This is a genomic window from Pinibacter soli (genome assembly GCF_029961145.1).
GTDB lineage: Bacteria > Bacteroidota > Bacteroidia > Chitinophagales > Chitinophagaceae > Pinibacter > Pinibacter soli.
This window is the reverse complement of record NZ_JASBRG010000002.1, coordinates 1-115,343: the sequence shown is the minus strand read 5'-3', so window position 1 is coordinate 115,343 and position 115,343 is coordinate 1. Positions and strand designations below refer to the sequence as shown.

The 115,343-nt window shown below is 40.6% G+C and carries 102 protein-coding genes and 1 tRNA gene (1 of these 103 running past the window's edge); 51 read left to right on the top strand and 52 right to left on the bottom strand.

All coding sequences use genetic code 11. The features are described from left to right. From QJ048_RS03940 to pdxH, 5 genes are all read left to right on the top strand, one after another. Positions 1 to 112, top strand: partial view of a single-stranded DNA-binding protein gene (locus QJ048_RS03940; protein ID WP_282333026.1) — the final stretch only. It extends 560 nt beyond the left edge of the window; only the last 112 of its 672 coding nucleotides appear in the window; its start codon lies beyond the left edge, outside the window; it ends in the stop codon at positions 110 to 112. A gap of 132 nt (positions 113 to 244) precedes the next feature. Continuing rightward, positions 245 to 1,564 carry a gliding motility-associated protein GldE gene (gldE, locus tag QJ048_RS03935; RefSeq protein WP_282333025.1) on the top strand — a complete coding sequence of 440 codons (1,320 nt, stop codon included), beginning with the start codon at positions 245 to 247 and terminating at the stop codon, positions 1,562 to 1,564. A gap of 39 nt (positions 1,565 to 1,603) precedes the next feature. Continuing rightward, positions 1,604 to 2,266, top strand: coding sequence for a gliding motility lipoprotein GldD (gene gldD, locus QJ048_RS03930; protein WP_282333024.1), 663 nt, complete (start codon positions 1,604 to 1,606; stop codon positions 2,264 to 2,266). A gap of 178 nt (positions 2,267 to 2,444) precedes the next feature. Next, complete coding sequence (locus tag QJ048_RS03925; RefSeq protein WP_282333023.1) at positions 2,445 to 3,029, top strand: DUF3109 family protein; 585 nt, start codon at positions 2,445 to 2,447, stop codon at positions 3,027 to 3,029. A 6-nt stretch (positions 3,030 to 3,035) separates the two neighbouring features. Further along, positions 3,036 to 3,680 (top strand): pyridoxamine 5'-phosphate oxidase, encoded by a 645-nt coding sequence (gene pdxH, locus QJ048_RS03920; protein ID WP_282333022.1) that lies wholly within the window; start codon positions 3,036 to 3,038, stop codon positions 3,678 to 3,680. A 101-nt stretch (positions 3,681 to 3,781) separates the two neighbouring features. Here pdxH and QJ048_RS03915 read toward each other — a convergent pair whose 3' ends face one another. Continuing rightward, positions 3,782 to 4,198 carry a Fur family transcriptional regulator gene (locus tag QJ048_RS03915; RefSeq protein ID WP_282333021.1) on the bottom strand — a complete coding sequence of 139 codons (417 nt, stop codon included), beginning with the start codon at positions 4,196 to 4,198 and terminating at the stop codon, positions 3,782 to 3,784. Between the two features lie 20 nt (positions 4,199 to 4,218). Next, entirely contained in the window at positions 4,219 to 4,875 is a 657-nt protein-coding gene (locus QJ048_RS03910) for an SCO family protein (RefSeq protein WP_282333020.1), read from the bottom strand. A 119-nt stretch (positions 4,876 to 4,994) separates the two neighbouring features. Here QJ048_RS03910 and QJ048_RS03905 point away from each other — a divergent pair, with 119 nt between their 5' ends. Further along, positions 4,995 to 5,387: a MerC domain-containing protein gene (locus tag QJ048_RS03905; RefSeq protein ID WP_345774532.1), complete on the top strand. Its 393-nt coding sequence runs from the start codon at positions 4,995 to 4,997 to the stop codon at positions 5,385 to 5,387. Between the two features lie 79 nt (positions 5,388 to 5,466). Beyond that, positions 5,467 to 6,063 (top strand): NifU family protein, encoded by a 597-nt coding sequence (locus tag QJ048_RS03900; RefSeq protein ID WP_282333018.1) that lies wholly within the window; start codon positions 5,467 to 5,469, stop codon positions 6,061 to 6,063. 144 nt (positions 6,064 to 6,207) lie between these two features. Here QJ048_RS03900 and QJ048_RS03895 read toward each other — a convergent pair whose 3' ends face one another. Together QJ048_RS03895 and QJ048_RS03890 are read right to left on the bottom strand one after the other, a co-directional pair. After that, positions 6,208 to 6,750, bottom strand: coding sequence for a YkgJ family cysteine cluster protein (locus tag QJ048_RS03895; RefSeq protein ID WP_282333017.1), 543 nt, complete (start codon positions 6,748 to 6,750; stop codon positions 6,208 to 6,210). 218 nt (positions 6,751 to 6,968) lie between these two features. Further along, positions 6,969 to 7,982 (bottom strand): Kelch repeat-containing protein, encoded by a 1,014-nt coding sequence (locus QJ048_RS03890; RefSeq protein WP_282333016.1) that lies wholly within the window; start codon positions 7,980 to 7,982, stop codon positions 6,969 to 6,971. A 260-nt stretch (positions 7,983 to 8,242) separates the two neighbouring features. Between QJ048_RS03890 and QJ048_RS03885 the strand changes: the two genes are divergently transcribed. After that, a complete protein-coding gene (locus QJ048_RS03885; RefSeq protein ID WP_282333015.1) occupies positions 8,243 to 9,601 on the top strand; it encodes a DUF4270 family protein in 1,359 nt (452 codons plus the stop codon). A gap of 29 nt (positions 9,602 to 9,630) precedes the next feature. Further along, positions 9,631 to 10,881: a BamG family beta-barrel-assembly machinery protein gene (bamG, locus tag QJ048_RS03880; protein WP_282333014.1), complete on the top strand. Its 1,251-nt coding sequence runs from the start codon at positions 9,631 to 9,633 to the stop codon at positions 10,879 to 10,881. Positions 10,882 to 11,001: 120 nt separating this feature from the next. Here bamG and QJ048_RS03875 read toward each other — a convergent pair whose 3' ends face one another. The 4 genes from QJ048_RS03875 to QJ048_RS03860 form a co-directional block, all read right to left on the bottom strand. Next, complete coding sequence (locus tag QJ048_RS03875; protein ID WP_282333013.1) at positions 11,002 to 12,009, bottom strand: vWA domain-containing protein; 1,008 nt, start codon at positions 12,007 to 12,009, stop codon at positions 11,002 to 11,004. A 10-nt stretch (positions 12,010 to 12,019) separates the two neighbouring features. Then, positions 12,020 to 12,898, bottom strand: coding sequence for a hypothetical protein (locus QJ048_RS03870; RefSeq protein WP_282333012.1), 879 nt, complete (start codon positions 12,896 to 12,898; stop codon positions 12,020 to 12,022). Positions 12,899 to 13,104: 206 nt separating this feature from the next. Continuing rightward, on the bottom strand, positions 13,105 to 13,974 hold the full coding sequence (locus QJ048_RS03865) for a DUF58 domain-containing protein (protein WP_282333011.1): 870 nt from the start codon (positions 13,972 to 13,974) through the stop codon (positions 13,105 to 13,107). Positions 13,975 to 14,049: 75 nt separating this feature from the next. Continuing rightward, entirely contained in the window at positions 14,050 to 15,051 is a 1,002-nt protein-coding gene (locus QJ048_RS03860) for an AAA family ATPase (RefSeq protein ID WP_282333010.1), read from the bottom strand. 222 nt (positions 15,052 to 15,273) lie between these two features. Between QJ048_RS03860 and QJ048_RS03855 the strand changes: the two genes are divergently transcribed. Both QJ048_RS03855 and QJ048_RS03850 read left to right on the top strand, forming a co-directional pair. Next, complete coding sequence (locus QJ048_RS03855; RefSeq protein WP_282333009.1) at positions 15,274 to 15,723, top strand: hypothetical protein; 450 nt, start codon at positions 15,274 to 15,276, stop codon at positions 15,721 to 15,723. Between the two features lie 159 nt (positions 15,724 to 15,882). Next, entirely contained in the window at positions 15,883 to 16,119 is a 237-nt protein-coding gene (locus QJ048_RS03850) for a DUF3820 family protein (protein ID WP_217790206.1), read from the top strand. A 119-nt stretch (positions 16,120 to 16,238) separates the two neighbouring features. On the opposite strand, the gene QJ048_RS03845 is transcribed toward QJ048_RS03850, so the two are convergent. Next, the gene (locus tag QJ048_RS03845; protein ID WP_282333008.1) at positions 16,239 to 17,927 is read right to left on the bottom strand and encodes an NAD+ synthase; all 1,689 of its coding nucleotides are present in this window, start codon (positions 17,925 to 17,927) and stop codon (positions 16,239 to 16,241) included. Between the two features lie 271 nt (positions 17,928 to 18,198). Between QJ048_RS03845 and gldB the strand changes: the two genes are divergently transcribed. From gldB to QJ048_RS03830, 3 genes are all read left to right on the top strand, one after another. Continuing rightward, on the top strand, positions 18,199 to 19,206 hold the full coding sequence (gene gldB / locus QJ048_RS03840) for a gliding motility lipoprotein GldB (RefSeq protein WP_282333007.1): 1,008 nt from the start codon (positions 18,199 to 18,201) through the stop codon (positions 19,204 to 19,206). 292 nt (positions 19,207 to 19,498) lie between these two features. Next, on the top strand, positions 19,499 to 21,517 hold the full coding sequence (locus tag QJ048_RS03835) for an OPT family oligopeptide transporter (RefSeq protein ID WP_282333006.1): 2,019 nt from the start codon (positions 19,499 to 19,501) through the stop codon (positions 21,515 to 21,517). A 382-nt stretch (positions 21,518 to 21,899) separates the two neighbouring features. Continuing rightward, positions 21,900 to 22,604, top strand: a complete 705-nt coding sequence (locus tag QJ048_RS03830; protein ID WP_282333005.1) for a hypothetical protein — start codon at positions 21,900 to 21,902, stop codon at positions 22,602 to 22,604. A 96-nt stretch (positions 22,605 to 22,700) separates the two neighbouring features. On the opposite strand, the gene obgE is transcribed toward QJ048_RS03830, so the two are convergent. Then, positions 22,701 to 23,705 (bottom strand): GTPase ObgE, encoded by a 1,005-nt coding sequence (gene obgE, locus QJ048_RS03825; RefSeq protein WP_282333004.1) that lies wholly within the window; start codon positions 23,703 to 23,705, stop codon positions 22,701 to 22,703. A gap of 173 nt (positions 23,706 to 23,878) precedes the next feature. Beyond that, positions 23,879 to 24,469 (bottom strand): TetR/AcrR family transcriptional regulator, encoded by a 591-nt coding sequence (locus tag QJ048_RS03820; protein WP_282333003.1) that lies wholly within the window; start codon positions 24,467 to 24,469, stop codon positions 23,879 to 23,881. 183 nt (positions 24,470 to 24,652) lie between these two features. Between QJ048_RS03820 and QJ048_RS03815 the strand changes: the two genes are divergently transcribed. Next, on the top strand, positions 24,653 to 25,576 hold the full coding sequence (locus tag QJ048_RS03815; RefSeq protein WP_282333002.1) for a PfkB family carbohydrate kinase: 924 nt from the start codon (positions 24,653 to 24,655) through the stop codon (positions 25,574 to 25,576). Between the two features lie 173 nt (positions 25,577 to 25,749). On the opposite strand, the gene QJ048_RS03810 is transcribed toward QJ048_RS03815, so the two are convergent. After that, positions 25,750 to 27,453: a lamin tail domain-containing protein gene (locus QJ048_RS03810; protein ID WP_282333001.1), complete on the bottom strand. Its 1,704-nt coding sequence runs from the start codon at positions 27,451 to 27,453 to the stop codon at positions 25,750 to 25,752. A gap of 307 nt (positions 27,454 to 27,760) precedes the next feature. Here QJ048_RS03810 and QJ048_RS03805 point away from each other — a divergent pair, with 307 nt between their 5' ends. After that, on the top strand, positions 27,761 to 28,759 hold the full coding sequence (locus tag QJ048_RS03805; RefSeq protein ID WP_282333000.1) for an aspartate-semialdehyde dehydrogenase: 999 nt from the start codon (positions 27,761 to 27,763) through the stop codon (positions 28,757 to 28,759). An 84-nt stretch (positions 28,760 to 28,843) separates the two neighbouring features. Here QJ048_RS03805 and QJ048_RS03800 read toward each other — a convergent pair whose 3' ends face one another. Together QJ048_RS03800 and QJ048_RS03795 are read right to left on the bottom strand one after the other, a co-directional pair. After that, the gene (locus QJ048_RS03800; RefSeq protein WP_282332999.1) at positions 28,844 to 29,749 is read right to left on the bottom strand and encodes a DUF4349 domain-containing protein; all 906 of its coding nucleotides are present in this window, start codon (positions 29,747 to 29,749) and stop codon (positions 28,844 to 28,846) included. A 1,037-nt stretch (positions 29,750 to 30,786) separates the two neighbouring features. Next, entirely contained in the window at positions 30,787 to 31,968 is a 1,182-nt protein-coding gene (locus QJ048_RS03795; RefSeq protein ID WP_282332998.1) for an aspartate aminotransferase family protein, read from the bottom strand. A 107-nt stretch (positions 31,969 to 32,075) separates the two neighbouring features. Between QJ048_RS03795 and QJ048_RS03790 the strand changes: the two genes are divergently transcribed. After that, on the top strand, positions 32,076 to 32,588 hold the full coding sequence (locus QJ048_RS03790; protein WP_282332997.1) for a gamma carbonic anhydrase family protein: 513 nt from the start codon (positions 32,076 to 32,078) through the stop codon (positions 32,586 to 32,588). Positions 32,589 to 32,987: 399 nt separating this feature from the next. Here QJ048_RS03790 and rsgA read toward each other — a convergent pair whose 3' ends face one another. From rsgA to porV, 7 genes are all read right to left on the bottom strand, one after another. Next, the gene (gene rsgA, locus QJ048_RS03785) at positions 32,988 to 33,911 is read right to left on the bottom strand and encodes a ribosome small subunit-dependent GTPase A (RefSeq protein ID WP_282332996.1); all 924 of its coding nucleotides are present in this window, start codon (positions 33,909 to 33,911) and stop codon (positions 32,988 to 32,990) included. Between the two features lie 61 nt (positions 33,912 to 33,972). Further along, complete coding sequence (locus QJ048_RS03780) at positions 33,973 to 35,301, bottom strand: murein hydrolase activator EnvC family protein (protein WP_282332995.1); 1,329 nt, start codon at positions 35,299 to 35,301, stop codon at positions 33,973 to 33,975. A gap of 105 nt (positions 35,302 to 35,406) precedes the next feature. Continuing rightward, a complete protein-coding gene (locus QJ048_RS03775) occupies positions 35,407 to 36,807 on the bottom strand; it encodes a murein hydrolase activator EnvC family protein (RefSeq protein ID WP_282332994.1) in 1,401 nt (466 codons plus the stop codon). 84 nt (positions 36,808 to 36,891) lie between these two features. After that, complete coding sequence (gene lolB1 / locus QJ048_RS03770; RefSeq protein ID WP_282332993.1) at positions 36,892 to 37,710, bottom strand: lipoprotein insertase outer membrane protein LolB1; 819 nt, start codon at positions 37,708 to 37,710, stop codon at positions 36,892 to 36,894. A 65-nt stretch (positions 37,711 to 37,775) separates the two neighbouring features. After that, positions 37,776 to 38,216 carry a dUTP diphosphatase gene (dut, locus tag QJ048_RS03765; RefSeq protein WP_282332992.1) on the bottom strand — a complete coding sequence of 147 codons (441 nt, stop codon included), beginning with the start codon at positions 38,214 to 38,216 and terminating at the stop codon, positions 37,776 to 37,778. Between the two features lie 89 nt (positions 38,217 to 38,305). Further along, positions 38,306 to 38,788 (bottom strand): 2-C-methyl-D-erythritol 2,4-cyclodiphosphate synthase, encoded by a 483-nt coding sequence (gene ispF, locus QJ048_RS03760; protein WP_282332991.1) that lies wholly within the window; start codon positions 38,786 to 38,788, stop codon positions 38,306 to 38,308. 106 nt (positions 38,789 to 38,894) lie between these two features. Further along, entirely contained in the window at positions 38,895 to 40,046 is a 1,152-nt protein-coding gene (porV, locus tag QJ048_RS03755) for a type IX secretion system outer membrane channel protein PorV (protein WP_282332990.1), read from the bottom strand. A 417-nt stretch (positions 40,047 to 40,463) separates the two neighbouring features. On the opposite strand from porV, the gene QJ048_RS03750 reads away from it, so the two are divergent. From QJ048_RS03750 to QJ048_RS03730, 5 genes are all read left to right on the top strand, one after another. Beyond that, positions 40,464 to 42,032: an SUMF1/EgtB/PvdO family nonheme iron enzyme gene (locus tag QJ048_RS03750; protein ID WP_282332989.1), complete on the top strand. Its 1,569-nt coding sequence runs from the start codon at positions 40,464 to 40,466 to the stop codon at positions 42,030 to 42,032. Between the two features lie 162 nt (positions 42,033 to 42,194). Next, entirely contained in the window at positions 42,195 to 43,460 is a 1,266-nt protein-coding gene (locus QJ048_RS03745; RefSeq protein WP_282332988.1) for a UDP-N-acetylmuramoyl-tripeptide--D-alanyl-D-alanine ligase, read from the top strand. Positions 43,461 to 43,605: 145 nt separating this feature from the next. Next, positions 43,606 to 44,064, top strand: coding sequence for a DUF983 domain-containing protein (locus QJ048_RS03740; RefSeq protein ID WP_282332987.1), 459 nt, complete (start codon positions 43,606 to 43,608; stop codon positions 44,062 to 44,064). Between the two features lie 120 nt (positions 44,065 to 44,184). After that, positions 44,185 to 49,110 (top strand): PKD domain-containing protein, encoded by a 4,926-nt coding sequence (locus QJ048_RS03735; RefSeq protein ID WP_282332986.1) that lies wholly within the window; start codon positions 44,185 to 44,187, stop codon positions 49,108 to 49,110. 196 nt (positions 49,111 to 49,306) lie between these two features. Next, positions 49,307 to 49,981: a DNA alkylation repair protein gene (locus QJ048_RS03730; RefSeq protein ID WP_282332985.1), complete on the top strand. Its 675-nt coding sequence runs from the start codon at positions 49,307 to 49,309 to the stop codon at positions 49,979 to 49,981. Between the two features lie 136 nt (positions 49,982 to 50,117). Here QJ048_RS03730 and metH read toward each other — a convergent pair whose 3' ends face one another. The 5 genes from metH to QJ048_RS03705 all read right to left on the bottom strand — a co-directional run bounded on the left by metH (position 50,118) and on the right by QJ048_RS03705 (position 59,994). Beyond that, positions 50,118 to 52,808, bottom strand: a complete 2,691-nt coding sequence (metH, locus tag QJ048_RS03725) for a methionine synthase (RefSeq protein WP_282332984.1) — start codon at positions 52,806 to 52,808, stop codon at positions 50,118 to 50,120. Positions 52,809 to 52,893: 85 nt separating this feature from the next. Beyond that, complete coding sequence (locus QJ048_RS03720; RefSeq protein ID WP_282332983.1) at positions 52,894 to 53,913, bottom strand: homocysteine S-methyltransferase family protein; 1,020 nt, start codon at positions 53,911 to 53,913, stop codon at positions 52,894 to 52,896. A 447-nt stretch (positions 53,914 to 54,360) separates the two neighbouring features. Beyond that, positions 54,361 to 54,981, bottom strand: a complete 621-nt coding sequence (gene recR, locus QJ048_RS03715) for a recombination mediator RecR (protein ID WP_282332982.1) — start codon at positions 54,979 to 54,981, stop codon at positions 54,361 to 54,363. A gap of 161 nt (positions 54,982 to 55,142) precedes the next feature. After that, positions 55,143 to 56,582, bottom strand: a complete 1,440-nt coding sequence (locus tag QJ048_RS03710) for an Ig-like domain-containing domain (RefSeq protein ID WP_282332981.1) — start codon at positions 56,580 to 56,582, stop codon at positions 55,143 to 55,145. Between the two features lie 265 nt (positions 56,583 to 56,847). After that, the gene (locus QJ048_RS03705) at positions 56,848 to 59,994 is read right to left on the bottom strand and encodes an ATP-dependent helicase (RefSeq protein WP_282332980.1); all 3,147 of its coding nucleotides are present in this window, start codon (positions 59,992 to 59,994) and stop codon (positions 56,848 to 56,850) included. Positions 59,995 to 60,091: 97 nt separating this feature from the next. On the opposite strand from QJ048_RS03705, the gene QJ048_RS03700 reads away from it, so the two are divergent. From QJ048_RS03700 to QJ048_RS03690, 3 genes are all read left to right on the top strand, one after another. Next, positions 60,092 to 60,604 carry an SRPBCC family protein gene (locus QJ048_RS03700; protein ID WP_282332979.1) on the top strand — a complete coding sequence of 171 codons (513 nt, stop codon included), beginning with the start codon at positions 60,092 to 60,094 and terminating at the stop codon, positions 60,602 to 60,604. 214 nt (positions 60,605 to 60,818) lie between these two features. Beyond that, positions 60,819 to 61,610, top strand: a complete 792-nt coding sequence (locus QJ048_RS03695) for a C1 family peptidase (protein WP_282332978.1) — start codon at positions 60,819 to 60,821, stop codon at positions 61,608 to 61,610. 201 nt (positions 61,611 to 61,811) lie between these two features. Beyond that, a complete protein-coding gene (locus QJ048_RS03690; RefSeq protein ID WP_282332977.1) occupies positions 61,812 to 62,111 on the top strand; it encodes a protease inhibitor I42 family protein in 300 nt (99 codons plus the stop codon). An 82-nt stretch (positions 62,112 to 62,193) separates the two neighbouring features. Here the strand turns inward: QJ048_RS03690 and nth are convergent, their stop codons facing one another. The 12 genes from nth to ligA all read right to left on the bottom strand — a co-directional run bounded on the left by nth (position 62,194) and on the right by ligA (position 74,369). After that, entirely contained in the window at positions 62,194 to 62,856 is a 663-nt protein-coding gene (gene nth, locus QJ048_RS03685; RefSeq protein ID WP_282332976.1) for an endonuclease III, read from the bottom strand. Positions 62,857 to 63,060: 204 nt separating this feature from the next. Continuing rightward, the gene (locus tag QJ048_RS03680) at positions 63,061 to 63,291 is read right to left on the bottom strand and encodes a hypothetical protein (protein ID WP_282332975.1); all 231 of its coding nucleotides are present in this window, start codon (positions 63,289 to 63,291) and stop codon (positions 63,061 to 63,063) included. A 145-nt stretch (positions 63,292 to 63,436) separates the two neighbouring features. Then, positions 63,437 to 63,733 carry an FtsB family cell division protein gene (locus QJ048_RS03675; RefSeq protein WP_282332974.1) on the bottom strand — a complete coding sequence of 99 codons (297 nt, stop codon included), beginning with the start codon at positions 63,731 to 63,733 and terminating at the stop codon, positions 63,437 to 63,439. Positions 63,734 to 63,957: 224 nt separating this feature from the next. Further along, positions 63,958 to 65,247, bottom strand: coding sequence for a phosphopyruvate hydratase (eno, locus tag QJ048_RS03670; RefSeq protein WP_282332973.1), 1,290 nt, complete (start codon positions 65,245 to 65,247; stop codon positions 63,958 to 63,960). A gap of 237 nt (positions 65,248 to 65,484) precedes the next feature. Further along, on the bottom strand, positions 65,485 to 66,426 hold the full coding sequence (locus QJ048_RS03665; RefSeq protein ID WP_282332972.1) for a hypothetical protein: 942 nt from the start codon (positions 66,424 to 66,426) through the stop codon (positions 65,485 to 65,487). Positions 66,427 to 66,481: 55 nt separating this feature from the next. Then, positions 66,482 to 67,387 (bottom strand): gliding motility-associated ABC transporter ATP-binding subunit GldA, encoded by a 906-nt coding sequence (gene gldA / locus QJ048_RS03660; protein ID WP_282332971.1) that lies wholly within the window; start codon positions 67,385 to 67,387, stop codon positions 66,482 to 66,484. A gap of 150 nt (positions 67,388 to 67,537) precedes the next feature. Further along, on the bottom strand, positions 67,538 to 68,173 hold the full coding sequence (locus QJ048_RS03655) for a carbonic anhydrase (RefSeq protein ID WP_282332970.1): 636 nt from the start codon (positions 68,171 to 68,173) through the stop codon (positions 67,538 to 67,540). Between the two features lie 285 nt (positions 68,174 to 68,458). Continuing rightward, the gene (locus tag QJ048_RS03650) at positions 68,459 to 70,057 is read right to left on the bottom strand and encodes a SulP family inorganic anion transporter (RefSeq protein ID WP_282332969.1); all 1,599 of its coding nucleotides are present in this window, start codon (positions 70,055 to 70,057) and stop codon (positions 68,459 to 68,461) included. Between the two features lie 250 nt (positions 70,058 to 70,307). Beyond that, positions 70,308 to 70,688 carry a hypothetical protein gene (locus QJ048_RS03645; protein WP_282332968.1) on the bottom strand — a complete coding sequence of 127 codons (381 nt, stop codon included), beginning with the start codon at positions 70,686 to 70,688 and terminating at the stop codon, positions 70,308 to 70,310. A gap of 121 nt (positions 70,689 to 70,809) precedes the next feature. After that, on the bottom strand, positions 70,810 to 71,415 hold the full coding sequence (locus QJ048_RS03640; protein WP_282332967.1) for a DUF2461 domain-containing protein: 606 nt from the start codon (positions 71,413 to 71,415) through the stop codon (positions 70,810 to 70,812). Between the two features lie 241 nt (positions 71,416 to 71,656). Then, complete coding sequence (locus QJ048_RS03635; protein ID WP_217790253.1) at positions 71,657 to 72,217, bottom strand: NUMOD4 domain-containing protein; 561 nt, start codon at positions 72,215 to 72,217, stop codon at positions 71,657 to 71,659. Positions 72,218 to 72,269: 52 nt separating this feature from the next. Continuing rightward, complete coding sequence (gene ligA, locus QJ048_RS03630) at positions 72,270 to 74,369, bottom strand: NAD-dependent DNA ligase LigA (protein WP_282332966.1); 2,100 nt, start codon at positions 74,367 to 74,369, stop codon at positions 72,270 to 72,272. A gap of 212 nt (positions 74,370 to 74,581) precedes the next feature. On the opposite strand from ligA, the gene QJ048_RS03625 reads away from it, so the two are divergent. The 5 genes from QJ048_RS03625 (at position 74,582) to tsf (ending at position 78,515) form a co-directional block, all read left to right on the top strand. After that, on the top strand, positions 74,582 to 75,280 hold the full coding sequence (locus QJ048_RS03625) for a type 1 glutamine amidotransferase (RefSeq protein ID WP_282332965.1): 699 nt from the start codon (positions 74,582 to 74,584) through the stop codon (positions 75,278 to 75,280). Between the two features lie 189 nt (positions 75,281 to 75,469). Then, positions 75,470 to 75,913: a 50S ribosomal protein L13 gene (gene rplM, locus QJ048_RS03620; RefSeq protein ID WP_282332964.1), complete on the top strand. Its 444-nt coding sequence runs from the start codon at positions 75,470 to 75,472 to the stop codon at positions 75,911 to 75,913. A gap of 42 nt (positions 75,914 to 75,955) precedes the next feature. After that, positions 75,956 to 76,345, top strand: coding sequence for a 30S ribosomal protein S9 (gene rpsI / locus QJ048_RS03615; RefSeq protein WP_217790257.1), 390 nt, complete (start codon positions 75,956 to 75,958; stop codon positions 76,343 to 76,345). Positions 76,346 to 76,482: 137 nt separating this feature from the next. Further along, complete coding sequence (gene rpsB / locus QJ048_RS03610) at positions 76,483 to 77,370, top strand: 30S ribosomal protein S2 (RefSeq protein WP_282332963.1); 888 nt, start codon at positions 76,483 to 76,485, stop codon at positions 77,368 to 77,370. A gap of 305 nt (positions 77,371 to 77,675) precedes the next feature. After that, positions 77,676 to 78,515, top strand: coding sequence for a translation elongation factor Ts (gene tsf / locus QJ048_RS03605; protein WP_282332962.1), 840 nt, complete (start codon positions 77,676 to 77,678; stop codon positions 78,513 to 78,515). A 350-nt stretch (positions 78,516 to 78,865) separates the two neighbouring features. Here tsf and QJ048_RS03600 read toward each other — a convergent pair whose 3' ends face one another. Further along, entirely contained in the window at positions 78,866 to 79,690 is an 825-nt protein-coding gene (locus tag QJ048_RS03600) for a ThuA domain-containing protein (RefSeq protein WP_282332961.1), read from the bottom strand. A 197-nt stretch (positions 79,691 to 79,887) separates the two neighbouring features. Here QJ048_RS03600 and pyrH point away from each other — a divergent pair, with 197 nt between their 5' ends. From pyrH to QJ048_RS03585, 3 genes are all read left to right on the top strand, one after another. Then, positions 79,888 to 80,601 (top strand): UMP kinase, encoded by a 714-nt coding sequence (pyrH, locus tag QJ048_RS03595; RefSeq protein WP_282332960.1) that lies wholly within the window; start codon positions 79,888 to 79,890, stop codon positions 80,599 to 80,601. 159 nt (positions 80,602 to 80,760) lie between these two features. Next, positions 80,761 to 81,495 carry a hypothetical protein gene (locus QJ048_RS03590; protein WP_282332959.1) on the top strand — a complete coding sequence of 245 codons (735 nt, stop codon included), beginning with the start codon at positions 80,761 to 80,763 and terminating at the stop codon, positions 81,493 to 81,495. A gap of 115 nt (positions 81,496 to 81,610) precedes the next feature. Continuing rightward, positions 81,611 to 81,787 (top strand): hypothetical protein, encoded by a 177-nt coding sequence (locus QJ048_RS03585; RefSeq protein WP_282332958.1) that lies wholly within the window; start codon positions 81,611 to 81,613, stop codon positions 81,785 to 81,787. Here QJ048_RS03585 and QJ048_RS03580 read toward each other — a convergent pair. Continuing rightward, positions 81,776 to 84,253, bottom strand: a complete 2,478-nt coding sequence (locus QJ048_RS03580; protein WP_282332957.1) for a DUF5686 family protein — start codon at positions 84,251 to 84,253, stop codon at positions 81,776 to 81,778. The genes QJ048_RS03585 and QJ048_RS03580 overlap by 12 nt on opposite strands. Before the next feature lie 305 nt (positions 84,254 to 84,558). On the opposite strand from QJ048_RS03580, the gene QJ048_RS03575 reads away from it, so the two are divergent. From QJ048_RS03575 to bchE, 7 genes are all read left to right on the top strand, one after another. Then, the gene (locus tag QJ048_RS03575) at positions 84,559 to 85,182 is read left to right on the top strand and encodes a hypothetical protein (RefSeq protein ID WP_282332956.1); all 624 of its coding nucleotides are present in this window, start codon (positions 84,559 to 84,561) and stop codon (positions 85,180 to 85,182) included. An 89-nt stretch (positions 85,183 to 85,271) separates the two neighbouring features. Further along, the gene (locus tag QJ048_RS03570) at positions 85,272 to 85,571 is read left to right on the top strand and encodes a winged helix-turn-helix domain-containing protein (protein WP_282332955.1); all 300 of its coding nucleotides are present in this window, start codon (positions 85,272 to 85,274) and stop codon (positions 85,569 to 85,571) included. Positions 85,572 to 85,632: 61 nt separating this feature from the next. Next, complete coding sequence (locus tag QJ048_RS03565) at positions 85,633 to 87,150, top strand: DUF4153 domain-containing protein (protein ID WP_282332954.1); 1,518 nt, start codon at positions 85,633 to 85,635, stop codon at positions 87,148 to 87,150. A 53-nt stretch (positions 87,151 to 87,203) separates the two neighbouring features. After that, positions 87,204 to 88,316 (top strand): DUF6688 domain-containing protein, encoded by a 1,113-nt coding sequence (locus QJ048_RS03560; RefSeq protein ID WP_282332953.1) that lies wholly within the window; start codon positions 87,204 to 87,206, stop codon positions 88,314 to 88,316. 8 nt (positions 88,317 to 88,324) lie between these two features. After that, on the top strand, positions 88,325 to 88,693 hold the full coding sequence (locus QJ048_RS03555) for a diacylglycerol kinase family protein (protein ID WP_282332952.1): 369 nt from the start codon (positions 88,325 to 88,327) through the stop codon (positions 88,691 to 88,693). Next, complete coding sequence (locus tag QJ048_RS03550) at positions 88,690 to 89,379, top strand: DUF1361 domain-containing protein (RefSeq protein ID WP_282332951.1); 690 nt, start codon at positions 88,690 to 88,692, stop codon at positions 89,377 to 89,379. The genes QJ048_RS03555 and QJ048_RS03550 overlap by 4 nt, the downstream gene beginning before the upstream one ends. A gap of 92 nt (positions 89,380 to 89,471) precedes the next feature. Continuing rightward, positions 89,472 to 90,929, top strand: coding sequence for a magnesium-protoporphyrin IX monomethyl ester anaerobic oxidative cyclase (gene bchE, locus QJ048_RS03545; protein ID WP_282332950.1), 1,458 nt, complete (start codon positions 89,472 to 89,474; stop codon positions 90,927 to 90,929). Between the two features lie 93 nt (positions 90,930 to 91,022). Here bchE and pdxA read toward each other — a convergent pair whose 3' ends face one another. Next, positions 91,023 to 92,126, bottom strand: coding sequence for a 4-hydroxythreonine-4-phosphate dehydrogenase PdxA (gene pdxA / locus QJ048_RS03540; protein ID WP_282332949.1), 1,104 nt, complete (start codon positions 92,124 to 92,126; stop codon positions 91,023 to 91,025). Between the two features lie 250 nt (positions 92,127 to 92,376). Between pdxA and rsmA the strand changes: the two genes are divergently transcribed. Further along, positions 92,377 to 93,132 (top strand): 16S rRNA (adenine(1518)-N(6)/adenine(1519)-N(6))-dimethyltransferase RsmA, encoded by a 756-nt coding sequence (rsmA, locus tag QJ048_RS03535; RefSeq protein ID WP_282332948.1) that lies wholly within the window; start codon positions 92,377 to 92,379, stop codon positions 93,130 to 93,132. Positions 93,133 to 93,232: 100 nt separating this feature from the next. Beyond that, the gene (locus QJ048_RS03530) at positions 93,233 to 94,153 is read left to right on the top strand and encodes an NAD(P)-dependent oxidoreductase (protein ID WP_282332947.1); all 921 of its coding nucleotides are present in this window, start codon (positions 93,233 to 93,235) and stop codon (positions 94,151 to 94,153) included. Between the two features lie 139 nt (positions 94,154 to 94,292). On the opposite strand, the gene QJ048_RS03525 is transcribed toward QJ048_RS03530, so the two are convergent. Then, entirely contained in the window at positions 94,293 to 94,664 is a 372-nt protein-coding gene (locus QJ048_RS03525) for a co-chaperone GroES (protein WP_217790273.1), read from the bottom strand. 269 nt (positions 94,665 to 94,933) lie between these two features. Here QJ048_RS03525 and QJ048_RS03520 point away from each other — a divergent pair, with 269 nt between their 5' ends. Beyond that, the gene (locus QJ048_RS03520; RefSeq protein WP_217790274.1) at positions 94,934 to 95,632 is read left to right on the top strand and encodes a response regulator transcription factor; all 699 of its coding nucleotides are present in this window, start codon (positions 94,934 to 94,936) and stop codon (positions 95,630 to 95,632) included. A 102-nt stretch (positions 95,633 to 95,734) separates the two neighbouring features. Here QJ048_RS03520 and QJ048_RS03515 read toward each other — a convergent pair whose 3' ends face one another. Continuing rightward, entirely contained in the window at positions 95,735 to 98,425 is a 2,691-nt protein-coding gene (locus QJ048_RS03515; protein WP_282332946.1) for an MGH1-like glycoside hydrolase domain-containing protein, read from the bottom strand. Between the two features lie 449 nt (positions 98,426 to 98,874). On the opposite strand from QJ048_RS03515, the gene QJ048_RS03510 reads away from it, so the two are divergent. Beyond that, positions 98,875 to 99,597, top strand: a complete 723-nt coding sequence (locus tag QJ048_RS03510) for a 3'-5' exonuclease (protein ID WP_282332945.1) — start codon at positions 98,875 to 98,877, stop codon at positions 99,595 to 99,597. Positions 99,598 to 99,608: 11 nt separating this feature from the next. Continuing rightward, on the top strand, positions 99,609 to 99,998 hold the full coding sequence (locus QJ048_RS03505; RefSeq protein ID WP_282332944.1) for a RidA family protein: 390 nt from the start codon (positions 99,609 to 99,611) through the stop codon (positions 99,996 to 99,998). Positions 99,999 to 100,077: 79 nt separating this feature from the next. Here QJ048_RS03505 and QJ048_RS03500 read toward each other — a convergent pair whose 3' ends face one another. The 4 genes from QJ048_RS03500 to QJ048_RS03485 form a co-directional block, all read right to left on the bottom strand. Next, positions 100,078 to 100,632, bottom strand: coding sequence for an AAA family ATPase (locus QJ048_RS03500; protein WP_282332943.1), 555 nt, complete (start codon positions 100,630 to 100,632; stop codon positions 100,078 to 100,080). Continuing rightward, positions 100,619 to 101,233 (bottom strand): nicotinamide riboside transporter PnuC, encoded by a 615-nt coding sequence (pnuC, locus tag QJ048_RS03495; protein WP_282332942.1) that lies wholly within the window; start codon positions 101,231 to 101,233, stop codon positions 100,619 to 100,621. Before pnuC ends, QJ048_RS03500 begins: the two co-directional genes overlap by 14 nt. Positions 101,234 to 101,454: 221 nt before the next feature. Then, entirely contained in the window at positions 101,455 to 102,537 is a 1,083-nt protein-coding gene (locus QJ048_RS03490; protein WP_282332941.1) for a mannose-1-phosphate guanylyltransferase, read from the bottom strand. Between the two features lie 164 nt (positions 102,538 to 102,701). Then, positions 102,702 to 103,691, bottom strand: coding sequence for a KpsF/GutQ family sugar-phosphate isomerase (locus QJ048_RS03485; protein WP_282332940.1), 990 nt, complete (start codon positions 103,689 to 103,691; stop codon positions 102,702 to 102,704). A gap of 343 nt (positions 103,692 to 104,034) precedes the next feature. On the opposite strand from QJ048_RS03485, the gene recQ reads away from it, so the two are divergent. Further along, positions 104,035 to 106,293 carry a DNA helicase RecQ gene (gene recQ, locus QJ048_RS03480; protein WP_282332939.1) on the top strand — a complete coding sequence of 753 codons (2,259 nt, stop codon included), beginning with the start codon at positions 104,035 to 104,037 and terminating at the stop codon, positions 106,291 to 106,293. Positions 106,294 to 106,423: 130 nt separating this feature from the next. Then, positions 106,424 to 106,496 (top strand) — tRNA-Phe (locus tag QJ048_RS03475). A 110-nt stretch (positions 106,497 to 106,606) separates the two neighbouring features. Here QJ048_RS03475 and QJ048_RS03470 read toward each other — a convergent pair. Both QJ048_RS03470 and QJ048_RS03465 read right to left on the bottom strand, forming a co-directional pair. After that, positions 106,607 to 107,845 (bottom strand): RNA polymerase sigma factor, encoded by a 1,239-nt coding sequence (locus QJ048_RS03470; RefSeq protein WP_282332938.1) that lies wholly within the window; start codon positions 107,843 to 107,845, stop codon positions 106,607 to 106,609. A 70-nt stretch (positions 107,846 to 107,915) separates the two neighbouring features. Then, on the bottom strand, positions 107,916 to 108,260 hold the full coding sequence (locus QJ048_RS03465) for a YciI family protein (RefSeq protein WP_282332937.1): 345 nt from the start codon (positions 108,258 to 108,260) through the stop codon (positions 107,916 to 107,918). Positions 108,261 to 108,452: 192 nt separating this feature from the next. Between QJ048_RS03465 and QJ048_RS03460 the strand changes: the two genes are divergently transcribed. From QJ048_RS03460 to QJ048_RS03445, 4 genes are all read left to right on the top strand, one after another. Beyond that, complete coding sequence (locus tag QJ048_RS03460; RefSeq protein ID WP_282332936.1) at positions 108,453 to 108,938, top strand: hypothetical protein; 486 nt, start codon at positions 108,453 to 108,455, stop codon at positions 108,936 to 108,938. 144 nt (positions 108,939 to 109,082) lie between these two features. After that, entirely contained in the window at positions 109,083 to 110,153 is a 1,071-nt protein-coding gene (locus tag QJ048_RS03455; protein WP_282332935.1) for a winged helix DNA-binding domain-containing protein, read from the top strand. A gap of 569 nt (positions 110,154 to 110,722) precedes the next feature. Then, positions 110,723 to 112,294 carry a replicative DNA helicase gene (dnaB, locus tag QJ048_RS03450; RefSeq protein ID WP_282332934.1) on the top strand — a complete coding sequence of 524 codons (1,572 nt, stop codon included), beginning with the start codon at positions 110,723 to 110,725 and terminating at the stop codon, positions 112,292 to 112,294. Positions 112,295 to 112,405: 111 nt separating this feature from the next. After that, positions 112,406 to 113,104: an RsmE family RNA methyltransferase gene (locus tag QJ048_RS03445; protein WP_282332933.1), complete on the top strand. Its 699-nt coding sequence runs from the start codon at positions 112,406 to 112,408 to the stop codon at positions 113,102 to 113,104. 98 nt (positions 113,105 to 113,202) lie between these two features. Here the strand turns inward: QJ048_RS03445 and QJ048_RS03440 are convergent, their stop codons facing one another. The 3 genes from QJ048_RS03440 to ubiE form a co-directional block, all read right to left on the bottom strand. Then, the gene (locus tag QJ048_RS03440) at positions 113,203 to 113,526 is read right to left on the bottom strand and encodes a hypothetical protein (protein ID WP_282332932.1); all 324 of its coding nucleotides are present in this window, start codon (positions 113,524 to 113,526) and stop codon (positions 113,203 to 113,205) included. 157 nt (positions 113,527 to 113,683) lie between these two features. Further along, positions 113,684 to 114,427: a type IX secretion/gliding motility protein PorT/SprT gene (gene porT / locus QJ048_RS03435; protein ID WP_282332931.1), complete on the bottom strand. Its 744-nt coding sequence runs from the start codon at positions 114,425 to 114,427 to the stop codon at positions 113,684 to 113,686. Next, on the bottom strand, positions 114,391 to 115,146 hold the full coding sequence (gene ubiE / locus QJ048_RS03430) for a bifunctional demethylmenaquinone methyltransferase/2-methoxy-6-polyprenyl-1,4-benzoquinol methylase UbiE (protein WP_282332930.1): 756 nt from the start codon (positions 115,144 to 115,146) through the stop codon (positions 114,391 to 114,393). Before ubiE ends, porT begins: the two co-directional genes overlap by 37 nt. Positions 115,147 to 115,343 lie beyond the last annotated feature (197 nt).

The window sequence follows — 115,343 nt, the reverse complement described above, 5'->3', positions numbered from 1 at the left end:
GGACAAAAGAACGGACGGAACTCCGGGATTGCAGTCTTATCCTACGGAGGGATTGGAAGGCTTAAATCCTGCGGACATTCCACCGGAGCCTACAGGAGATTTACCTTTTTAATTTACACATATTTATTGCAAATTTGTGCCATTGTATGTAAAGGCAGTTGGCAGGTACGCCCGGAAGACCCGGTCGGACGGGCCTCAAAATCTGCCTTTGTATTAAACTAAACATTCACCAAAACCAGATATTTTGGATTTTCATTCGGGTTATAATTCAATAGAAACAATCTTGTCGCCGCTTTTGCTGCAAACAACCGTGAATGTGCAGGGCATTACATTTCTCGTTGCGATCATTATTTTTCTGCTTGTCATTTCTTACTTTCTTGCGGGCTCTTTAGTTGCATTTTTTTCTTTAACAGATAAAGACGTCAATGTGCTGAAAACCAAGCAGGGAGAGGGTTGGAAAAGAATTGTCACGTTGCTTCGTGAACCCAAGGTTCTTCATGCTTCATTACGTATTGCCAATCTTACAGTAAACGTTGCGATCATTATTCTTTCAAACTTTTTGATCAATCAGCTTTTAACTGTAAACAATAGTTGGTGGTTTGTTGACTTTCTTGTAAAGATACTGATCGTCACATTTTTTCTTGTTTTGTTTGGCGAAATTTTACCCAAAGTATATGCGAGTCAAAACAATTTACGCTTTGCAAGGGATGCCTCTTTTTTAGTTGAAATTGTTTATTTGCTATTTAGAAGAACCGGGATGGCAATGGCGGGTTTCGCAGATGGCGTGGAAAATTCAATCGGAAGAAAAAGTCGCTCTTACGATCTGGATGAACTGGAAAACGACAGCAGCTCTACTGAAGAAGAAAAAAATATTTTAAAAGGAATTGCCAAGTTTGGAAACATAACTGTAAAGCAAATTATGCGAACCAGGCTTGATGTAACCGGTGTTGATAATAGCCTCTCTTTTAAAGAACTTATAAAACGCGTTGAAGAGCAGCACTACTCGCGTCTGCCTGTTTATAGAGGAAGCCTTGATGATGTTGTGGGAATGATTCAAACGAAGGATCTTGTTCCGCATTTGGATGAAAGCGATGCCTATGACTGGCACCCATTGATACGTCCGCCTTATTTTGTACATCAGCATAAATTGATCGAAGATCTTTTGACAGAGTTCCAGGCAAAGCATGTTCACTTCGCTGTAGTGGTGGATGAGTTTGGTGGAACCAGTGGCATTGTAACACTTGAGGATATTATGGAAGAAATAATTGGAGATATTAAAGATGAGTTTGATGACGAAGAATCGGGCAATGGTAAAATAGATGACTTTAACTATATGTTCGAAGGAAAAACAATGATCAATGACGTTTGCAAAGCTATGCATCTTCCTGTTCAAACATTTGATTCTGTTCGTGGTGACAGTGATTCACTTGGTGGTTTGATTCTTGAACTCGCGGGATATATTCCTCCGCAAAATGAAGTGATCAAAGCAGGGGATTTTCATTTCACTATTTTGGAAGCTGACAAGAATCGAATTCTCAAAGTAAAAGTTACCATTGTACAGTAACCTTGCATGTTTGTATAATTTCTCTTTCTCAAATTATTTATGACTACGATTAAATTTAAGCATACATTCTTTTTCATCGGTATTGCGTTGTCTCTGTTATTAATAGTTTCCTGCAACAGCGTATACACGCCCAAAAAGAAAGGATATTTTAAGATAGATTTTCCTAAACATGCTTACCAAAAGTTTGATCGCCCCGGTTATCCTTATACATTTGAATATCCCGTATATGCGAACGTCGTTCAGGACAGTACTTATTTTGAGGAGCAGCCCGAAAACCCTTACTGGATAAATGTTGATGTGCCCCAATTCAATGCTAAGGTTTACATCAGCTACAACGAAATAGGTGGTAAGGCGCGGTATAAAGTAAGAACCAAAGATGGCAAATACGTTGACTCTATTGGACTAAACAAGTTCGTAGATCTTATGGAAGGTTCGTATAAGCTCACATTTAAACACAGCCTGAAAGCTACCTCAATTGATGACAGCGTGTTTGTAACACCCAACGGTGTGAATGGCATCTGGTTCAAGATAGGAGGTAATGCTGCAACGGCCAGCCAGTTCCTCGTTTCGGATTCCGTTAAACATTTCCTCCGCGGCGCCTTGTATTTTGATGCGCCACCAAACGAAGATTCTCTCGCAACTGTAAATCAATTTTTACAAGAAGATGTAAGGCATCTGATTAACACGCTGAAGTGGAGATAAGAGTATAATTTGATAATTTGAAAATTTGAAGATTTGAAAATGGGATCGCAAGAGCTTGGCTCACATCTGACTTTGAAAGTGTTATAAATCATATACAAAGACCGCACTCGTCAATTTTCAAATTTTAAAATCAGCACATTTTCAAATTGTGCTTTGTACCTTTGCGAAAAATTGACAAGTGATAGCAATTGACAATGTAATGTTGAGCGACCAGGTGGTAGAAGAGCAGTTTGTATGTGATCTTACAAAATGCAAGGGTGGTTGTTGTGAAGATGGTGACGCAGGTGCTCCGCTTACAAAAGAGGAGAAGAAAATTGTGGACGAGGTATTTGAAATTGTGAAACCTTATCTCACAGAGGAAGGCCTTGAAGCAATTAGAAAAATAGGCAAATACGAATATATCGACGAGTTTGGTTGGGTCACACCAACGATCGGCGGTAAAATGTGTGCCTACGGATTCAGAGATAAAGAGGGCGTGATCAAATGCGCTTTTGAGCAAGCTTATTATGACGGTAAAATTGCGTGGAAAAAACCTATCAGCTGCCATCTATATCCCATAAAAGTTACCAAAACAAAGACTGCAGAACTATTGAATTACGAGCCAAGAGAAGGCATGTGCAGTCCAGCCTGTGTATTAGGGCAAAAGCTAAAAGTGCCGGTATATGCATTTTTGAAAGAAGCACTCATCAGAAAATACGGCGAAGATTTTTATGCGGCATTGGATCAGATCGCTCATGAGTATTACCTGGATAAAAGTAAATAGACGAATATGCAACCATCAATTGCGGATATCAGAAAAGACTATCAATTGCAATCATTATCAGAGAAGGATGTAATGGGTAACCCGTTCGATCAGTTTGAAAAGTGGTGGAACGAAGCGATAAAGAGCAATCTGGATGAAGTAAATGCAATGACATTGGCAACCTCCTCTGCGGATGGTACACCCGCGGCAAGAACTGTTTTACTGAAAGGTTATGATCATAAAGGGTTCGTGTTTTTTACGAACTACGAGAGCCATAAGGGGCAACAATTGCTGGAGAATCCAAAAGCCACGCTGGTGTTTTTCTGGAAAGAACTTCAACGACAAGTAATTATTTCCGGCACAGTTGAAAAAGTAAGTGCTGAGGAAAGCGACGAATATTTTAACAGCCGCCCGAGAGGCAGCCGCATTGGTGCATGGACATCACCTCAAAGTTCCATTATCGAAAATCGTGAGTGGCTTGAGGCCCGCGAAATGCAGATGGAGAAAAAGTTTGAGGGCCATGAAATTGCTCGTCCTTCACATTGGGGAGGTTTCCGCGTAATGCCCGTGAGCATTGAATTCTGGCAGGGAAGATCAAGTCGCCTACACGACCGCATTCAATACCAGATCGATGGCGCGAACTTTTGGGTGATAAAAAGATTAGCGCCGTAATTAATTGAAAATGGAAAATTGAAAGTTGAAAATGAAGGGACTTGGCTAAAGAAAGATTTTATAAAGTTGAAAATCATTTTCAACTTTCCATTCTCCATTAATTAAGCGCAATCCTTGCATACACCCGTCACGATCATTTGAATTTGCTCCACTTTGTATCCTGCGGGCAGATTAACAACCGGCACGGAGACTTCGTCTATACACAGCGTTTTGCCACACACGCTGCACATGAAATGCACGTGGTGATCATGGTGATGACCTTCTGAACAGTTGTCTTTACACAATGCGTATTTTACCGAGTTGTCGGCAGTAGGGATGCTGTGAATGATACCTTTTTCAAGGAATGTTTGCAACGTACGGTATACCGTTACCCGGTCAAATTTTTCGCCGGTTTTTCTTTCTATATCAGCATGAGCAAGCGCATCATCCTGAGCAAGAAAAAGCTCAAGAATTTTAGTTCTTCCGCCTGTAACACTCAGCTGGTTATGCTTTAATATTTTTTGAATTTGCTCTTCCATGCCAGCAAATTTACGAAATTTTAACCGGGGTTATTGTTAAACAAACCATTTGCAAAACGGCCACCATCGCTTTCTTTCAAAAGATTTTTTACATCTTGTTCCATCTCCGACAGTTCATTCTTTTTCAAGCCATCATAAATTTTTCTAACGCGTCCAGATTTATCCACCAGAGCAAAAAACTGCGTATGAATAAACTGATCTGCAATATTTTGATTGTTATTTTTTGGGTCGTCCAGCAAATAGCTGACACGGGCTGCATAATATAAACTGTCTTTGGCGCCAGTGAGAAAAAGCCATTTTGAAGGGTTGGCTCCCAAAGAATCTGCGTAGACTTTCATTCTGCCAACGGTATCGGTCTCAGGGTCGACGGTATGGGATAAAATGAGAAAATCAGGCTCATTCTTCAATGTATTGTAGACGTCCTTCATGTTGGTGTTCATTTTAGGACAAATGCTCTTACAGGTCGTGAAAAAATATTCTGCCACATAAACTTTACCCATCACGTTTTGCTGTGTAATCACTTTGCCATCCTGATTTGTAAAAGAAAAAGGCTGCACATAACTTAGAACCGGCAGTTTAACCTCGCCAAAACCAGGTATGAAGCGGGTAAGGGCGAAAACAAAACCTACGAACAACAAAATGAAAAAAAGCGAATAGATCAGGATCTTTTTCTTCATAAGTACCTTTTGAGAATGCAAAATTAAGCTATGTGGTAGTGTTATTTGTTAAAAAGTAAAATACTTAATAAGAACTTGCAACAGAGTTGCAAGTTTTGTATACCTTTGCTGTCTACTTGATGAATTTGAAACCAAATTGGGATGCAATGGGAATATTTACTTCCGTAGCCTGCGCAATTCACTGCGCAATTTTGCCATTGTTGGTAGCCAGTTTGCCCATTTTCGGTATTAATATCGTTGAAAACGTGAAGTTTGAGTTTTTTATGATCTTTCTGGCTATGGTTGTAGGCATTTACGCCTTATATCACGGATATAAGAAACACCATCATAGTTTATTACCCATCGTGCTTTTTGTGACCGGAGTTTGCTTTCTTTTTGCAAAACAAATATTTAGCACATGGCATATCTTGCTCCTTGTTCCAGCCGTTATTTTGATTGTTACCGCGCATTGGCTGAATTATAGAAATTGCCAGAAAGCCAACCATTGTCACGCAACGGATTGTAATCATTGAGTAAAACTTTATAATTTTTGGTTATCGAAATGTTTGACCCAAAGCTTTTCGTATTTTTGTCAACTAAATACTGTGAGTTATGATAAAAACAGGAAATCCCGTTATTAGCATTTATACAGAGATGACACCTAATCCGGAAACTATGAAGTTTGTTGCTAACAAGCTTTTATATCCCGGCAGAAGTGTAGATTTCCCTGATGTGGAAAGTGCTAAACCTTCTCCTCTCGCAACAGAACTTTTCGGCTTTCCTTTTATTAAAGCCGTTTTTATAGCAAGTAACTTTGTTACGCTTACAAAAACATCCGAAACTGATTGGGATGATGTAATTCCTTCTATTCGCCAGTTTTTGAAAGAATACCTGGAAGAAAATAAACCGGTTGTTAACGAAGAAGAATTGGTTACTGTAAAACCAGAGTCAAGCAATGTTGTTTCTGCTGATGATGACGATGTTGTAAAACGCATTAAAGAATTGTTGGAGAACTACGTAAAACCAGCTGTGGAAATGGACGGCGGCGCGATTCAGTTCAGAAGCTATAACGAAGGTGTTGTAAACCTTATGTTGCAGGGAAGCTGCAGTGGTTGCCCTTCCAGCATGATCACTCTGAAAGCAGGTATCGAAGGAATGATGAAGAGAATGATTCCTGAAGTTAAAGAAGTGGTTGCTGAGGCAGAATAATGAGGTGAATGGTCAATGATGAATCGTGAATATCGTTTCTGCGATATTGTAAAATATTTTAAAAGGCTTCGAACAATTCGAAGCCTTTTTTATGTACACAAAGAAGTGAAATTAGGACACGATTCACGACTGACGATTCACTATTCACGCCTCACGTTCTTTCCTCTCGCGACTCGCTTTTGCACCCGCAGCTGCACGTTCTGAAAGCTTTTCCACCATTTTATAAGTTGCCGGGCAGTATTGAATATTCTGTTTGTGAACATGTATGTAGTCCACCATTTTCTTTTTATTTAGATGCGGAAAGCCAGAACAGTCTGCCGGGCGAACCTCATAAATTGAACACATGTTTGTTTTAAGGTCGAGGAACTGGCAGGGCTGCGTTTTGTTCATCCAATCCTTGTCTTTCTTGTCATATTCCAACCACTTATCGCGAAACTCTTCCTCAGTCATGTTAAGGTGCGCTGAAATGCGCTTCAGGTCTTTGCTGGTAAAAGTGGGTGACATTTTTTTACAGCAGTTTGCGCAAGACAGGCAGTCTACTTCCTGCCAAACCTCAGTGTTGATCTGATCAGCAATTTTATCCAAATGCCTTGGTGGGTTTTTCTCAACCTTCGTGAGAAAGCGGCGCAGCTTGCTTTTATTTTCCGTGACTTTTTTATCAAAGTCCTTGAGATTAACAGGAAGCATCGTGAGTAGAATTTTATCAGTTGTGTAAAATAAGAAGTTTTGAGTAATAAGTTCTGAGTTTTGAGTGAGCTTGGCTTTTATGATGGTCCGTAAACTTTTGAAAGCCTGTTCAGGTTTACGATAATAATGCATTCATAACTCGATACTCACAACTTTATAAACCAAGAAGGGGTGACTTATGAAAGCCACCCCTTCTTGGTTTATAAAGTTTACAGCGATTAATCGTCTGTAGTGTCGTCTGTATCGTTTGGTTTGAATTCTCTTACGTCATCCAATTGGATAGTAGAGTTTTTACCTGTTGCAATGAAACCTCTGTTTTTCAAAGTGAAACCAACCGCTTGTTCACGAGCCGTTCCTTCGAAAGGAGTTTTTTCAGTCCACTGATCAGCTCCCGGATCGTATTCCCATGTTTTAGAATTGTAACCACCATTACTACCTGTAGCAAGCTCAGCTTTTCCATTAAGTACAAAAACAGATGCATAAGCTCTTGTGATTGTAGTATAAGTGTCGTCGTAGCTCTGATCGCTTACGTTTGTGATTTTTTTCTTTTCCGTCCATGTGTCAGTTGTTGGATCGTAAGCCCACATGTCATTGTTGTAAACGCCGTTATTGCTGCCGGTTACTACATAGCCAATGTTGTTGATCACGAATGAAACTGCTCCCATACGTTTGTAACCAGGGATACCAGATTTTTGAGTCCAGGAATCATTTGCCGGATTGTATTCCCAAAGTTCCTGTAATGCATTACCATTGTTACCTGAGCAAATGTAGCCTTTGCCATTTATGCTGAAGCCCAATGCTGCATAACGACCGGTGCTAGGGAAATTTTTTAATGTGGTCCATTTATTCGTAGCTGGATCAAACATGTAAAAATCGTTGTAGTAAGTAGTACCCCCGTCATATCCGAAGCCCGCGTAAACTTTTCCATTAATACTGAATGAAATACCCAGGTTTCTTGCTGGTCCTGGCATAGACGCTCTTTGGAACCAGATACCTTTGCCAATATCAAATACGTAAAAATCGCTTAAACGGTTAATACCATCAAAGCCAAGACCCACGTAAGCACTATCATTAGTTACCGCGCAAACAGCTCCACTTCTTGGAACGCCAGAAAAGTCGCCCCTTCTTATCCAGTTACCAACTTTATCTGTAGAGGTCGAGGATTTTGTACAGGAGACAAACGTCGAAGCACACACAATTGCCAACCCTAAAAAAGAAAAACTTTTCAACATGAATTTTTTTTGCAATTCTAACCACTTTAGGCGCTGCCGCAGGTTCATTGCGACGAAATATTTGTTTCCGTATATGAATATGAGTTATGTAGCTACAGCACGGGCATTTTACAATACGCGTTAACAAAGCTTTAAGATGATTTTTAAGACAAATTTTTGCTCCTTATTTGGATAAATGCCGTCTTTGTCTATTAAAACCTCCCTTTTGTAGCATCTGCCAACTTACAATGTATGCGTGGACTAAGTTTGGCGAAAAAAGAATGGCTTATCGCGTTAAAGGATTTAGCTGCATGGTTATTTTGGCAGTTATTTTTGTTGCTTTTGGGTGTACTAAAGAGCCGCAGTATATACAAACTGTTTCCCCATTCGACAATCCGTACCTGGCCCAAATCGATACATTCACCGCACAATATGAAATTGAGAGGGTTGATTCTTTTGAAACTTCCGGCTCAAATCAGTTAATTATTGGTTATAATAAAGATACTGCTTTTGGAACAATAAGCAGTGCTTCTTATTTCAGACTCAACATGCCAAGTGTCGCGGCGGGAACTATAGGAACAATTACACAGGGCTACGATTCCCTGTTTTTAATCCTCAAACCAAACCGCGGTCATTACGGAGATACTACAGGATTAATAAACATTAACGTTCAAAGAGTTTCGGAAGATATTACCAAATCATTGGTGAGCACCAACGAAGCACTTGTTTTTTACAACAAGGATAAATTTGCTACAGAGTCGGGCTCTCTTGGAAGCGTAACGCAAACTTTAAGACCCAATACTTCCGATTCTATACGGATTAAACTTAGTGATGCGCTGGGGCAACAGCTTTTTAATTTTTATAAAACAAATGCTCCGGAAATTACCAATAACGATTACTTCCAGGCTTGGTTTAAAGGCATCAAGTTATCTTCGGATAGTGCGACGACCAATGTTTTGTACGGTTTTGGATCTACAACTGCCGTAATGCGCTTTTACTATCACGATGATAATGGTCAAAAAGTGGCAAAATCTGTTGATTTCACTGTTTCTCCTTCGCCCTATCAATTTAACAGCATTTACGGGAACACCTCGACCAGCACATATTTGAAAAACCTTACGCCGGGTACAACAGTAACTTCAGACAAACTTAACCACAACTTTTATATCAATTCATTCATGGGAATAAGAACGAAGATCAGCTTCCCATCAGTGAAAAATATTGAGAAACTAAGTTCTTTTGTAAAAGTAGTGGCGGCGAATCTCGAACTGCGTCCTTTGTTATACAGCTACGATGACGTAAAATATCCGTTGTTCCCTGCTCTGTATATGTTTTTGCAAAATATTGATCTTTCGTTTTCCATTCCGCTTAGCAATAGCAGCGGATCGGGAACTCAGACAGGAAGTCTTATCATAGACAGGGAAAATCAGACAAATACGAGATATACTTACGATGTGACAAATTATGTTGTGTCGGAGCAGCTTGCCACTCAGCTGACGACCCGAAAACTTTTGCCGTGGGCAGGTAATACGCCGGGAGATCTTTCTTTTAACAGAATGATAGGAGCTGACGGAACACTAAATCAAAATAGACAAAAATCTCCCCTTATTTTGCAATTGCTAATTTATAACCAGAAATAAACAGTTTGTCAATCATTATAAAAAGTTACATGAAAAGGAGAACTATTAAATTAATATCTGCCTCTGTTATAATGCTTACGACTGTGCATGTGAGTGAAGCTCAAAAGGGGATTAACTCCATCTATTCTGCATATGGGCTGGGAGATTACTATATAAGAGATAACAACGCTTACTATGGCATGGGCCAGCTTGGGGTAGCAATGAAATCTGACAAAACAATTAATGACGTTAACCCTGCTTCTTACAGTTCTATTCAGGCCGGCCGTTTGATGTTTGACGTGTCTTTTGGCGGAAGTTCTGTTCAATATATCAATGAGAGGGAGCGCCATACTGCCGGTGACTTTACTTTTAGAAGAGCCGCTCTTGGTTTGAATCTCGTCAATAATGTGGGAACGGTTATTGGTTTAAGACGCTACACAGATGTGAATTATCTGACAGTTGGTTCAAAAACAATTGAAGGGTCAACGGCAACGATACCTATAAACATCGAAGGAACAGGGGGCCTGAACCAATTCTATTTTGGTAACAGCGTTTTGATCAAGAAGCATCTTTCTTTGGGTATAACAGCAGGCTATTTGTTTGGATCTGTAAATCAGAAACAAACTGCAGCGACGACTTCTGCTATATTCAATTTTGTAAATAATACGTACTATAACAACTTTACAGTGAACGGTGGTCTTCAATACCAGTTCAACACTAAAAAATTGCTGTGGACGCTTGGTGCATTCTATCAACCGGAAATAAATCTTAAAACGTTGGCTGATCAATATGTGACCGGACCTAACGATGTTACGATCGTAGCAGATAAGACTATTGACGGTCGCTTTAAGTTCCCTTCTATTTATGGCGGCGGTATATCAGTTCAGAACACTAAGCTGAAACTAGGGGCCGATTACATTCAACATAACTGGAAAGCTACGGGATACAGTGGAAACGGATTTGAATCAACAAACGCACAGAGCCTGGCACTGGGTGGTAGCTGGTCCCTTACGCGCCACACTAAATGGGGTGACAGACCCGGATTGTCATTATATGCAGGCTACATTAATGAACTTTCATATTTAATTATTCAAGGTCAAAAAATACAATCTAATTCTATTACACTTGGATTTTCGGTACCTGCAGGTGCCGGTTATAACTACTACGGTTATAGCGCTGGTATTAAGATCGGTACAAGAGGACAAGGTGTTTATCCTTTGGTAAAAGAGAATTACATTCAATTCTGCCTGAACGTATCCTTAAGCACGATCATGATGAGAGGTGGTAGGAAGTACGACTAGAACAGCAATTAATAATTAATAAAGAGTAATTAATAGAGCCGCATTCGTTGTTGAATGCGGCTCTATTAATTATTGGAGTCAGCTAATAGAGGTTCAGTTATTCAGTTATTCAATATTTGCCTAAGGAAACTTTCTCAGAATTGTATATCGTAAGATCAGCTCAAGTAGCAAAAAAACTGCTGCTGCGATTGCCAGCGGGTAGAACTTTTCGGTGTAGCGATGGATGGCTGTTACTTCTATTTTTGATTTTTCCAGTTTATCAATTTCGCCATAAATATTTTTCAGACTCTCATTGTCTTTTGCTCTGAAATATTGTCCCCCGGTTTCAGTTGCTATTTGTTGCAGCAATTTTTCATCGATGTTTACTTTCTCTTTTTGTGTAACTACCTCGCCAGACATTGTTTGCATTGGTACAGGTGCATAACCTTCCGTGCCCACGCCAATTGTATATACACGTACACCTAAGGACTTCGCAATTTCTTTTGCAGTAAGAGGTGGAATTTGACCGCCATTGTTTTCGCCGTCGGTAAGCAATATCACGACTTTACTTTTGGAAGTCGCTGCTCTTAATCTGTCTACACTCGTGGCAAGTCCCGAGCCAATCGCGGTTCCATCTTCCAATATGCCGCTGCTGATATTGTACAGTTGCGATTTCAATACGCCTGCATCTGTAGTGAGTGGGCATACCGTAAAGCTTTCACCTGAAAAAATCACGATCCCGATCCGATCCGTCTGTCTGCTGTCGATAAAGTCTGCAGCCACTGTCTTAGCCGCTTCCAATCTGTTTGGTGTAAAATCTTGCGCAAGCATACTTCCACTCACATCGATGGCCAGAACAATATCAACACCGTCGCCTGTTACGCGGGACTCGTCATTGTGTGTTTGAGGCCTTGCCAAAGCAAGGATTAAACAGCTAAGGGCCAAACAGCGCAAGGCAAAAGGAACATGGCGCAAAGTTGTTTTCCAGCTTTGAGCTCCTTTTAACTGTCGCAAGGAGGAAACCGGCATGCTGCTTTGAATTGCTGCGTTTCTTTTTATGTACCAAAAAACAAGAAATGGTACCATGAGAAGCGCCGGCAACACAAACGGATATGCAAAAACGATATTTTCGAAATAGTTTAAAACCAAAACCTGCTGTTTAATTATTTTTTAAAATGCCATCAAGCGATTGAAGGCTTTTTTTAGTTGTTTCAAACGCCACATTGTTTTCCTCAAATGAAGGAATGTATTTGGCAAATTTCACCGCATCTGTCATGCGCAACTGTTGTGCGAAGTTCAGCTTTTCATTTTGCGGTAAATCTGTGCCTGACAATTGTTGCACAAGCTCATCATTTGTTTTCTTGCGTGCTGCCCAGTTCGTTTTTCTCCACCAGAATTGGCGAACAATATCATTAAGTACAGTATAATAATTCTTGACATCGACACCGCTTTGCAATGGCTGTTTTTGCAGTCGCTGCAAGGCTTCCAGAGCTTCCTGCAATGGTGAAAGCTTCGAATCGGAGAATGTATTTGGTGAAGGCTTGAACTTCTTTACTTTTTTGCGCAAGAAATAAATGGAAAGCACCAATGCGATCAACGCGATGCCCGCAATAAACCAGTTAATGTATTTTAAATAGGCATTGTCAACTACGATAATGTCTTTGATATCGTGATAGTCCTGCTTAGGATCAAAGGCTGAATAGTCAACATTTACTGAAATGGAATCGGTCAATATTTCTCTGTTCTCAACTTTTAAAGGCAATGGCGGAATGCTCCATCTACCAGAGTCAAAGCTTGTAATCGTAATCAGTTGACGAAACGCTTTTCCATCCTGATTTGTAATGGTATCAATTTTCCCTTTGTCGATAAATTCAAAATGCGGAAGGCTGTCTAACGGAAACCAATCTACGTTAACACCCAACGGAACATTGGCTTCCAGCACTAATTGTATTGGCTGACCGATTAGAATGTAAGAGCTGTCTATACTCGCCTTTACTGAAACGGATTGCGCAGTCGCAAATTGAAAAGATAAGGTCATTATTATCAGTGAAACAATATAATTCGCCTTTTTAGTCATCAATCCGTTTGTCATTTAGTTATTTACGATTAAAACTATAATGTTTAATTCTATACTATCTTAAGTCAAAAGTAAAAAGTCAAAATTAAAAAGCAGAGAATACATGTGTTTGTTCAAGCAAAAGCCATTACCCCAAAAATCATTTTCAGTTTTCCACTTTCAATTAATTAACTTCTTCCGATAAAAAATTTCTGCAACACTTTCACGTAATCCTCGTCTGTACGAATATGCAGCAAGTCGCTGCCGGCTTTAGTGAAAATATTTTTGCAAACTTCCGTGTGTTCAAAAAAAGCCTGCTCGTACTGCTGACGCGTTAAGTAATCTGATGAGTCGATCCATTTGGTAGCACCGGTTTCAGAGTCCTGCACTTGCATCAGGCCAATCGGCGGCAGCTGCATATCCATTTTATCATATATCTTAATACCGATCACGTCATGTTTCTTACCCGCTACTTTTAATGCATCTTCAAAACCGGTATCTATAAAATCGCTTAAAATAAATACAATGCTTCTTTGCCTTGTACTGCTGTTGAGATAACGCAGGGCGGTAGCAAGGCTTGTGCGTTTTCTTTTTGCCGCAAAACTCAGCAAATGGCGCACGATATATAATGCGTGTTGTTTTCCTTTTTTAGGTGGAATGTATTTTTCAATGATATCGCTAAAGAAAACAACGCCTACTTTATCGTTATTATTAATGGCAGAAAAGGCAAGCACAGCGCCGATTTCCGTTACCATATCTTTTTTACGTCCATGAACGGTTCCGAACGCAGAACTGGCGCTGTCGTCGACAAGCAGTAAAACAGAAAGCTCACGTTCTTCTTCAAAAAGTTTACTGAAAGGGTGATTGAACCGGGCACTCACATTCCAATCGATAAAACGGATGTCATCACCCGCTGCATACTCACGCACTTCACGAAAGCTCATACCGCGGCCCTTAAAAGCAGAGTGATACTCACCCGTGAATAAATGCTGGGTGAGCTTCTTGCTTTTTATTTCAAGCTCTTTTACTTTTTTTAATATTTCCGCTGTTGTAAGCATGACTAAAGTTTAACGCTGAATGCCTAACGCTTAACGCCTGATGTACCTAAAGAATTCTTAGTTCCTAATTCCTTACTAAGGCACCTGAATCGCTTTCAAAATATCATCAATCAAAAGTTCTACGTTGATCTCTTCTGCTTCCGCTTCGTAGGTAAGACCGATACGATGACGCAAAACGTCTTTTGCAATGGCACGAACGTCTTCCGGAATTACATAACCGCGTTTATTAAGGAATGCATTTGCTTTTGCAGCCAAAGCAAGGTTTATGCTGGCCCTTGGCGAACCACCATAACTAATAAGCGATTTTAATTTGCTCAAATTGTATCTCTCTGGATAACGCGTTGCAAAAACAATATCTAAAATGTAATGCTCTACTTTTTCGTCCATATATACCTGACGGGTAAGGTCACGCGCCTGAAGGATTTCGTTGATGGTTACTACGGGCTGCACTTTCTCAAAGTTCAATCCCTGCACATTTTGACGAATGATCAGTTGCTCTTCATCTTTTGTGGGATAGCCAACAATAACCTTCATTATAAAGCGATCTACCTGCGCTTCCGGAAGCGGGTAAGTACCTTCTTGCTCCAGTGGGTTTTGCGTAGCCAGTACAAGAAAAGGTTCCTCCAGTTTGTGCGTATTGTCTCCAATGGTTACCTGACGCTCCTGCATTGCCTCCAGCAGGGCACTTTGCACTTTTGCCGGGGCACGGTTAATTTCATCTGCAAGTATGAAGTTGGCGAAAATGGGGCCTTTTCTTACGATAAAGTCATTTCGCTGCTGGTTATAAATCATTGTTCCGATCACGTCCGCAGGCAAAAGATCGGGCGTAAACTGTATACGGCTGAACTTTGCCTGAATGGCCTGTGCGAGCGACTTGATGGTAAGGGTTTTTGCCAGACCTGGCACGCCTTCCAGCAATACGTGGCCGTTACTAAGCAAACCTATCAATAACCTGTCGAGCATATATTGCTGTCCTACTATCACTCTACCCACTTCGTCACGAAGGCGATCGATAAAAATTCCCTGGTATTGTATTTTTTCGTTTAGCTGTCTTATATCTTCCGCAGTTTGTAGCATAATATAAACCTGTTAACTATAAAATAGATGATTACGCAAAATAAGAATAATCAGTTTGCAATTCTTTTGCCACTCTTAAAATTTAGGATTATAGTTTGAAAGAATTTTCGCAAAACTCAATGATTTTCTAAGGGTTATTTCTTATTCGGGCGAAAAAAAATTATCTTTAGAACAATAATCTTCTCTCAAATCAGTTTAATAATCTATAAATTCTACGGCTTCATGAAAAACTTTCTTTTAATCATGGCAGTGTGCGTTGTTGGTTTTGTTAGTTGTAAAAAAGATGATTCTCCTTCAAACACAGATTTACTTGTACAATCCAGTTGGAAGTTAGATGCACTAGGGTTAGATCTTGACAGAAATGGTACAGCAGAAACTGCCTTGCCACAATCTTTACCGGCTTGTCAGCTTGACAACACGTACACTTTTAGCAAAGGTGGTACAGGTATAGTTGCTGATGCAGGAGTAGTATGTGGTGCGCCTTATCCTGCGCAGGTTCCTTTTACATGGACGTTGCAAGGAAGTTCGCTTACTGCTAACATCCCAACTTTACCAGTAGGGACGGTAACGTTAAATTCAATAACATCTATATCGATGGTATTATGGAAAGACACCACTATTGCGGGCTTACCTAATCCTCCGACCAGAGTAATAATAACATTTAAACACTAGCATCAAACTAGTTACCGTTTTAATTTTGGATTTCATAAACAGTCAGCCGCCATTATTCTTAATGGTGGCTTTTGTATTTGAAGTTGTTATTTGATGGTTGTTGGTTGTTCGGGCCTGAATGACTTTTGTGGAGCAGGAACGAACAACTATCTTAGCCGCATGAACGAAAACCCGCAACCGAACGGCGAACTTTTGCTGGAATTAGTAAGAATGAAAATGCCTTTCGGCAAATACAAGGATCAGTTGATTTGTAATCTTCCTGAATCTTATCTTGTTTGGTTCAAGTCAAAAGGGTTTCCACAAGGCAAGCTGGGCATGCTTCTGCAAACGATGTATGAGATTAGATTGAACGGTTTGGAGGATTTGTTGCGACCTCTGAAAAACGGAAAATATTAACTGCAAATGATTTAACAGCAGAGATCTAAAAGGTTGCGCAAAGGAAACAAAGACGAGGTTTAAATTTATCCTCCTTTGCTCTCTTTGCACAGCCTTTGAGATCTTTGCGGTTAAAAAGCTTAACTAAGATATTTCCCCACAATCGGCATTCTTCTTCCCACACCAAAAGCCTTGCTGCTTACTCGAATAATGGGACAAAACTGATTGCGTTTATACTCATTTGTGTTTACCAGCTTTAAAATTCTTTTTACAAGCGCTTCATCAACGCCCATTGCGATGATCTCTTTCGGTCCTTGTCTGCGTTCTATGTATTGATACAATACTTTATCCAGCACATCGTATTCGGGAAGGCTGTCTGTGTCTTTTTGTCCGGGGCGCAATTCCGCAGACGGTGCTTTGGTAATAATATTATCAGGAATGATTTCTTTTTCCCGGTTAATGTATTTCGCCAGCGCATATACTTGTACTTTATAGGTGTCACCTAAAACACTGAGTCCTCCGGCCATATCGCCATACAACGTTCCGTAACCTGTAGATAATTCGCTTTTATTGGAAGTGTTTAACAGAATATATCCAAACTTATTGGAGATAGACATTAGCAAATTTCCTCTGGTGCGACTTTGTGTATTTTCTTCTGCTACACTGAAAGGAAGGTCCTTGAAAATAGGTTTGAGTTCCGTAAGAAAAGCATCATAGATGTTTTTGATTGGAACAATGTCGTATGGATTGCCAAGATTTTTGCTGAGCTGTTCTGCATCACTTACAGAGTGATCACTTGAATATTGTGAAGGCATTAAAATAGCTCTCACATTTTCTGCGCCCAGAGCTTCGCAAGCCAAAGCCAGCACCACAGCGCTATCAATGCCGCCGCTGCTACCGAGAATTGCTTTTTTAAAACCCATTTTGCTGAAATAATCACGAATACCCAGTATTAAAGCATCATGAATTTTATTGATCGCTTTTGTGTCAATCAAATGATCGATCGTTGCAGCTGCGTCTTCTATTTTAACGGATGGATCAATAGCAGGGCCAGTACTGCTTTTGCCAAAATTTTCATTTATTTCAACAACTGTAAAATCTTCCTCGAAATATTTAAGCTCTTGTACAAGATTGCCTTTTGCATCGTATACAACGCTGCCGCCATCAAACACAATCTCCGTTTGTGAGCCAACACAATTGCAATACAGCATTGGCAAATTGTACTTCAGCACGTTTTCACGCACAATGTTTTTTCTGCTCACTTCCTGGTTGTAATCAAAGGGTGAAGCAGAAATATTGATCATCAAATCTGGTTGTTGGAGGATCAATTTATCCAGCGGTGAAACTCTGTATAGTGGAGCATCAGTAAGGTTCCAGATGTCTTCGCAAATAGTTAGCGCAATCTTTTTGCCTTTGAATGGAACAACGTGCCAGTCGTAGGCCGGTTCAAAATAACGGTACTCATCAAACACGTCATAAGTTGGCAACAATGTTTTATGAACTACTTGCTTGATTTCTCTTTCATATAAAAACCAGGCGGCATTAAAAAGATCTTTGCCTTCAGGAGTTTTATTTCGCTGCGGCCCGCCTACAATTACGCCGATCGTATCTGTATGTACTTTGATTTCGTCAACAGCTGCGTAACATTTATTGATAAAGTCGTCAAATTCAAGAAAGTCCCGCGGAGGGTAGCCACAGATGGATAACTCTGAAAAGACCACCAGATCTGCCCCCTCTGATTTCGCCTTCTTAATGCCATCAATGATCTTGGCGGTATTGCTTTCAAAGTTTCCTATATGATAATTCTGTTGTGCTAAAGCTATTTTCATCTGTAATTTTTGAATTTATTTTGGTCAGATGGAATTCGCATAAATGTATCATGCATTCGGGAGGTAAAATGGTAAGCATGCTCATTTCATCTGATAATCTTGTTTATTGCTGGAAGAAAATTAATCAAATCTTGTGCTTAATTTGCGCCAGCTCATTTCACAACGTTTTGTTGTAATAGCAAATTTCAGTAATAAAATAATACCCGCAACGTTTCATTACTGTTTTGAAAACGACGGCGTTCTGGGAGCGCTGGAACAAATATGACTGACAATGAAAAAACTGATATACGGTTCACTCGCTTTTTTTTTATTTTCATGTGGTAACGCTGGCCCCGATGTAAGCAAAGTGCCCGTCGATATTCAAATTGACCGCTTTGAGCAGCCGTTCTTTAAGATAGACAGTAATAATGCTATGCCTGGTTTGAAAGCAATTGAAAAACAGTTTCCGGGTTTTGCAAACGATTTTACTGAAAACATTCTCGGCGCGGGGCCAATAAACGATACGAACAAAGTTTTGCCTGTAGCCGCAAAACATTTCATCAGCAGTTACTTAGCGGTGAATGATTTTCTACAAAAGCAATATAGCGATCTTTCCTGGCTGAAGCCCGAGCTGAAAGATGCATTTCAGCATGTGGAATATTATTTCCCAAAATATAAAACGCCGAGAATTATAACATTCATCGGGCCATTCGATGCGCCAGGTGTGGCGCTTACGCCAAGCGGATTGGCGATAGGGTTGCAATCCTATGCGGGAAGAAACTATCCTTTTTATATGAGCGATCAGGGGCAGGAGATTTTTCCATCGTATATCTCCCGTCGTTTTGAGAAAAAATATATCACAGTGAATTGTATGAAAGGCGTTGTGGAAGATCTGTTTCCCGATCAAAGCGGCGCTTTGTCATTGGTTGAGCAAATGGTAGAAAAAGGAAAAAGATGGTATTTGCTTGACAAGTTTGTTCCGAAAGCGGATGATAGTTTGAAAACAGGATTCACAAAAAAGCAACTTGACTGGGCAAAAGCGAACGAAGGAAATGTGTGGAACTATATGCTTCAGCAAACAGATATTTTTACAACGGATCATTCTTTTATAGAATTATATGTTGGCGAAGGCCCATCTACCCAAGGCTTTCCGGAAGATAGCCCCGGCAATATCGGCCAATGGATCGGCTGGCAAATTGTAAAGGCTTATGTGGCTAAGAATTCTTCACTTACTCCTCAGCAGGTAATGCAAACAAGTGCCAAGGCGATTTTTGAGGGATCGAAGTATAAACCGAAGTAGCCAATTAAGAATTAAGAATTAGGAATTTTTCTGTGTAGAAACGGAAATGAAGAGTGAAATTCTAGCTAGGCGTAAGGTAATGTCTAAGCAAAAGCAGTGCGTTTGGCATTAGGCCTTAAGTTTTAAGCAGAAGAGTAACACTCGACAGACTTTCGTACATCGTAAGCCTTGCTTTGTACATTCCAGCGCCATAATGGTAAATCTCTCAAATTCCACCACCCAAAACTCATTACTTACTACTCATAACTTATAACTTTCTCCGTATCTTGACGGCTCTTAAAAAACGATGAGAATGAGCGATAAGAAAGCCTTTCAGCCTTTTATACCGTCAGAAGCCAACATTAAAGAGTTTACGATAAAGTCCGTACTCCTTGGATCATTTTTCGGGATTCTGTTTGGAGCGGCGAACGTTTACCTCGCCCTGAAAGCGGGGCTTACAGTATCGGCTTCAATTCCCATCGCGGTGCTTGCGATAACGCTTGGCCGAGTTCTCTTCAAAACAACCATTCTTGAAAATAACATCATACAAACTGCCGGAAGCGCCGGTGAGAGCATCGCTTCAGGCGTTGTGTTTACTTTACCGGGTTTTCTTTTTTTAAGTGATCCCGCTAGCGGCGAATTTTTCAATTACATCACCATCACGACGCTGGCAATTTTCGGAGGCATGCTGGGTACACTGATGATGATTCCTTTAAGACGTTCACTCATTGTAAAAGAACATGGAACGCTTCCCTATCCTGAAGGTGCTGCTTGTGCAGCCGTTTTGGAGGCAGGAGAGAAAGGCGGTGATTTTGCCAAGACAGCTTTCTGGGGATTGGGCGTAGCCGCGGTGTACGCGTTTCTGCAAAAAGTATTACATGTGATTGCTGATGTGCCCACCTTCGTTACAAGTTTAAAAAATAAATATTTCCCGGCAGCAAGACTTGATGGCGAAATTACGCCGGAGTATTTAGGCGTTGGATATATTATTGGCCCTCGCATTGGTGGTGTGTTGGTGGCGGGAAGTGTGCTGAGTACATTCGTTTTAATTCCTTTACTGGCAACACTTGTACCGGGCCATTTGATTTTTGAACAATTAAACAAGCTGGGGATAAGCCCTGATAAATTTGGCTGGGATCCACAATCTCAAACTTTTGCAGATACAACTGAAGCAATCTACCGTGCATATGTTCGTCAGATAGGTGCCGGAGCAGTAGCGGCCGGTGGTTTTATGACATTGATAAAAACGATTCCTACAATCATTTCATCATTCAAAGAAAGCCTCGGCGCAGTTAAAGAAAAAGGCGAAAAAAGTATTGCACGAACAGATCGCGATCTAAATATAAAAGTGGTGTTGTTTGGAAGTATCGGATTGATTTTATTGATGTCTTTATTGTCAATAATACCAGGTGGAAGCTTTGCCAACAGACTTTTGATTGGAGTGTTGGTAATCATTTTCGGAGCCTTCTTCGTAACGGTTGCTTCCCGGATTGTGGGATTGATCGGGTCTTCAAATAGTCCTATTTCCGGAATGACCATTGCAACGGTTATGGCTACCTGTCTTGTGTTTATAGGTTTTGGATCCAGCGGAAAAGTTTTCGAACCAATGGCACTTGTTGTAGGTGGTATTATCTGTATTGCAGCGGCTAACGCAGGCGCCACTTCACAGGATTTAAAAACGGGATTTCTTATAGGGGCTACACCAAGAAATCAGCAAATAGCGTTATTCATAGGAGCAATTGTTTCCTCTATCGTTATCGGCTGGACGGTGAAAATTTTGGATACCCCCACTGCAGAACTCGCTGCAAGAGGTGTGAAGCACGCAATCGGCGAAATTTATCCTGCTCCACAAGCTACATTAATGGCCACTCTTGACAAGGGCATTTTATCATTTAACCTCGATTGGCAATTTGTATTGGTAGGTGTATTTATTGCAGTGGTAGTAGAATTGTGCGGTATTAACGCATTAAGTTTCGCGGTGGGAGCATATTTGCCACTGTCAACCACTTTGCCAATATTTATCGGGAGTGCCGTTAGAGGCATCGTTGATATTCGATTAAAAAAGAAAGGCGTTGAAGAAGATGGAAAAGAAGATTTGAGAAAAGGAAACCTATTTGCTACGGGTCTTGTTGCGGGAGGCGCTTTGGCCGGGGTAATTGTAGCTATTTTGAATGTATTTTTTGAAAACGGTATGAAAAAGATCAGCCTCGGTGATGCCGTCGAAAGCGCATTGGGCAATACAGGATATTCACTTTTAGCAGTTGCTTTCTTTGCCGCGATGGCGTTGATGCTCTTTATTGTTGGCAATAAAAAAGAAGACACAAAGGTGTAGTGATGTGCGATGTACGGTGTATGAAAGTCATTAGGAGCTGCTCCCTAATGACTTTCATACACCATACATCGTATTTCGTACATTGTCATATAAGTTCTGATTTTCAATGTGTTAACTTCCGTTTTTCCGTTTTTTTCACATTCTCTTGCAGGAAACAGATTTCCATTATACATTTGGGTTAGATAAGGTCTCGAAAATCCATTCTTCTGCAACAAACCCTCTGCACCAATACTCCAATCTACCATTAGTCATATAGTCCGTTTTGGCGGATAATTATATATTCAATTCTCTATTCCTATTTAAAACCAGGTACTGATCCAAACTAAGTTTTCCTGAAGAAATACCGTTAAACAAATCGTATTAATTAAAGATTTTACCCGAAATGAAAACTTGTATCATTCTCCTCAGTATGCTGGTTGCCGGTCTTTCTTATGATCAGGCATATTCTGCTCAAAGCAACAGCGATCAATTCAATGTTAGCAAAAACAATTCAGTTAGTTCTCCGGCGGATTCTGCAAGCTTGCAGCTGACGGATTTTCTGGCACTATACAGAAAAAATAGTGTGATTCTTAACTGGACTGCCCCCAAGGAAGAAGCTGACGATCATTTTGTAATTGAACGTAGTACGGATGGTGTGCATTTTCAACAAACAGGAGATGTGCCCAGCTCAGGTGCATCAGATATGAACGTGTTATACGCCTATTCAGATAATGTAAGAGCTATCAACACGCTAAAGAACGACATCTATTATCGTGTTAAGCAAGTTAATAAAGATGGCAAATCAGTTTATTCAAAGCTATTGCTGGTACGTGTTTTCGGTACCAAAGCGCTGAAAGTAATGAGCATCACACCTAACCCGGTTTTGAATAACATCAGAGTGAGTGTGGAGCTAAACGACGATGCGATGGTGGCGATGAAAGTTAATAAAACAGACGGCTCAGAAGTGATCCGCAAATCAGTAAAAGGAACAACCGGTCAAAATTCATTTGAAATAGAAGGAACAAAAGATTTGCCTAAAGGAAACTATTTCCTGGAAGTGATCGTGAATAGCTATGAGAGAATGACTTTGCAGCTAATTAAAGAGTAAGTAAAGAATTCAAAAATAAAAGTCAAAAGTCAAAAAAGAAGGTCTCCGCTTTGGGTTGCCCTTTTTGACTTTTGACTTTTTATTTTTGAATTTGATCTATGATTGTTGGCTTTCATTCAAACTCGCCCACAACATATCCTTCAGCTCTCTCAAGCCTTGTTGCGTAACGGACGAAATAAATACGTGCGGAACGTTTGTCGGTAGATCCTTTGCAATAGCTTCTTTTAACTCATCATCCAGCATATCGCTTTTGCTGACAGCTATTACAAAATCTTTTTGCAGCATTTCCGGATTATATTCTTCAAGCTCTTTATGCAGAATATCAAACTCTTTTTTATGATCGGCACTATCGGCAGGAATCAAAAAAAGCAAAATAGAGTTTCGCTCAATATGACGCAGGAAACGATGTCCTAAACCTTTTCCTTCGGCTGCCCCCTCAATAATTCCCGGAAGATCGGCAATACAGAAAGACTTGCCGTCACGATATTCTACCATTCCAAGTTGAGGAGTCAATGTTGTAAAAGCGTAGTCTGCAATTTTAGGTTTCGCAGCAGTCATAACGCTCAGCAGCGTCGATTTGCCGGCATTGGGAAAGCCTACCAAACCTACATCTGCCAATACTTTCAGCTCAAGATATTTATATCCTTCGGTCCCAGGTTCTCCCGGCTGAGCATGTTCTGGCGCCTGGTTGGTAGGTGTTGCGAAATTTGAATTACCTAAACCACCGCGGCCGCCGTACATCCAGATCACCTCCTGGCCATCTTCCAGAATTTCCACTTCCTGCAAACCACTTTCTTCATCCTTTGCAATGGTTCCCAGCGGAACATCTATATAAATATCTTTTCCGCTGCGGCCGGTACAGTTTGTACCACTGCCAGCCTCGCCATTTTCGGCCAATACGTTTTTGTAATAGCGCAAGTGAAGCAAGGTCCACAGGTTCTTGTTTCCACGTAAAATAATATGACCACCGCGTCCGCCGTCGCCCCCGTCAGGACCGGCCATTGCGTTGAATTTTGTGCGCAAAAAGTGCTTGCTGCCAGCTCCTCCGTGTCCGCTTCGGCAGAAAATGCGGATATAATCTATAAAGTTTGTCTTTTCCATTCGAGTGGCAAAGATAGTTTAATTGAAAATGGAAAATTGAAAGTTGAAAATGAGCGAAGAAAGAACGCAGATTATCATGACTTTCATGATTATTATGATCTATTCAAAATCATAATAAATCATCACGGTCACGGCAACCAGAGTTCCATTCATTTTCAATTTTCCACTTTCAATTATTTACCTAGTCCTTTGAGCAATATCAACAAAATATTTTCCTCAAGGTCTTTGGCTGAAATTTTTTGAACGCTGCGGTGCCAGGATTCAATTCCACTAACGGCATGCAGCATGATAAGCACAGCGGTTGGTGCATCAATATCCTTTACCTCTTTGCGTCTGATTCCTTCTTCTACAATGGCAGTAATGCGTTTGCGGTAAGCTCTTCTTTCATTATGATAGTTGGTGAGATGCGGTTCAGACAAGTGTTTCCAGTCCCGGTCAACTACTTGCACCACTTCATAATTATTGATCATTTGATCAATGTGAAAGCGTAAGATTTTTTCAATTTTCTGAATAAAAGGGGTATCTTCTTTTTCAATGGCATCAATGTTTTCCGTGTAATGCTGGGCTGCCTTAAAGCATATCTCCTGGAGAAGTTCCTCCTTGGAGCGAATGTGATTATACAGGCTGGCAGCTTCTACACCCACGCGTTCCGCAAGGTCGCGCATGCTGCTGGCACTAAATCCCTTCTCAAAGAAAAGTTTAGATGCTTTTTCAACAATGGTTTCCTTCTTGGTCGCGTTCTTAGAGCTTTTGATCTTTGCCATAAAACGGCAAAGTTAATAAAACTAACGGTTGTTAGGAGGGGTAATTTGAAAATGTGTGAATTTGAAAATTTGAAAATGGAATTAAGCAATCGTTATCAATGCTACATTTACGGTACGCCCAATTTTCAAATTTTCAAATTATCCTAATTTTCAAATTATATTTGCGCAACTTAAAAATTAAATATGTCTTTAATAGCTGTAGGAACAATGGCTTTCGATGCCATTGAAACCCCTTTTGGAAAAACAGACCGTATCATTGGTGGCTCTGCAACTTATGTGGCTTATGCAGCCAGCAATTTTGTGCAACCCATTAAACAAGTGTCAATCGTAGGTTATGATTTTCCTGAAGAAGAAATGAACGATTTGAAAAAACGTGGCGTAGAACTGGAAGGCGTAGAAGTTGTTAAAGACAAAAAATCATTTTTCTGGAGTGGCCGTTATCACCTGGATATGAACAGCCGTGATACGTTGGTTACGGACCTGAACGTATTGGCAGACTTCAATCCGGTTATTCCTGAAAGCTATCAGGATGCAGAGTTCCTGATGCTTGGTAACCTGGCTCCTGCGATTCAGAAAAGTGTTATTCTGCAAATGAAAAAGCGTCCGAAGCTGATAGTTATGGACACGATGAATTTCTGGATGGAAATAGCAATGCCTGAGCTCGAGGAAACATTGAAACTGGTTGATGTATTGATGGTAAACGATAGCGAAGCAAGACAACTCAGCGGTCAGTTTTCTTTGGTGAAAGCTGCAAAACAAATCATGAAAATGGGACCTAAATACCTGATCATTAAGAAAGGTGAACATGGTGCTTTATTGTTCCATGAAAATGAGGTGTTCTTTGCGCCTGCATTGCCGCTTGAAGATGTATTTGATCCTACAGGAGCTGGCGATACATTTGCCGGAGGCTTTATGGGCCACATCGCTAAAACAAAAGACATTTCTTTTGAGAATATGAAAACAGCGATTATCATGGGTTCTGCGTTGGCTTCTTTCTGCGTAGAAAAATTCGGTCCTACACGTTTAAAAGAAATCACCAAAGAACAAATCGATGCACGTATTCAGCAATTTGTTGACCTGGTGAATTTTGATATTAAGTTGGGTTAAGCTATTGGTAACAGTGGCCGGTAGCCGGTTACAAGTAGCCAGTACATTCACTACGACGTTTTAATAGAAAATAGAAGCTGCATACACATGCAGTTTCTATTTTTTTTAAATGACGGTACTAAAAGTCCGGTTACTGGTAACTGGCGGCCGGTCTACCTATCAACAAAAAAACATTACCGTAGTCTCCGCGCCAATACCACCACATTCTTAAATAGCTGCGACTTTCCCTGCAGGTTGAAAATTTCTGTAACGACAATATAGTTTCCAATGGGCAACGGCTTGCCTTGCTCGTCCACGCCATCCCATCTGAAATAGCCGCTCTGGCTGCATAACCCGTTCTTTACGAGATTTCTTACCGGACTTCCTTTGGCATCAAAAATGTAAATGTTGCAAACATAACCTCGCTCAGAAAATTGATAGTTGATCGTAGCAAAATCATCGAAGCCGTCATTGTCGGGAGAAAAAACTTTCGGCGAAATATCAATCATCCCTTGCGGCTGTTCGCTTGTTTTGAATTGGGAATTTTGATATGTAGGCGTGCCATAACCCGCACTAGCTGCGGCGGAGTGCCAGTTGCTTTGGTTTTGGGTGGGAGCATCAAAATCGGTTCTTTCAAGAGCAACGCCTTTGGGATTTTCAATTAATGCGAAATGCCATTTGCTGTCATATCGCAAGTCGTCAATGATTCTTCCCTGCTTGTTTAAAATTATACAAGAGCCATTTTCATTGGGGAATGACGGCATTGACGAAAGTTCAATCATCATTTCAGGATTTTTTACGAGGTATTCTTTCCGCACTGCCATTGAGTTTTCGCTTATCACCAGGTAATCATTTGGAAAGAGTAACCGGCTTTCTGTTGTAAGTTGTTTGATGGAGTTAAGTTCGCCCGATGATGAACGATTAGCAATGTAGAGTTCTTTTACATCAAGTATTTTATTGCTGCGGTTGTATAGTTCCACATAATCAACGCCGGTAGGAGTTGGGTTGAAAAGTATTTCGTTTATCGCAATGTCGAAGCTGTCTGTGGCTGAAGGAAGACCTGTTTTGATAACCATGTTATCCATAGTATTTCCGCTGCAATCTTCAATGTTGCTTAGAGAAAAATCATAAGGTCTATTTACTGTTAAACTGTTGGTGAACTCAAGAATGACATTTGTAAATGAGGGCTGTTTGACGACAACCGAGGCTATTGCGTTATCGTTAAGCATATAGTTGGTCTTGACAGAAGCCTGTATACTGTCAACAGGTTCGTTAAAGACCAGCGTGATGTGTTTTTCGTCGCTGGCAAAAGCTTTCAATAATTGTGGTGCGGTATTATCAATGTTTACGGCTTTTACCGAGTTCTCTTTTCCAGGTGTACCGCCTTTGTCATTTATGCTTGCCGTCCAATTAGATGCGCCACCACAAGGATTTTGTGTATCGATCATTTCGAGACTCCAGCCGCCCTTGCTTTTGATGTCGTTAAACCAACTGCGACTGTAACTCACGCTGTGAATGGTTTTGCCCTCGGGAGAAAGAAGGAAGATTTCGTCACCATCTGCATACAGCGTCGGAAAATTGGTAACGGAAATGGTCGGTGCAATGGTGGACAATGCCGCGAGATTACTGCTGGTGCAGATCAACAGAAAGCTGTCTGGTTTCAATAAAACACTTTGACTGATTGCAGCTGCTGAATTTGCAGAGCAAAGCTTCCAGTTTTTAAGATTGATGACAGTCGGCGAAGCATTTTTAATTTCCACATATTTTGCCGGAGGCAAGCCCACCACGGGCGAGGGAATAGGCATGATTTCGGTAATCAGTATGTCGAATCTTTTTGCCTGGGCATATGAAGCATAGTTAAGAAACAGCATTGCTACGGCTGTAAAAAAGAATTTCATGGTGTAAAAGCAGGCTTTTCAAGCAGTTGGCCGAGGTAAACGGGAGAAAATGGAGGAGGCAAGTTATAAATATTTTAAAAACTTATTTGGATGCAAATATCCCGCAGCTTATTTTTGCGACTCGATTATGAATTTTATTATTACAAATACCAAGAAGATTAAGAAGCACATCTCAAACGGGGAAGGTGTTTAGTCTACTTGTGTATCAACATAACTGAGCCTTCCTGAAATGGGGAGGCTTTTTTTATTCATTTATAAAACAAACTAAAACGAACCGGCCTCTCACCGGTTCACAAAATCAACGATTATGAAAGATTTAAAAGTTGCTGTTGTTGGTGCTACTGGATTGGTGGGTACGAAAATGCTGCAGGTTTTGGCAGAAAGAAATTTTCCTGTTGCTGAAATCATTCCTGTAGCGTCTGAAAAGTCTGTCGGTAAAGAAGTTGAATTCAAAGGAAAAAAATATAAAGTGGTTAGCGCTGCAGATGCAATTGCAGCAAAGCCAAATGTTGCAATATTTTCTGCGGGTGGTAGCACGTCTCTTGAGTGGGCTCCAAAATTTGCAGAAGCCGGCATCACTGTAATTGATAACTCTTCAGCATGGAGAATGGACCCAACAAAAGCGTTGGTAGTTCCTGAGATCAATGCAGATATTTTGAATGCAGATACAAAGATCATTGCAAATCCAAACTGCTCAACCATTCAAATGGTAGTAGCGTTGAATCCATTGCATGCTAAATACAAAATCAAAAGACTTGTGGTAAGCACGTACCAAAGTGTTACCGGTACTGGTGTTAAAGCGGTTACTCAGTTGGAAAATGAAAGAAAAGGTATCCAGGGCGAGATGGCTTACAAATATCCAATTGATCTCAACGTGATTCCTCAAATTGATGTGTTCCTAGAAAACGGTTATACTAAAGAGGAAATGAAAATGGTGAATGAGACTAAAAAAATCATGCGTGATGATAGCATCCGCGTAACATCTACAACTGTTCGTATTCCTGTAATGGGCGGCCACAGTGAAGCGGTGAACGTAGAGTTTGAAAAAGATTTCGATCTAGCTGAAGTAAAAGAGTTGTTGTCGAAAGCACCCGGTGTTGTGGTAGTAGATGATCCTGCAAACGCACAATATCCAATGCCTAAAGATGCACACGAAAAAGATGATGTATTTGTAGGAAGATTGCGTAGAGATGAATCTCAGCCAAACACATTAAACATGTGGATCGTAAGTGATAACCTTCGCAAAGGTGCTGCTACCAACGCTGTTCAAATAGCTGAGTACCTTAACGGCAAAGGATTGTTGTAATAAATAGTTTCATTGTTTTTTTATGAAGGGTTAGTGTAGAGACGCATGAAAATGCGTCTCTCTTTTTATTTACGTAGTGTCCTGTTATTTCAAACTGATTTTCTTGTAATTTCTAACAAGGAAATAAACTCCAACACATAATAAAATAACCGGCCAAACTTTTATAATTGCCAGTATCAACTCTCTAAGCATTTCCCAGCCAGACAATAACGATTCGCCCAAAAGACTAATGAACGAAGGCCGATAAGGCCTAATACTTTTTTCTGCAGTAAGCATTTCGCTTTTCACCGCTTCATTTTGATATAGAGAAATCTTAACCGTGCTATATTTCACTTTATCGTTCAGGTCAAGATTGGCAACTAATGCATCATCGGCTTCCTGTTCTTTTCCAATCAACTTGTCTTCAGCATCCAGCATATCATTTAATTTTTTGCCCTTGTTGTCAATCGCTTTGGTAATTCTTGAAAAATGTTGCGTGGTTCTTTTTTGTGTGAGCGTGTTACCTAGTTCGTTAAGCGTAACATCTTCTGCTTTGATGATTCTGTAATCAATGAATCCGATCAGTGTCGCAATTGACTTCAATGTTGTGTCAAGTTCCTGGTTCGGCACTCTTATCTCAATATCGTTAGACATATTGTAGTGAACCGTTTGAAGAAGAGAATCGGCGGTAACCTGCACCGTTTCTGTATTTGCAATGTTGTTTGTAAGATTGGTATAGGTCACAAAACCCTTGTTTTTGCAAACAATGTCTTCGATTTTATATGAGGTCGTTACAACATTATCGACTTTGAATTTAAGGACCGCTGTTCTGATAAATTTTCGCTGATCAGGAAATGATTGATTTGCCAAAGAAGCTGGAATGCCGGTGGCTGTTGAGTCTGCAGCGTTTGCATCTAATGATTTACTTTCTGAAGAATAGCGGCTCTCGCAGCTTATGATGGAAATGGCAATTGCTCCCACTATTGAAATTTGTTTCAAATAGAGATTCATGTTTTAAGATTATGGCGTTAAATAATGATGAACATCTTGCATAGGAATATGCAATGAATGGTGAAGCATAATTGCCGGCAATGCTTGTAAATATTATTAATAGCTGCTTTGCTAAAATGTAACCTTTACTGACCGTTATGATAAAACGGTTTTGCATTATTATAACATATGTAACACTGCGAGATCATATTTGCCTTTTGGGCCAAAATAGTTTTTTTTCAGCGCAACTATTTTACAACGATCAACATCTAGGAAGGCAAGTATCTGGTTGTTGATTACTAACGAGTATGCTGTAAATTAGGTAAGCATCGGCACAGATTACAAACGGGACTTATTCTATGAAAAACGAGTTCGATCAAAAACAGTAAGTACTGGCATAGGTTACTAACGGATAAATTATTCTATGAAAACTGAGGTTGATCACAGAGATTACTAATGGTCACAAAGCAATTGTTTCTGTCAAAACAATATGAATTTGTGTTACGAACTAAAGGAAAGTATTGGTCCAGGTTACTAACGGTCAAACCTTATTCTATGAAAAAAACTACTTGTTTGACACATTCATCATGGTCGGATGAATGGAGGTTTGGTCAAATGGTTACTAATGGGTGTAATGACTTGCGAATTCTTTAACCGCCTTAGGTAAACAAAGGCATAGGTAATTTGGCAGTTAAAGCCTTCTAAGCATTACAGGTCAAAAGTTACTAATGGGAGTAATACAAGCTTTTAATTCAATTATTCAAAGTCATGGTCGGTGACTTATTGTGACAACTTGTATTTGGTTATGCTAACGCTTCTTTATACTGCAAACTAAAATAAGTCACCTCAATCTGCCTAAAAAAATTTTCAAATTAGCCTTTTGTTTTATAAAAAAGGACGAGCTTTTATATGTAGAAAAAGATTGTGCATGTAAAAAGCGTTGTTATACAGGTGAAAATATATGCACCAGTAGAAAAAACTTTTTTCATAATTCGCTTGGCCTTTGTCAACAAATTAACGGCTAAAATGCTGTTTCTGTCCTTTTTTGAAAGTGCTTTTTACAAGCTATTACACACCTCAACTATAATTTCACAAGCCCTTTCTATTTCTTTTTTTGAAATTGTAAGGGGCGGGGCAATACGCATACAATTGGCTCCAAACAAAAACCAATCTGTTAAGACGCCTTTCATAATGCACGCATCAATAACTTTTTTATTGGTGTCAAAACTATCGAACTCGATTGCCATTAATAAGCCACGGGAACGGACGTGTTGAATTTTTGGATGTTTCAATAAAGCGCGGAAAAGAAACTCTTTTTCCTTAACAGATTCAATAAGTTTATTTTTTAAAAGAAACTTCATTGCAGCCATTCCTGCGGCACAGCAAACGGGATGTCCGCCAAAGGTTGTAATGTGCCCAAGCACAGGATTTTCTGTAAATGAGTTCATTATCTTTTTGTCAGCAATAAAAGCACCTAAAGGCATTCCGCCACCAAGGGCCTTTCCCAGTAAAACGATATCCGGTGTAATGTAATATTGCTCAAATCCCCACAGTGAACCGGTTCTGCCGAATCCGGTTTGTATTTCATCAAGAATCAGAAGGGTGCCCGTTTCAGTACATTTTTGTCGAAGAGAATTCATCCACTCAAGCGATGGCGCATATACGCCTTTCTCAGCCTGAACAGTTTCAAGAATTACGCAAGCCGTTTGTTCATCAATTGCGTCTATAGCTTCATGTGAATTGTATTCGAGATGCTTAATGCCCGGCAATAGCGGTCTGTAGGCATTTCTAAAATATTCATCACCAATGATGCTTAATGCGCCTTGGGTAGAGCCGTGATAAGATTTATTAAACGCGATGATGTTTGGTCGACCAGTAAATCGTTTGGCAAGTTTCATTGCACCTTCTGTTGCTTCAGCTCCGGAGTTGGTAAAATACACACTGTTCAAAGATGCCGGCAAATGGTCCGTTAACATTTTTGCATATTGCACTTCAGGAGTTTCAATAAACTCTCCATATACGAGCAAATGCAGGTAATCGTCCGCTTGTTTCTTTATCGCCTTTACCACTTTAGGATTGCGGTGGCCAACATTGCAAACACTAATTCCGGCAATAAGGTCAATATATTCCTTTCCCTGTTTGTCCCAGAGCTTTGTGCCTTTTGCTTTTACAATTTCAATCGCAAGCGGAGCGGGAGAAGTCTGGGCAACATGCTGAAGAAATAATTGTCTGTTGTTCATAAGTAAAAGTCAAAAGTAAAAAGGAAAAAGTAAAAAAATGGTGTCGCTCGGTTGCAATACGTCTTTTTTACTTTTTTACTTTTTACTTTTGAATATAAAAAAGACTTATGCCTGTTATTTTGCCAGTAAAAGGAGTTTCACCAAAGTTTGGAGATGATTGTTATATCGCGCCAAATGCGACAATTGTGGGAGACGTTGAAGCAGGTGCGCAATGTAGCTTTTGGTTCAACGCTGTTGTAAGAGGTGATGTAAATAGTATAAGAATGGGGAATAAAGTGAATGTGCAGGATGGTGCCGTTTTGCATGCGACGTTTGAAAGATCAAAAGTCATTATAGGCAACAATGTTTCCATTGGTCACAATGCCCTGGTGCATGGATGTACCATTCACGACAATGTATTGATAGGAATGGGCTCCATAGTTATGGATAACGCGGAAATATTCAGCAACACCATTATCGCAGCCGGAGCGGTGGTACTTGAAGGCACAGTTTGTGAAAGCGGAAGTATATACGCAGGAGTTCCTGCAAAAAAGATAAAAGACATTTCAGAAGAATTGATAAGTGGAGAGATAAACAGGATTGCCGAGAATTATGTCAAATATTCAAGTTGGTTCAAATAATGGAAAATTGAAAGTGGAAAATGGCAGGGGCGAATCGCATGCGCCCTAAAATGCAACCTGAATAATATTTCGACGAAAAAAACGTTTTATAGCTGGAAATTCGTGAGGGTTTTTTATTTAATAAATTGATTTTCAATGAAAGTTTTGGCAAGTCGCTTAATGATTTTGTGCTCAGTTTTGATCATGTTTAGCTCATGTAGCTTATTTGCTCCTAAATATGGATGCCCCAGCAACGGTAAAAACGTGGGCGCCGAGCGCATACTAAGCGGCGAGAAGGCGCCAAAAGCGAAGAAGTTTAAAGCTTAAGGAGTTTTGGGTGGTGAGTTATAAGTTATAAGTGTTTGAGTGTAAAAAACGTGTGTTAATGTTTGCTTCTAGTAACTTAAGACTTGAAACTTACTACTTATAATCCTCTTCAATTGTTCCCAAAATATTTAAATAACTCACGTACCTGTCCGCATAAATTTTACCTGATTCTACAGCAGCTTTAATGGCGCAGCCTGGCTCTTCTACATGCAGGCAATTATTGAATTGACAATCTTGTAAAGTGTCCCGCATTTCCGGATAATAATGTGAAAGCTCTTGCTTGGGGATGTCTACAAGACCCAGTTCGCGAATGCCAGGCGTATCAATTATTTTTCCGCCAAAAGGAAGGTCGAACATTTCTGCAAACGTTGTAGTATGCATCCCTTTGCCGCTCCAGCCGCTTACTTCTTTGGTTTTTAAATTCTTTTCAGGAAAAATGATATTGATAAAAGATGATTTCCCCACGCCGCTATGACCGCTTATCAGAGTGACTTTTTCCTTCAACAGTTCCTTTACTTCGTCAACCCCGTGTCCACTAACGGTGCTTGTGAGAATGACAGTGTAGCCAACACTTTCGTACATATTTTTCAAATGCTCGAAATGTTCCATTTCTTTTTTGCGGTAAACGTCGGCTTTATTAAAAACAATAATTGCGGGAATATGATAGGCTTCTGCAGTGATGAGAAATCTGTCTACGAAACCCATTGAGGTTTTGGGTTCACGCAATGTGGCTACCAAAACGCACTGATCAAGGTTCGATGCTATGATGTGGTGCTGGTTCTTATTGTGGGGAGAAGTCCTTGTGATGTAATTGTGACGATCATAAATATTGGTGATCATTACATTGTTTTCAAGATCGCCGTCTTCAATGTCTACAAGATCACCTACAGCGACCGGGTTTGTTGACTTGAGGCCCTCAATTTTGAACGCACCTTTGATACGTGCATTGTATGGCGTGCCATCTTCTGTTTTTACGCTGTACCAGCTACCCGTTGATTTGTAAACTACTGCTTTCAATATTGAAAAAATTTCTCCTTTATAGAAATACGAAAGTATTGCAAATTCTATTCAGTCATTATTATTTCAACCATTTCTCGGGGTCAAGGTTTACCATTTTGTCGTTTGAAATGAGGAACTCAAGTTCGCCGAGGTTGTCTCCCTTATCGTCGAGCTTACCAAGAACCTGTCCAGTCTTTACAACGTCGCCCTTGGAAACAGTAACTCCTGCGAGATTGCTATAAGTGGTAAAGTATTTTCCGTGCTTAATGATTATGGCTTCAGTAGGGCCGATCGACATCAGGGCGGAAACTTCGCCGTTGAAAACTGCTTTCACGCTGGTGCCGGCTCTGGTTTCGATTGTTATGCCGTAGTTGTCAAACCTTGCCTTGCTATTGGGGTAAAACTGCGGTCCAAAATGCATGATCACACTTCCGGATGCCATCGGCCAGGGCAGGTGCCCGCGGTTTCTTTCAAAGTTTGCCGATATCGCTCGTGTTTCGGGTCTGTCGTCAAGTGGGCCTTCGGCCTTTGCAGGTTTTGAAGAAACGTGGGCAACGGGATCGGTTTTTTCTTTATTTGCTTTGCTGCCTTTTTTCTTTTTATTGGAGGCTGCCAGCGCTTTCTTTTCTGCCTCTGCTTTTTTTCTCGCTGCTTTTTCTTCCTCCAGCGCTTTCGCCCTTGCGATTGCAATTTCGCGACGTATTGCTGCATTAATCGCGTTTCGCAAAGCAATATCCTGCTTGCGTTTTTCATTCATTCTCTTCGTTAAATCCTGTTCTCGTGATTTAAGTTTGGTAACTACTTCGTCTTGTTCTTTCTTGTCTTCTACCAGAACTGCCTGCTGTTTTGTTTGCTCGCGAAGGGCCTCGTTTCTTTCTTTTCTGCTGTCTTTTAAGTCGGATAATTTTTGCTGCAGTAATGTTTGGGTATTGAGATAGTTCTCTACTTGCTGTTGCCTGTAAGCACGATATGCTTTCAGGTAGGCAAATCTTTTCAACGCATCGTTAAAGCTTGTGGAGGAAAAAAGGAAGTTGAGGAAATTGTAGTTGCTCCGGTTCTTATATGCGTAGACTACGCTTTTTTCATATTGAAGCTTGAGTGTATCCAGTTCATTGCGAAGCTTGTCGACCTCTTTTGTATTTATATCAATATCGCCTTGAATATCGCTGATCTGTTCGTTTACAATGTCAATCTGTTCCTGTCGCAGGCGGAGCTTCTTTTGTATCAAGGCAAGCTGGCCAAGGCTTTCTCTTTTATCTTTTTTCGTTTCGTCAATCGATCGTCGCAGCGCATCGATCTCCTGCTGAATGGCGGCTCGCTTTTTTTTAAGTTCGGCGCTTCGTGACGTTTGCGCCAAACAGTTAACCGCAAATATGCTAAAGGAGATAAAGAGAAATATTTTGTTCATGGTCTGGTAAGTTGGCAGGAATTAGTGTTGTGGTTGATGGTTGTTAGTTGTTAGCGGGAAAGATGCACATGAGGTCTAACAACTAACAACCAACAACAATCAACTTTATCGCAGCCATTTTTCCGGATCAAGATTCACAGATCTTTCGTTTGAGATTACGTTTGTGATAAGGAATTCAAGTTCGCCTCTATTGTCATCTTTCTCTGCAAGTTTGCCTATCACTTGTCCCATTTTTATCGTTTGTCCTTTTGAAACGGAAGTGGATGAAAGGTTACTATATGAAGTAATATATTTCCCGTGTTGAATGATTACCGCCTCAACCGGCCCAACTGACGTTACTGCCAGTACTTCACCATCAAACACTGCTTTTACAGTACTTCCTGTGCCTGCCTCAATAGTAATGCCCGGGTTATCATATGTAACGAGACCGCCATAGTTTTGTTTGCCAAAATGCATAACCACTACGCCGGATGACATTGGCCATGGAAGATTGCCTTTGTTCTTTTCAAAACTTTCAGACATTGCTTTTGTTTCTTCCCTGTCAAGAGAGTTGTAGTTATTTGAAGGCTTTGGTTTTACAGGTGCTGTTGTAGCCGGCACTGTTGTAGCGGCATTGTTTGTTGCCGGTGGGTTTGCCGTGGTAGTTGGTGCGTTATTCTTTGAAGCGTTGTTGGCTTTTGCAATATCCGCAGCTTTTTTGGCAGCCTCAGCGTCCGCGAGTCTTTTAGCTTCTGCCGCTTTTTTTGCTGCTGCTTCTTCGGCCATTGCCTTCTTTCTTGCCGCGTCAATTTCGCGACGAATGGCCGCGTTAATAGCATTACGCAAAGCAATATCCTGCTTGCGTTTGTCGTTCATGTCTTTGTTGAGTTCCTTTTCTCTCGTCTTTAACTTGTTTACTACAACGTCCTGCTCTTTCTTATCTTCTTCAAGAACAGCCCTTTGTTTGGTTTGTTCCTCAAGCGCTTCATTCTTTTGTTTTTTGTTATCGTTGAGGTTGGATATTTTCTGTTGTAACAGTTCCTGCGTTGTGCGATAGTTTTCTGCTTGTTGCTCTCTGTAAGCTCGATACGATTTTAAGTACGCTACTCTTTTCAGAGCATCATTAAAACTGGAAGCAGAAAAAAGAAAGTTCAGGAAATCGTAGTTGCTTCTGTTTTTGTAAGCATATACAACGCTTTTTTCATATTGAATTTTCAGCGTATCAAGTTCCCCACGAAGCTTTACGATTTCTCTCCAATTTTGATTGATGGTGCCCTGTATGGAATTGATCTGTTGGTTTACAAGTGCAACCTGTTGCTCACGTAGTCGCAACTTTTTTTGAATTAAAGCGAGTTGACCAAGACTTTCTTTTTTATACTTTTTGGTTTCGTCAAGAGATTTACGCAAGTCGTCGATCTCGTTTTGAATATCAGCTTGTTTTTTCTTAAGATCTGCACTGGTAGGATTTTGCGCAATGCAATTGACCGTTAAAAGAATGGCTATTAAAAGAAAATATGGTTTAGTCATGCTTTGAATTTATGGCGGTTTAGCACTGAATAAGGTCAAAAAGGGCATTACTGCCCCATTTGATCAAATATAAAAGTTTAACGCTTATTGCGCCTTATAATTTTTCGGGATGCTGAAAGGGTAGCTTAAAATTTCGTTAAAGCTATATTGTTTAAAGTCCATCTGGACGTCGATCTTAGACTTTTCAACAACAGAAATTTCTCTGAATTTTGGAAAGTTTTTTGAATCCCATTTTTCATAATTGCCATAACTAATGTTACAAGTGCGATTACGCGCCGGGTCTACATCATCCATCTTGCTATTGCTTACAACGTTCAAATTGTTTTTGATAGTAAGCAGATTTTTGAAAAGAGATCCAACAATTAACATCGTAACGTTATCAGGATTCTTTTTGTAAGAAACAACATTTGAGTCAACAAATATTGGATTGCCAACAAGCAGGTCCTGCATCGTTGAAAATTTCAGCGGCAAATGCGAAAGCTCTTGCAAATAGCTAACTGAACGTAGTTCCACTACCTTATCTTGCTTATTCAACATCTTTACGCTATCGGGTGTAATCACTATACGATAGGCCTCATAGCTGAAAACAGTAGCATTTACGGAAAGCCAGATAATACTGTCTTTTTTCATTCGGATGAAAACCGTAAGGTCTGGCTTTTTGCCATCTTTGTCCCATACGTCCACTTTTACTTTTGCAGAGAATGTACTAAAATTAATTCTGCTGGAGTCAAGTGCATGCAGCGTCTGTTTTATAAAATCGAGGGAGTCGTTGTGAATGTCTTTCACTACGACCATTTGTGTCGTGTCTTTTTTTGACAATGCTGTGTTGATCTTCCTGGTGGAGTGACAGCTAATGATTGTAATAATGCCGGCTGCCAGTAATAGAGGCGAAAAAAATTTCATCAGATACTTTTTAAAGTTGGACGTAATTGCAAAAGGTTCGTGCATGGCAAGATGTTTTACACAGATTAAATTTTACCTGTGTGACCAAAACCGCCCGCATTTCTCTCCGTCTCAGATAATGCTTCAACTTCATGCCAGCTTACCTGCTCCACTTTCTGGATCACCATTTGGGCAATCCTGTCCCCATGTTGAATCAATTGTTCTTCTTTAGAAAGATTGATGAGGATTACTTTTATTTCACCGCGATAATCTGCGTCGATGGTTCCCGGAGTGTTCAGGCAAGTGATGCCTTGTTTAATGGCAAGCCCGCTTCTTGGTCTTATTTGGGCCTCGAACCCTTCCAGCAGTTCGATAAACAAACCAGTAGGAACAAGGGTTCGCTCGAGCGGTTGTAAAGTAATTGGCGACTCTAGATTTGCTCTGATATCCATGCCTGAAGAGCCGGAAGTGGCATAATGCGGCAAGGGATTGGTTGACTGGTTGATGATTTTTACCTGTAATGACATGTGAGCAAAAGTAAATCATTGAACCATTGAATCATTGAATAATTGAGGAAAGTCTGCATTAGAACTGCAATTATTCAATGATCAGTTATTCAATTTTTTTTCTTTAAAAGCACATTTGCATACGCCACCAGTCCCTCTTCTCTGCCAACAAAACCCATTGTTTCTGTGGTAGTGGCTTTTATAGATACATCGTCAATGGAAAGATTAAGAATACGGGCAATGGTTTCGCGCATTTCGCCGGAGTACTTTTTTATTTTGGGAGCTTCCAGGCAAAGGCTGCTATCGATGTTTACAATCTCATAACCCTTGTCGGAAATGAGTTTGAAGGTTTCTTGCAAAAGAATTTTGCTGTCGATGTTTTTGTATTTCTCGTCTGTGTTGGGAAAATGAATGCCGATGTCACCAAGGCTCAAGGCCCCAAGCATAGCATCGCAGATGGCATGTAGTAAAACATCTGCATCACTGTGGCCCAGTGCGCCTTTTGTGTGAGGGATTTTAATCCCACCGATCCAAAGATCCCTGCCTTCTACCAATTGATGAAAGTCGATGCCGAAGCCTATTCTGTAAGACATTTAATTTAGTTGAGAGTTGAGAATTGAGAGTTGAAAGGTATGAAAAGAAAATGGAGAGCTGAGCCATTAACTCTCAACTCTCCATTGTCAACTCTCAATTAGAAAATTATTCAGTGGTGCTTGCGTTCTCGCTTCCGTTTGTAGTCGGATCAAGGTCAAATGTAAGACCAAAGCGAAGTGTGTTAGACAACGGATTTTGGTTTACACCGCTTCCTGACGGAATGATGTAGGAGAAGTTAAGTCCAAATACATTGTATTTCAAGCCTGCACCAACTGTAAAGTATTTTCTGTCGCCTGCTTCTTTTGTTTCGTAAAAATAGCCTGTACGCACAAAGAACTGGCTCTGGTAGCTATATTCTATACCTGCTGAGATATTGCTCGCCCCTGGCCAGTCACCAAAAGATTTTCCCCAGCCACTGATTGACGAGGTGGTTTTATAATCTTCTCTTCCCGCACTGTCAAGCGGAAAGGATGGAACCAATAATTTATTGTAATCCAGTGCGAAAGTTATTTTGTTGGCTTCGTCAAACACTTTTGTGTAGGCACCGCCTATACCGAGATTTGCTGGAATAAAGTCTTTTTTATTTGCATCGCTAGTATAAGAAACTTTACCGCCAAGGTTTGTAAGGGTAGCTCCAGCCGTAAAACCTTCGCCTGTTTCGGCGTTAAGTCCATTATAGTAGAATGAGAGGTCCGCTGCAACTGTGCTAGCTGCTTTATAATTGGTGCCATTTCCCAAAACGTCGCCGCTTGCAAGCTTAGAGTTGATATATCTCAAAGCAAGGCCCATGCCTATCTTTTCAGAAAGTTTGCGTGAGTAGCCGGCGTCAAAACAGAATTCGCGTGGCCTGTAGTTCCCAAGTTCCTGTTGGTTTTCGTTTACAAACTGAATGTTTCCCAGATTAAAATATCTCATAGAGAATGTAAGTGCCTGGTTATCATCAAGCTTGTGGTAACCGCCAAGTGTAGCGAGATATACATCGTTAAGACCAAGCTTTTTAAGCCATGGTGTATAGTTTAACGAAATGCCTGTTTTGCTCTCATTAAACGGTGTTTTGGCCAGGTTCCAAAAGTTAGCATTTGCTTCAGGTGCGGTCGCGATGCCTGTTTCGCCCATCCCTCCTGCTCTTGCCTCCGGTGAAATACGCAGGAACGGTACCGCTGTAGTGGTTACATTTATTGGTTCTGTTTGCGCATTTGCATAACTAACACTAAAAACTGTCGCGACTGTAACAATTAATTTCAATGCTTTTTTCATTGATAGATTTTATTTTCCTTAAGTGAATTCTGAAACAAAGCCATTTTTATACAAAAAATCGTGCCTCAGGGGTTTGAAGTAAAAATTTATTTCATTAATTGCTTTTAATACGAGGATGATTCGGCGGCTAAAATAACAGTATTCTCATTAAAACTAGCTACTTACGGTAAGTAATTTTTTGAGGGTACAAAAATAATACTCGCTGAATTATAAGGATTAACGAATAAGGCTAAGATTTGTTGTAAAAGGGCATGGATGTTGTAATTAGAGGATTTGTTAGGCAAAAAACGGAACAATTACTATAATGTTAAAATGTTGAAAGTATTTATATTCGCAATTCTGCAACAATAGTTGGCAGTGATACAATATTTAGATATCAACGGCGTTATTACCTATTACAAATTAAAACCAGCATAAATGGCATACAAAATGAACTGGAAAAATTTTGCGATACTCCTATCCTGTGCCGCACTTTTTGGTTCCTGTAAAGATGGAAAGCTGTTTGGCAAGAAAAAAGCCAAATCAGATGTTACAGGATGGAACTATAATGATAAAAACCAAGGCGGTTATCAAGTTGCTTTAGAGAAAGAACAACCAAGCGGTCCCGGATTAGTGTTCGTTCAAGGTGGTACTTTTACAATGGGTGCTACTGAAGAAGACGTGATGAGTGATTGGAACAATATTCCGCGACGTGTTACAGTTAACTCATTTTATATAGATAAAACAGAGGTGGCTAACGTTCACTATCGCGAATATTTATACTGGATCAATACCGTTTTTGACGGTGACGAATACCAGGCAGTTAGAAACGGAGCTTTACCGGATACCTTGGTGTGGAGAAGCGAGCTTGCTTACAACGAGCCAATGGTTGAGTATTATTTCCGTCACCCTGCATATAATAATTACCCTGTAGTAGGTGTAACCTGGAAGCAAGCTAATGATTTCTGTCTTTGGAGAACTGACCGCGTAAACGAACTTGCGCTGATCCAAAAAGGATTCATTAACGATAAATCTATCAAAAACGTTTCGGGTATTGGCCAGGAAAACTTCAACACCAAATCTTATTTATTAGGTGAATTCCAAGCAACTCCCGGTAAAGGCGCACGTTCTAAAAACAATCCGCTTAAAAATCCAAACGGAACGCCTCGTACTAACGTAACTTTTGAAGATGGTATCCTTTTGCCAAATTACCGCCTTCCGACAGAAGCTGAGTGGGAATATGCAGCTCTTGGTTATGTAAACCAGAACCCAATGCCTACTAAGAATGACAAGAAGCGTGGTGAGGAGTTGGTTACAAATAAACAAGTTTATTCCTGGAGCCAAAACGTAAATGGTCTTCGCGATACTCGTCGCGGAAGCTGGCAAGGTACTTTCCTGGCTAACTTTAAAAGAGGTGCTGGTGATAACATGGGTGTTGCAGGTGGTTTGAACGATAACGCTGTTTACACTGCTCCGGTTAATTCATTCTATCCAAACGGTTTCGGTCTTTACAATATGTCTGGCAACGTAAGTGAGTGGGTGGCAGACGTTTATCGTCCATTATCTTCAACTGACGAAAATGATGTGGCTTCTTACCGCGGTAACCATTTCCAAACCATCGACATGACAACCGGTAAACCTGAAAGAGATAGCCTTGGTAGAATTAAATACCGTTATGTAACTGATGAAGAAGCTAAAAAACGCCGCAACTATCAAAAAGGTGATGTAATCAACTATCTTGATGGTGACTCTCTCCTTGCTGGTGTTTCTTACGGATATGGAAAAACTACTTTGATCAGCGATCACTCAAGAGTAATCAAAGGTGGTAGCTGGGATGACAGAGCTTACTGGTTGAGTCCTGGTACACGCCGCTTCCTCGAAGAAGAGCAAAGCGCAAGCACTGTAGGTTTCCGTTGCGCAATGGACCGCGTGGGTAGCGCAGCTGGTAACGGCAGAAAATCTGGTATCGAGTACAAACAAAGAAAGCAGAACAATCGTAAAAAGTAATTTCAGTTTACAATATTTGAAAAGTCATCCGGAAACGGATGGCTTTTTTTATGCGAATAACTGAATAACTGAATAACTGAATAACTGAGTTTGTGCGGCGCCGTTTGTTTATAAAGTTCAATTATTCTGTTATTCAGTTATTCAATTATTTATATTTGGCTCATGAACATTGAACAACTCTACAACATATACCTTCAGCATTCTACCATTACTACCGATACAAGGAAGATTACACCGAATTCAATTTTCTTTGCGCTTAAAGGAACTTCCTTTGATGGTAACACATTTGCCGAGCATGCGCTTAAAACAGGAGCCGCTTATGCAGTGATAGATGATGCGACATACCATATTGATGAAAGGACAATTCTTGTAGAAGATGTTTTAACTGCATTGCAACAACTTGCCAGGCATCATCGCCAGCAATTCAATATACCATTCATTGCTATTACAGGAAGCAATGGAAAAACAACCACCAAGGAATTGGTTTCTACTGTTCTTGCAACAACTTACAAAACTTATACTACTCAAGGCAATCTGAACAATCACATAGGCATTCCGCTTACATTATTAAGTGTAGGAAAAGATGCTGAAATGGCCGTGATAGAAATGGGCGCCAACCACCAAAAGGAAATTGAAGGTTACTGCGCCTATACATTGCCAACGCACGGGCTAATCACAAATGCAGGAAAGGCGCATCTGGAAGGTTTTGGAGGTGTAGAGGGTGTAAAGAAGGGCAAAGGTGAATTGTATGATTACCTGAGAGTAAATAATGGAACAGCGTTTGTAATGTGGGACTACGATTATCTGCGTGAAATGAGCAAAGGCATTCCTCATTTGTTTACTTACGGTACAACGGGAGATATTTGGGGAAGTATTGTACAGAACGAGCCATTCCTCTCCGTTACCACAAAAAACATTGAACGTATACAAACCCACCTCGTAGGCGATTATAATTTCCCCAACTTATTATCCGCTGTTGCAATTGGCGAGTTTTTTAAAGTGCCTGCAGAAAAAATAAAATCGGCGATCGAAAACTATGTTCCATCTAACAGTCGCTCTCAAATGATGGAATTGGGTACAAACCATATTATTCTCGATGCCTACAATGCCAATCCAAGCAGCATGAAAGCCGCGATTGAAAATTTTGCGAAGCTGAATGCAAAAGATAAAGTGCTTATGCTCGGGGCAATGGCAGAGCTAGGAGCAGAAAGCCTGGCGGAGCATCATTCCATAGTTAACCTGATAGAAAAATATTCCTGGAAAGATGTGGTGCTGGTAGGTGGAGATTTCCTCAAAATAAAACATCCTTTCATCCAACTTCAAAATGCTGCAGAAGCAAGGGACTGGTTCCAACAACAACAATTCGGCAATACACATTTACTGCTGAAGGGTTCGAGGAGCATGCAGATGGAGAAAGTAGTGCAGTAGAATTGAAAATTGAAAGTTGTAAATGGTTTTCCCGAGCTTCATTTTCAATTTTCAATTATTAAAGCCTTTTCCAGACGCCCCTGACAACTATCAACTAACAACGAACAACTTCCATATTCCGTACCTTTGCCAAAATTCGAGCGATATGAGCCAGCAAAAAAGTCCGGGATACCTGTGGAGTACGCTTACTTGTAAATGTCCCCGGTGCAGGCAAGGTGATATGTTCATAGAAAAAAATCCATACAAACTAAAAACCTGTATGAAGATGAACTCATTGTGCCCCGTTTGCAAACAGCCGACAGAAATAGAAGTAGGGTTTTATTATGGAACAGGCTATGTAAGTTATGCGCTGGCATTAATGGTTTGTGGCATCTCTTTTGCTGTATGGTGGCTGTTTATAGGCTTCTCTCTGGACGACTCACGCTTTTTCTGGTGGCTTGGTTTTAATGCCGTACTCCTCGCTATTATGCAACCTTACCTTATGCGATTATCCCGTTCTATGTGGTTATCTTTCTTTGTAAGGTATGATCCGTTCTGGAAAGAACACGCTATTGATGATAAACATATGGACCGCATTGTGCCTGAACAGATGGGTAATTGGTAATGTTGATATTATTTTTTTTAAACATATTATTCGATCGATCGTTGAAAATCTGAAAAGCAAAGAGTAAATTACAGATGAGAGGTTAAAATTAGTAGCTAACCGACATACTGTTTATGGCCAATGCTTTCAAACTCTGAAGTAAAAAAATCATTATGCTTTTTTGTAACCATTGCTCTGATTTTTTTCAGCAAATCGTCGTGGGCACAGCTTAAAGCAGACTTCACGGTTGACAAAATTGGTGGCTGTTCTCCTCTTACGATCGCCTGCATAAACACTACTACCGGCGCATCTGCAAACGCAACATATTCCTGGAATCTGGGCAATGGAAATATCTCTGCCAATTCTGATGGAGCAAGCGCTATCTACAGGATTGAAAAAACCTATACAATCAAACTAACGGTTACCGATGGGGGCAAGACTTCTGAGGCCAGCAAACAAATAACCGTTTACAAAAAACCAACCGTTGATTTTACGACACCTGATGTCAAAGGCTGCGCACCGTTTGACGCAAAGTTCACAAGCAACTCCTCCGCTGGGGATGGTTCTATTTCCGATTATTTCTGGGATTTCGGAGATGGTAACGTACAAAAAGGAAGCACTTATCAGCAGGTAACGCATACATATAATTTTGCTCAAAAACCAACAGTTGGGCTTACGGTAACAAACAGCTACGGCTGCTATACGAGCCTGGAAAAAAATCTTGTAGAAGTAAAGGCTTCGTTGAAGGCCTCATTTTCAGTAAATAAAGCAGTGTATTGTGATGTAAGTGAAAACGTACAATTTACCAACAAAACAAGCGGTACCGGAGCGCTAAGTTACAATTGGGACTTTGGGGACGGTAAGTCATCTGATGATAAAGATCCTTCACACGTTTACGGAAAAAAAGGTGCTTATCCCGCGGTTTTAAAAGTTGCTAATAGTGATGGTTGCAAATCAGTCAGCGATACGCAGCAGGTAAACGTTGCAAATTTTAATATCGATTTTGATGCACCGGCGACTGCCTGTCAATTCGCAGACGCTACATTCAAAGATATAAGCACGGCAGGAAGTACAGCAACGATTTGGGAGGCGGACGGGCAGAGGTTTGAAAATGCAGGATCGAATTTTACTTATAAATTCCAAAATGCAGGAGACGCCATTGTAACATTAATAAATATGTATGGAACGTGTGCAGCTTCCGCATCTAAAAAAATTAAAGTTAATCCGGGCCCTGTTGGTGGCTTTACATTCGATGCAGATGGCGTTTGCGGAACGCCTGTTACTGTTCAGTTCAATGACACGTCCAGCAACATCGTTTCAAGGAAATGGTATTTCGGAGCCAACGGGGCAACGTCAACAGAGAAGCAACCATCGTACACATATAACACAGATGGATACTATACCGTAGGGCTTCTGATAACAAATGCAAATGGTTGTAGCAGTACGATCAACAAAACACTAAATTTATTTAAGCCCTATGTGAGCATTGGTTCCGATGTGTTTGAAGGATGCCCCGGATTGAGAGTGAATTTCATGACTTCAGCAGCAGATCAAATTGCGACATACAATTGGGACTTTGGCGACGGTAAGCAATCAACTGATAAGCTGCCTCAACATGTCTTTGATTCAATAGGACAGTTTAATATAGTGCTTACCTATACTACGAAAGGGAAGTGTACGGGAACTGCAAATACAATTGTTTATGTAAGAGAAAAACCGAAAGCTGATTTTAGTGCGCCTACTGATATTTGCGGAAACACCATTGTTACTTTTACAAATAACACAGTAGGCTATGCAAATAACTTTCGCTGGGATTTTGGTGATGGTACACCCATAAACTTTACAAGTGAATTCACTACAAGACATCAATATTATGATGATAAAACTTTCACCGTAAAGCTGATCGCCTTCAACGGGCAGTGTAGTGACACCATTACAAAAACTGATTACATAAAAGTATCTCCGCCGTTTCCCAAAATCAGTGGAGTAAAAAATACATGCGATGGCACACGAGGGTTGGTTACATTTTCGCAAACATCAAAGAAGGCACTTACATGGTCGTGGGATTTTGGTGATGGTTCACCAGCTATTGATCTTTCAGCTGATCAACCCAAAATACAACACGAGTACACAAAGACGGGAAAGTATCTCACTGTGTTGACGTCAACGAATGGCAACTGTACAGTAAAAGATTCTGTAAACACCTTTGTGCTTTTAAAGCAGCAACCTAAACTTTCTGTAGAACTGCCCGAAGTTTGCGCCAGCGGAACTTTAAAAGGGACACTTGCAAATCTTGAAGAAAATCCCACTCCTGATTATTTGGGATACAACTACTACTTATACCGTTGGGAATACCTGGACGGTTCTCTTGCAAATGTGACAGCTAACTATCCCACTTATCCGAATGCCTGGAAAACAGGATTTACCGGCGATATCAACGGCTTTGATGTTACAAAAAAAGGATTACGTTTAATTGTAAGTGAAGCTAATTTAGGTTGTACAGATACGACCAATTATGTGCCTCTGAAAATTAAAGGACCAACGGCGGCGTTCTCTATTAAAAACGATCTTGTCTGTTTGAAATCGCCAGTTGTTTTTGAAGACGCTTCCACAACATCTGATAATATCGCGATAACAAAATGGGAGTGGGATCTTGGTGATGGGAATACAGTTGTGCAGACAAGCAACGATGATCTCTCTCATACTTACACGCAGCCAGGTAGTTATCCTGTTTCACTGAAAGTAACAGATGCTGAAGGCTGTTCTGCTTCCACACCGCTCTATTATAGAAGTGCCACAGTAAGCGGCCCGCAAACTGATTTCTCTTATTATCCTGATGTTGTTCAACCAAATACCTTCGTTAGTTTCAATAACAAAATAGTTAACTACCCTTACTTAAACGGGTATAAATTCAAGTGGACATTTACTTATGATCACACTACTGATAATTTTACTTACAATCCTCAGAAGTATTATGGTAAGGTGGGCGTGGATACTGTAACGTTGGTTGCCACAAACGTCACATCCGGATGCTCGGACACGGCTACGAAAATAATCGGAATAAAATATGTTACCGCTGCATTTGATTTTACTACAGCTTACCTGAACAATAATTCCTGCCCGCCGCTTGTAGCCACGTTTAGCAACAAGTCGCAATTTGCAAACAGCATTTCATGGGACTTTGGCGATGGCAGCACGGCTGATAATCTTCCTAATCCGAAACATACTTATCAAAACGCCGGTATATATACCGTAATTCTTTATGCTTACGGAAATAATAATTCCTTGGACTCATCCGTGCAAACCATTGAAGTAAAAGGTCCCTATGCAATACTTTCAGCAGATATAACATACGGATGCAGGCAACAAAAAATAACGTTAAGTGCCGTGGTAAAAAATTCGACTTCTTATACCTGGGATTTTGGCGACGGTAATACGGTGCAAACTACCGACACATTTGCTGTTCATACATATAACAGCGTTGGTTCTTACACGCCGGCGCTGCTTCTAAAAGATGGAAGCAATTGCGCTTCGACTTCTGAAATTGATACGCAAATTATAATCGATTCTTTGAATGCTGGTTTTTCCAAATCCCCTGTAGTGATTTGCGATTCCGGAGTAGTAAGCTTTATGCCAAATGTGAAAAGTTATTCAGGAGATGTGCTGCAACAACCGTTGAGTTACAAATGGAATTTTGGAACAGGTGTCGCACAAGATACTTCTGCAGTAAGCAGTCCTCAATTTGATTTTAACAGGCTGGGCAAATACGCAGTGGTGCTGGATGTAAAAACATTATATGGCTGTGAAAAGCAGTTTAAAGACACTGTAGTTGTTGTACATAGGCCAAAAGGAAATATCAATGCACCTGATTATGGTTGTGAAGATGCGAATCTTTTGTTCAAAGGATCTGCAGACCTGCAAGGTGTAAAATGGGCATGGACATTTGCAGATGGGAAAGACAGCGCTGTACAAAATCCTTCGCATTCGTATCATGTAGCAAACTCATACAGCGTTTCATTGATTGTAAGTAAAGATGGTTGTAGTGATACAAGCAATCACACGATTGTCATTCATACAAGCCCTAAGATAAATCTTCAACCAAAGGATTCAACGATATGTTTGGGTAAAACAATTCAATTAAATGCACACGATGGAACCCAGTTTGCTTGGACACCGGATGTAGCACAAGGCAATAGTGGGCAGGCATCGCCGAATGTTAGTCCTCTTACTACAACCTTATACAAAGTAAAAACAACGAATGCGTTTGGTTGTACCAGTGCTGATTCGACATTGATAACTGTTGTGCAGCCATTTACTTTAACTGTTCCTGCAAATTCATTTGTATGTAAAGGAAGCAGTATTGAATTGCCGGTAAGCGGAGCTGCTACATATGTGTGGACAGGAAACGGCTTGAATGACATAACAAGCAATCATCCGATTGTAACGCCTTTGGTTCCTACAACTTACATAGTGACCGGAACTGATGCGCATCATTGTTTTACAAGCCAGAGCAAAATAACCGTTGACGTGAAGCCTCTGCCAACAGTAAATGCCGGCGCCGACATTCAATTGCCTACAGGCAATACCGTTAATTTGATGGCAACAGGAAGCAATGATGTTGTGAAATGGTTATGGTTGCCTTCGACCTATTTGAGTTGTTCAAATTGTGAGTCGCCTGTCGCGGCACCGCGTGAGAATATGACGTACATAGTGGTTGGTCAAACACAGTTTGGTTGCAAAGCAGCCGATACACTCAATATAAAACTTGTTTGCTCAGAAGGATTATTTGTTCCAAACGCCTTCACGCCAAACAATGATGGCAAAAACGATCTTTTTAATTTGAAAGGAAAGGGCATTAAACAAATAAAACATTTCCAAATTTTCAGTCGCTGGGGAGATATTATTTTTGAGAGAAGCAATTTCCAGATAGGCGACCTGAACGCTGCATGGGATGGAAAGGTAAATGGCAACTTTGTTGAATCCGGCACTTACGTTTACTTCGTAGAAGCAGAGTGCGACAGCGGAGAGATATTTACAAGAAAAGGAACTGTGGTGATTATACGGTAGATGCTCTGCGTCGTTTCTCAAGAACGCAATTTATTTTAACCGCAAAGAGCGCAAAGGAGGTAAATTCTAATTAAGAGTGAATTGGTAAGGCGCAAAGAAAACGAAGAAATTTATTATTGATCTTTCTTCGTTTTCTTTGCGCAAACTTTGTGGGCTTTGCGGTTAAAAAAACTTTAGCATTGCTAAAAACCGAAGCATGAAAAAAACGCCTCCATACCTCCAGCCGTTACAAGAGTTATTCGAAGAAAACGCAAACAAAGCAATCGCAGAGGGCCAGTCTGCTTACATGCGCAACATGTTTTCTTACTATGGTTTGAAAACCCCGGAGAGAAGGATGATTTTCAAAGAATTTATTATTGCTCAATCTCTTCCTTCATACGAAGCGTTGCCCGCTCTTATAAAATGGATGTGGCAACAGCCTCAGCGAGAATGGCAATACATCGCCATTGAGCTCGCAGCAAAAATGAAAAAGCAATGGAAAGAAGATTTTCTGGAATTAATAGAACATTGCATTACAACAAAAAGCTGGTGGGACTCGGTCGATGCTATTGCTACCGAATGGGCAGGTAATTATTTTGTATTATTTCCCAAACAAACACAAAAGGTAACTGCACGATGGAACAAGTCAAATAACATGTGGCTGCAGCGTGTAAGCATGATCTTTCAATTGCAATACAAATTAAAAACAGATGAGCATCTCCTCTTTAAGCACTGCAAGGCTTTGACTGATTCGAAAGAATTTTTTATTCAGAAAGGCATGGGCTGGGCATTGAGACAATACGCTCGTCACAATATGAAGGCTGTACAGAAGTTTGTAGAAGAAACTAAGGTATCTAATTTAACAAAGCGCGAAGCGCTGAAACATGCGTAAGAGAGATATTCACCACTAATGCACTTAGGTGCACTAAGCTACACTAACAAGATTTTGTAAGAAGTACGATGTACGAATTTCATTAGGGGGTTACCCCACAACGAATCTCGTACATCGTACAATTTAATATAAAGAACTAAGCATATTCGAGGATCGGACTAAGCCATCTTTCAATTACTTCCAGGTCCATTCCTTTTCTCGCAGCGTAGTCAACCACCTGGTCTTTTTCTATTTTACCAACGCCAAAATATTTGCTATCCGGATTTGCAAAATACCAGCCGCAAACAGAGGCAGCAGGATACATTGCCAGTGATTCTGTAAGATGAATGCCGGTAACAGACTCTCCACCCAACAAGTCAAACAGCTTGTATTTTTCGGTATGGTCAGGACATGCAGGATAACCCGGAGCCGGACGTATACCTACATATTTTTCCTTGATCAACTCCTCGTTTGTTAATGTTTCTCCCTTATCGTAACCCCAATATTCTTTACGCACTTTTTCATGCAGGCACTCTGCAAAAGCCTCAACAAGTCTGTCTGCAAGCGCCTGCAAAGTGATCTTATTATAATCATCCTGCTCGGCTTCAAACTTCTTGATATGTGGCTCGATACCTTGAATGGTCACACTGAATGCACCCATGAAATCAGAGCCTTTCTCTGCAGGCTTAATATAGTCTGCCAATGAGAAGTTAGGTTGATCAGCTGCTTTCTTAATTTGCTGGCGCAAAAATTCAAGCTTCACAGGTTCGTTAGTATGAGATGTAACCAACACTGAATCTGGCGCTGTTTTTGTTGCCGGCCAGAAACCAATAACACCTTTTGCTGATAGCCATTTCTCATCTATAACTTTTTGCAACAACGCTTTTGCATCGTTGTACAATTTGGTTGCTTCTTTACCGATTACATCATCCGTTAAAATATCCGGGAAGCGACCGCCCAATTCCCATGCAATGAAGAACGGTGCCCAGTCAATGTATTCAGCTATTTCACCGAGGTCGAAATTGTCGAACACTTTTGTGCCCGTGAAAGTAGGCGCAAGAGGAGTGTAGTTGTCCCAATCAATTTTGGTTACATTCTTTTGTGCTTCTCCAAAAGGAAGATAAGTCTTCACTACTTTCTTGTTCGCGAAGTCGTCTCTTAATTTGGTATATTCTTTACTGATAGAATTAAGGAAATCTCCTTTCTGGTCTCTGTTCAGCAAGCTTCCCGCTACTGTTACACTTCTTGAAGCATCCAATACATACACAACACCTTCCTGGTATTCAGGGGCGATTTTCACAGCCGTGTGTGTGCGTGAGGTAGTGGCGCCGCCAATGAGCAAAGGCTGCTTCATGCCGCGACGTTTCATCTCTTTTGCTACGTGCACCATTTCATCAAGCGAAGGAGTAATCAAACCACTCAAACCAATTATATCCGCGTTTTCCTTTTGCGCAGTTTCCAGAATTTTATCTGTAGGAACCATTACACCAAGGTCAACAATGTCATAGCCATTACAACCCAACACAACACCCACAATATTTTTACCGATATCGTGCACATCGCCTTTTACCGTTGCCAGCAATATTTTTGCGGCACCGCCTTGGCTTGTTTTCGGGTTCCTCTTTTTCTCTTCTTCAATGTAAGGGGTAAGAACAGCAACGCTTTTTTTCATTACACGTGCGCTCTTTACGACTTGCGGCAGGAACATTTTACCGGCACCAAACAAATCGCCCACCACGTTCATGCCGGCCATCAGCGGACCTTCAATTACATCAAGTGGTTTTGGATATTTTTGTCTTGCTTCTTCAGTGTCAGCATCAATGTAATCTGTGATACCTAATACAAGTGCATGTTTCAGGCGCTCTTCTACAGGTGCGCTTCTCCATGCTTCATCTTTCTTTTCTTCTTTGCCTTTGCTTTTAACTGTTTCGGCAAATGTGATCAGTTTATCAGTTGCTTCGTTGTTGTCGTTATTGCGGTTAAGAATAACGTCTTCGCAAAGATTTCTTAACTCTGGTTCAATTTCGTCGTATACCATCAAAGCCCCCGCGTTCACAATACCCATGTCCATACCTGCTTTAATGGCATAGTACAGGAATACAGCATGCATTGCTTCACGCACAGGCTCATTTCCTCTGAAAGAAAATGACAAGTTACTTACACCACCGCTTATTTTAACTAAAGGAAACTTCTGTTTGATGATACGTGTTGCTTCGATAAAGTCAACGCCGTAGTTGTTGTGTTCTTCAAGACCCGTTGCGATGGCAAAAATGTTGATATCGAAAATGATATCTTCTGGTTTGAAACCAACCTGCTCTGTAAGAATTTTATAGGCACGCTCAGATATTTCTACTTTGCGCTGCATCGTATCTGCCTGGCCTTTTTCATCGAATGCCATTACAATCACAGCAGCACCAAAGTCTTTACACACATACGCCTGTTCAATGAATTTTTCTTCTCCTTCCTTCATGGAAATGGAGTTTACAATACATCTTCCCTGTGCGCACTTCAAGCCTGCTTCAATAATGGAAAACTTAGAGGAGTCGATCATCAAAGGGATCTTCGCTATATCGGGTTCACTTTGTACAAGGTTGACGTATGTTGTCATCGCCTGTACACCGTCAAGCAATGCATCATCCATGTTGATATCCAAAACCTGCGCGCCATTCTCCACTTGCTGGCGGGCAACGCTTAACGCCTCTTCATAGTTCCCTTCTTTGATCAAACGTGCAAACTTCTTGGAACCTGTTACGTTGGTTCTTTCACCCACGTTAACAAAATTGGTTTCAGGTCGCACAACCAAAGGCTCAAGGCCGGAAAGACGCAAGTAAGGCTTAATGATACTCATTGAGTAATTAATAATTAATAATTAATAATTAATAATTAAACTGGTCAGCGGGCGAATGCGATTCGCCCCTACAGTTTTCAAATTTTCAAATTAACGCTGATTCAACCACAGGCAATTCCCTAGGCTTCATCTTCCTCACATTATCAGCAATGTGCTTGATGTGATCAGGCGTAGTGCCACAGCAGCCGCCAACAATGTTTACGAAACCTTCTTTCGCCCAGTCTTCAAGGAAGTGAGCCGTTTCGTGCGGTTGCTCGTCATACTCACCCATTGCATTTGGTAAACCCGCATTTGGATAAGCAGATACATAACAGCTTGCTATTTGCGAAAGCTCCTCAATGTGAGGACGCATTTCACTCGCTCCCAACGCACAGTTAAGACCAACGCTCAATGGATTGGCATGCGCAACAGAAATGTAAAAAGCTTCAAGCGTTTGTCCGCTCAAAGTTCTTCCGCTGGCATCGGTAATTGTTCCGCTGATCATGATCGGCAATTCGGTCAATTTGTTATCGCGGAAAAATTTCTTCGCTGCATAGATCGCACCCTTTGCATTCAGCGTATCGAAAATAGTTTCAATCAAAATAACATCAACACCGCCGTCAACAAGGCCGCGAATCTGTTCTGTATACGCATCTGCAACTTCATCAAATGTAACTGCGCGGTAGCCCGGGTTGTTTACATCCGGAGACAGGCTCAGTGTTTTATTCAAAGGCCCTATTGCGCCTGCAACAAACTTTGGAGAAGTGTCACCGGTTTCCGCTTTATATTCTTCAATTGCTTTCCTGGCACATTGTGCAGAAGCAACGTTCAATTCATAAGCCAGTGCCTGCATATCATAATCTGCCTGTGCAATAACAGTGCTGCTGAAAGTGTTGGTTTCAATGATATCTGCACCTGCCTTCAAATATTCTTTGTGGATTCCGATGATCACATCAGGACGCGTGATGCTTAACAGGTCGTTATTGCCCTTCACGTCGCTGTGCCAGTCTTTGAAGCGTTCGCCACGATAATCCTCTTCTGTAAGTTTATGGCGCTGGATCATGGTGCCCATGGCGCCATCGATCACCAATATGCGGTTTTCAAGTTCCTTTCTGATATCTGCCATAATAAGTCAAAATTTTAAATTAAAAAATCAAAAGCCCCGGCAAGTCCTTCGTTTTTCAAACTTTACTTTTTAATAACAACGGATAATTCAAATTCAAAACAGAATATTCATTTGTTGTGAGTCATCGGCGTTGCTACTATGAGCTTCCGTTGCGTCGCACACTTCAGCAATAGGAATGCTATTGGGCAATGTACATCGCCGTTCAAAAATGAAATACTAAACCAATTAACGAGGGAAATATAGATGGAGAAAGAGTCCGGTTATTTCAATCGTTTATTAGTTCAGTTTTTCAAGCACTACGCAGGCCGAACAATAAACAAATCTGCCTGCAAAAGCAGGGCAAAGGTAATGAAAAGCTTTTGAAGATGCAAGGAAGCAATGAGTAAGCTATGTGGCCCGAGGTATAAGGTCTTAAAGAGAGCAAACTTAATACGCCTTACGCCTAAATTATCGTCCCGCCACATAGCTTTCCACCGGCAATCTGTTCTGCAGGCTTCGGGCAAGCGTCATTTCATCTGCATATTCCAATTCACCGCCGAAGGAGATGCCTCGTGCGATCGTGGTAACTTTTACGGGGAATGACTGTAATTTCTTTTGAATATAGTAGATCGTGGTATCGCCCTGGATATTTGGATTGAGGGCGAAAACGACCTCCTGCGTGTGCTCTTTTTGAATGCGGTTTACAAGTGTTTCGATGGTCAATTGATCCGGTCCGATGCCATCCAGCGGAGAAATAACACCACCCAATACGTGGTAAGTGCCATTGTATTGTTGTGTGCTTTCTATGGCGATTACATCGCGGATGTTTTCTACCACACAAATAATATCCTGCTTACGCATGCTATTGGCACAAATCGAACAGATATCTGCATCGGCAATGTTGCAGCAGCGTTGACAGAATTTAATTTCCTTACGCATTTTGGTTATAGAATCTCCAAAATGCTGCACGGCATCAGTGTCTTGTTTCAAAAGATGAAGCACCAGCCTCAAAGCTGTTTTTTTGCCAATGCCCGGTAATTTGGCAAATTCATTTACCGCGTTTTCCAATAAAGAAGAGGGGAGCTGCATAGCTGCAAAAGTACGAAATGCGGGACTGATTTATTGAATAATTGAATTATTGAGTGGCAAATAACTGAGTAACTGAATGACTGAATAACTGAGTGTTACGCGTGGAACGGTCATGCAGTTACTCAAGCGCTCAGTTATTCAATTATTCGGTTATTCAGCCATTACAGAATCACATCCACATCATTATCCCAATTTGCCTTCACCGTCAGCTTTTTCTTAATGGTCGTGGCTTTTTCCGGTTGTTTTTTCGTGCCAAAGAAGGAGCCCGTGTCCCATTTGCCGTTCTTGTTTTCGTCGTACACAACGCGTATCACGTACTCTCCCGGTAAAAAAAGTCTGGTTCTGAACTGGTTGGTTTCCAGCGGAGTAGAAAATTTTATTTTATCGTTTTGCAAAAGAACCAGCAAAGGTTTTTTTGCAAAATCAAGGTTGGTAAAGCGAAGACGAAGCGAACCGTATTCCTCTTTTTTCATTGTACGGAAGGAAACAGTGTCGTTTTTCGTAATGTATCTGCCGGTGCTGTCCTCCGCAAAATTTTTCATTAAAATAATGTGATAAGGCGTATCAGCGATCCATTTGTGGTGCAGCGTGAAATCTTTATTGCTAGTGTCGAGATTCAAAGTATAATCCCTGATCGGGCTGAAATCGCCACGAGTAAAAAGGAACTTTGCAGTGTCATATGTCTTAATCTGCGACTCAAAAGTAATTCTCAAACTATCAAGAATATCCTGTTTGCCATTGGCCAAAGACGTACTGAATTTTAATCTTTTATCCTCCTTGTTCTTGTCTTTCTCTTTTTGCGTTTGAACCTTTGGTACCGAGCTCGGCGTATATTTTTTGCTGGTATCTTCTGGTTCAAAAAACGCATATAATGTAACTGGTGCCGGCGGATTTTCTTCAGAGGTTACAATGTAGTTGTCGGAAAATGCAAAAATTTGTTTGTTGCCAAAATATCTTGCGGCGCCTTCATCCTTCCATGCGTATAAGGCAAAAGTGTCTGCCGGTAAATTCCGGAAAGTGAAGTATCCCGTTGAGTCTAGCCTTGTAACGTAGCTCGGGCGTTGTTTTGTTACCGCAGAATCCTCGCGGGTTTTGTACAGAAACACAGTCAGCGTACTATCTACATTTCCGGTTTCGGCAACGATTACCCTTCCGGAAAATGTGCTCTTGTCGAAATGATTTCCTGTTGTAAAGATGTAGGTGAAATGTTTTAGGATATTGCCCTCGTTAATATCGTGGATCGCATCGCCAAAGTCAAGTGTATAGGTTGTATTCGGCTGCAAGGTGTCTTTCAGGCGAACCGTTACGGTGCGTAGCTTATACTCCACATTGGGCATTGTTTTAGGATATGGCGAAACGATCAGGTTTTTCTGAACATCTTTTACTTCCACGTACTCGCTAAATTCAAAAACGATCTTTTTTTCGGTGAAGCCTTTTAGCGAATCTTTCGGCACGGCGCTTATTAAAACAGGAGGTAAGGAATCTCTCGCGCCTCCCGAGGGCGCTACAATTACAGCACAACTGCTGAATTGCCAGATGAATATAATAACTAATAGAAAGCTTACTATTATAGGGAATTTTATGTATTTAGTTGTTCGCATAATGAGCCGCAAACTTATAACGAAATTCTAATAGTTGGCACACGGATGACACGGATTGGACTGATTTACACGGATCTTTTAACACAATAATTGAATAGCAGGAGTGTTAAATGTTGTAACAAGCCTATAAATAGGTCATAAGTTATGCCATCCAGAACTGCATCAATCCGCTAACGGCCACATACTATCACAATATCCGTGTAAATCAGTTCAATCCGTGTCATCCCCGTCCGAACGACTTTAGACGGGCGGGCGTGTGTCAAAGTCATGCGTCTTCCTCATTAATTTCATGAAGTGCCACGGCCATATGATTATCTTTTACAAAATTGCACCAGTGGCATTCCTCTTTTCCGCAACCGGTATAAAAATCGCGCTGCTGGATTTTGTTCCATACGGTAACAATCTGGTGCGTTACAGTGGTAATATCCTGTGGTTGGATAACCACTTTTTTGCGCTGATATTCTTTCTTTTTATCTGGCTCAATAAAATCAAACTCTGTGCTGACAACGTTCCATTGTTTCTGCTGGTAGTTGTCAATAAGAATTTTATAGAAAACCGCCTGGCGCCAGTAGTCGCCACCATTCGGTTCTTTGTCGTTCGGTGCCAGCAGTTTTGTCCTTGCCTTATCAACATCGCCGGTTTTATAATCTACCACATTTACATTTTTTCCATCAAATTCGAGCTTGTCAAGTTTTCCTTTAAGTGGAATGCCTTGCACTGTAACATTTCGAATGTTGCGTTCGATGGCAACAATCTTGTTGAAGGTATATATGTAGGCTTCATAATAATTTGCCAACACGGTTTGCCCATATTCCATTCTGCGTGAAAACTGTTCCGGCGTAAAGTTTTCACGATGTCTGCGCATATACCATTCAAAGTCGCTGATGAATTCTTCTTTTGAAGGGAAATTGTTAGCCGGATCCAGCTGCATTTTTTCAAACAATCGTTGCAAAGCATGGTGAACAGATGAACCAAATTCGGTAGCTTCTGATTTACCTGAAGGCACACGAACAAGGTTTTGAAAATAGAAACGCAACGGACATGCGAGATAATTACTAAGGGCAGTAACGTTCATTACGAATTTATCGAGCAGGTTGCTCACAAAATCATCCTCCATTTTAGAGATCTCTGGTTGCAGGGATTCGCCAAATTGCAGTATAGAGAATTCTGCGAGTACATCATCACTTACAAAAACTTTTTGCACAGGCAGTGCGTGCACCTCTTGTATTTCGGCAATAAATTGAGATGGCTCCAGTTCCTTGCCATCATTTTTAAAACGACTGTAGGAAATAAAAAGATGTTGTTCAGCACGGGTCAGCGCCACATAGAAAAGGCGTCGCAATTCTTCTTCGTCGTTTTGTATGGGTTGGGAAGAGAACATCGTGTCCGGCATGCTGAACCCGCCGCCGGGCCTTCTTTTTCTTTCCCAGAACGTAGCATTACAACCTACAAAAAATACATGTTCAAACTCAAGTCCCTTTGAGCCGTGAGCTGTCATAAGATTCACGCCTTTGTCACTGCCGCTTACCTGTGTTAATGGCAAGGTAATCTTCTCCTTTTTCATCAGGTCAATCACGTTTACCAATTGTGCGAGCGACATTGTAGGATAACGTTTGGTTTCTTCCTTTACAAAATCAAACAATACGTTCACCACCTGGAAGAGCCAGATCTTTTCAGGACTTTTCATGATAAATGATAAAACTCCTGCTTCGCGAATAATATTCTCAAAAAGGGTTTGGATGGTCACATTTGGAACATCGCCTATTAGTTTTTCGATTACGCGGCTTGCGGTTTTTAATCCCTGGTGTAACTGAGGTGTGAACAGGTCTCTTGGCGGCTGTGTTGCTTTTTCATTTAGCAGTCTTCTTAAAGAAGTTTTGTTGTTGCCAAACTGACTTTCGGACACTTCAATGCTAAGCTTTGCGATTTCCAGCGGAGGAATGCTGAACCAGTCGAAATGCAATATCTCGAATAACATTTCATCACCACCATAGGGAATGTCGTGCTCTGCTGCGAGATATTGAAACAACAGAATTATTTTTTGCGCCAGCGGAATATCAAACACGTTCAGACTACGCTTACTGTATACAGGAATATTGCGCAGTTTGAGATATTGTGTAAGTTCTTCGCCGTACCTGTTTTCTTTATAAATAATGCCGATCCTGCCTGGCACAACGCCTTCTGCCATCAGCTGTTGTACTTGCAGCGTTATATCCATCATTTCCTGGCGCTGCGTTTCATATTCTCTAATGATGGGCAGATGCAGCAATTGCTGAAGTCTGGCGTTGGCAGATAAAAGTTCTTTACTCAAACCGTCGATCTGCAGCACCAGTCTCTCATTGTTATTGCCAATAAGTGTTTTGGAAATATCAAGAATCGGCTGTGTAGAGCGATAATTATTGGTCAGCACAACCGTTAACAGATCATGTTTGTATGCGTCTGCAAAGGTTAGCATGTTCTCTACGTTCGCGCCCTGAAAGCGGTAAATACTCTGGTCGTCATCACCCACTACAAAAACGTTTGGCTTGTCCCAGTAGTTGATTAGTAGCGAAACAAGTTTGTTTTGTGTACCGCTGGTATCCTGGTACTCATCTACGAGTATGTATTGATATTGCTCCTGGTATTTAAGCAGCAGGTTTTTGTTTTCTTCAAAAGCCCGGATCACCCAATTGATCATGTCGTCAAAGTCATAGCGGTTGCGGTTGCGCATTAGCTTTTGAAAATTTTCAAACTCACCCACGGCCGCACGCAGCTTTTCCATTTTTTCTTTTTCTTCGGCTATTTTATCTGTACGTACGTCTCCCTTCTTAAATTCTTTTGTGGCACGTTTAGCAACGTATTCGTCACGTGTTGGAAGATCAGTTATGTATTCATCTATTTTTTGCGAAATAAATTCATATGTCCAGCCTTCGCGTTTCATGGTGCTGAAGAGCGACTGCAAATTTTTTATTTCGAAATACACGTCGCCACGATAGCGCTTTAGCAAATGGTCCTTCGGAAATGCATCGATAAGATCTTTAAACAATTCGATCCTCTCCAGATCGGAAATGGGATCGAGTGAAGTCTTTTCAAACAGTGAAAGATTTTCCTGTATTACATCATTGCAAAAAGCATGGAATGTGTAAATATTCACCTTATATGCATCTGCGCCTATGAAAGTGAGCAGGCGCTTGCGCATGGCAACAACGCCCGCATCGGTATAGGTAAGACACAGAATGTTTTCTGGTCGTGCATCTGTGTCCATCAGTATTTTGGCGATTCTCGCACTTAAGATCTGGGTTTTACCAGTGCCGGGTCCGGCAATAACCATTACCGGCCCTTCTATATTATCTACGGCTAATTTCTGTTGCTGGTTAAGCTTATTGTATTCCTCAATAAACTTCATTTCGAGTTGTTCGCGAAAGCTTGACATTCTATAAAATTAACGCTCAAAAACGTAAAAAAATCAATGTGCATATTCTTTTAACGGGGTGCGAAAATTGTAGTTTTAACTTTATTATCTTTTTAAAATGGCAGTCTATTCTTTAAAGTCGGTTCAAACTATTCCCGCATCTGTGGAAGCGTTGTGGAACTTTTTTTCCGACCCGGAGAAACTGCCTGTTATTACGCCACCAAACCTTGGCTTTAAAATTATTTCGAAACATCATGGGGATCGCTTGTATGCAGGACAAATTATTGAGTACATTGTAAAACCTGTTCTCAAAATTCCGCTATACTGGATGACAGAAATTACACATGTTGAGCTTCACAAATATTTTGTGGATGAACAACGCCATGGACCATATAGTTTCTGGCACCACCAGCATTTTTTTAATGCTGTAAAAGACGGCGTTGAAATGACGGATATTGTTCATTACAAACTGCCTTTTGGTTTTATTGGAAATTGGGCAAATGCTTTACTGGTTCAAAAATCGCTTCGTGAAATTTTTGCTTATCGCTATCAAAAAATTGAAGAGATATATGGCAAATGGCCGTCGCAGCTGATGTCCATCAGTTTTCATAAAACAACAAAAAGTGCATAAATAATGGAAGATAGCTATTGACAAAGCCTGGGCCTTCGTATTATCTTTGTTTGCTGCCGAACCTTTTGTGATTTATTTGGTTATCTTTTTAGCTAAGGTAGCCGACTAACAATTTATCTCCCTCTATTACAACCGCTCCCTAGACTTGTTTTTAATCTATCCCCATGTTTGCTCAATCAAAACAAAATCTATTAAACCATTAAACTGAGATTCCATGGCAACAAAAAAATCTGCCGCTAAGCCTGCCTATGGTTTTGGTTGGCTACCTGATCTACCAGATCAGAGGGACGTACTGTACTCCGCACCGTTAACCATTATCCGGAAGCTGCCTGCAAAAGCAGATCTGCGCTCCCAATGTCCACCCGTTTATGACCAGGGACAATTGGGAAGTTGCACTGCCAATGCATTAGGCGGCGCATTTCAATTTGGACAAATGAAGCAAAAAAAGAAAGGCTTCATGCCATCTCGTTTGTTTATTTATTACAATGAAAGGGTGCTCAATAATTCCGTAAACTCCGATAGCGGGGCGTTCATCCGTGATGGTATTAAAACATTGAATAAACAAGGCGTTTGTCCTGAGAAAGAATGGACCTATGATGATGACAATTCTCCGGGCGCAAAATTCTCCAAAAAGCCACCTGTCAAATGTTATACAGACGCCTCTAAAAATCAGATAACAAGCTACCAGCGCCTTGTAAACACAAACCTTTTCCAGCTGCAATCATGCATTTCTGAAGGCTATCCGTTTGTATTTGGTTTTACAGTGTATCAAAGCTTTATGAACATAGGAAAAGATGGTATGATGCCAATGCCTAAAACTACGGAAAGTGTATTGGGCGGCCACGCAGTAATGGCCGTTGGTTATGATGCAACAAAGCAGGTTTTCATCGTCAGAAACTCATGGGGCCCAAGCTGGGCAGTAAAAGGCTATTTCTACATGCCATTTGCGTATATAACCGATGCCAACAAGGCGGATGACTTTTGGACAATAAGAATGGTGGAATAAAATTTTATTAAATAAGGTAACTATGCTCAACCGGGCAAATTGCTTAGTTGTAAAGTGTACATAAGTAGGGTACTACTAAATGTTGAAAAGTTTCCCTTTTTTAACCATTTAAACCTTGATGTAGGTACACGTATAGTCAAAAATCCGGTGAATTTAGGTTGGCCGGATTTTTTTATTTGTACTGGTCTAAAATACACTCATATGGCTGGTGAAAATATATCGATGAACGTGAACGATACTAAAACGATCACATTGTCCGGAGGCGGCACAACGGGTTATAGCTGGAGCTTTAAAGCAGTGCCGGATGGCGTAGTAAAAGTTTCCTCAATGCCAAAGGCAGAAACGGCAGGTAGCAAAGGGCCGGTCGGCGGAACAAACGATGATGTTTTTTCCATAACTGCTATAGCAAAAGGAAGCGCAACTGTTACTTTTAATTTTGGCAGAAATTGGGAGGACAAGGAACCGAAGAAGACGAATATTTACCAGATAAGTGTTGAATAACTGAGTAACTGAATGGTTGAATAATTGAATACCTGTACGAATTCAAGGCATTCAGTTATTCAGTTACTCGGTTATTCAGTTATTACCCTATCGCCTTCACCCCGGGCTTCACATTTTTCTGATAATACTTACAAACTGGTTTCAATCCACATTCATCACATTTAGGGGTGCGGGCAATGCAAATATATCTTCCATGCAAAATGAGCCAGTGGTGGGCTATATGCACCAATTCCTTTGGAATGAATTCGAGTAATTGTTTTTCTGTGGCCAAAGGCGTAGTTGCATTAAGCGTCAATCCTATTCTTGCCGCCACGCGAAAAACATGCGTATCCACCGCCATGTTTGGTTGATTGTCTACTACGGAAGTAATCACATTTGCTGTTTTTCTTCCAACACCAGGCAATTCCACCAATTCTTCAACGGTCATAGGAATTTCTCCGTGAAATTTATCTACCACCATTTTTGCCATCCCGATAAGATGTTTCGTTTTATTGTTAGGGTAGGAAATACTTCGTATCAGCGGAAACAATTCATCAAAAGTGGCGTGAGACAAAGCTTCCACATCCGGATATTCTTCAAAAATAGCCGGCGTCGTCATGTTCACCCTTTTATCTGTGCACTGTGCCGATAATATAACAGCCACCAATAGCTGGTACGGATTATCATAGATCAGTTCCGTTTCAGCATTGGGTGCATGTTGCTTAAAATAATCAAGTACGAAGGCATATCGTTCTTTGCGAGTCATGAAAGCAAGATAATTGAAAATTGAAAATGGAAAGTTGAAAATGTAGGGGCGAATCGCATTTGCCCTTCCGGCGTTAGTTGAGAGTTGTATTTCTTTGCGTCTTTTGTACTTAGCCTTTGCGTGAAATCCCTTGCGTGAAAGGCAAAAAAAATCGCCATGACCTCACTTGTCACGGCGACTTTTTTACATTTTATTGCTAAAGAATCAGGCAGTTTCTGCCATAACTTCTTTCGCGTAATTAAGCACATTCTCGACAGCTTCTTTGCGTGGAGAAACGGTGTTTACAACAATACCTTCCATACTTTCTTGTAAAGTGCGGAGAGTTTCCTGTAAAGACCAATCTTCAGATAACGCTTTTTCGATAGCCGCGGTGTGCTCTGGAGAAGTTTCTTTGTACAAATACAATAAAATGTCTTCAGGTGTAAAACTTTTCATTAGCAAACCATTTAAAGTCCAGTAATAAAATCTTCCGAAGTGTCCAGTTTCGGAATTAGTCCGTGTTTAAAACGCCTTTAGGATAAAGTTATTGCCTTTTTTTCAATATTTTTTGGAAAATAGGAGCCTAACTCCTATGTATGAGCTATTTATTAATTATAAAAAGATCCTCGCTGTCGCGTTTCATGAAGTATTTCTCCCTTGCATACTTTTCCAGGGTGGCAGGATTTGCCTTAAGTTCCTCTAGTTCTGCCTTGGTAAGGTCGATTTGCTCCTGGTAATACAATTCACTCTTTTGCAGCTGTTTAAGCTCGTTTGGCTGGCGGAAATGGGTTGTGATAATATCCCTGTCGTCAAAAAAAATCATCCAAATGACAAAACCAAGTACGGTAAGTGCATACTTATTCTTGATCCAGGATGGTATTTTGTCAAGCAGAGCCATGGGAGATTTGAGATTTGAGATTTGAAATTGAGTGCCGGCTTCTCTTATGGCGGTAAATGTAATAAGTTTTAAGTAATGAGTTATGAGTTGTGGGTAAAAAGTAGTGAGTTTTAAGTTCTGATTTGGAGTTGTGGATAACAGGGGTTTCTAAAAAAGAAATGAGTTTTAAGCCAGAGCGTCGCCACTCAAAACTCAAAACTCATTACTCAAAACTTATAGCCTGATTATCTTCCGAATTTCAGCTTCTTGCCAGGGTAAATAGCAGTTTCAGCTAAAACTTCTTCGATTCTTATCAATTGGTTGTATTTAGCCATACGGTCGGTACGGCTTGCAGAACCGGTTTTAATTTGACCGCAATTCAAAGCAACTGCAAGATCAGCGATAGTTGTATCTTCTGTCTCACCGCTTCTGTGGCTCATGATCGTGTTGTAACCAGCATGCTGAGCAAGGGTAACCGCATTGATAGTTTCAGTAATGCTACCGATCTGGTTAACTTTTACCAGCAAACCGTTTGCGATTTTTTTATCGATACCTTGTTGAAGGCGCTCTACGTTTGTTACGAAAAGGTCATCACCAACCAGCTGGCATTTGCTACCAACAAGGTCAGTCAGCATTTTCCAACCGTTCCAGTCGTCTTCTGCCATACCATCTTCGATTGAAGCGATAGGGTAATCTTTCACCCATTTTTCCCAATATTTAGCCAGTTGTTCGCTGGTCATTTCTTTTCCATCAGATTTATGGAAAACGTATTTTTTCTTTTTAGCATCCCACAATTCGCTATTTGCAGCGTCCATAGCGATCATGATTTGTGAACCTGTTTTGTAACCTGCAGCCTGGATAGCTGTCAATACAGTTTCAATAGCTTCTTCATTGCTTTGGATGTTTGGAGCGAAACCACCTTCATCACCAACGTTAGTGCTGTAACCTTTCTTTTTCAAAACGGTTTTCAAAGCGTGGAAAATTTCTACGCCCCAACGAAGGCCTTCGCTGAAGTCAGGAGCGCCAACAGGCATGATCATGAATTCCTGAAAGTCGATTTTGTTATCAGCGTGTGCACCACCGTTAAGGATGTTCATCATAGGTACAGGTAAAGTTTTTGCGTTTGTACCACCGATGTAACGGTAAAGAGGCAGACCAGCTTCCTGAGCACCTGCTTTTGCAACAGCCATACTAACGGCCAGGATAGCATTAGCACCCAGTTTGCCTTTATTTGGAGTACCGTCAAGGTCAATCATTAGTTGGTCGATGCCAGCCTGGTCGTTAACTTCCAAACCTAACAATTCGCTTGCGATTATATCGTTTACATTTTTTACAGCTTTCAATACACCTTTACCAACATATTTCTTTTTGTCGTTGTCGCGTAATTCTACTGCTTCGTGAACACCAGTGCTGGCGCCACTTGGAACTGCGGCACGGCCAACCGCACCTTCGTCTGTAGTAACATCAACTTCAACTGTAGGATTGCCGCGGCTATCCAATATCTGGCGGGCGTGAACTTCTGTAATGTAGCTCATAATGTAATGTCGTTTGAAATTTGAGATTTTAAAAAATGTTTACCATTTGATAAACTGCTTGCAAATCTATTGAACTTTTCGTGGAGTTTATTGAAGAAAATTCCGAAAAGATCATGAAATAACTATTAAATGTTATGGTGGGGGATGACAGTTGTCAGTTGTTGGTAGTTGTTCGTTGGCAGTAAAGGCCGCCTGCCGCTAATGATTTAACCAGAACCAATGTTAGCTTCAGTGCTTTTAGTCGAAGTCTTCATAAATGCTATAGTCTTCAAGCAATGATTTGAATTTTAGCTCCTCTGCTTTCCAATGCTTATCTTTTTTTAACTTTTGGATGATCAATGCTTCAATTTCACTGTCTCTAAATTTGAGTAGTTCATCTATCGTCCTGTAATAGTCAGAAAAACCAGTTTTTCCGTAGTCCGGTTTTCTTAAATAAATTATTAAGGACTGTTTTATTTTTTCATAATTGTCGGCTCGATACCATGTACATAAATAAAATAACGCTTCCTTATTTCCTTTGTTAAAAGCCAAATCTTCAATTCTTTTTTTATAAGAAGCAGGATAAACTCTATTTTCCAAAGCTCTTGTCATTAGGAGCCAATAAGAGTTTTCATTATATAAAATCACACTATCAAGTTGTAGAAGCAGGGGATCTTTAGCTTTTAATTTGTCATCTATGCTGCTCCAATATCGGTGATATAATTCACTCGAAATAGGATCAACAGACCTCAAACAGCCACTAAAAGTGAATACTGTTTTATTTGTTTTTATGAATTGAGCAAAAATTGTCGGCAGTTTAGAATATGATTTGTCAGCAAGTGCCCACGCGGCATAACACTCAACAGTATTGTTGGTGTCCTTAGTTAAGGTTAGTAACTCTTGAAGGCTTGCTATTTTCTTTAATTGCAGGAAATTTTGATAGTTCTCACTTTCCATTCCTGCCCAACCCACATGTTCTTGCTGAACTTCATTTATGTAAGCTATTCTCTTTACTATCTTGTCAAGCGTGTCAGACTTTTTTTCGGCCGAAGTTGTGCCGAACCTTGTAATAGTCGAAATTGTTGGTTTTTCTTTTCGTCCGGCCTTGCTTTTAGGTTGCCAGCAAAAGAAAAAGGAAAGGAAAAGAAATATGTTTCCGAATGTAGGTTTCATTTTGTAATGGCGTTTTTGCAGTATCACCCCATCATAAATGTACTGAACTCTCCACTCTCCACTTTCAATTCTCAACTTAGCGCTACCCCTGCGTCAAACTCCTGAACACATCTTCCAAACTTTGGCCACCGCTTTGAAGGGATGTTATGTTTAAGTTGTTTTGCAGCGCTAGTTCCAGCAATTGTTTCTTTGCTTCGTTAACGTCGGTTGCAGTTAGCAGCCACTCGCTGGTATTTACTTTTGTAATTGTTTGAATGGCACTCAGGCGACGCAGCCATTCATCTTCCAGTGATTCTTTAAAGCTTACGCGAATGGAGTTGTCATTGTTTTGTTTGCGCAGGTTTTGAACGCTGTCATCGGCAATCAGTTTGCCTTTGTTTATAATAATTACGCGATCGCAAATGGCTTCTACTTCTTGTAGTATATGCGAAGAAAAAATAACGGTTTTGTTTTCCCCCAATTGTTTGATCACTTCTCTTATCTCGATGATCTGGTTCGGGTCAAGACCTGTAGTCGGCTCGTCGAGAATCAACACTTCCGGATCGTGTAACAAAGCAGCGGCAAGACCCACACGCTGTTTGTACCCTTTGGAGAGTTGCCCGATTTTCTTATTGCTTTCCGGGGTTAAACCAACGGTAGCAATGGCTTTTTCGATCGCTTCTTTTTTATTGGAAACCTGATGTACACCAGCGGTGAAGTCAAGATATTCCCTTACATACATGTCGTAGTACAAAGGATTGGCCTCCGGCAAATAGCCTATTTTCTTTTTAACTTCCAATGGATTTTGGCGAACATCAATATTGCTAACGGTTACTTTACCGGCATCGGCCTGCAAGTATCCGGTAATGATTTTCATTGTGGTAGATTTTCCCGCACCATTAGGTCCAAGAAAACCAACTATTTCACCCTTGTTTAATGAAAATGAAATATCATTAACTGCTTTCTGCTCGCCATATTTTTTAACCAGTCCGCTAACCTGAATTGACATTGGAAGGAAGTATTTGGCGCAAAATACGGAAATAGTGGATAGTTGAGAATGGAGAGTTGAGAGTTGAAGTGAAAAGGTAGGTTGCCGGTAACTAGCTACTGACAACCTGCCAACTAACTCTCAACACTCCACTTTCAATTCTCAACTATACTAAGATTGATCATACTCGTACAACGGATCAATATGTGTACCTGCCTCCATTTCAAAAACGGGTTTAATAATGCCGTCTTTAAGGCCGTACACCCATCCGTGCAAATGCGGAGCCTGTCTTTCAGCCCAGGCTTTCTGAATGATGGATGTTTTTGCAAGATTCATTACCTGCTCTTGTACGTTCAATTCCGTTAATCTATCCAGGCGTGGCTCCTCGTCCTTGATCGCATCAAGCTCATCTTTATGAAGCCTGTATACATCTTTAATATTACGTAGCCACATGTTCAGCACTTGTTTGTAATCTGTTGTAGTAGTGGCCGCTTTTACGCCGCCGCAGCCATAGTGCCCGCAAACGATGACATGTCTTACTTTCAAATGTACCACAGCGTATTCCAGCACCGACAACAAGTTCACATCTGTGTTAATCACCAGGTTTGCAATGTTGCGGTGTACAAATATTTCTCCAGGCTGGGTTCCGGTAATTTCATTCGCCGGTACGCGGCTGTCACTACAACCGATCCACAAAAACTCTGGCGTTTGTAAATGTGCCAACCTGTCAAAAAACTCAGGATCCTTCTCTACTTGCTCTGCTGCCCAACCTTTGTTCTCTAACAATAATTTTTCGTAAGCTTTCATATTTCTATCTCTGTTTTTTTGGTTTGCTATGTTAAAGTTAAACATTGCAAACAGGTTTTGTTATCCGAATGTTTAAGATGATTGATTTAATTAATAGTTAATAAGTGGCTTTAATTAAGAATTATGAATTAAGAATTGTTTCTGCGCGACATTTAATCATGAAAATGAATTTCAGGAAGGTTGAAAAATAATCGCGGTATTGTCCGTCGTCCATGAATGTCAGGTTAAATCAAGTATTTCCCACCTGAAGAATTCTTAATTCTTAATTCCCAGTTCTTAATTGCATCAGTGTACTAACTCCACTGTTTCTTTTGACACAAACACCGTTGCTTGTACCGGTTCAAAGCCTTGTGTTTTATACTGACTTCTTTTTAATTCTACTCTTATGTTTTTCAGTTTCGCATGCTTCATAAAGTCTTCTATTACTTCAACAATTTCTTTGTCGATAAAGTCTGCTCTTGTAGCGTCGATCAGTACAGCAGAGTTTTCAGGAACCAGTTCCAGCTTGCTTTTTATAATGGGTTTGTTGAGGAACGAAACGTCTTTTCTTAGTCGGAAAAGATATTTGTTGTCGTCATTTACCACAAACACAGCAGATTTGAAATTGCTTCTCAAAACAAACACAAAGCCTACCAAACAACCTACAAGGATACCGATCAAAAGATCTGTCAGCAGGATCGCACCGATAGTGATAACAAAGGGTAAAAACTGATCCCAACCTTTTTGAAAAAGAGCCTTGAATATAGAAGGTTTTGCCAACTTAAAACCTGTGTACACCAGAACACCGGCCAAGGCAGGTAAAGGAATTTTGTTCAAAATGCCGGGTATAAACGCAACGCTTAACAGCAATAACATACCGTGCATAATAGTGGCAAGTTTGGTTTTGCCACCAGCATTTACGTTTGCTGATGAACGTACGATTACCGAAGTAACGGGAAGACCGCCCAACAGGCCCGATACAATATTGCCTATTCCTTGTGCTTTTAGTTCTCTATTGGGCGGCGACACCCTCTTCAATGGATCTACTTTATCGGTCGCTTCAAGATTTAATAAGGTTTCAAGACTTGCCACGATAGCCAGAGTGGCAGCGGTTTTCCACACTTCAAAACTGGTGAGGTAAGAAAAATTTGGAAAAGAAAAGAATGAGAAAAACGCATCTGCACTTGCTGCCACCGGAATGTTTACCAGGTTTTTGCTGGCTAACGCATATGCCGGAGAATATTTGATGAACAACTCGTTGATGGATGTTCCCACAAGCACTACAATCAAAGCCGATGGAATAAGTTTCAGCGCTTTTGATTTTTTTGCGAGCACATTGTCCCATACAATTTGTATCAATAAGGACAATATTCCGATTCCCAAAGCGAGCGGCAGGAACCATTTAGAAGACATGATGATTTCAGAAAAGGTGTTTTTACCATCTGCCTGTTTAAATGCTTCGTCACCTTCGAAATCTGCATGATAGCCTACCAGGTGAGGAATTTGTTTTAAAATAAGAATGATACCAATAGCAGCGAGCATTCCCTTGATAACAGAAGATGGAATATAATCTCCAAGGAAACCTGCTTTTAAAAAGCCGAACAATAACTGGAACAAACCAGCAATCACTACTGAAACAAGAAAGACGTCAAATGCTGGCAGTTTGCCAATGGCAGCAGCCACAATGGCCGTCAGCCCTGCAGCCGGACCGCTAACGCTAAGTTGTGAACCACTGAAAATACCAACCACGATACCACCGGCAATGCCGGCAATGAGGCCTGAAAATAACGGGGCATTAGAGCCTAATGCGATTCCCAAACACAATGGCAGCGCCACTAGAAAGATCACAATAGAGGACGCAAAATCCGAAGGAAAAAAGCTGAAAACACTTTTTTTCGAAGTCATAATAAACGGGTTAAATAGTAAAGTATGTATATGTATATGCAGCCGGATAACCCCTTACTGATTGGCATCAGAGGTAAGCACACCCATGTATAGTGATCCACGTTTTAAGCAATTGAATACAGCAACGGAACCGCATGTGTATTGCGATTCGTACAGACAATGCATGCATTGTCTGTACTGTGCCATTTTCAATAGCAGGCAAACATGTGCAATCAGTAAAGAGATTGATCCGGTAAGATGATTGAAGAAACTAAGCTAGATCGGGAGGTTGTGCGTGCAGTTGAGCGTAATTTTTTCCGATATAGAAAAGATAAAGATGTCCGTGATGGGACTTACTTGACTCGATATTTGTATTAACTACAAAATGATTTTCGTGAAGATATTCCTCATTCATGCTGTTGGAAACGGAGGACTGGTGACACTTTTCTTCTTCTGTGTTGGGCAATGGGCGATCCGCTTTTTTGGTTGTTTGATTGTTAGCGGAACCCTGCGCAATCTTTGACTTCACCGCCATTTTGGTACTGTAAAGAAAAGAGTTGCTCACCGTAAGAAAACTAAGAACGAGCAGCATGAAAACCGCGGAAACAATGTTTCGCGTATTCCATAATTGTATGTGTTTTCTTCTGCTCACTATATGTTTGGCCTACAAAAATAGGGGATTATTAAACTTTTTTAAAGTTATAGCTATATTAATTATTCAAGACTGCGGTTAATGAAATCTATCACAGGCTTGAGCGTAGTAAATGCATCGCCTAGTTTTTTACCAATGCTTTGGAAGTGACATCGTTATCCGCAACGTTGTGCAAACCTACAAGGCTTTTAAGTTTCAGGTACTCTGCTGCGGGATTGTCTTTATCATAATCGCGGGGCACCTTGGCAAGAGTGTATTCAGCGTCACGGCTCAAATCACCATAAACGCTTGTGAACTTTTTGTTTTGTACAATGCCTTTGAATTCATCCCAGCAGTAATCAATTTCCTGGCGAACTTTTTTTAGTTCAGCTGGTTGAGGCATCCACAAACCGCCGCCAACAAAACTTTTGCCTGGCTCGCAATGAAAGTAATAACCTGCATACGCAGATTTTTTTCCACCCCTCACAATATAAGCACCCATGTTGGTTTTGTATGGCGTTTTGTCTTTTGAAAACCTGATATCCCTGTTGATGCGAAAGGTGCAATCCTTTGGCTTCAACAAAGAAATCTCCTCATCATCTTTACCAATCATAGCAATCAATTGCTCTACCAGATTTTCAAAATCCTGTTTCGCCTCGTCATACAAAGCACGATTCTTATCAAACCATTCCTTGCTATTGTTCTTTTGTAGTTTGCTCAAAAAAGAGAGTGTGTTTTCTGAAAGCATGAACCGAAGTTAATTTGAAAATTTGAAGATTTGAAAATTTGAAAATGCAGGAAGTGAGCGTATTATTATTCAAAAAAGTCAGTTCTGTGAGTATACAACCAATTTGACGATGAAAGAAAATTTGAAGTTCTGAAGATGCGAGGTTCATTTAAAATACTTGACTTGTCTATAGTTCGAAAAAAAGATGTGGTAATTCGAAATGGAAACCCATTTCAAATCACCACATCTTCAAATTTTCAAATTATATCCTCGCCCAATTCTCACCACTCTTAATTCTGTACAGTGTCATTTCGGTAACACCATATTTATCGGCAAGTTGTTTAATGGTAAGCTTTCTGTTTTTACTGGCAAGAATCGTTTTAATACTTCTTACCTGTGTAGCGTTTAGTTTAAGGCCGTTGGTCCTGTTTGCCTGCACCTTCTTATAGGCAAGCTTTGCAGGGCTCTTTTGCTGGTGCTCTATCATTTCATCCAGAGTGGCCCAGGCAAGATTTTTAATGGAGTTATCTGTTTTGTTATGGTTCACATGTATCACATATTTATGTTTTGGCGAAGGCTTTTTCATGAACAGCTTCGCAAGCTCCCTGTGTACATATAAGGTACCGTTACTATCGGGTCGATGTAAATTAAGTGTCTTATACCCTGTTGTTAAAGACCCGGTAAGTATTTTACCGTCCTCCTGTAACTTGTCTGTATAGCTAGCAATGCGGCCGTGAGAAGAAAGGGCATATTTTCTGCGCAATAGTTTCCAGCCCGTAAACTGTAGGGGCTTCCATTCCTCTCCGGAAAGTAACTTAATCATCTCCGAGGTTTTTTAAGTTAAAAAATGACAACAAAATTGAGAAATGTAGAATTTATTTAGTTGTCAAAAGGGTCAAAAACTCATCTTCGGTGATTATATGAACAGAGGGTATTTTCTTAGCCTTCTCCAGTTTTGATCCTGCGTCCTCTCCAACTACCAAATAATTCAGCTTGCTACTTACACCACTCACAATTTTGCCACCGTTCCTTTCGACCATTTCTTCCGCTTCGCTTCGTTTCAATTTAATTAACGTTCCTGTAAACAAAAAGGTTTGCGAATTAAGGTTGCCTTCAATAATTTCTTTCTTTTTTGTGTTATGTAAGTTAACACCTGCCTGTTCCAGCTCATGAAGCATCTTGAGATTATCTTCATTGTGAAAGAAATGATAAATACTGGTAGCAACTTTTATTCCCACATCCTCGAGTTGTTGCAGGTCCTCGATTGATTTCTCCTGTAGCGCCGGTAAATAAGTGGAGTGCATTGCCAAGGCCTTGGCTGTGGTTTCGCCAACATACCGTATACCCAAGGCGGTTATAAGACGGTGCAGTGGTTGTATTTTAGAAGTTTCTATCGCAGATTGAAGATTGGTAATGGATTTTTCGCCAAAGCCTTCCATTTCCCTTATCTTATCAAAAGGCAAATTATAAATCGAAGGAATGTCTTTTAAGAAGCCCAGCTCGTAAAACTTACGCACATTCGATTCTCCCAAGCTTCTGATGTCCATGGCATCCTTACTTACAAAATGTATGATTCTTTCCACCACTTGTGCCGGACATTCAATGTTAATACACCGCCAAACCGCTTCACCTTCTTCTTTGGTTAAGGCCGAGTGGCAAACAGGACAGGTTTTAGGAAAATGAATCGTCTTTTCATCGCCCTTGCGTAGCTCTGCTAACGACTTTACAATTTGTGGAATTACGTCACCAGCTCTTTCAATAAGAACACTATCGCCTATTTTAAGGTCCTTGTCTTTTATGTAATCTTCATTATGTATAGAGATGCTGGAAACCGTAACACCACCGATAGCAACAGGATCAAGCTTGGCAACAGGTGTAACCGCGCCGGTTCTGCCCACCTGGAACTCAACACCACGAAGCTTTGTAGTGGCTTGCCTTGCCTTAAATTTAAAAGCAATGGCCCAACGCGGGTGGTGCGTCGTCATGCCCAATTTTTCCTGCAGCTCAATCTCATTCACTTTTATCACCATGCCGTCCACTTCATAAGGAAGATCATCACGCTTACTTTCAAACTCATGACAATAATCTATCACGCCTTGAATGCCTTTAAATATCTTCTTTTCCTTGTTAGGACTTCTAAAGCCAAGGTTCCAAAGCATTTCAAGGGATCCGCTGTGTGTATTTAGCGGATCATTTTTTTCGTTGTGTTCTTTATTTCTTGTGTAGTAGCTAACATTATAAAGAAAGGCTTCCAGCTTTCTTTTTCTCACTTCGCCAGGATCTTTAATGCGCAAGGAGCCCGCAGCCGCATTCCGGGGGTTGGCCAGCGGAGGTAAGCCGTTTTCAGCAAGCCCATCGTTATACGCTTTAAAATTTGCTTTTGTTAACATCACCTCGCCGCGAATTTCAATTTGCTGAATATCGTGTTCAGAAAAACGCGCAGCCAACGGAACCGACTTGATCTGTTTGATATTGGTCGTAATGTCATCGCCGGCCACTCCATCGCCGCGGGTAGCACCACGCACGAGCAAGTCATTTTCATAAATAAGAGAGATGCTGGCACCGTCAAACTTAGGTTCCACGCAATATTCAATCACGTCTGCTTTGCCCAGTTCTCTTGCCTTGCGGTCCCAATCCAATAAATCATCTGCGTTATACGAGTTCTCCAAAGACAACATAGGAACAAGGTGCTGTACTGTTGGAAAATCTTTTGTAAGTCCTTTGGCCACGCGTTGCGTAGGAGAATCCGGAGTTATAAGTGACTGATCTTTTGCTTCAATTTCTTCCAATGCCTTATATAACTGATCATATTCGTAGTCGGCCACCAAAGGATCGTTTGCTATATAGTAACGGTATTCGTGAAAGCGAAGTACGTTTCTTAGCTGCTCAATATTCTTTGCTGTAATGGCTTGCAGATGCTGCAATAAGTCTTTGGTGGCCTGTTGAAGAGTTTTAGTTTGTTCGTTGGTATACATAGTCTAAAAATGCTGGCGGTAAAAATAGTAATAGTTGTTACTTGATAGTTGTTTGAATTTCTTTCTGTTATTTTTTTATAGAAAATGATCATTGAACGACCGGCAACTGGGAACCAGTTAACTGTCACAAACATTAACAACCAAAAAATTGAATAACTAGTTTAAATTTACGTCTACTTCTATCAACTAACAACGACCAACAAGCAACTTCAATGCGCATACACTACATACAACACGTTCCATTTGAAGAGATAGGTTATGTACAAGAATGGATGGCTGAAAACAATATCGAAGTTTCTGCTACGAAAATTTGGGAATCGGCAACATTTCCTTCCCTGGGGGATTTTGATGGAGTAGTGATTATGGGCGGACCAATGGGCGTGTATGAAGAAGAGCTATACGAATGGCTGGCGTCAGAAAAAACTTTCATTAAATATGCCATAGGCTCAGGCAAAAAAGTAATGGGCATTTGCCTTGGCTCACAGTTGATCGCTTCGGTGTTGGGAGCGAATGTTTATCCAAATAGTGACAAGGAAATCGGTTGGTTTGATGTTTCAGTAAACTCTGGACTGAATATTTGGCTGGGAAAAGATGTAGAGGTGGCATTCACAACCTTCCACTGGCATGGAGATACTTTTGACCTACCGGCCGGCTGCGTTAATCACATAACTTCCGCCGCCTGCCAAAATCAATTTTTTACTTATGGGGAAAATGTAGCAGCCATTCAGTTTCATCCCGAAGCAACTCCGGAAACTGTTGTTTCGATGGTTGAAAACTGTTCAGATGAGCTGGAGCCAGATAAATTTGTGCAGTCCGCAGCCGAAATAAAGCAAAAAGCCACCGAAAATAACTTTTCAATCAGCCATCAATTTCTCTCCAAAGTCTTGAACAGGCTATTTTTGCAGAAATAAAGCCTGATTTTACTGGTTTTGCGCGGGTGTTATTTTTTATTGTAAAAAGTTTTATTGAAAATCAATTTGTTGCAAACGTCTCTGTAAAAATACTTTCTGAAAAGCTTTGAAAAATGACCTCATTGTGGCTACCTTTGCAGCCATTTTAAATAATTCGGTGGGATAGCGCCGATAAAAAATTTTCAAACAATGAGTCATTTACATTTCACAACCAAACATGCGAACGAGGCTACTGTACAACGCAATTGGTTCGTTGTAGACGGTACTAATCAAACCGTTGGTCGTATGTGCGCTAGAATTGCTGCGGTATTGCGCGGTAAAAACAAAGCGTATTACACTCCTCACGTTGACTGTGGTGATTACGTAATCATCATCAACGCTGATAAAGTTGTTTTCACAGGTAACAAACTGGAAGACAAAACTTACATCAACTTTAGTGGTTACCCAGGTGGTAAAAAAGAAGAAACAGCGAAAAACCTGTTGAAACGCCGTCCTGATGCGCTTCTTGAAAGAGCGGTAAAAGGTATGTTGCCTAAAAACCGTTTGGGCCGCAAAATGGTGAAGAAATTATTTGTGTACGCGGGAGATCAACATCCTCACACTGCACAGCAACCTAAAGAATTGAAATTCTAATCTCAATTCAAACTAAATTTTAAATTTTCAAATTTCCCATAAATGGAAAAGCAAAAAATCGGATTAGGTCGTCGTAAAGAAGCTGTGACACGCGTATTCCTTAGCAAAGGCGAAGGCAAGATCATAGTTAACGATAAAGACTATAAAGTATATTTTCCTTTGGTTTACCTGCAAAACCAGGTAGAACTTCCTTTTAAAACTATCGAAGCTGCTGATAAATTTGATGTTAAAATCAACGCAACTGGTGGTGGTGTTAAAGGTCAGGCAGAAGCAGCAAAACTGGGTATCGCCCGCGCTTTGCTCGAAGTAAACCCTGAATACCGTCCTGCTTTGAAAGCTGCTGGTTTATTGAAGCGTGACCCACGTGGTGTTGAACGTAAAAAACCAGGTCGTAAAAAAGCACGTCGTAGCTACCAATTCAGCAAACGTTAATACACAATGTGGAAAATTTGAAAATGTGGAAATGTGCAAATGAAATCTTTCATTTTGTACTCTCTGCAAAAAACAGGAAGTCCGGCATTTTCAAATTTTCAAATTTTCAAATTTTCAAATTCACAAATTAAATTATAATGGAAAATAATACTTCCTTACAGCAGCAACTTCTTGATGCAGGCGTGCACTTCGGTCACCTGAAAAAGAAGTGGAATCCAAAGATGTTGCCTTACATCTTTGCTGAAAAGAAAGGTATTCACATCATTGATCTTAATAAAACAACTGAAGCCCTTCAGGAAGCAGCAGCAGCAATGAAACAAATTGCACGCAGCGGCAAAAAGATCATGTTCGTAGGTACAAAAAAACAAGCTAAAGAAATCGTTACAGAATGTGCTAAGAAAATCAACATGCCATTCGTAACTGAGCGTTGGTTAGGTGGTATGCTTACAAACTTCAACACTGTTCGTAAGAGCGTTAAGAAAATGCAGAGCATTGAGAAAATGTTGAACGACGGTACCCTGGACAGCATCACTAAAAAAGAGCGTTTAACTTTAAGTCGCGATAGAGAAAAAATGGAAAAAGTATTAGGCGGTATCGCTCAATTGGGTCGTGTACCAGCTGCTTTGTTCATCATCGATATCGGACACGAGCACATCGCTTTAGCTGAAGCAAAACGCCTTGGCATCACTACATTTGGTATGGTAGACACAAACTGCGATCCAAATAAAGTTGACTTCGCTATTCCTTCAAACGATGACGCTACCAAATCTATCGCAATCATCTCTAACTTCATCGCTGCTGCTATCGCGGAAGGTCTTGCTGAAAGACAAGCTGCTAAAGACGAAGATGTTGAAGAAGTAGATAACGAAGCAGAAAGAAAAGCTGCACGTTTGCAAGCTGAAGCAGAAGCAGAAAGCGGCCGTGGTGGTCGTGGTAAAGGTGGCCCTGGTGCTGGCGGCGGACAACAAAAACGTCGTGTTCCAGGTGGTGCTAGCCGCAGAACAGGTGGCCCTGCAGGAAGATAATTCTGCACTGTATTTGCCCCTATAGATACAAAAGTTACAGGTGTTTGTTTTTCGCAAACACCTGCTACTATAAAATTAAGCAAGTGTGTTACCCAGCCGAAGTACGTTGATCGTCTTTTGTTGCGTCGCACACTTGTACTTTAGTTCATTGAGGAGCTTTTAAGGATTATTTAATTGAGAATGTCGCTTTGTGATCCAACAAATGCACAACTTGCATCCGGATTTTCAAACAGCATTTTCCCCGCCTGAATAACATCAGTCGGGCAGGAAATTTTCAAATTATCACATTTTCAAATTAGTAAATTATGTCAACTGCAACAATTACAGCTGCTGATATTAATAAGCTGCGCCAGGCAACAGGTGCAGGTATGATGGATTGTCGTAAAGCTTTAACAGAATCTAACGGTGATTTTGAAGCTGCTATCGACTGGTTGCGTAAGAAAGGTGCTAAAGTTGCTGCTCTGCGTGGCGACCGCGAAGCAAAAGAAGGTGTTGTTCTTGCTAAAACAACTGCAGACAACAAAACAGGTATCGCTCTTTGCGTAAGCTGCGAAACTGACTTCGTTAGTAAAAATGCTGACTTCGTAGCTTTCGCTCAAAGCATCATGGATGCTGCGATCGAAAACAACGTAAAGTCTGTTGACGAATTAAACAACGTAACTATCGGCGGTGCTAAAATTGCCGATATGGTAAACGATAAATTGGCTAGTATCGGTGAAAAAATCGGTATCTCTAAATTCGAAAGAATTGATGCTGATTTCGTATCTGCTTACATCCACGGTGCAAACCGTCTATCTGTATTGGTTGGTATGAACAAAGAAGCTGCTGAAGCTGGGAAAGATGTAGCAATGCAAATCGCTGCGATGAACCCTGTAGCTGTTGATCCGGATGCAGTACCTGCTGATGTAGTAGCAAGAGAAAAAGCAATCATTACAGAGCAAGTTGCTGCTGATCCTAAAATGGCTGGCAAACCTGCTGAAATGATCAACAAAATTGCTGAAGGTAAATTGACAGCGTTCTTCAAAGAAAGTACATTGCTTGCGCAGCCTTTCGTAAAAGATGGCGGAAAAAGCGTTAACGATTATTTGAAAAGCGTTGACAGCAACCTGAAAGTTATTTCTTTCAAACGCGTAGCTCTTGGATAATTCCAATCGCGAACACGATATATAAAAGAGGCTCCGAAGAAATTCGGAGCTTTTTTTTGTAATAACTGAGTAACTGAATGACTGAATAACTGAGTGGTTCAAGGTTAGTTTTGCATTTCAACATTCAACCGCTCAATTATTCAGTCATTCAGTTACTCAGTTATTATTTCTTCCCCAGTCCTGCTCTGCAAGGCTTGCAGCAATATTCAATCGTCTCCGACGATAACAATATTGCCGGAGGCAATAAAATAAAACAGCAAGGCTACAAACCTTGCAGAGCGACAGTTGAATGTTGTAATGCAAAACTGACCTTGAGCCTTCAGTCATTCAGTCATTCAGTTACTCAGTTATTATTTCTTCCCCAGCCACAGCAGACTATTAATAATAAGCCTGTTCTGTATTTCATTTCCAAAAGTGGAAGACAGTTCTTTGTTCGTGCCTCCATCATAATCCATGTCGTTGTGGCCCATGTTCATGTATACCATCTTATATTTCTTGTTTGTCCAAACAATTGGATAATAACCGCTATGCCATATTTCATGGGGCTTTGGGCCAGTGCCTAACGGAAAGCTGCTGCTATCAATAGCAATTAGAATGTCGATGTTGGGATTTTTTTTCAAATCGTTTGACCACCGATACCATTCGTTCGGCTGAGTAGTAAACACAGTGGGCAAGCCTTTCGTTACAGGATGCTTTTTATCTTCCACGCGTACAATCGCTGAAGTAGGATGCCATGTATTGCTCACATAAGAACCCGAACCAAGAAACTCATTGTGGTACCAATCCCAGTTTTGCGGAAATGCTGATGGTGTCAACGCAAATGCAGAAAAATGAAAGCCCATCCAGGCTCCGCCATTTTTCATATATTTTTCAAACGCCACTCTTTGTGTGGAATCATCGGGTCTTGTGTCCAAGAAAAGGACAACATTGTATTTAGCAAGTACAGTGTCATTCATTTTACTCCAGTCATTTATAGAATCGTACGTAAATCCATACCTGGCTGCCATTTCAGGAAACCATTTATTTGCTTCGTGCACAAAACTTATGTGTGCGAGATCGCTTTTGGCAGTGTAGAAGGCAATGACTTTAAAGGATGATTTTTTTTGCGCAAAGCATGTGGTAACAGATAGCAGTAATAAGAAAGCTGCAATCGGCTTCAAAAAATATTTGTTCATTCGATTGTTGTTAAGGAAAAGAAAGGTATGGATTAAAAGTTGTTCGCTTATTGTTGTTAGTTGTTAGGCTTCATGTTTGATATTCGTCATTTCTACGTCAATCTAGAAGCGGGGCGGCAACTAGTAACTAACAACTATCGCTTGGCAACTAACAACTATTTCCTTTTGCAATTCTCATAAAATACTATTTTCGCAAAATGCAACCTAAATACAAACGAGTTCTGCTCAAACTCTCCGGCGAATCTTTGATGGGCGACAAAAGTTTTGGATTAGATCCCGCAATGCTGTCCGCATATGCAAGAGAAATAAAAACAATTACGGATGTAGGTGTAGAAGTAGCGCTTGTGATAGGTGGAGGTAATATTTATCGTGGAATGAATGAAGCTGAAACCGGCATTGAAAGGGCACATGGCGACTACATGGGTATGCTTGCGACAGTAATAAACGGAATGGCGGTGCAGGCTGCCTTGGAAAAAGAAGGTATTTATACCCGTTTGCAAAGTGCCATTAAGATGGAACAGATTGCTGAACCATACATTCGCAGAAGGGCGATGAGGCATTTAGAAAAGCACAGAGTGGTAATTTTTGGCGCCGGTACTGGTAATCCATATTTCACCACGGATACCGCAGGATCACTTCGCGCCATCGAAATCAAAGCGGATGTTATTTTGAAAGGAACACGCGTTGACGGCATCTATACCGCTGATCCTGAGAAAGTTAAAGATGCGCAAAAATATGAAACCATCACTTTCGCCGAGTGCATTTCCAAAAATCTGAAGGTTATGGACATGACGGCTTTCACCCTGTGTATGGAAAACTCGCTGCCAATCATCGTTTTTGACATCAATAAACCAGGAAATCTATTGAAAGTAGTCCTGGGCGAAAAAGTGGGAACACTTGTAAAAGATTAAAGAATTTGCCCATACCACTTGCTAATATGCAAGCTGCGACTTATTTTTACGCATACGAAAACCACCTTAAGGTGGTTTTTTTATACACTAATCCCTGGAATCCTTTGAAAGATCGAATTCAATTTTTTATGCCAAACGGTATTTAAAATTTCCGTGAGTATGAACACTATGTTAACAATGTTACTTACCATTCATCTTTCAATTGGATTGTTGGAAATGATATTTTTCCAACTATGCGCCGTACTTCTCGGCTTTTGCATCCATTTCTTTATTGTATCAAGACGAAATAATGTTCTTCCTAAAAAGAATAAATCTCCTTATGCCTTAACAGAGGCAGATGAGTGGAAGCTGAAGTACTTCGATGAGTCTGAGAAACAACAGAAGAAATATCAGAATCTGGAAGAAAGACTTGAAACCTCTGTAAGAGAATTGGACAACGCACAGGTGGAGCTGGAAACCACCCAGCTCGAAAATCTGAAACTTCATAAAGAGAAGGCGAGATTACAATTTGCCGAGAATGCTGCTGCCCAATTGCAGGAAGCTATCGAAGTAATAAAGGAGAAAGATCTCGAAGTTGCGCTGCTAAAAGAACAGATCGAAAAGCTTCGCAAAAGAAAATCAAAATCTACGGCCGAGCCTGAAGCTGAATCTGCGGTAAAACTAAATGCCGGGACTGTTAATCTTGATGCTTTGCAGGTGAAGCTGGAATCTTTGCATAACGAAAATCAGCAACTATTGCAACTGGTTGCAGACAAAGAAACCAAACTTCACGCTTTTAATTTTCAGCGCCAGCAACTGATGAGAAAAATTACTTTACTCGAAGATCTTAATAATGACATTCGTCAATTGGGCGATACTTCCGCTGCACTGCATGAAGAGACTACAACGCCTTAAAGTTTGTATAAAAAGGAAACTACTTGCTTAAATGGAGAGCTTAGGTGGAAACGCCTGAGCTCTTTTGTTTTTCCGAGAGACAATAACCGAATAACTGATTAACTGAATAACTGAAATGTTCAAGTTCAATTTTGCATTCCGCTCTGCAAGGCTTGTAACCTTGCAGCACAATTCTATCGTCTTTGACGATAACAGTATTGCGGGAGGCAATAAAATAAAACTGCAAGGCTACAAGCCTTGCAGAGCGATCACTTCAGTTATTCAGTTATTCGGTCAATCACTAGAAGCCTAACCTGAAGCTTCCAAACACTCCAAATCTTTCAATATGGTTTTCCGGTAAAGGCGTTGGCAATACTCGCCACACAAAATCAAGACGGAAGAATTTAAAAATATTATCAACCCCTGTTCCGATCTCCATGTAGGTTTTGCCGCCAAGGGTTTGGAAACTATTGTAGCTGTTGTTAAAGTTCAGGTCGTAGTTTTCTTTGCTCAGGTTTCCATTGATCATTTTAAAGTTATAAAACTGCCTGAACTTAAGTCTTCGTGTTAAAGGGATAAACCTGAACAAGCCGTTTCCGAAATTGTGTTCGAAAATAACACCCACATAGCGATCCGTTATGTATTGGAAACGGTTCATTAAACTGAACGCAAATTTGTTGTAATAATAAATTTCATTTCCCGGCACTACATCCAGCAGCATGTAAGGCAACGTGCCATAGGTACGGCCGCCGAAGAAATTATAATAAATGCTACCGTAGGGCGGAATTTTTATATAATCATAAACGCTTCCAAACAACTTGTGATAATCGTAGTTGCTGCCAAAAACGCCCGAGATACCCTTAGAATATTTAAACTCAATAATAGGGTAAGGGCTTCCCATGCTTACCCGATAGAAATGGCTCTCCAAAAACTTTTCGAGGTAAGCAAAGCGGAACATGATGGATGCTTCGAAATTGTTCAGTGAATTTCCCGAACCATCATCGTACAGGCTTTTGGGCGGAAGATTTTGAACCGGATCAAACCTTTTGCGTATAAGCGCAGGCGTTATAGAGAAACCACTGGTCCATTCCTTGAACATTTCAAGCCTGTATTCTTCCACTTTCATGAACTTTAGCGGAACGCCCGGCTTGCGTATAGCAATGGCAAAAATGTTATCCGGACTAATTTCGCCGTAATTGATCTGACCATTTTCAAGATCTTTTGTATACGAACCATAAACACTTAATCGCGGATTACGTTTGAAGATATACATGGCATCGGCCTTATACTTGAACTGATGATCCGACCAACCATAAGCAAGATAACCGTGCAGTAAAAGATTTTTATTGAATCCATAATTCGTGCTGATATCAAAACGTGTGCGGAAACCTTCAAGGCTGTTGTATGTAAACCAATTATACCACGGCCCGATATCCCAGTTACCAATACTTTTATAACCTGTTGCAAGGAAAGAAATGGTGTTTGTGTACTTTTGGAACAGTGGCATTTTTTGCAGCGTATCGATCATTGAATAGATCGCTTTTTCATTCTTATTCAGTTCCTCATGCCTGTTGGCTTTCCAGAATGAATCTGCCTGGTCGCGGGCATCAGGCTCAATTACGACTTCCTGTTTTATCTTGTTATGGTTGATCGCGTCCGAAATGGTCGGAAGATCAAATTGCGGATTCCGGTAGGTGGTCGTTTTTCTTCCTATAACCCCGAATCTTGTTTTGCCTATAGGAGCAATGTCCACTACAAACTTATCTTTTGAAATAAACCACGACGAATCATTGACCATGGAATACTCCTGGATAAGACTTAGCTTTTCAACGAAGTTGATGTTCGCATCTTTGGATAAAAACAGATTCATCTTTTGAATAGCAAACGTAGTATCATGTACCCAGCAATCACCTTCAAACGTATTTTCACCCCGACGCTTTGGTGCGAATGAAAGGTGTATTAAACGGCGCTTGTTTACATATTGCGTATCCAAAACTCTATAGCGGTAATAAGCATCACCATTGTCTGAAAGCGGGCTTACAAATTGTTTGTCGAAAACCGGGATAAAGTTTGCATAGATATTCACGTTTTGATCGGTACCACCCAGGAACTTTGTAATGCTTTCATTTTTTACACCCAGCGTTTTGCTTGCTTTGATAATCTCACGGCTTTTAAAAGGACTTTTTTGGGCGTAGTAATCCGAAATAGTTTCAGTTAAAAATACCGGGAGAAAAGTTGTACCGTTAGATGTGTCTGCATTTTCAAGAATGAAGCCGAAAGGCCTGAGCAGTTTTATTTCTTTTAGTCTTTCTTTGTTGATACGATTAAAATCCAGTTCCAGTTTGTTGTACAATTCGTAGGAATAGTTGTCGAATCTGTAGCGGTCGTTATACGGTTTTCGTTTTACTATCCGCTTCCACATTAGTAATCCGCGGTCTATTTTTCTTTTTACCACAACGGCAGTTTCGTATTTACCACGATCTAGCGGTATTACAAGAAAAAGAGTGTCGCCTGTTGCATTTTGATGAATGTATTCGTGGCTTAAAAAAAGTTTATAGTCTTTATAGCCAACATAAGTTACTTCCAGCGTATCGGTTGGCCAGGAATCAAAATAGAAAGTAAAGGAACCGGAAGAGTCGCTTAATTTACCTGATTTGGCATTAATGAAATCAATTGAGGCAAAAGGAATACGCTCATCGCTCAAGCCATCTTTGATATAACCCTTTATAACTTTCGACTGGGAAAAGCCTATCAAAGCACTAGTACATGATACGATCAAAAGAAGGGTTGAAATAATTATACTTTTCAAAGGACGATGCATCCTCAAAAGTACGCCAGAAAATAATAACTGAATTACTGAATTATTGAATAACTGAGTGATTCTAAGTGAATAACGGCTTACCAGAATAAATGAGTGTTTAGATAGTTGAATAAACTACAAAATCAGTCAATCATTTGTTCAAATCGGCAGTGATTTTATTATTAATTACCGGGCAAGCAGCATTGATTCGCAAGCAACAAAACGTTAAAACGTTTGGAGTGTTCGCTTTTTTTACATTACTTTGTTTTTCAAAGTACTTTTATATGGATACTTCATCTAAGCCTTTAGATACTTTACAGGACATTAAAAAGATGATGGAGCGCTCAAGCCGCTTCATAAGCCTGAGCGGATGGAGTGGTGTGGGCGCCGGGGTTTGTGCGCTGATAGGCGCATGGCTGGCACATGAAAAGTTGAATTCATTTTTAAAACTGGATGTTGAAAGCAGATATTATTCTGTAAAAAGTCTGGAGTATAATTTGTTTTTAATAGCTCTTGCCGTTTTGGCGGCTGCATTAATACTGGCTTTCACTTTCACCTATATACGAAGCAAAAAAACTGGTGTTGCGATTTGGGGAACAAGTGCCCGCAGATTGGTTTGGAACACTCTTTTGCCTATGGTTGCAGGAGGTGTGTTGATCTTAAAAATGATTGACCTTGGTTTTTACACTTTGATTGCCCCCACTTGCTTGCTCTTTTATGGTGTGGCGCTTGTGAACGGAAGCAAGTACACAATTGGTGAGATCAGGTATTTGGGATATGCACAAATATTGCTCGGCATGATCAATTGCTGGTTATTGCATTCTGGACTTATTTTGTGGACGATAGGTTTTGGTATCTTGCACATTGTGTATGGATTGGTGATGTGGTGGAAATACGAAAGGGAATAATTTGAAAATTGAAAATGATGAAGAACAGTTTGGGGCATGGCGTTACGGGTAAAAACTCATAGCTCATTACTCATAACTCAAAACGTAACATGAAAAATCCGATTGAGAATTTAAATAAAGTGTTTGACAGCCGTGTTCGCCTTGGCATAATGAGTGCCCTGATGGTGAATGAGGAGGTGAATTTTAATGAGCTTAAAGAATTGATCGGCGTAACAGATGGTAATCTTGCTTCACACATGAAAACGCTGGAGGAAAATACCTACATAAAAGTGCAGAAAGGTTTTATAGGGCGTAAAACAAACACAACTTATTCCATCACCAAGGTTGGTGAAAAAGCATTCAAACAGCATTTGGAGGCCTTGGAAAAAATGATTAAATCCTTAGGGTGATTTTTTTTGTACATGGACTTTGTAACTCAAAGTGCTTTTAATATAACAAACAACAAATCTCATGAACGAACAGCTACGAAAATTGACCTTATATGTAATAGGAGCTTTTCTATTCAATATTCTTTTTTATCGCGAACTAATGGCACTCAATACCGTCTTCTTTGATGCTTTTGTTATTTCGGCTTTGTTTTATCTGTACCCTTCCGCCAGGGCAAATGTGATTGTACGCTGGTTATTGGTGGCTAATGTGGTTTGCCTTGGCACTCTTTTATTGCATAACACGGTGCTTACGAAGTATGCATTCATCTGCACGCTTCTCTTAACTGTTGGGTTTGCTGAATATACGCATCGTTCGGCGTGGTATGCAGGTGGTTCTGTTTTTCTGAATTTCTTTTTGTTTATTGGCAACCTTGCGGAAACCGTAAGTGGCGCACTTAGCGGAAAAAAGAAGCGCAAATCAAATTGGGCGAAGTATGTAAAGTTTTCAATTATTCCCGTGGCAATCGCTTTTGTGTTCTTCATTATTTATGCCGGCGCAAACAGTGTATTTGCAAGCATTGTGGGCAACATAGCCAACTGGCTGGAGATAAATTTTAAGCGCTTCTTTTTCGTGTTCAAACCGGAGAGAATATTCTTTACGCTTTTTGGATTCTACATCATTGGCTCTTTATTGGCGAAAACCAGAATCAATTACTTCAGCGTAACCGATATCGCCCACAGCGATGAATTGGTAAGAAGAAAAAAGACGGTGCAGAGAAAATTCATGATGCAACCTATGCAGGTAAAGGATTTTTCTATTATCGGGTTGAAGAATGAAAACCTGACCGGCGTGATAAGTCTGGTGTTATTAAATGCCTTGTTGTTTTTCGTTAACTGCATTGACATAAATTATGTGTGGATGAACTTTGAGTTTAGTCCCGACAAACCTTTGTACAAACTGGTGCATGAAGGCACAGGATTGCTTATAGTTTCCATTATTCTTGCAATGGCAGTAATGCTGTTTTTCTTTAAAGGCAATTTGAATTTTTACAAAAAAAATAAATGGTTGAAATATGGAACTTACCTGTGGATATTCCAAAACGCGTTTCTTGTATTATCGGTATTACTGCGCGATTATTATTATATCCAGCATTATGGATTGGCGTATAAAAGAATAGGCGTCTTGTTCTTTTTGTTGATGGTATTAGTAGGGTTGATTACCGTGTTTATAAAAGTGTATGCTACGAAAACAAGTTACTTTTTATTCAGGGTAAATGCCTGGGCAGCAGTGTTTCTATTGGTTGTAGCAACATGGGTTAATTGGGACGTAACGATGGTGAGATACAATCTTGCCCACAGAAATGAGATCGCGTTATTGGATACTGATTTTCTGCTTGGTTTATCGGATCGAACTTTGCCTGTGTTATATGAAAACAAAGAGGTTTTCGTCGCCAGCGATCCCACGCGGGAGGAGAACATTGATGAGCGAGTAAAAAGATATTTGAAAGACCAGGAGCAATATTCATGGCTATCGTGGAACTATGCGGATAGCAAGGTGAAAAAATATTTTTCGAATGCTAATAAAACCGCTGCGAAATAAAACGAATGGAACAATTGCTATCGATCACTAACCCTCAATAAATAATAACCTGTATGGGAGCATTTGGTTTTTTTGTAATCCTTCTGAGTACCTTCGGATTGCCGGGACTTGCTGTGGTAATTGATTTTATTGGTTTTTTACGTACTGGAAACAGGGTAGTAAACAGGAATTTAATGCGAATAGTTGAAGTTCTTTCGCTTGGTGTTTTACCGCTAATGTATGCAGGGTTTGGAAGTCTTAATGACTGTTGTGGCGACAGTGCGGTTTTTTCGCCTGACCACCAGTTAAGTGTGGCGGTTGTAATGGTATTTTGTTTGACCGCGTATTTTTATTCAGCCTATCGCGTGCGAATTGCGACTCCTGTAGTTGAAATAATGACAAACGCTTTTTTATTTATTGGTATCGTATTAAATGTTGTTATTGCATTTCATACAGAAGAATTCTGGATGGCCTTGGCAGGAAATGTGCCGATTATACTTTTAGCATTGTTGATGCTTGTAAAGAATCATCGCCTTTTCATTGAGCAATCGCAGGAGCTTAAATCGAATACAAAGAATAAGTTTGAACGCATAGCGTGGCAAATCTTAACCCTCCAGCCTTTTTTAAAATATCCAATCATCCTCATTCTATGTTTACCAATTTTAACGATCCTTGTATTAATACTTTTGCTGGCAGGGCAGAAGCCGGACTCACTGGTTAGGGCCTTCACGGATACCTATAAGCATGGCTTTTCCGAGTGGGATTACAAATGCGCCAATGTTGAGTGCGGCGGTCATTATCTTTGTTCCGTTGCAGCTAAGGGCCATAAGAAGGTGGTAAAACCTCAAAGGTTCGGCGTGAGACACGGCGGGCTTATTATTTGCAACAGACAATTACTGGTATCTAATGCCTTTGAAGAATTGCTACAGGAAAAGGCTCCCCGTGCTCATAAGTTGATTAGCGGACAATACAACAAAGTTGGGAATTTTATTCATCGCTATTATGGCGTCTTTAATATCAAGGTTGTGTCGGACGTTATTTACTTTTTGATGAAGCCCCTTGAATGGCTATTCCTTTTAACCCTTTACACATTAGACAGAAACCCGGAGAATAGAATTGCGAAACAATACCTAAGTATTTCAGACAGGCAACAAATTAACAACTTAAGCAATTGTACAACTAAATGACTTTCCAAATGCAAAGCAAACCATTTTCAATAGCCGATAGATGTAAAGCATTCACCTATGCTTTCAATGGCATTGTGAAATTTGTAAAATATGAACACAATGCATGGCTTCATTTTATTGCCACAATAGCTGTTGTTGCTTTTTCTCTTTACATGAAAATTGCTGCCGCGGAATGGATCGCCATTTTACTGTGCATTGGTTTTGTGTGGACGATGGAGCTCATTAACACTGCCATTGAAAAAATAATGGATCACCTGCATCCCGATATGCACCTTAATGTAAAACTTATAAAAGACATGGCCGCCGGTGCCGTGCTGATTGCTGCTGTCATTTCATTCATCATTGCTTTAATCATTTTTATTCCCAAATTTTTATGACACGCATACTTTATTTATCAAGAAATATTCAGCGCATTTGCAGTATAAAAAATGAAGCAGAAAAAGTTTTATTTACCAGTTGCTGCTTCAGTATTTTTCTTTCCGTGGTGAGGGTTTTACATACAGGTAAAATAACCTTTTTGTCTTTGTGCTGGAATTTGTTGCTGGCGTTCGTTCCGTTTTTTATGTCGCGATTAATGACCAGGAATTTTGTGCACATACAAAACAAATGGCTGTTCAGCGTGCTGTTTGTCGTGTGGCTGCTCTTTGTTCCTAATTCATTTTACATCATCACAGATCTTTTTCATTTAAGTGAATGGCACGCTACACCCCTGTGGTTCGACCTTTTGCTAATCATGTCTTTCGCGTGGAACGGTTTGCTGCTTGGCATTCTATCTATCAGACACATTGAAAAGATGATCAATGTGCTGTGGTCAGTAAAGAACGATTGGGTGCTTATTTATCCTATAATGTTCCTCAATGCTCTTGGCATTTACATTGGGAGATACTGGCGTTACAACAGTTGGGATATCATATCAAATCCATTTGAATTGATTCGCGACATATATCGCATCATTTATCATCCGGTACAGAATAAGGAGGTGTGGCTAATGGTTGCCGGCTGGAGCATTTTCCTCAGCTTGTTGTATGCAGGATTGAAGAAGATGAGTAGAGAAGTTGAATAAATTTGTTCGTTGATAGTTGTTGGTTGTTAGCCTTCAAGTGTTTCAAATTTTAGCTACATCTAACAACTAAATTAATCCCAAATTAAACCGATATGAAAATTTTAATTATTAATCCTCCGCACTTATCGATAGGAAGCAGAATGGCAAAGGAACATTTGCCGCCACTCGGCTTACTCTCAATTGCCGGTCCTTTGATCGATGCAGGGCATGAAGTGAAATTGCTGGACGCAGACTATTATTTTTTGAAAAATAGCCAGGTCGTGTCACAGATAATAACACACGAACCCGACGCAATCATGCTTGGGCATTCAGGATCAACATCTGCGCAGCCAATCATTAACGACATTACAAATGCTGTAAGAATTATAGATCCGCGGATCAAAATTATTATTGGTGGTGTGTTTCCGACATACCACTGGCAGCAAATTCTTGAGCAGAATCCGCAGATCGATTACATCGTTTGTGGAGAAGGCGAAGAAATTACTTTGAATCTTATTACGGCATTGGCAAAGGGTGGCTGTTTGGAAAATACCAAGGGGCTGGCATTTAAACTTAATGGCGTTCCAATTAAAACCGCACCTGCAGAAAACATTAAAAACCTTGATGCCTTTCGTGTCGCATGGGAACTCATGGATGGTTACAATTATACTTATTGGGGAAAACGGAAGGCCGTAGTGATACAGTTTTCGAGGGGTTGTCCTTATCCGTGTACTTATTGCGGACAAAGTTTGTTCTGGAAAAAATGGCGGCACCGTGATCCTCAGTTGCTGGCAGATGAAATAGAAATGCTTCACAAAAAATATGGCGTTGAAGTGATCAATTTTGCGGATGAAAATCCTTCTTCAAATCCTAAAGCTTGGCGCCAGTTTCTTGAAGCGTTGATTGCAAAAAAAATGAAGCTGATATTAGTTGGTTCGATACGTGCAGATAACATCGTGCGTGATGCAGAGTTTCTTCATTTGTACAAGCAGGCAGGTTTTGAGCGCTTCTTATTGGGAATTGAAAATTATGATGAAGTGGTTCTTGAAAGAATTAAGAAAGCTGGTACTGTTTCAAAAGATAAACAAGCCATTCAGCTTTTGCGTGAACATGGTATACTGTCAATGGCTACCTATGTGGTTGGTTTTGGAGAGGAAAGAACCAGGGATTTTTACAATAGCTTAAGGCAGTTGTTATCCTACGATCCCGATCAGGTGCAATTGCTGTACGTAACGCCGCACAAATGGACGCCTTATTTTGAAGATGTAAAAGACAAAGAAATTATCTTAACCGATCAGCGAAAATGGGATTACAAACACCAGGTAATGGCTACTAAATATTTGCAGCCTTGGATAGTGATTATCTATGTGAAGCTGATTGAAATAATTATGCAAACCAGACCCAGTGCTTTAAAGAGACTATTCTTCCACAAAGAAGCAAGGTTGCGAAGTGCCATGCGTTGGTACACACGAATTGGGAGAAGGGTATGGTTTTGGGAGTTGTACCAATTCTTCTTTGTGACGAAATTGACGAAAGAAAAAATTACGATGACAGAATTCTGGGTTCAATAAAGATTGTGCTTATCCCTTAAACCTAAAACGGCCGGATCATTCCTGATCTGGCCGTAATTATTTTGAACATTAATTATCCGGTTGTACTAACAACTACTCCAGGTCTATCCTCTCATCGACAGCATTCGCCAAAATGCTCGCAGTGATCTTCTTCAATGGATTTCGGTTTCTATCGGTATATCCTTTTCTTGCAGATGCAATGTCAATGCAGCTGAATATTGAAGCCACAAAAGATGTATAAGAAGCTTTGTTTTTTCCGGCGATATCAAAAGCAGTTCCGTGATCAGGTGACGTGCGGACAACATTTAAGCCTGCTGTAAAATTTACTCCTTCACCAATAGCCAATGATTTAAAAGGAATCAATCCCTGGTCGTGGTACATAGCCAATACTCCATCAAACCTTTCATGCATGCCTCTTGCGAAAAATGCATCAGCGCTGTATGCCCCAAACACCAAGGCATTGTTGTTTTGTCTGAAAGCCTGGATGGCAGGTTTAATTATTTTTTCTTCTTCATTACCAATCAGGCCTTCATCGCCAGCATGTGGATTAAGACCAAGGACAGCAATGCGTGGCTTGTCAATACCAAAATCTTTGATTAGGCTTTCGTGCATAATTGCCAATTTGGAAAGAATTGCTTCCTGTGTAATGTGCTTTGCAACTTCAGCAATAGGCAAATGTTCTGTAACCAGGCCAACTTTTATATTTTCTGCTACCATGAACATCAAAACATCTTTTGCGTTCATAGCATCTTTTAAATAAGGTGTGTGCCCTGTATAGTTAAAATCTTCTGATTGCACATTCTTTTTATGGATCGGCGCCGTTACAAGTCCGTCGATATGACCGTCTCTCAACGCTTCCACGGCAGCGGTCAATGATTTAACCGCATACTTTCCGCCGATTTCATTTAGCTGTCCGGGCGTTATGGCAACCTCTTCTTCCCAGCAATTGAAAATATTTACCTGCTTGGGGCTGATGCGGGTAAACTCCTTAATGCTTTGGTAATTGAAGTTTATATCTGATAGTGACTTACGATAAAAGTTGATCGATTTGTTTGATGCAAATACAATTGGAGTACATTGATCTAGAAGGCGATTGTCGGATAAAGCCTTAATAATCAGCTCCAAACCAATGCCATTTAGGTCTCCGCAAGAAATCCCGATAACCGGTTTGTGCTGCTCAGAAGAAGTTGTATGCATGCTGTAAAAACAATTTGAGGCTTAAAGGTAAGGAATTAGTAGGGAGTTGAGAATGGAGAATGGAGAATTGAAAGTTGAAAGTGCGGTTGTTAGTTTGTGGTTGTTAGTTGCTGTAGGGTGTTGCGAACCTATAGGCCAAGGCCAAAATTCAGCTTCAGTTATTCAGTTACTCGGTTATTCAGTCATTGCACTCTCAACTTTCAACTTTCAATTTTCCACTCCCCGCTAACTTTGCCTATTTTTGCCCCACATGTATACACTAAAAAAATCCCTGGGTCAGCATTTTTTGAAGGATGAAAATATCTGTAAAAAGATTGTCAGTTCCTTGCAGACGCATCCATTCAATCAATTGCTGGAAGTGGGACCGGGCGGGGGAGCGCTGACGAAATACCTGATCGAAATTCCGCATATCACCTTTAAAGCGGTGGAACTGGATGACGAAAAGGTAGAGTTTCTTCATAAAACATACCCCGTTTTAAAGGACAAGATCATTCACAAAAGTTTCCTGGACGTTGACAAGCCTTTTGAAGGCAAGTTTACTATAGTTGGAAATTTCCCGTACAACATTTCCACGCAAATACTTTTTAAAGTGCTGGAATGGAAAGAAGATGTTGAGATTGTAGTAGGTATGTTCCAGAAGGAAGTGGCTCAGCGAGTAGCCGCACCGTCGGGCAATAAAGTGTACGGCGTGTTGAGTGTGTTGGTGCAGGCTTTTTACAAGGTTGAATACTTATTTGATGTACATCAAAACTGCTTTAACCCACCACCCAAAGTAATGAGCGGCGTTATTCGACTGGTGCCGAGAACAAACGTTCCTGAAATGAAGAGTGAAAGAGCATTTTTTAATCTCGTTAAAACTGCGTTTAACCAACGCCGTAAAACATTACGCAATGCCGTAAAAGGGTTGTTTACTCCCGAGGTATTGAAAGACGAAATTTTTAATAAACGCGCCGAGCAATTGACGATTGAGGATTTTGCGAAGCTCACTTTTTTAATGAACTACTAACAATTAGAAATTAAAAGTCAAAAGTAAAAAGTCAAAAAGGTCGAGCTGTAAACAGTTTTTGACTTTTGAATTTTTAATTTTGACTTTTTAACTTAATACAATGAAGGCCATTATAACTGCCAAAGTACACGACTACCTGAAAGAAAGACTTGCTGAGAATGGATATGAGGTGATTTATGCTCCGCAAATAACGTACGATGAGTTAAGGGACGCTATTGCTGATGTCAATGGTTTAATTGTTACCACCCGTTTAAAAATCGATAAAAACATACTGGATGCCGCCTCAAAACTTAAGTGGATTGGGAGATTAGGCAGCGGCATGGAACTAATCGACGTTCCTTATGCGCAAAGCAAAGACATCCAATGCGAAAGCAGTCCCGAAGGAAACAGAAACGCTGTGGGCGAACATGCACTGGGTCTATTGCTCAACATGATGAACAGAATTTCCATCAGCCAGCAGGAGGTGAGGGAGTGGAAATGGATCCGTGATGCCAATCGCGGTACTGAGCTTACTGGAAGAACAGTTGGTTTGATTGGCTTTGGAAACACAGGACAGGCATTTGCGAAAGTCCTTTCTTCTTTTGACGTTACCGTTCTCGCTTATGATAAATACAAATATGGTTTTGCCAAAGGCAATATCCACGAAGCAAATCTTGAACAGATCGGCAGGTATGCAGATGTTGTGAGTTTCCACGTACCGCTAACAGAAGAAACGCGCCACATGGCGAATGATGATTTCTTCAACAGTCTTCAGCAGAAACCATATTTCCTCAATTGTTGTCGTGGCAAGGTACATGACACAGCCGCTGTCATCAATGCGTTGAAAAATGGCAAAATAACTGCGGCCGCATTAGATGTCTTGGAAAATGAAAAGCTCGACACATACACACCAGAGCAGAAAGAACAACTGGATTGGCTACTCGCACAACACAACGTAATCGTTACGCCACACATTGCCGGCTACAGCCACGAAGCGTTTTATAAAATGGCGAAGGTGGTGCTGGATAAGCTTGGCTTGTAATTAATAATTAATAAAGAATAATTAATAAGGCGGCATTCAGTATTGAATGCCGCCTTTGCTTTATCTCAAATTTTGTTGAGGGTTGCAAGCCATTTCGCAATCAACCCTATTAATTATTCTTTATTAATTCCTAATTGTCCTACAGTTCCTCTTCTCTTTCCAACAACAAAATCGCACCCTGTGGTACTATATAATATTTGTCGCCTTCGTAGATCACTTCGGTGGCGCCGCTTAAAAGAAAGATGGCGAGATCGCCTTCTTTGGCTTGTAACGGAATGTATTTTACTTTGTCATCATCCTGTTTCCATGGCTCGTCTTCTGTTGGGACAGGAATTGCATAGCCCGGCCCGGTTTTAATGATATAGCCTTGTTGTACTTTTTCTTTCTCTTGTATGCCTGGCGGTAAGTACAAGCCGCTTTCGGTGCGCTCATTGGGCTTGGTTAAACGAATCAATACCCGATCTCCAATTACTATCAGTTTTTTTATTTTATTGTCGTTTGTGATATGCATTGTGGCATTAGATTTTAAGCAAAGTTAGTGCTTAACGCAAAGCGCAAACGCCATGGTTCGTGTCCTCACGAACCATTCTATAGTCTCTGCTGTTGGCAGTTCGTGAAGACGTGAACCGCTGCAGCAGCCAATGCTGAGTCACCTGTGTCAGGCTTTTAGCGTTAAGCATTGAGCGTTAGCCCCAACTTGGTTTAACAAAAAATTACACGCACCTCTTTTGACCCTTGCAAAAATGGGTTAACTTTATTTTCTACTAAACAAGTATAATCATGGAAGATAAGAAAGCAACAATATTATTGTGCGAAGATGATCAGAACCTTGGATTGGTCTTGAAAAATTACCTTGAGCTAAACGATTATGATGTAGTATTGGAAAGAGATGGCCGCCTTGGTCTCGCAGCTTTTCAACGTCAAAAATTTGACCTCTGCCTTCTGGATGTTATGATGCCACACATGGACGGCTTTACACTTGCAGAAGCGATCCGCGACGTAGATCCTGAAATTCCTTTGTTCTTTTTAAGTGCAAAAACAATGAAAGAGGACATCATTCAGGGGTACAAACTTGGCGCAGATGATTATATTACTAAACCGTTCGACAGTGAAGTTTTATTACTAAAAATAAAAGCGATCTTAAAACGCAATGAAGATCTGAACAAAGAGCAGGAGAATAAAGAATACAATCTCGGCTCTTATCATTTCAATCCAAAACTGCGTGAACTGAGCCACGGGGGCAAAACACAAACGCTTTCTCCTAAAGAAAACGAATTATTGAAAATGCTCGCAGAGCACTTGAATGATCTGCTACCAAGAGATCAGGCGTTGAAGAAGATTTGGGGCAGCGATACTTATTTCAACGGTAGAAGTATGGATGTGTACATTGCGAAATTGCGCAAATACTTAAAGGACGATGAAAAAATTGAAATCGTTAACATCCACGGAAATGGCTTCCGTCTTGTAGTACAGGAGTAATTGTTTAAATGAAGGATAAATAAAAAAAGACAGAGTTTGTGCTCTGTCTTTTTTGTTTGCCTATGTCATAATTCGCGTCTTCACGAAACGCGGCTCATTGTATTACACATTCGGCGTTAAGCGTTCCACATTTACCTCCGCTTCTTCAAACAAACTCAGTGGAGCTGCTACCGCTGTTTTCTTGTGCGTTAAACTATTGATCAAATCAGCAATTAAAGCCGTCCATCCCGTTTGGTGATTGGCGCCAAGTCCTGTTCCGCTATCGCCGTGAAAATATTCGTAGAATAACACTAAGTTCTCGTTGCCTTTTTGTTTGTAGAACCAGTTATAGTCACCATTGTAGCGACGCTCGTTATATTCATTTTTTTCAAACAAACTGATGACACGTTGTGTCAATTCGTCGGCCACTTCTTCCAGGTTTAGTTTCTTGCCGCTGCCGGTGGGATATTCTACCATCACGCTCTCGCCATAAAACTTTCCATATTTTCTTATGGATTGAATGATGAGATAGTTGATTGGCATCCACACGGGTCCGCGCCAATTACTGTTTCCGCCAAAAATATCAGAAGTACTGTCTCCCGGATCATATTGAATGGTGTGGTCAATTCCGCCAAGGGTTACGCTGTATGGATTTGCTTCATGATATTTTGACAATGCTCTTATTCCGCCAGGGGATAGGAAATGATCTTCATTCAACATTTTCTCCAGCAAATAAGTAAGTTTTTCGCGGGGAACGAGAGACAGCAATATTTTCTCCCTGTCACCACGCTCTTCATTTGGCCAGAAACGTTTGTTCTTTTTTCTATAGCTCTCAAACCAAGTAACGCGCTTGGTAAAATCTTTCAGCTTGTCAAGCGTATTTCTTTCGATGATCGACACCGCAAATAACGAAGTAAGACCAACGATCGATTGGATGCGCAAAGGCATTGGTGCCTCGCCCGGAAGATTGAGGATATCGTAGAAGAACTTGTCTTCAGTGTTCCACATGGTATGTTCATTAAGTGCCTCTGCAATCAAGACAAAGTGCTCAAAAAATTTGGTTCCGGCATCTTCAAAGCCAATGTCTTCTACCGCAATTTCCAGTGCAATGTCCATCATATTCAAGGCATACATGCCCATCCAGCCAGTACAATCGGCTTGTTCCAGCTTCATCTCCGGCGTAAAGTAATGACTTCGGTTAAACACACCGATATTATCCAGGCCAAGGAATCCTCCTTCAAAAATGTTGTTTCCCCGAACGTCTTTGCGGTTGATCCACCATGTAAAATTGATGATCAGCTTTTGGAAAATTCTTTTTAGAAAAACGATATCTCCTTTGCCGGTTTTTTCTTTTTCTATCCTGTATACTTGCATCACCGCCCATGCATGAACAGGAGGATTCACATCGCTGAAGTTCCATTCATACGAAGGAATTTGCCCATCCGGTTTCATGTACCATTCACGCATGATGAGCAGCAATTGATGCTTCGCAAAATTGGCATCAACAAGCGCCATTGGTATACAATGAAAAGCCAGATCCCAGGCGGCATACCACGGATATTCCCATTTATCCGGCATGGCAATAATATCCTGGTTCTTTACGTGCTGCCACAAATGGTTGCGACCCTGGTTCCTGTTCGGATGAATAGGAGAAAGGCCATCAGGTACAGTTAGCCATTTTTCTACATCGTAACGGTAATATTGTTTGCTCCAAAGCAATCCCGCCAACGCCTGGCGCTGCACCTGGAAAAGATCTGACTGCGGATCACTTTTCAATATTGAGCGATAGAAAATGTCAGCTTCTTCTTTTCTTGTTTTGAAAATGTCTTCCGCGCCATGGCCGAAAGGTGTGTCCAGTGCCGATTTTGAGAGACGACAATAAATTGTTTTTGTTTCTCCGGCAGGAACATGCAGTTTGTAAACAGGAGCAAATTTTGTCCCCGATTTTTTTTTATGCAACGCTTCAACATTCTCGCCGTTAATGATGGCCCTGTGAAATGCATCTTTCACAAAAGGCGTTTCATTTGGCAAATGCATTACCTTTTCCTTATTGGTTTCGTTTTCTGTAAAAAACCAGCTATCTGCAGGTTGAAAATAAAAATAGTATTTGCCCAGGCGCTCGTGCTCTGCAATAACAGAACTCTTATTGTTATATGTGATGCTTGGTTTTTTTTCATCGCCACCTTCGCCCCATCTGTTGTGGAACCATAGTGTTGGAAGTACTGTTGCTTCAGCAGCTTTATGATAGCGATTCTTAACATCGATTTTTATAAAAATATCCTGCGGCCCCTGTTTTGCATATGTAATGTATACGTCAAAGTATTCGTTGTTATTGAATATGCCGGTATCCAGCAGTTCATATTCTGTTTCCGCCTTACTGCGTTTGCGGTTCTTCGATAAAAGTTTATTGTATGGATATTCCTGCTGCGGATATTTGTACAGGAATTGCATATAATAGTGTGTAGGCACATTGTCAAGATAGTAGTACAATTCTTTTACATCCTCACCGTGATTGCCTTCGCTGTTAGTTAGTCCGAATAAGCGTTCTTTAAGTATGGGATCTTTACCATTCCAAAGTGCAACGGCAAAGCATAGGTTTTGAAAATAATCAGAAATTCCAGCCAGGCCATCTTCACCCCATTTATATACGCGACAGGATGCATGGTCATGTGGAAAATAGTTCCACGCATCTCCGTATAAACTGTAATCTTCTCTTACTGTTCCCCATTGGCGCTCACTTAAATAAGGTCCCCATTGTTCTAACGGCACTGGTTTCTTTGCGTTTACTGTCAGTCGCTGATGTTCTGCTGTCATGATTTTTCTATTTAAACTTGGCTTTCATTCGTCACGCTGCAATAAAGTGCCTCAAAAGCAGATACTTTTGATTTCAAGTTTTTAATGCAGTTTTTCTTTTTTAAATATGGCAACTAACGTTATTAAAAGATACGATAGAATTGTCAAAAATCAGCAACAAAAATATAACTTCAAAATTTTGGTGATTGATGTCCTCCCTGCCACAGTAAAGGTTTAACGACTTGTTGCTGGTAAATATTGCTTTTAAGTTTCGTGATTCTCGCTTGAATGGGTTTGCACAATGGATTTGAAAGTATGAAAATGTGGGAATTTGAAAATTCTTTAAGTGAGTCTTTTAGAATTCATTATTTACCTTCCGATATTTGGAGAGTTACATTTGAAAAATGAGAAGTTGTGCAGAAAGAATTTTCAAATTATCATATCCTCAAATTTTCAAATTAAATTAGCGTATGCCATTGACATTCCCCATACAGAATATTCTATTTCTAGATATTGAAACCGTTTCTCAGTTCCCGACTTATGATCTTGTGCCAGAAGGCTGGAAGCATTTGTGGCAAAAGAAAGCAGATGTTTTGCTGCGCGGGAAGGAAGACGATACAGCGGCGTCCATTTATCAGCGTGCCGGCATTTATGCTGAGTTTGGAAAGATCATTTGCATTTCGTGCGGCTTTATTGCCGGGCACGGGGAAGAACGAAAAATATCGCTGAAATCCTTTTACGGAGATGATGAAAAGAAATTGCTTACAGAGTTCAATGCAATGCTGAATAAATGGGCAAGCGATGACAATAAATACCTCTGCGCACATAACGGTAGAGAATTTGATTTTCCTTACCTCTGCCGCCGCTTGATCATAAACGGACTGCCCATTGCATGCGGGCTAAATATGCAGGGCAAAAAACCATGGGAAATAAAACACCTCGATACGATGGAAATGTGGAAGTTTGGTGATTATAAAAACTATACGTCGCTTGAGCTGATGGCGCACAGCCTTGGTGTACCAACTCCAAAAGATGATATTGATGGAAGCATGGTGGGCGAGGTGTACTGGAATTTGAAAGACATTGAGCGGATCGTAAATTATTGTCAAAAAGATGTAGTGACTGTTGCGCAGGTTTTTCTTAAGCTTAATGGCGAAGCGATGATCACAGATGCGAATATTGAAATAAAATAAAATCGTTACAAATGGGCAACAGAACAAATTATTCGTCAGGCGCAAAATGGGAAGATATTGTAGGGTACAGTCGCGCTGTAAAAGTGGGTAACGTTATCGAGGTAACAGGCACCGTAGCAGTTGATGATGACGGAGATGTTGTGGGTGACGATGACGCATATGCGCAAACAAAATTTGCTATCGAGAAAATACAAAAAGTACTTCTGCAGGCCGGCGCGGGACTTGAGCATGTTATAAGAACACGTTTATTCGTAACCGATATTTCCCGCTGGGAAGAATATGGAAGAGCTCACGGAGAGTTTTTTAAAGACATCAAACCCTGCTGCTCAATGATTGAAGTAAGGGGCCTGATTGATCCGGATTATTTGGTGGAGATAGAAGCGACGGCAATAATTGAATAACTGAGTAACTGAATAACTGAATGTTTCAAATGCAATGACCTTGAAATAACCACAGAGACTCTGATATTCAAACCTTCAGTTACTCTGTTATTTGCTTCACCGCATATATCGCTTTCTCTAGCCTCTCTTCATAAGAGCCACTCACTTCTGTCCAGGGAACGTTTTGATTGATAAGAATGTCTTTGTAAATATGATATAGTTTTTCTCTTGTCGTGAGATCGGGGTATTCTCGGAGTTCATCTATTATCCAAGGGATATCTACATCGCAAAGCAGATATAGGTCATACTTTCTGCTTACGATTTGGTCGAGAATGAACTGATCACATTTACCAAACGCAAATTCGCTCCACACCTTCATCACATACATATCCGTGTCGATAAAAAGTAATGGTGTTTGACTTGGTTCGGTTTGTTCTTCAGAAAGTTCGTCGAGGCCTTTGTTCTCAAGACTTATCTGTCCCTTTGCAATAGTTACAAGGTCTTCATAGGAATATTTCTTGCCATTTTGCAACAGGTATTCTCTCGCATATTCTTTTACCCAAATGGTATTGAAATGCATTGCAAGCAATTTGCATAACGTGCTTTTTCCCGTGCTTTCCGGGCCTATTACTACTATCTTTTTAATGTCCTTCATGCTGAATTTTCTTTGACCATGTGATCAATCCCGCTATTGCCAAAACTAATAAAACTAAAAATTGGAAACTTGTAAATGAATAACCTTTGATGTAATAGAGTGGAATCGAAGCAACATTTGTAACAATCCACCAGATCCAGTTCTCCAGTTTCTTTTTTGCCATCAGCCACATACCGGTATATGCTGATGCGGCGGCGAAACCATCTGCTAAAGGAACTATGCTGTCTGTAAAGTGTCTGAGTACAAGGAAAAGAATGACCCAACATCCTACAAAAAAGAGCAAGCAGTGCGTCCATTCCTTTGTACTACTTTTTGTAATATGTAAAACTGTTTCGCCTTCTTTTTTTCTGGCCCACATTATCCAACCAATAATACTCATTACTGTATAGTAAAAATTTACAGAAGCCTCTGCGTATAGTTTTCCTATAAAACATAGGTATATGTAAAGCACTGTGCTGATGATGCCGGTGGGATAAACCAGGATATTTTCTTTGCGTGAGTAAAGAACAGAAATAATACCAAATACAACCGCAACAAACTCAAGTGGAGTAGTTGCTTTTATGCCTTCTATAAAGTTTGAACAGGTTTCTGTAAAATTCAAAGAGTTAGTTTTTGGATTCTAAAAAAATTAAAACGCTCAAAGATATACAATGACGAGGCAAATTTATAGGCAATTAAATAATAAAGGCACTAACCACGAGGTTAATGCCTTTATTATTTTTGTGAAACGTGAATCGTGAGTAACCTGAGTGTTCAATCATAAAAAGTAAAATCAATCAATCGAGACCAATTCACGATTCACATTTGGCCATTCACGATTGTTTACAAAAACTTCTCGCCTTTCTTACGTTTCACTTCTGCAACGTAATCTTTGATCTCTTGTTCTTTATTCTTCTTGCTAATCAGCAAGACATCTTCTGTATCTACGATGATGAAGTCATCAGCACCCTGCACAAGAACGAGTTTGTTATTTGGCGCATGTACCATACAGTTAGTGGCATCAATTACAATCACATTATTTCCCGCTACAGCATTGCCTAAATAATCTTTCTCCAAATTATCATAAGCACTATTCCACGTTCCTAAATCGCTCCAACCAAATGATGAAGGAATGATGTACACGTTGTCTGCTTTCTCCATAATGCCAAAGTCAATAGAGATGTTGGTGCACTGAGGATAGATTCTTTCAATTGCTGCTTGCTCTCCGGAGTTATTAAAGTTATCTTTTTCGGCCGCAAACACTTCATACATTTCCGGTAGATATTTTTCAAAAGCAGCAACAATATTTTTTACTTGCCATACGAAAATGCCCGCATTCCAGAGGAAATCGCCGCTTGCAATGAATGTTTTTGCCAGCTCCAGATTAGGCTTTTCTGTAAATGTTTTAACCTTGTAAACATTGTCACTCACCGCATGTTGCTCGTATTGAATATAACCGTAACCAGTGTTTGGATGACTTGGCTTAATACCCAGTGTGATCAGTGCATTGTGTTTTTCAACAAAACGCAATGCTTCCAATGAAACTTTTGTGAACGCCGTTACATCAAGGATCAGGTGATCAGAAGGCGCTACGATCAAAGAAGCGTTTGGATCTTGCTGTAATAGCTTAAATGCCATGTATGCAATGCAGGGAGCTGTATTTTTTCTGGATGGTTCAGCGAGGATATTTTCATCTTTAATATCCGGTAGTTGTTCCTTTACTGTTTTTGTATATTCCTGAGAGGTAACAATGAAAATGTTTTCTTTGGGAATAAATCCTGCGAAACGTTCAAACGTCCACTGGATGAGGGTTTTTCCCGTGTTCAGGATATCTAGAAATTGCTTTGGATGATGTGTTCTGCTCTTTGGCCAAAAACGGCTGCCTATTCCACCAGCCATAATAGCAACATAATGGTGCTTATTCATTACTGTTCTTCTTAAGGTTTAACGCGATTTTTTTAAGGATGGCAAGATAAGGATATACAGCTAGAAATTAGGAATTAGGAATTAGGAATTAGCTGGTAGACCGTTTATTTATCGTTATCATAACTTTCGGGGCTAATTTCTAATTCGTAAATCCTAAACCCTGATTAAATTAGTCCTTCTTTTACAAGGTCATGTAAATGAATGATTCCGCAGTATTTATTGTTTTCTGCAACAACCAGTTGCGTAATGTCATATTTGCGTAGTTTGTCAAGCGCATCTACAGCAAGCGCATCGGCCTCAATCATTTTTGGCCCTTTCGACATAATATCCGTGGCTTTTACGCTGCTTATTTCAGTTTCCTTTTCGAGCATCCGGCGTAAGTCACCGTCTGTTATAACACCCTGAATTTGCTTGCTTTCGTCTACAACCACAGTCATTCCCATTCTGCCTTCAGAAATGGAAATGATTATCCTTTTAATGCCGTCTGAAGGTAAAACAAAAGGCTTTGGGTTATTAATGTAGATGTCCTGCACTCGCAAGTACAGTTTTTTGCCCAATAATCCACCAGGATGAAACTTGGCAAAATCATCTCCTGAAAAGCCGCGCAGCTCCATGAGGCAAACCGCCAGCGCATCGCCCATTACCATTTGCGCAGTAGTACTACTGGTGGGTGCCAGATTATTGGGACATGCTTCCTGGGAAACGGTTGTGTTCAATATGTATGTTGCGTTTTGGCAAAGAAAAGATTTTTCGTTGCCCGCCATCGCAATAATAGGATTGCCAAAATTTTTTACCAATGGAACCAATACTTTAATCTCCGGACTTTCACCGCTTTTGCTGATGATCATCACGATATCATCCTGTTGGATCATTCCAAGGTCGCCGTGGATGGCATCGGCTGCGTGCATGAAAAGGCTCGGCGTACCGGTAGAATTCAGCGTCGCAACGATCTTTTGTGCAATAACCGCGCTTTTGCCAATGCCGCTGATAACCAATCGACCCGCAGTTGCATAAACAGCGTTCGCCGCATTTATAAAATCGTCGTTTATGTAATGTGCCAGTCCCGCAACTGATTCAGTCTCAAGACTTATTGTTCGCAAAGCTGTCTGCCTTATCTGTTCTTTCGTCATGATGGATGCAAAAATAGCAAACATCGCGACTTCCTTAAGAACTAGTTTATTATGAATACATATTGTTAAAATTCGTATATCAAGAGTTTAGCTGCAACGATCAGAAATTAAGCGGTTGAAGGCCAATTGCTAAACATCTGAAATAGAACGTGGTAGGTTTTTGTCGGCTGGGCACTTCCCAACTTGTCCCTAAAAGTTCCATGTTTGTGAAATACATCATTTTAATAGCGATGTTTTTTTAGTAACTTCGCCAACCTTAAAAAATCCTGCCTTTATTTCCTTATCTTTCTACGACTAGCTTGCCACACGGCAGAATTCATTTTAAGGAAGAGAAATAATTTATTGTGAGGAGGAAAATTTAAGAAATATGGCCACAACAGCTAAAAAAGCTACTACAAAAAAGGCTTCCGCTAAATCTATCGAAAAAGCAGCCGCTCAATACGACCTGAAAGAATGCTTGCAGGAAAATTTTGGTTTTAATGGATTCAAGGGCAACCAGGAAGCAATCATTCAATCGTTACTTTCCGGGAAAGATACATTCGTAATTATGCCAACAGGGGGTGGAAAAAGCTTGTGTTATCAGCTTCCTGCTGTTATGAGCGAGGGCGTAGCAATCATTGTTTCTCCGCTTATTGCTTTGATGAAAAACCAGGTTGACCTGGTTCGCGGATATAGCAGCAACGACGAAGTTGCGCATTTCTTAAATTCCACTCTTACGAAAAAAGAAATTCGCGAAGTACACGATGATCTTCTCACGGGCAAAACCAAACTTTTGTACGTGGCGCCTGAAACGCTTACAAAGCAAGAGAATCTCGAACTTTTTAACGGACTTACGATATCATTCTTCGCAGTAGACGAAGCGCACTGTATATCTGAATGGGGACATGATTTTCGCCCTGAGTACAGAAGACTGCGTGAAATGATGGATCAGATCAACCCCGATATTCCCGTAATCGCTTTAACCGCAACAGCTACTCCGAAGGTACAAAGCGACATCGTGAAAAACCTTGGTTTGCGCGAGCCGAATATATTCATGTCTTCTTTCAACAGGTCGAATTTGTATTATGAAATTCAGCCGAAGATCAAGAAAGAGGACACGATTAAGAACATGGTAAAATTTATTGTTCAAAATAAAGGCAAGAGCGGCATCATCTATACACTCAATAGAAAAACAACCGAAGAACTTGCAGACATATTGGTGGCAAATAACATCAAGGCGGTTGCTTACCATGCAGGCTTTGATAGTAAGTTGCGTGCGGAAAGACAAGACATGTTCCTGAATGAAGATGTACAGGTAATTGTTGCTACCATCGCATTTGGAATGGGCATCGACAAGCCGGATGTGCGTTTTGTAATACACTACAACATTCCAAAATCTATCGAGAATTATTACCAGGAAACTGGTCGTGCAGGCCGTGATGGTTTGGAGGGAAAATGTATTCTTTACTACTCCCACAAAGATGTTTCCAAGATCGAGCACCTCATGCGAGACAAACCGTTGAGTGAAAGAGAAGTCGGCGCGCAGTTGATCGGGGAAACGGTTGCTTTCGCAGAAAGCGGTGTTTGTCGCCGCAAAACTTTGCTAAGCTATTTTGGTGAAGATTGGAAAGTGGACAATTGTAACAATTGCGATAACTGTTTACATCCGAAAGAAAAAGTAGAAGCTAAAGAGAATGCAGCGAAAGTATTGAAAACAGTAAAGGCGCTCGACGAACGTTTTGCGACAGATTACACTGTAAACATTATCACGGGTAAACTCACTCCACAAATACAAATGTTCCGCCATGAAGGCATTGCGGAATTTGCAATAGGCAACAACGAACCATATCACTACTGGAACTCTTTGATACGTCAAATGTTGCTCGAAGGCTTGTTGTCAAAAGATATTGAAGACTATGGTGTATTGAAGTTCACACCAAAAGGGGAGAAGTTCCTGAAGAAACCAACATCATTCAAAATCGTGCTCAACAATTTATTTGAAGATGCAAACGAAGATGATGAAGAAGGTGAATCAAACGGCGGAGCCACTGCATCAGACGAAAAGTTGTTTGAAATGCTGAAAGAACTTCGCCAAAAAGAAGGGAAGAAAAAATCACTGCCTCCATTTGTTATTTTCCTTGAAAGCTCATTGCACGATATGGCAACAATGTTCCCGACAACAGTTGAGGAACTTGAAAAATGTTCAGGTGTAAGCAAAGGAAAAGCGATCCGCTATGGTAAACCATTCATTGAGCTCATCGCTAAATATGTGGAAGAAAATGATGTGGTAAAACCAGACGACTTCATAATGAAAAGTGTGGTTAATAAAAGCGGCAATAAAGTTTACATCATTCAACAGGTTGATAAGAAAATTGGGCTTGAAGCAATTGCGAAGAACAAGGATATGAAGATGGAGCAATTGCTCGAAGAAATGGAAACGATTGTAGCGAGTGGTACCAAACTGAATCTTGATTACGCCATTAATGAAATGGTGGATGAGGATGATCAGCAAGATATATTAGATTATTTTAAAGGTTGCGAAACAAGCGATCTTAAATTGGCACAAGATGAGCTTAGTGATTTAAGTTTAGACTGGGAACAATTGAAGATTATGCGTATCAAATTCCTTGCACAGTACGGTATGTAATGTTGTTGTAAAAAAATAATTGAAATTTTTTTTCGCAGAATAGCGATTATTTGACAGAAACCCCTATTTTTGCGTCCCGCTTCGATGAAAGAGGTACATTAAAAGACTAAATTTGTTGAAGTAAAAGGATGGTGCGGTAGCTCAGTCGGTAGAGCAAAGGACTGAAAATCCTTGTGTCGCCGGTTCGATCCCGGCCCACACCACAGAAAAAGTCTCCTGATTTCGGGGGACTTTTTTTTATGTTCAAAATTGATAGAACGTGACTAATAAATATATGTATCCTTAGCTACGTGTTCTAAGTGCTTTTAGTGATTCATATTCGGGTCTCCAGTTTTCCGATCTTTCGCTCTAGTAAAGCCCGCTCCGCTCCGGATTTACTTAATATCAATGCCTTCTTAAAATGTCTGATAGCTTTTTCATTATTAACCCCTGAATACAATTCTCCCAACAACGCCTGATACAAATAATGATCATTTAGTTCTAGTTTCTCCGCTTCAACTATTGCTTCTTTTTTACCTCTTGCTTTTGAGAATGCGTACGTCCTGTTGAGTGCGGCAGCCGGAGAATATTCCAGCGAAAGCAAATGATTATACAACTGCAAAATGCTTTCCCATTTTTCAATACAATCTGTCTTAAGCGTATGCCAGAAAGCTATCCCCGCTTCAAGATGGTATTTGGAAAGACTGTCCCCAGTTGATGCAAGATTCATGTAATGTTCGCCTTGCGCAATCAATTCAGCGTTCCATAAACTTTCATCCTGGTCATCATACAAAATCATTTCACCTTGCAGATCAAACCTCGCATCAAAACGTGAAGCCTGGAAACTCATTAACGCCAGTAATGCATTGACTGATGTTGTATTTGTTTGTTCATTTTCTGTAAGCATATGCGTAAGCCGCATTGATTCCGCACAAAGATCTTTACGTAAAACAGCATGATGACTCAGAGAATAATAACCTTCATTAAACAACAAGTACAGTGTTGTCAAAACAGATTCAAGACGACTGTTGATCTCATCTGCGCCTGGAAATTCAATAGTGATATTTTCTGCTCGCAGTTTTTCTTTTGCTCTGAATAATCGTTTGTTGATGTTTTCTTTGTTGGTCAAAAATGCATCTGCAATTTCCTCAATACCAAAGCCGCAAAGAATACGCAATGCAAGCCCGATCTGAGCTTCCGACGATATAGCAGGATGACAAATTGCAAACATCATTTGCAACTGACTGTCGGTAATGTTTTGAGAGGAAAGATCTATCTCAATTTCTTCCGAGCTGTTTGAGCAGTGCTTTAGTTGCGCGGCAATCTTTTCATTGAAAATAGCATCTCGTTTAAGATGATTTTTGGCTTTGTTTTTCGCAACAGTGTACAGCCATGCAACGGGATTTTCTGGCAAGCCTTTTATGCCCCATAATTCAGTAGCGGCAAGAAATGTATCGCTTGCGATATCTTCCGCCACTTCTATATGCTCAATACCAAAAAGCTTACAAAGCACAGCAGTAATCTTTCTGCACTCCGTTCTGAATAGATGTGGTATGAGTTGTTGATCTTCCATAAACGGTGTAGGGGCGAATCGCATTCGCCTATTACTGCGACCGCTTTCACCCCTCGAAATTAGTCAGTTGTTAAATAACATCAAACTCCCTCACCTCAACAGAAGTATCGTCAGACGCAAGGATTGGGCAACCTTCTGACAATTTGACAGCCTCATCAATAGTTTCTGCCTTCACCACAATGTAGCCAAGAAGAGATTCTTTGATCTCCGTAAAAGGCCCATCGGTTACAACATTTCCTTTCTTTACAACTTTGCCCGCGGGATTTAAACGGTTACCCCTGCTGCTCAATTTGTTTTGCGCTGCGATACTGCCAACCCAATCCATCCATTTTTGTGTTCTCGCCTGCATCTGCTCAGGTGAAGCTTGTCCGAGATCTTTGTAGTCGGCTCTGAATAAGAAAATAAAATCTTTCATTGTAATAAGTTTTAATTGCTTGAATAAATAACAATCGAATGTTTACAAACTGGACAACGGGATAATTGTTTTTGCAGGTAATTTCCGAAGCGGAAAAGATGGCTACTTTTTCGCTAACAAATGGCTCAGTTTTTGAAATATTTCACACCGTCTGATCGAAAATTTAAAACTAATATCTTTACCGTTCAACTTATGAAAAAAACAATCTTGATTCTAAGCCTTTGTTACATGGCTGTTGCGTGTAATAACACTAATGGTAACACGAAAGTTGCCAATGCAGATAGCACAGTAAAAAATGATGTAGTTGCCGAAATTCCGGAAAAGCGTTCTACCGTAAATGAAAAGCCAGTAATGGTTTTCGAAAAACCGGTAGCAGACAATTTGAACAAATGGAAATTCAGTGTAAAACTGTACGAAACAAATTATATGTTTAAATACAAAGTGGAGATGCAGTACCAGGAAGTAACCGGAGCTGATACGATAACGTTTCCTAATCTTGGATATATGCCTCGCCCTGTCATGAAACAAGGGACAGATCCTTACTCCTGCATTATCGGGTTTAAAGATAATAATGGCGAGTTTAAGCCTTATAAATTGGTCATTGCAGAGAACGACGAACTTTCTATAAAAACACTAAAGCACTACTCGGTAACGGTAACTTCTGCTCCCGCAAAATAACAATACAATGAAACCCGGAAAATGTCCGGGTTTTTCTTTTTACGCCCCTGACATACCATTGTCACAACCTGTTATTTTCTTTGAGTAGAAAACAAGTTAGTTCGATTCGGATTTGTACGTTTAATTTTTTACTTTTTGTTTGCCATGACAATTTCAGACCTCAAATATCTCCGGCTTCACAATCAGTTGATAAGTCAGCAGCCATATGCAAATGCTGGTCATGTCGTTGCTACATTTGGTGCGATGCAGGCACAGGATTATGCAGCGGCGAAATGGGCCATTGGATTGCGTTTGCCTGACGCCACCGATGAAGATATTGAGACGGCAATAGCGCAAAAAACCATCGTTCGTACGTGGGCATTGCGGGGAACCCTACATTTTCTTGCAGCAACAGACATCCACTGGATTTTGTCACTGATTGCTCCAAGATTGAACACCCTGCACGCTAGCCACTACAAGCGATTGGGGCTTGATAAACCCATTCTTTCTAAAAGCTTTTCGGCGATTGAAAAAGCCTTACTTAACGGAAAGCAACTAACTCGCACAGAACTCGCCGTTATACTAAACAAGAAGGGAATTGCAACTAATGATTTGCGCATGAACTTCATCTTATTAAGGGCTTCATTAGACAAACTAATCTGTTTTGGAGAAAGAAACGGGAAACAGTTCACGCACACGTTGCTTGACGAATGGGTACCTCCTTCGAAAGCTATTAAGAACGAAGAGGCCCTCGCACTATTGGCCGAACGTTACTTATCCGGCCATGCGCCTGCATGCATTAAAGATTTCGTTTGGTGGTCGGGTTTCCCGCTAACTGAAGCCAAAGCAGCCTTTGCCATGGTCGACGACAAATTTGAAGAAAAAACAATCGGCGGAAACGTTTATTGGCTAACTAAAAAACTGTCCGATTTTAAAAAGAAGCCGTCGCTATACCTTCTGCCTGCCTTCGATGAATACCTAATGGGGTATGCAGACCGGACTACCATTGTAGATGAAAAGTATATTAAGTATATCGCGACCAGCAATGGCATATTTAATCCCACCATCGTCGTTAATGGCCAGGTGGAAGGGAACTGGAAACGCACATTAAAAAAGGACGTGGTTGTGATCGAACCAAACATCTTTGAGGCAATTTCAAAAAGTAATCAGTCTTTTTTAAAAACTACTGCAAAGCGCTTCGGCAACTTTCTTAATGCTCCATTTAAACTTGTATAAAGGGCGCTGTTACTACGTTTCAACCGATTGCAGAATTAGTGTCAATTGCCAGCTCCCTTCCGCGTTGGATTTTACTGATATTCTAAAAAATGAAATACGTGAAATGGCAGCCAGAACATGCCTTTTCGGCCCTAAGTCATATTATTTTTATTGTTTTTTTGATAAAATGCCATTCTGTAGTTTGCCCACGCAAATCAATAAATAGAGCCTTTTTATTTACGCACAAGTGGTGTGAATTAAGTTTTAAAAAGAACGGAAAACTTTTTTAAATTGTGTAAGACTGATGGTTTGATGTGAATAAGCCAGCGTTTACTGTGTATAAGTCTGTGCATTACTATAGTACAACTTAAGCATTTAAAAAATTTTTTCATTCGGCTCATTGCTAGTTATATTCGCCGTCCTGACTTACTGGGATAACATTTTGTTCATATTGCCATAACAATTTTTTAAAGCAAGCAACGCCACCAAAAACCGAGAAGTACGCCAAGTTAAAAAGATAGGCTGAACACGACAACCCGTTAGTCATTGGTTTCAAAATCAATGGTTAAAACATTTATTGTTCTGAAAACATGGAATTAACTAACCTAAAAGATCGCAAGCAACGAGGAAAAAGATCCGTAGACCTGAGCACAATGGTATATGGCAAAGTACCGCCCCAGGCAAAAGAACTGGAAGAAGCAGTGCTGGGTGCCGTAATGCTGGAAAAAGGTGCCTTTGATGTGGTAATTGAAATCCTGAAGCCTGAGTGTTTTTATTTGGATGCACATCAGAGAATTTTTAGATGTATGCTCGGTCTGGCACAAAAAAGTCAACCGATTGATATATTAACCGTAGTAGAGGAACTGAAATTCAGAGGAGAATTGGATGTTATTGGGGGTCCTTACTATGTAACCAAGCTTACAAATACAGTGGTGTCTTCGGCTAACATTGAAGCACACGCCCGTATTATCGTGCAAAAATTCATTCAAAGAGAATTGATTCGCATTAGCGGCGAGATCATCGGCGATGCCTACGAAGATTCAACAGAAGTTTTCGAATTGTTGGATAAAGCGGAAGACAAACTTTTCCAGATAACTAACAACTACCTGAAAAAGAACTTCGAAAGTATCGATTCTGTATTGGTAAAAACGATCCAGCGTATCGAGGACATGCGCCACCGCACAGAAGAGATCAGTGGGGTACCAAGCGGATTCACATCTTTGGATAAAGTAACATATGGATGGCAGCCAACGGATTTGATCATTCTCGCAGCGAGGCCGGCTGTGGGTAAAACGGCATTCGCTCTTAACCTTGCGCGTTCTGCCGCGCTTCATCCTACCAAGCCAACGGGTGTTGCTTTTTTCAGTCTTGAGATGAGTGCCGCTCAGTTGGTAACGCGTATCCTTTCAGCAGAAAGTGAAATTTGGCTCGAAAAAATCACCCGCGGTAAACTGGAAGAGTATGAAATGAAACAGCTCTATGCAAAGGGTATCCAGAGGCTTACTCAGGCACCTCTTTTCATTGATGATACGGCAGCTCTGAACGTCTTCGAATTGCGAGCAAAATGTCGCAGATTGAAGAATAAACACAACATCGGAATGATCATCATCGACTACCTTCAATTGATGAGTGGTGGTGGTGAAAAAAATACCAACCGTGAACAAGAGATAAGCCAGATTTCGCGTTCACTTAAGCAGCTGGCAAAGGAGTTGGGCGTTCCTATCATCGCACTGAGCCAGTTGAGTCGTGCGGTAGAAAGCCGTAAAGATGGAAACAAGATCCCTCAGTTGAGTGACCTTCGTGAATCTGGTGCGATCGAGCAGGATGCCGACATGGTTATGTTCATATACCGTCCGGAGTATTACGATATCAATCAAAATGAAATGGGCGAGGCCAACAAAGGTGAGACGCACATTAAGATCGCGAAGCACCGTAACGGTTCGCTTGAAACAATTAAACTAAAAGCCTTGCTGCATATCCAAAAGTTCGTTGAGATGGAACAAGACGATTTCGGCGGCGGACTTCCACCCGGTGGTGGTAGCTGGAAACCTGTAGGTGACGGTGGCGGAGCAGATGCCGGCGCTGGCGGTGGGGCAAAACTCTACAATCAATTCGGCAGCAAAATGAACAATATGGATATTGATGATGATGCCCCTTTCTAATTTGAGAATATGCTAATTTGAAAATTTGAAAATGAAACAGCCCGAGAATTGTAATCAATGGCGCATAAATAGCATTTTCAAATTTTCAAATTTTCAAATCGACACATTAACATGCTCCCCTTCTTTTATCTTTCAGAATACACTCCCAATCAAAAGACGATCGTTTTATCGGAAGAAACTTCAAAGCATGTTGTGCAGGTTTTGCGCATGCACATAGGAGAGATGTTGCAGCTCACAGATGGGAAAGGAAGTTTACTCACTGTGACGATTATCGACGACCACAAAAAGAAATGTACTGTTGAAGTAAAAGAAACAATTTACACTGAGGCTCAGAAAAATAAAGCCACTATCGCTATTTCTCTTTTAAAGAACGCCAGCCGTTTTGAATGGTTTTTAGAAAAAGCAACTGAGCTGGGCATAAGCGAAATTATTCCCCTTTTAAGCGAAAGAACTGAAAAGCAACATTTCCGGCATGACAGAATGAAAAACATTCTTGTGAGCGCAATGCTGCAGAGTCAACAAGTATGGCTACCAGAATTGCCGGAACCGCAAAAGCTAGCTGCCGTAATTCAAGCCGCGACTCAGAAGAAAAAGTTTGTAGCTCATTGCATAGAAGGCGAAAAAAGCGAATTAAAGAAAGTCGTTGATACAAATACTTCACAAATAATTTTGATCGGCCCCGAGGGCGATTTCTCAAAGGAAGAAGTCGATTTGGCAATTGGTCACAACTACATCCCAGTATCACTAGGAAATACAAGATTAAGAACAGAAACTGCAGGTATAATCGCGGCCACCTTATTGATGGTCTAGTAGGGGCGAATTGCATTCGCCCTCAAAGAAAGGAACGCTCTCAAAAAAATAATGGCCGTCAAAAACTGACGGCCATTCCTATATTAACCCCTCAATTATTATCTGCATCCATGTTTCCAACCTTTATCGTGCCCATACGCGTGTCCGTGCCCGTGACCCCTTTCGCAACGGTCATCGTAATAAACTCTTTTCTCTACATATACTGGTGCCGGTGCATAATACACAGGAGGTGGTGGCGGTGCTACATACACCACAGGTGCGCATGCCCTTACTGGAGGCCTTTGATAAACCACCGGCGGCGCACATACAACACCGTGACGAGGACCTATAACAAAACCAGCATTTATATTTACTGAAACCTGAGCTTTTGCATAAGTAATAGAGCCTAACGCAATCAATCCGAACATAAGTAACTTTTTCATAGCGTATTATTTTAGTTACATCTTTGACTCAAAAACAGCACCGTGTTTAAAACGAAAATGCTAAAAAAATGTGAAAGGATTTTAAAACAAAAGTTCGAACACATACAAACAAAAAAGGACGAATCATCTTCGTCCTTTTTAATCTTTTAACCCACGTCTAACCCTCAAATATCAGAGAGAAAATTATTTGTCTTGATTGTATCTTATCAATCACGTTGGAGAACTTCAGGTCCGGATCACGGCTATGTACATTCGAAATGCCATTGCTTATTTTTAGTTCAGGAGACAAGATGAAATAGCGCATGTAAAAATTGAAACCTAAACCCGCTTCAATCCCAAAATCCGAAGATTTCAGTTTTACGAACTGCTCAGCATTTTTTTCCTGCGCTTTGGAAGAAAGATCATATTCCCACTTTGCGCCTGCGAACATATATACGCGGAAATTATCGATCCTGTCCGATTTCAATTTTAACTGCACCGGAAAACCAAGCAAAATGGACTCAACATTTTTGGTTGTAGTCGTTGATTCTCCCGATTCCGGATATTTCAATGTGTATGAAAGCGTCTTATTCACAAATAGCAATTGTGGAAAAACTGCCCTCACTTCAAATCTTTTAGACAAACGCAACGTGTGCATACCACCAATCCCTAAACCCATTGAAGTAATTGGATTACTAGTAAGAACACTATCGGTTGCTAAAAATTGCGGATGTTGACTTATCTGAAACCTGTTCTGCGTTCCCATCAAAATAATGCCTATTGTATAACGTTTGTCATCATTGTCAGGAAGGTTTAAGCGGTCACGCAATTGACACTGAGCGGTAATAGAAAAAAGCAGTAATAAAATTCCCAGTGGTAGGATCTTTAGCCGTGTTTCTTTTTGCCGCAATAAATTGTACATATTCCTAACGTAAGTTTTTTTAAGTAGGTATCAACGTACCCTTCTTCATTTAAAATATTCACAAACTCCTGGCCTTGGGGAAAGGCCTGAACAGAATCATTAAGATATTGGTAGGCATCTTTGTTTTTAGAGATCATTTTACCAACACCTGGGGCGATAAGATTCATATACAATTTGTACAAACCTTTAAATCCAGAAACGGTTGGTTTTGAAAACTCTAAAACCACCAGTTTGCCCCCGGGTTTTAAAACGCGCAACATCTCATCAAGACCTTTTCTCAAATTTTCGAAGTTGCGAACTCCAAAAGCTACGGTCACCGCATCAAACGAATTGTCTGGAAAGTTTATTGTCTCACTATCGCCTTGCAGCAGCTCGATTTTGTCGTTTAACAAAGCTTTTGCGATTTTCTTCCGCCCCAGTTCCAGCATTCCATTAGAAATATCTATGCCAACAATTTTATCAGGATTCAGATATTTCTGCATCATGATGGCTACATCCCCCGTTCCGGTTGCAACATCTAAAACTTTTTTCGGTTTAGTTTCTCTTAGTTCTTTGATTGCCTTTTTGCGCCAGGTAATATCAATACCACCACTCAAAAAGCGGTTTAAGAAATCATAACGAAAAGCTATCTTATCAAACATGTCCGCGACCTGGGCCTTCTTATTAGCCTCAGATTCTTTAAACGGAACAATTGAATCGTGCGGTAATTTTTCCACCATAGGGTGGCAAAGGTACAAGCTTTACCTGTTGATTTCTTGCAGAATAGGCCCACATTTTTGCAAAGAAGAACCAGCTCATCCTATAGTTATGCAGTAGAGAGATGTATGAACACAGCTTTAGAATATGTATTAAGCATCGTTGTGTCACTCCCTTCAGCATTTGAATAAGGATTGGGCAAAAGTTCATCCGCTTGTTC

What these genes read in the sequence shown, in the direction of transcription:
- QJ048_RS03585 (WP_282332958.1), top strand. Translation starts at nt 81,611, where the DNA reads ATGTTCAAGTTCAATTTTGCATTCCGCTCTGCAAGGCTTGTAACCTTG.
- QJ048_RS03525 (WP_217790273.1), bottom strand. Translation starts at nt 94,664, where the DNA reads ATGCATATCACAAACGACAATAAAATAAAAAAACTGATAGTAATTGGA.
- QJ048_RS03705 (WP_282332980.1), bottom strand. Translation starts at nt 59,994, where the DNA reads ATGTCAAGCTTTCGCGAACAACTCGAAATGAAGTTTATTGAGGAATAC.
- QJ048_RS03800 (WP_282332999.1), bottom strand. Translation starts at nt 29,749, where the DNA reads ATGAATCTCTATTTGAAACAAATTTCAATAGTGGGAGCAATTGCCATT.
- QJ048_RS03810 (WP_282333001.1), bottom strand. Translation starts at nt 27,453, where the DNA reads ATGAAATTCTTTTTTACAGCCGTAGCAATGCTGTTTCTTAACTATGCT.
- QJ048_RS03490 (WP_282332941.1), bottom strand. Translation starts at nt 102,537, where the DNA reads ATGAATAAGCACCATTATGTTGCTATTATGGCTGGTGGAATAGGCAGC.
- QJ048_RS03855 (WP_282333009.1), top strand. Translation starts at nt 15,274, where the DNA reads ATGAAAAACTTTCTTTTAATCATGGCAGTGTGCGTTGTTGGTTTTGTT.
- recQ (WP_282332939.1), top strand. Translation starts at nt 104,035, where the DNA reads ATGGCCACAACAGCTAAAAAAGCTACTACAAAAAAGGCTTCCGCTAAA.
- pyrH (WP_282332960.1), top strand. Translation starts at nt 79,888, where the DNA reads ATGCAACCTAAATACAAACGAGTTCTGCTCAAACTCTCCGGCGAATCT.
- QJ048_RS03530 (WP_282332947.1), top strand. Translation starts at nt 93,233, where the DNA reads ATGAAGGCCATTATAACTGCCAAAGTACACGACTACCTGAAAGAAAGA.
- QJ048_RS03550 (WP_282332951.1), top strand. Translation starts at nt 88,690, where the DNA reads ATGACACGCATACTTTATTTATCAAGAAATATTCAGCGCATTTGCAGT.
- ispF (WP_282332991.1), bottom strand. Translation starts at nt 38,788, where the DNA reads ATGTCTTACAGAATAGGCTTCGGCATCGACTTTCATCAATTGGTAGAA.
- QJ048_RS03730 (WP_282332985.1), top strand. Translation starts at nt 49,307, where the DNA reads ATGAAAAAAACGCCTCCATACCTCCAGCCGTTACAAGAGTTATTCGAA.
- QJ048_RS03590 (WP_282332959.1), top strand. Translation starts at nt 80,761, where the DNA reads ATGAACACTATGTTAACAATGTTACTTACCATTCATCTTTCAATTGGA.
- rpsB (WP_282332963.1), top strand. Translation starts at nt 76,483, where the DNA reads ATGGAAAATAATACTTCCTTACAGCAGCAACTTCTTGATGCAGGCGTG.
- ubiE (WP_282332930.1), bottom strand. Translation starts at nt 115,146, where the DNA reads ATGGTGGAAAAATTACCGCACGATTCAATTGTTCCGTTTAAAGAATCT.
- QJ048_RS03895 (WP_282333017.1), bottom strand. Translation starts at nt 6,750, where the DNA reads ATGCTTCCTGTTAATCTCAAGGACTTTGATAAAAAAGTCACGGAAAAT.
- QJ048_RS03870 (WP_282333012.1), bottom strand. Translation starts at nt 12,898, where the DNA reads ATGACCTTATCTTTTCAATTTGCGACTGCGCAATCCGTTTCAGTAAAG.
- rplM (WP_282332964.1), top strand. Translation starts at nt 75,470, where the DNA reads ATGAGTCATTTACATTTCACAACCAAACATGCGAACGAGGCTACTGTA.
- dnaB (WP_282332934.1), top strand. Translation starts at nt 110,723, where the DNA reads ATGGAATTAACTAACCTAAAAGATCGCAAGCAACGAGGAAAAAGATCC.
- QJ048_RS03915 (WP_282333021.1), bottom strand. Translation starts at nt 4,198, where the DNA reads ATGGAAGAGCAAATTCAAAAAATATTAAAGCATAACCAGCTGAGTGTT.
- QJ048_RS03910 (WP_282333020.1), bottom strand. Translation starts at nt 4,875, where the DNA reads ATGAAGAAAAAGATCCTGATCTATTCGCTTTTTTTCATTTTGTTGTTC.
- QJ048_RS03695 (WP_282332978.1), top strand. Translation starts at nt 60,819, where the DNA reads ATGGCAACAAAAAAATCTGCCGCTAAGCCTGCCTATGGTTTTGGTTGG.
- QJ048_RS03805 (WP_282333000.1), top strand. Translation starts at nt 27,761, where the DNA reads ATGAAAGATTTAAAAGTTGCTGTTGTTGGTGCTACTGGATTGGTGGGT.
- obgE (WP_282333004.1), bottom strand. Translation starts at nt 23,705, where the DNA reads ATGGAAAAGACAAACTTTATAGATTATATCCGCATTTTCTGCCGAAGC.
- rsmA (WP_282332948.1), top strand. Translation starts at nt 92,377, where the DNA reads ATGTATACACTAAAAAAATCCCTGGGTCAGCATTTTTTGAAGGATGAA.
- gldB (WP_282333007.1), top strand. Translation starts at nt 18,199, where the DNA reads ATGAAAAAACTGATATACGGTTCACTCGCTTTTTTTTTATTTTCATGT.
- QJ048_RS03465 (WP_282332937.1), bottom strand. Translation starts at nt 108,260, where the DNA reads ATGAAAGATTTTATTTTCTTATTCAGAGCCGACTACAAAGATCTCGGA.
- QJ048_RS03830 (WP_282333005.1), top strand. Translation starts at nt 21,900, where the DNA reads ATGAAAACTTGTATCATTCTCCTCAGTATGCTGGTTGCCGGTCTTTCT.
- QJ048_RS03520 (WP_217790274.1), top strand. Translation starts at nt 94,934, where the DNA reads ATGGAAGATAAGAAAGCAACAATATTATTGTGCGAAGATGATCAGAAC.
- QJ048_RS03635 (WP_217790253.1), bottom strand. Translation starts at nt 72,217, where the DNA reads ATGATTAAGTTACTTTCCGGAGAGGAATGGAAGCCCCTACAGTTTACG.
- QJ048_RS03505 (WP_282332944.1), top strand. Translation starts at nt 99,609, where the DNA reads ATGGGCAACAGAACAAATTATTCGTCAGGCGCAAAATGGGAAGATATT.
- QJ048_RS03795 (WP_282332998.1), bottom strand. Translation starts at nt 31,968, where the DNA reads ATGAACAACAGACAATTATTTCTTCAGCATGTTGCCCAGACTTCTCCC.
- nth (WP_282332976.1), bottom strand. Translation starts at nt 62,856, where the DNA reads ATGACTCGCAAAGAACGATATGCCTTCGTACTTGATTATTTTAAGCAA.
- QJ048_RS03440 (WP_282332932.1), bottom strand. Translation starts at nt 113,526, where the DNA reads ATGAAAAAGTTACTTATGTTCGGATTGATTGCGTTAGGCTCTATTACT.
- QJ048_RS03790 (WP_282332997.1), top strand. Translation starts at nt 32,076, where the DNA reads ATGCCTGTTATTTTGCCAGTAAAAGGAGTTTCACCAAAGTTTGGAGAT.
- recR (WP_282332982.1), bottom strand. Translation starts at nt 54,981, where the DNA reads ATGCAGCTCCCCTCTTCTTTATTGGAAAACGCGGTAAATGAATTTGCC.
- QJ048_RS03555 (WP_282332952.1), top strand. Translation starts at nt 88,325, where the DNA reads ATGCAAAGCAAACCATTTTCAATAGCCGATAGATGTAAAGCATTCACC.
- QJ048_RS03740 (WP_282332987.1), top strand. Translation starts at nt 43,606, where the DNA reads ATGAGCCAGCAAAAAAGTCCGGGATACCTGTGGAGTACGCTTACTTGT.
- QJ048_RS03820 (WP_282333003.1), bottom strand. Translation starts at nt 24,469, where the DNA reads ATGGCAAAGATCAAAAGCTCTAAGAACGCGACCAAGAAGGAAACCATT.
- gldA (WP_282332971.1), bottom strand. Translation starts at nt 67,387, where the DNA reads ATGTCAATTCAGGTTAGCGGACTGGTTAAAAAATATGGCGAGCAGAAA.
- QJ048_RS03750 (WP_282332989.1), top strand. Translation starts at nt 40,464, where the DNA reads ATGGCATACAAAATGAACTGGAAAAATTTTGCGATACTCCTATCCTGT.
- gldD (WP_282333024.1), top strand. Translation starts at nt 1,604, where the DNA reads ATGACTACGATTAAATTTAAGCATACATTCTTTTTCATCGGTATTGCG.
- QJ048_RS03460 (WP_282332936.1), top strand. Translation starts at nt 108,453, where the DNA reads ATGAAAAAAACAATCTTGATTCTAAGCCTTTGTTACATGGCTGTTGCG.
- QJ048_RS03900 (WP_282333018.1), top strand. Translation starts at nt 5,467, where the DNA reads ATGATAAAAACAGGAAATCCCGTTATTAGCATTTATACAGAGATGACA.
- QJ048_RS03680 (WP_282332975.1), bottom strand. Translation starts at nt 63,291, where the DNA reads ATGAAAAGTTTTACACCTGAAGACATTTTATTGTATTTGTACAAAGAA.
- QJ048_RS03560 (WP_282332953.1), top strand. Translation starts at nt 87,204, where the DNA reads ATGGGAGCATTTGGTTTTTTTGTAATCCTTCTGAGTACCTTCGGATTG.
- QJ048_RS03600 (WP_282332961.1), bottom strand. Translation starts at nt 79,690, where the DNA reads ATGAACAAATATTTTTTGAAGCCGATTGCAGCTTTCTTATTACTGCTA.
- porT (WP_282332931.1), bottom strand. Translation starts at nt 114,427, where the DNA reads ATGTACAATTTATTGCGGCAAAAAGAAACACGGCTAAAGATCCTACCA.
- eno (WP_282332973.1), bottom strand. Translation starts at nt 65,247, where the DNA reads ATGAGCTACATTACAGAAGTTCACGCCCGCCAGATATTGGATAGCCGC.
- QJ048_RS03710 (WP_282332981.1), bottom strand. Translation starts at nt 56,582, where the DNA reads ATGCGAACAACTAAATACATAAAATTCCCTATAATAGTAAGCTTTCTA.
- QJ048_RS03815 (WP_282333002.1), top strand. Translation starts at nt 24,653, where the DNA reads ATGTCTTTAATAGCTGTAGGAACAATGGCTTTCGATGCCATTGAAACC.
- QJ048_RS03675 (WP_282332974.1), bottom strand. Translation starts at nt 63,733, where the DNA reads ATGGCTCTGCTTGACAAAATACCATCCTGGATCAAGAATAAGTATGCA.
- rpsI (WP_217790257.1), top strand. Translation starts at nt 75,956, where the DNA reads ATGGAAAAGCAAAAAATCGGATTAGGTCGTCGTAAAGAAGCTGTGACA.
- QJ048_RS03860 (WP_282333010.1), bottom strand. Translation starts at nt 15,051, where the DNA reads ATGCTACAAACTGCGGAAGATATAAGACAGCTAAACGAAAAAATACAA.
- QJ048_RS03690 (WP_282332977.1), top strand. Translation starts at nt 61,812, where the DNA reads ATGGCTGGTGAAAATATATCGATGAACGTGAACGATACTAAAACGATC.
- QJ048_RS03485 (WP_282332940.1), bottom strand. Translation starts at nt 103,691, where the DNA reads ATGTTTGCTATTTTTGCATCCATCATGACGAAAGAACAGATAAGGCAG.
- bchE (WP_282332950.1), top strand. Translation starts at nt 89,472, where the DNA reads ATGAAAATTTTAATTATTAATCCTCCGCACTTATCGATAGGAAGCAGA.
- QJ048_RS03700 (WP_282332979.1), top strand. Translation starts at nt 60,092, where the DNA reads ATGGCAGTCTATTCTTTAAAGTCGGTTCAAACTATTCCCGCATCTGTG.
- QJ048_RS03500 (WP_282332943.1), bottom strand. Translation starts at nt 100,632, where the DNA reads ATGAAGGACATTAAAAAGATAGTAGTAATAGGCCCGGAAAGCACGGGA.
- QJ048_RS03745 (WP_282332988.1), top strand. Translation starts at nt 42,195, where the DNA reads ATGAACATTGAACAACTCTACAACATATACCTTCAGCATTCTACCATT.
- QJ048_RS03655 (WP_282332970.1), bottom strand. Translation starts at nt 68,173, where the DNA reads ATGAAAGCTTACGAAAAATTATTGTTAGAGAACAAAGGTTGGGCAGCA.
- QJ048_RS03865 (WP_282333011.1), bottom strand. Translation starts at nt 13,974, where the DNA reads ATGCTTACAACAGCGGAAATATTAAAAAAAGTAAAAGAGCTTGAAATA.
- QJ048_RS03470 (WP_282332938.1), bottom strand. Translation starts at nt 107,845, where the DNA reads ATGGAAGATCAACAACTCATACCACATCTATTCAGAACGGAGTGCAGA.
- pdxA (WP_282332949.1), bottom strand. Translation starts at nt 92,126, where the DNA reads ATGCATACAACTTCTTCTGAGCAGCACAAACCGGTTATCGGGATTTCT.
- QJ048_RS03625 (WP_282332965.1), top strand. Translation starts at nt 74,582, where the DNA reads ATGCGCATACACTACATACAACACGTTCCATTTGAAGAGATAGGTTAT.
- lolB1 (WP_282332993.1), bottom strand. Translation starts at nt 37,710, where the DNA reads ATGAAATTTTTTTCGCCTCTATTACTGGCAGCCGGCATTATTACAATC.
- QJ048_RS03565 (WP_282332954.1), top strand. Translation starts at nt 85,633, where the DNA reads ATGAACGAACAGCTACGAAAATTGACCTTATATGTAATAGGAGCTTTT.
- QJ048_RS03445 (WP_282332933.1), top strand. Translation starts at nt 112,406, where the DNA reads ATGCTCCCCTTCTTTTATCTTTCAGAATACACTCCCAATCAAAAGACG.
- QJ048_RS03455 (WP_282332935.1), top strand. Translation starts at nt 109,083, where the DNA reads ATGACAATTTCAGACCTCAAATATCTCCGGCTTCACAATCAGTTGATA.
- porV (WP_282332990.1), bottom strand. Translation starts at nt 40,046, where the DNA reads ATGAAAAAAGCATTGAAATTAATTGTTACAGTCGCGACAGTTTTTAGT.
- QJ048_RS03890 (WP_282333016.1), bottom strand. Translation starts at nt 7,982, where the DNA reads ATGTTGAAAAGTTTTTCTTTTTTAGGGTTGGCAATTGTGTGTGCTTCG.
- dut (WP_282332992.1), bottom strand. Translation starts at nt 38,216, where the DNA reads ATGTCATTACAGGTAAAAATCATCAACCAGTCAACCAATCCCTTGCCG.
- QJ048_RS03735 (WP_282332986.1), top strand. Translation starts at nt 44,185, where the DNA reads ATGCTTTCAAACTCTGAAGTAAAAAAATCATTATGCTTTTTTGTAACC.
- QJ048_RS03780 (WP_282332995.1), bottom strand. Translation starts at nt 35,301, where the DNA reads ATGAACAAAATATTTCTCTTTATCTCCTTTAGCATATTTGCGGTTAAC.
- QJ048_RS03845 (WP_282333008.1), bottom strand. Translation starts at nt 17,927, where the DNA reads ATGAAAATAGCTTTAGCACAACAGAATTATCATATAGGAAACTTTGAA.
- QJ048_RS03510 (WP_282332945.1), top strand. Translation starts at nt 98,875, where the DNA reads ATGCCATTGACATTCCCCATACAGAATATTCTATTTCTAGATATTGAA.
- QJ048_RS03835 (WP_282333006.1), top strand. Translation starts at nt 19,499, where the DNA reads ATGAGCGATAAGAAAGCCTTTCAGCCTTTTATACCGTCAGAAGCCAAC.
- tsf (WP_282332962.1), top strand. Translation starts at nt 77,676, where the DNA reads ATGTCAACTGCAACAATTACAGCTGCTGATATTAATAAGCTGCGCCAG.
- QJ048_RS03720 (WP_282332983.1), bottom strand. Translation starts at nt 53,913, where the DNA reads ATGGCAGATATCAGAAAGGAACTTGAAAACCGCATATTGGTGATCGAT.
- QJ048_RS03905 (WP_345774532.1), top strand. Translation starts at nt 4,995, where the DNA reads ATGAATTTGAAACCAAATTGGGATGCAATGGGAATATTTACTTCCGTA.
- ligA (WP_282332966.1), bottom strand. Translation starts at nt 74,369, where the DNA reads ATGTATACCAACGAACAAACTAAAACTCTTCAACAGGCCACCAAAGAC.
- QJ048_RS03640 (WP_282332967.1), bottom strand. Translation starts at nt 71,415, where the DNA reads ATGCTTTCAGAAAACACACTCTCTTTTTTGAGCAAACTACAAAAGAAC.
- QJ048_RS03515 (WP_282332946.1), bottom strand. Translation starts at nt 98,425, where the DNA reads ATGACAGCAGAACATCAGCGACTGACAGTAAACGCAAAGAAACCAGTG.
- QJ048_RS03775 (WP_282332994.1), bottom strand. Translation starts at nt 36,807, where the DNA reads ATGACTAAACCATATTTTCTTTTAATAGCCATTCTTTTAACGGTCAAT.
- QJ048_RS03575 (WP_282332956.1), top strand. Translation starts at nt 84,559, where the DNA reads ATGGATACTTCATCTAAGCCTTTAGATACTTTACAGGACATTAAAAAG.
- metH (WP_282332984.1), bottom strand. Translation starts at nt 52,808, where the DNA reads ATGAGTATCATTAAGCCTTACTTGCGTCTTTCCGGCCTTGAGCCTTTG.
- QJ048_RS03850 (WP_217790206.1), top strand. Translation starts at nt 15,883, where the DNA reads ATGAACGAAAACCCGCAACCGAACGGCGAACTTTTGCTGGAATTAGTA.
- QJ048_RS03570 (WP_282332955.1), top strand. Translation starts at nt 85,272, where the DNA reads ATGAAAAATCCGATTGAGAATTTAAATAAAGTGTTTGACAGCCGTGTT.
- bamG (WP_282333014.1), top strand. Translation starts at nt 9,631, where the DNA reads ATGAAAAGGAGAACTATTAAATTAATATCTGCCTCTGTTATAATGCTT.
- QJ048_RS03650 (WP_282332969.1), bottom strand. Translation starts at nt 70,057, where the DNA reads ATGACTTCGAAAAAAAGTGTTTTCAGCTTTTTTCCTTCGGATTTTGCG.
- QJ048_RS03885 (WP_282333015.1), top strand. Translation starts at nt 8,243, where the DNA reads ATGGCTTATCGCGTTAAAGGATTTAGCTGCATGGTTATTTTGGCAGTT.
- pdxH (WP_282333022.1), top strand. Translation starts at nt 3,036, where the DNA reads ATGCAACCATCAATTGCGGATATCAGAAAAGACTATCAATTGCAATCA.